The organism is Deinococcus sp. AB2017081, assembly GCF_034440735.1.
Taxonomy (GTDB): domain Bacteria; phylum Deinococcota; class Deinococci; order Deinococcales; family Deinococcaceae; genus Deinococcus; species Deinococcus rufus.
The window spans coordinates 1,212,969-1,325,826 of the sequence record NZ_CP140098.1 but is presented as its reverse complement, the minus strand read 5'-3'; the positions used below and the strand labels follow the sequence as shown (position 1 = coordinate 1,325,826).

At 69.8% G+C, this 112,858-nt stretch carries 108 protein-coding genes (2 of these 108 only partly in view); 53 read left to right on the top strand and 55 right to left on the bottom strand.

Going from position 1 to position 112,858, the window contains the following annotated elements; translation table 11 throughout:
- The 7 genes from U2P90_RS06465 to U2P90_RS06440 all read left to right on the top strand — a co-directional run.
- Positions 1 to 462 carry the 3' end of a hypothetical protein gene (locus U2P90_RS06465; protein ID WP_322474271.1) on the top strand. It extends 2,553 nt beyond the left edge of the window, so only the last 462 of its 3,015 coding nucleotides appear in the window; its start codon lies beyond the left edge, outside the window; it ends in the stop codon at positions 460 to 462.
- A gap of 377 nt (positions 463 to 839) precedes the next feature.
- On the top strand, positions 840 to 1,052 hold the full coding sequence (locus U2P90_RS20170) for a double zinc ribbon domain-containing protein (protein ID WP_367174107.1): 213 nt from the start codon (positions 840 to 842) through the stop codon (positions 1,050 to 1,052).
- On the top strand, positions 1,049 to 1,783 hold the full coding sequence (locus tag U2P90_RS06460) for a hypothetical protein (protein WP_322474270.1): 735 nt from the start codon (positions 1,049 to 1,051) through the stop codon (positions 1,781 to 1,783). The genes U2P90_RS20170 and U2P90_RS06460 overlap by 4 nt, the downstream gene beginning before the upstream one ends.
- Positions 1,784 to 1,842: 59 nt before the next feature.
- Entirely contained in the window at positions 1,843 to 3,501 is a 1,659-nt protein-coding gene (locus tag U2P90_RS06455) for a C1 family peptidase (RefSeq protein ID WP_322474269.1), read from the top strand.
- Positions 3,502 to 3,590: 89 nt separating this feature from the next.
- Entirely contained in the window at positions 3,591 to 5,315 is a 1,725-nt protein-coding gene (locus U2P90_RS06450) for a M57 family metalloprotease (protein ID WP_322474268.1), read from the top strand.
- Between the two features lie 97 nt (positions 5,316 to 5,412).
- Positions 5,413 to 5,856: a universal stress protein gene (locus U2P90_RS06445; protein WP_322474267.1), complete on the top strand. Its 444-nt coding sequence runs from the start codon at positions 5,413 to 5,415 to the stop codon at positions 5,854 to 5,856.
- Between the two features lie 8 nt (positions 5,857 to 5,864).
- Complete coding sequence (locus tag U2P90_RS06440) at positions 5,865 to 6,794, top strand: lactate/malate family dehydrogenase (protein WP_322474266.1); 930 nt, start codon at positions 5,865 to 5,867, stop codon at positions 6,792 to 6,794.
- Here the strand turns inward: U2P90_RS06440 and U2P90_RS06435 are convergent.
- From U2P90_RS06435 to U2P90_RS06425, 3 genes are read right to left on the bottom strand one after another with little or no spacing between them, the layout of a single operon-like run.
- Entirely contained in the window at positions 6,748 to 7,842 is a 1,095-nt protein-coding gene (locus U2P90_RS06435; RefSeq protein WP_322474265.1) for an LptA/OstA family protein, read from the bottom strand. The genes U2P90_RS06440 and U2P90_RS06435 overlap by 47 nt on opposite strands.
- A 54-nt stretch (positions 7,843 to 7,896) precedes the next feature.
- Positions 7,897 to 8,787: an LptA/OstA family protein gene (locus U2P90_RS06430; RefSeq protein ID WP_322474264.1), complete on the bottom strand. Its 891-nt coding sequence runs from the start codon at positions 8,785 to 8,787 to the stop codon at positions 7,897 to 7,899.
- A gap of 1 nt (position 8,788) precedes the next feature.
- A complete protein-coding gene (locus tag U2P90_RS06425; protein WP_322474263.1) occupies positions 8,789 to 9,430 on the bottom strand; it encodes a hypothetical protein in 642 nt (213 codons plus the stop codon).
- A gap of 107 nt (positions 9,431 to 9,537) precedes the next feature.
- Between U2P90_RS06425 and U2P90_RS06420 the strand changes: the two genes are divergently transcribed.
- Entirely contained in the window at positions 9,538 to 10,329 is a 792-nt protein-coding gene (locus tag U2P90_RS06420) for a TatD family hydrolase (protein WP_322474262.1), read from the top strand.
- Positions 10,330 to 10,336: 7 nt separating this feature from the next.
- Positions 10,337 to 10,930 carry a nitroreductase gene (locus U2P90_RS06415; RefSeq protein WP_322474261.1) on the top strand — a complete coding sequence of 198 codons (594 nt, stop codon included), beginning with the start codon at positions 10,337 to 10,339 and terminating at the stop codon, positions 10,928 to 10,930.
- A 3-nt stretch (positions 10,931 to 10,933) separates the two neighbouring features.
- Here the strand turns inward: U2P90_RS06415 and U2P90_RS06410 are convergent, their stop codons facing one another.
- The 3 genes from U2P90_RS06410 to U2P90_RS06400 form a co-directional block, all read right to left on the bottom strand.
- Complete coding sequence (locus U2P90_RS06410; protein ID WP_380101572.1) at positions 10,934 to 11,812, bottom strand: alpha/beta hydrolase family protein; 879 nt, start codon at positions 11,810 to 11,812, stop codon at positions 10,934 to 10,936.
- A gap of 235 nt (positions 11,813 to 12,047) precedes the next feature.
- Entirely contained in the window at positions 12,048 to 13,031 is a 984-nt protein-coding gene (locus U2P90_RS06405) for an alpha/beta hydrolase family protein (RefSeq protein ID WP_322474259.1), read from the bottom strand.
- A gap of 98 nt (positions 13,032 to 13,129) precedes the next feature.
- Positions 13,130 to 13,675, bottom strand: a complete 546-nt coding sequence (locus U2P90_RS06400) for a hypothetical protein (protein WP_322474258.1) — start codon at positions 13,673 to 13,675, stop codon at positions 13,130 to 13,132.
- Positions 13,676 to 13,977: 302 nt separating this feature from the next.
- Here U2P90_RS06400 and U2P90_RS06395 point away from each other — a divergent pair, with 302 nt between their 5' ends.
- The 3 genes from U2P90_RS06395 to U2P90_RS06385 all read left to right on the top strand — a co-directional run bounded on the left by U2P90_RS06395 (position 13,978) and on the right by U2P90_RS06385 (position 18,392).
- Positions 13,978 to 15,576, top strand: a complete 1,599-nt coding sequence (locus tag U2P90_RS06395) for a carboxypeptidase-like regulatory domain-containing protein (protein WP_322474257.1) — start codon at positions 13,978 to 13,980, stop codon at positions 15,574 to 15,576.
- Complete coding sequence (locus U2P90_RS06390) at positions 15,573 to 17,717, top strand: S8 family peptidase (protein WP_322474256.1); 2,145 nt, start codon at positions 15,573 to 15,575, stop codon at positions 17,715 to 17,717. Before U2P90_RS06395 ends, U2P90_RS06390 begins: the two co-directional genes overlap by 4 nt.
- 198 nt (positions 17,718 to 17,915) lie before the next feature.
- Positions 17,916 to 18,392 carry a hypothetical protein gene (locus U2P90_RS06385; protein ID WP_322474255.1) on the top strand — a complete coding sequence of 159 codons (477 nt, stop codon included), beginning with the start codon at positions 17,916 to 17,918 and terminating at the stop codon, positions 18,390 to 18,392.
- 61 nt (positions 18,393 to 18,453) lie between these two features.
- Here U2P90_RS06385 and cmk read toward each other — a convergent pair whose 3' ends face one another.
- Positions 18,454 to 19,080: a (d)CMP kinase gene (gene cmk, locus U2P90_RS06380; protein WP_322474669.1), complete on the bottom strand. Its 627-nt coding sequence runs from the start codon at positions 19,078 to 19,080 to the stop codon at positions 18,454 to 18,456.
- 113 nt (positions 19,081 to 19,193) lie between these two features.
- Between cmk and U2P90_RS06375 the strand changes: the two genes are divergently transcribed.
- From U2P90_RS06375 to U2P90_RS06365, 3 genes are all read left to right on the top strand, one after another.
- Positions 19,194 to 20,000 (top strand): peptidylprolyl isomerase, encoded by an 807-nt coding sequence (locus U2P90_RS06375; protein ID WP_322474254.1) that lies wholly within the window; start codon positions 19,194 to 19,196, stop codon positions 19,998 to 20,000.
- 126 nt (positions 20,001 to 20,126) lie between these two features.
- Positions 20,127 to 21,911, top strand: coding sequence for an ABC transporter ATP-binding protein (locus tag U2P90_RS06370; protein WP_380101574.1), 1,785 nt, complete (start codon positions 20,127 to 20,129; stop codon positions 21,909 to 21,911).
- Between the two features lie 88 nt (positions 21,912 to 21,999).
- Positions 22,000 to 23,808, top strand: coding sequence for an ABC transporter ATP-binding protein (locus tag U2P90_RS06365; RefSeq protein WP_322474252.1), 1,809 nt, complete (start codon positions 22,000 to 22,002; stop codon positions 23,806 to 23,808).
- A 390-nt stretch (positions 23,809 to 24,198) separates the two neighbouring features.
- Here the strand turns inward: U2P90_RS06365 and pyrE are convergent, their stop codons facing one another.
- A complete protein-coding gene (gene pyrE, locus U2P90_RS06360; RefSeq protein WP_322474251.1) occupies positions 24,199 to 24,759 on the bottom strand; it encodes an orotate phosphoribosyltransferase in 561 nt (186 codons plus the stop codon).
- Positions 24,760 to 24,806: 47 nt separating this feature from the next.
- Between pyrE and U2P90_RS06355 the strand changes: the two genes are divergently transcribed.
- Entirely contained in the window at positions 24,807 to 25,007 is a 201-nt protein-coding gene (locus U2P90_RS06355) for a helix-turn-helix domain-containing protein (protein ID WP_295814977.1), read from the top strand.
- A gap of 21 nt (positions 25,008 to 25,028) precedes the next feature.
- Positions 25,029 to 25,763: a ribonuclease H gene (locus tag U2P90_RS06350; RefSeq protein ID WP_295814978.1), complete on the top strand. Its 735-nt coding sequence runs from the start codon at positions 25,029 to 25,031 to the stop codon at positions 25,761 to 25,763.
- A gap of 3 nt (positions 25,764 to 25,766) precedes the next feature.
- On the opposite strand, the gene U2P90_RS06345 is transcribed toward U2P90_RS06350, so the two are convergent.
- The 6 genes from U2P90_RS06345 to U2P90_RS06320 all read right to left on the bottom strand — a co-directional run bounded on the left by U2P90_RS06345 (position 25,767) and on the right by U2P90_RS06320 (position 30,761).
- Complete coding sequence (locus U2P90_RS06345) at positions 25,767 to 26,312, bottom strand: VUT family protein (RefSeq protein ID WP_322474250.1); 546 nt, start codon at positions 26,310 to 26,312, stop codon at positions 25,767 to 25,769.
- 98 nt (positions 26,313 to 26,410) lie between these two features.
- Positions 26,411 to 26,926, bottom strand: a complete 516-nt coding sequence (locus tag U2P90_RS06340; RefSeq protein WP_295814984.1) for a hypothetical protein — start codon at positions 26,924 to 26,926, stop codon at positions 26,411 to 26,413.
- Positions 26,927 to 26,959: 33 nt separating this feature from the next.
- Entirely contained in the window at positions 26,960 to 27,679 is a 720-nt protein-coding gene (locus U2P90_RS06335) for an arginase (protein WP_322474249.1), read from the bottom strand.
- Position 27,680: 1 nt separating this feature from the next.
- Positions 27,681 to 28,679: a GNAT family N-acetyltransferase gene (locus U2P90_RS06330; RefSeq protein WP_322474248.1), complete on the bottom strand. Its 999-nt coding sequence runs from the start codon at positions 28,677 to 28,679 to the stop codon at positions 27,681 to 27,683.
- A gap of 100 nt (positions 28,680 to 28,779) precedes the next feature.
- Complete coding sequence (locus tag U2P90_RS06325) at positions 28,780 to 29,757, bottom strand: GNAT family N-acetyltransferase (protein WP_322474247.1); 978 nt, start codon at positions 29,755 to 29,757, stop codon at positions 28,780 to 28,782.
- A complete protein-coding gene (locus U2P90_RS06320) occupies positions 29,754 to 30,761 on the bottom strand; it encodes a GNAT family N-acetyltransferase (protein WP_322474246.1) in 1,008 nt (335 codons plus the stop codon). Before U2P90_RS06320 ends, U2P90_RS06325 begins: the two co-directional genes overlap by 4 nt.
- 79 nt (positions 30,762 to 30,840) lie before the next feature.
- Between U2P90_RS06320 and U2P90_RS06315 the strand changes: the two genes are divergently transcribed.
- Positions 30,841 to 31,515, top strand: coding sequence for a PIG-L deacetylase family protein (locus tag U2P90_RS06315; protein WP_322474245.1), 675 nt, complete (start codon positions 30,841 to 30,843; stop codon positions 31,513 to 31,515).
- Between the two features lie 179 nt (positions 31,516 to 31,694).
- Here U2P90_RS06315 and U2P90_RS06310 read toward each other — a convergent pair whose 3' ends face one another.
- The 4 genes from U2P90_RS06310 to U2P90_RS06295 all read right to left on the bottom strand — a co-directional run bounded on the left by U2P90_RS06310 (position 31,695) and on the right by U2P90_RS06295 (position 36,003).
- Positions 31,695 to 31,994 (bottom strand): hypothetical protein, encoded by a 300-nt coding sequence (locus U2P90_RS06310; protein WP_295815000.1) that lies wholly within the window; start codon positions 31,992 to 31,994, stop codon positions 31,695 to 31,697.
- Between the two features lie 89 nt (positions 31,995 to 32,083).
- A complete protein-coding gene (locus U2P90_RS06305; protein WP_322474244.1) occupies positions 32,084 to 33,100 on the bottom strand; it encodes an aldo/keto reductase in 1,017 nt (338 codons plus the stop codon).
- Positions 33,101 to 33,190: 90 nt separating this feature from the next.
- On the bottom strand, positions 33,191 to 35,329 hold the full coding sequence (locus U2P90_RS06300) for a GMC family oxidoreductase (RefSeq protein WP_322474243.1): 2,139 nt from the start codon (positions 35,327 to 35,329) through the stop codon (positions 33,191 to 33,193).
- Positions 35,330 to 35,340: 11 nt separating this feature from the next.
- Positions 35,341 to 36,003, bottom strand: coding sequence for an HAD family hydrolase (locus U2P90_RS06295; protein ID WP_322474242.1), 663 nt, complete (start codon positions 36,001 to 36,003; stop codon positions 35,341 to 35,343).
- Positions 36,004 to 36,094: 91 nt separating this feature from the next.
- Here U2P90_RS06295 and U2P90_RS06290 point away from each other — a divergent pair, with 91 nt between their 5' ends.
- Complete coding sequence (locus U2P90_RS06290; protein ID WP_322474241.1) at positions 36,095 to 36,706, top strand: DedA family protein; 612 nt, start codon at positions 36,095 to 36,097, stop codon at positions 36,704 to 36,706.
- Here U2P90_RS06290 and U2P90_RS06285 read toward each other — a convergent pair.
- Positions 36,660 to 37,370: a hypothetical protein gene (locus tag U2P90_RS06285; RefSeq protein WP_322474240.1), complete on the bottom strand. Its 711-nt coding sequence runs from the start codon at positions 37,368 to 37,370 to the stop codon at positions 36,660 to 36,662. The genes U2P90_RS06290 and U2P90_RS06285 overlap by 47 nt on opposite strands.
- Before the next feature lie 30 nt (positions 37,371 to 37,400).
- Here U2P90_RS06285 and U2P90_RS06280 point away from each other — a divergent pair, with 30 nt between their 5' ends.
- Positions 37,401 to 38,513 (top strand): alpha/beta hydrolase family protein, encoded by a 1,113-nt coding sequence (locus tag U2P90_RS06280; RefSeq protein WP_322474239.1) that lies wholly within the window; start codon positions 37,401 to 37,403, stop codon positions 38,511 to 38,513.
- Positions 38,514 to 38,524: 11 nt separating this feature from the next.
- Here the strand turns inward: U2P90_RS06280 and U2P90_RS06275 are convergent, their stop codons facing one another.
- Positions 38,525 to 40,780, bottom strand: coding sequence for an MMPL family transporter (locus U2P90_RS06275; RefSeq protein ID WP_322474238.1), 2,256 nt, complete (start codon positions 40,778 to 40,780; stop codon positions 38,525 to 38,527).
- A gap of 64 nt (positions 40,781 to 40,844) precedes the next feature.
- Positions 40,845 to 41,624, bottom strand: a complete 780-nt coding sequence (locus tag U2P90_RS06270) for an APH(3') family aminoglycoside O-phosphotransferase (protein ID WP_322474237.1) — start codon at positions 41,622 to 41,624, stop codon at positions 40,845 to 40,847.
- A gap of 62 nt (positions 41,625 to 41,686) precedes the next feature.
- Here U2P90_RS06270 and U2P90_RS06265 point away from each other — a divergent pair, with 62 nt between their 5' ends.
- The 3 genes from U2P90_RS06265 to U2P90_RS06255 are packed head-to-tail and all read left to right on the top strand — an operon-like array spanning position 41,687 to position 43,649.
- Positions 41,687 to 42,370, top strand: coding sequence for a YqhA family protein (locus U2P90_RS06265; RefSeq protein ID WP_380101494.1), 684 nt, complete (start codon positions 41,687 to 41,689; stop codon positions 42,368 to 42,370).
- 35 nt (positions 42,371 to 42,405) lie between these two features.
- Positions 42,406 to 43,287 carry an acyl-CoA dehydratase activase-related protein gene (locus U2P90_RS06260; protein WP_295815051.1) on the top strand — a complete coding sequence of 294 codons (882 nt, stop codon included), beginning with the start codon at positions 42,406 to 42,408 and terminating at the stop codon, positions 43,285 to 43,287.
- Positions 43,284 to 43,649: a hypothetical protein gene (locus U2P90_RS06255; RefSeq protein ID WP_295815054.1), complete on the top strand. Its 366-nt coding sequence runs from the start codon at positions 43,284 to 43,286 to the stop codon at positions 43,647 to 43,649. Before U2P90_RS06260 ends, U2P90_RS06255 begins: the two co-directional genes overlap by 4 nt.
- Before the next feature lie 45 nt (positions 43,650 to 43,694).
- On the opposite strand, the gene U2P90_RS06250 is transcribed toward U2P90_RS06255, so the two are convergent.
- The 9 genes from U2P90_RS06250 to U2P90_RS06215 form a co-directional block, all read right to left on the bottom strand.
- Positions 43,695 to 44,372 carry a DUF2270 domain-containing protein gene (locus tag U2P90_RS06250; protein ID WP_295815057.1) on the bottom strand — a complete coding sequence of 226 codons (678 nt, stop codon included), beginning with the start codon at positions 44,370 to 44,372 and terminating at the stop codon, positions 43,695 to 43,697.
- 279 nt (positions 44,373 to 44,651) lie between these two features.
- Entirely contained in the window at positions 44,652 to 45,296 is a 645-nt protein-coding gene (locus U2P90_RS06245; protein ID WP_322474236.1) for an MBL fold metallo-hydrolase, read from the bottom strand.
- Between the two features lie 9 nt (positions 45,297 to 45,305).
- On the bottom strand, positions 45,306 to 45,920 hold the full coding sequence (locus U2P90_RS06240; RefSeq protein ID WP_322474235.1) for a hypothetical protein: 615 nt from the start codon (positions 45,918 to 45,920) through the stop codon (positions 45,306 to 45,308).
- 255 nt (positions 45,921 to 46,175) lie between these two features.
- Complete coding sequence (locus U2P90_RS06235; protein WP_322474234.1) at positions 46,176 to 47,006, bottom strand: shikimate 5-dehydrogenase; 831 nt, start codon at positions 47,004 to 47,006, stop codon at positions 46,176 to 46,178.
- Positions 47,007 to 47,010: 4 nt separating this feature from the next.
- Complete coding sequence (argC, locus tag U2P90_RS06230) at positions 47,011 to 47,931, bottom strand: N-acetyl-gamma-glutamyl-phosphate reductase (protein ID WP_322474233.1); 921 nt, start codon at positions 47,929 to 47,931, stop codon at positions 47,011 to 47,013.
- Positions 47,928 to 48,263 carry an HNH endonuclease signature motif containing protein gene (locus U2P90_RS20165; protein ID WP_380101498.1) on the bottom strand — a complete coding sequence of 112 codons (336 nt, stop codon included), beginning with the start codon at positions 48,261 to 48,263 and terminating at the stop codon, positions 47,928 to 47,930. The genes argC and U2P90_RS20165 overlap by 4 nt, the downstream gene beginning before the upstream one ends.
- Before the next feature lie 58 nt (positions 48,264 to 48,321).
- Positions 48,322 to 48,855: a GNAT family N-acetyltransferase gene (locus U2P90_RS06225; protein WP_322474232.1), complete on the bottom strand. Its 534-nt coding sequence runs from the start codon at positions 48,853 to 48,855 to the stop codon at positions 48,322 to 48,324.
- The gene (gene argF / locus U2P90_RS06220; RefSeq protein ID WP_322474668.1) at positions 48,855 to 49,778 is read right to left on the bottom strand and encodes an ornithine carbamoyltransferase; all 924 of its coding nucleotides are present in this window, start codon (positions 49,776 to 49,778) and stop codon (positions 48,855 to 48,857) included. Before argF ends, U2P90_RS06225 begins: the two co-directional genes overlap by 1 nt.
- Before the next feature lie 248 nt (positions 49,779 to 50,026).
- Positions 50,027 to 52,258 (bottom strand): M14 family zinc carboxypeptidase, encoded by a 2,232-nt coding sequence (locus U2P90_RS06215; RefSeq protein WP_322474231.1) that lies wholly within the window; start codon positions 52,256 to 52,258, stop codon positions 50,027 to 50,029.
- 757 nt (positions 52,259 to 53,015) lie between these two features.
- On the opposite strand from U2P90_RS06215, the gene U2P90_RS06210 reads away from it, so the two are divergent.
- The 11 genes from U2P90_RS06210 (at position 53,016) to U2P90_RS06160 (ending at position 66,492) form a co-directional block, all read left to right on the top strand.
- On the top strand, positions 53,016 to 54,224 hold the full coding sequence (locus U2P90_RS06210) for an exopolysaccharide biosynthesis polyprenyl glycosylphosphotransferase (RefSeq protein WP_295815074.1): 1,209 nt from the start codon (positions 53,016 to 53,018) through the stop codon (positions 54,222 to 54,224).
- 135 nt (positions 54,225 to 54,359) lie between these two features.
- On the top strand, positions 54,360 to 55,331 hold the full coding sequence (locus U2P90_RS06205) for an NAD-dependent epimerase/dehydratase family protein (protein WP_322474230.1): 972 nt from the start codon (positions 54,360 to 54,362) through the stop codon (positions 55,329 to 55,331).
- Entirely contained in the window at positions 55,328 to 56,089 is a 762-nt protein-coding gene (locus U2P90_RS06200) for a hypothetical protein (RefSeq protein ID WP_322474229.1), read from the top strand. Before U2P90_RS06205 ends, U2P90_RS06200 begins: the two co-directional genes overlap by 4 nt.
- Complete coding sequence (locus U2P90_RS06195) at positions 56,086 to 57,075, top strand: hypothetical protein (protein ID WP_295815087.1); 990 nt, start codon at positions 56,086 to 56,088, stop codon at positions 57,073 to 57,075. The genes U2P90_RS06200 and U2P90_RS06195 overlap by 4 nt, the downstream gene beginning before the upstream one ends.
- Positions 57,072 to 58,517, top strand: coding sequence for a lipopolysaccharide biosynthesis protein (locus U2P90_RS06190; protein WP_322474228.1), 1,446 nt, complete (start codon positions 57,072 to 57,074; stop codon positions 58,515 to 58,517). Before U2P90_RS06195 ends, U2P90_RS06190 begins: the two co-directional genes overlap by 4 nt.
- Positions 58,514 to 59,626, top strand: coding sequence for a glycosyltransferase (locus U2P90_RS06185; protein ID WP_295815093.1), 1,113 nt, complete (start codon positions 58,514 to 58,516; stop codon positions 59,624 to 59,626). Before U2P90_RS06190 ends, U2P90_RS06185 begins: the two co-directional genes overlap by 4 nt.
- Positions 59,623 to 60,870, top strand: a complete 1,248-nt coding sequence (locus tag U2P90_RS06180; RefSeq protein WP_322474227.1) for an O-antigen ligase family protein — start codon at positions 59,623 to 59,625, stop codon at positions 60,868 to 60,870. The genes U2P90_RS06185 and U2P90_RS06180 overlap by 4 nt, the downstream gene beginning before the upstream one ends.
- On the top strand, positions 60,867 to 61,994 hold the full coding sequence (locus U2P90_RS06175) for a glycosyltransferase (protein ID WP_322474226.1): 1,128 nt from the start codon (positions 60,867 to 60,869) through the stop codon (positions 61,992 to 61,994). The genes U2P90_RS06180 and U2P90_RS06175 overlap by 4 nt, the downstream gene beginning before the upstream one ends.
- A complete protein-coding gene (locus U2P90_RS06170) occupies positions 61,991 to 63,136 on the top strand; it encodes a glycosyltransferase family 4 protein (RefSeq protein ID WP_322474225.1) in 1,146 nt (381 codons plus the stop codon). The genes U2P90_RS06175 and U2P90_RS06170 overlap by 4 nt, the downstream gene beginning before the upstream one ends.
- A gap of 126 nt (positions 63,137 to 63,262) precedes the next feature.
- Positions 63,263 to 64,870, top strand: a complete 1,608-nt coding sequence (locus U2P90_RS06165) for a hypothetical protein (protein ID WP_322474224.1) — start codon at positions 63,263 to 63,265, stop codon at positions 64,868 to 64,870.
- Positions 64,870 to 66,492, top strand: coding sequence for a chromosome partitioning protein (locus tag U2P90_RS06160; RefSeq protein WP_322474223.1), 1,623 nt, complete (start codon positions 64,870 to 64,872; stop codon positions 66,490 to 66,492). Before U2P90_RS06165 ends, U2P90_RS06160 begins: the two co-directional genes overlap by 1 nt.
- 64 nt (positions 66,493 to 66,556) lie before the next feature.
- Here U2P90_RS06160 and U2P90_RS06155 read toward each other — a convergent pair whose 3' ends face one another.
- The 17 genes from U2P90_RS06155 to U2P90_RS06075 form a co-directional block, all read right to left on the bottom strand.
- Entirely contained in the window at positions 66,557 to 68,065 is a 1,509-nt protein-coding gene (locus U2P90_RS06155; RefSeq protein WP_322474222.1) for an NADH-quinone oxidoreductase subunit N, read from the bottom strand.
- A 1-nt stretch (position 68,066) separates the two neighbouring features.
- Positions 68,067 to 69,518 (bottom strand): NADH-quinone oxidoreductase subunit M, encoded by a 1,452-nt coding sequence (locus tag U2P90_RS06150; RefSeq protein ID WP_380101504.1) that lies wholly within the window; start codon positions 69,516 to 69,518, stop codon positions 68,067 to 68,069.
- A gap of 124 nt (positions 69,519 to 69,642) precedes the next feature.
- Entirely contained in the window at positions 69,643 to 71,583 is a 1,941-nt protein-coding gene (gene nuoL, locus U2P90_RS06145; protein WP_322474221.1) for an NADH-quinone oxidoreductase subunit L, read from the bottom strand.
- Positions 71,584 to 71,592: 9 nt separating this feature from the next.
- Positions 71,593 to 71,895, bottom strand: coding sequence for an NADH-quinone oxidoreductase subunit NuoK (gene nuoK / locus U2P90_RS06140; protein WP_295821546.1), 303 nt, complete (start codon positions 71,893 to 71,895; stop codon positions 71,593 to 71,595).
- Positions 71,895 to 72,515: an NADH-quinone oxidoreductase subunit J gene (locus U2P90_RS06135; protein ID WP_322474220.1), complete on the bottom strand. Its 621-nt coding sequence runs from the start codon at positions 72,513 to 72,515 to the stop codon at positions 71,895 to 71,897. Before U2P90_RS06135 ends, nuoK begins: the two co-directional genes overlap by 1 nt.
- Positions 72,516 to 72,618: 103 nt before the next feature.
- Positions 72,619 to 73,155 (bottom strand): NADH-quinone oxidoreductase subunit NuoI, encoded by a 537-nt coding sequence (gene nuoI / locus U2P90_RS06130; protein ID WP_322474219.1) that lies wholly within the window; start codon positions 73,153 to 73,155, stop codon positions 72,619 to 72,621.
- 65 nt (positions 73,156 to 73,220) lie between these two features.
- Entirely contained in the window at positions 73,221 to 74,396 is a 1,176-nt protein-coding gene (nuoH, locus tag U2P90_RS06125) for an NADH-quinone oxidoreductase subunit NuoH (protein ID WP_322474218.1), read from the bottom strand.
- Positions 74,397 to 74,531: 135 nt separating this feature from the next.
- Positions 74,532 to 76,709, bottom strand: a complete 2,178-nt coding sequence (gene nuoG / locus U2P90_RS06120; protein ID WP_322474217.1) for an NADH-quinone oxidoreductase subunit NuoG — start codon at positions 76,707 to 76,709, stop codon at positions 74,532 to 74,534.
- Positions 76,706 to 78,046 carry an NADH-quinone oxidoreductase subunit NuoF gene (gene nuoF, locus U2P90_RS06115; protein ID WP_322474216.1) on the bottom strand — a complete coding sequence of 447 codons (1,341 nt, stop codon included), beginning with the start codon at positions 78,044 to 78,046 and terminating at the stop codon, positions 76,706 to 76,708. Before nuoF ends, nuoG begins: the two co-directional genes overlap by 4 nt.
- On the bottom strand, positions 78,043 to 78,660 hold the full coding sequence (gene nuoE, locus U2P90_RS06110; protein ID WP_295816773.1) for an NADH-quinone oxidoreductase subunit NuoE: 618 nt from the start codon (positions 78,658 to 78,660) through the stop codon (positions 78,043 to 78,045). The genes nuoF and nuoE overlap by 4 nt, the downstream gene beginning before the upstream one ends.
- Positions 78,661 to 78,674: 14 nt before the next feature.
- A complete protein-coding gene (locus U2P90_RS06105; RefSeq protein WP_322474215.1) occupies positions 78,675 to 79,109 on the bottom strand; it encodes a hypothetical protein in 435 nt (144 codons plus the stop codon).
- 8 nt (positions 79,110 to 79,117) lie between these two features.
- The gene (nuoD, locus tag U2P90_RS06100; protein ID WP_322474667.1) at positions 79,118 to 80,350 is read right to left on the bottom strand and encodes an NADH dehydrogenase (quinone) subunit D; all 1,233 of its coding nucleotides are present in this window, start codon (positions 80,348 to 80,350) and stop codon (positions 79,118 to 79,120) included.
- A 181-nt stretch (positions 80,351 to 80,531) separates the two neighbouring features.
- Positions 80,532 to 81,245 carry an NADH-quinone oxidoreductase subunit C gene (locus tag U2P90_RS06095; protein ID WP_295816772.1) on the bottom strand — a complete coding sequence of 238 codons (714 nt, stop codon included), beginning with the start codon at positions 81,243 to 81,245 and terminating at the stop codon, positions 80,532 to 80,534.
- Between the two features lie 10 nt (positions 81,246 to 81,255).
- Complete coding sequence (locus U2P90_RS06090) at positions 81,256 to 81,792, bottom strand: NuoB/complex I 20 kDa subunit family protein (RefSeq protein ID WP_295816771.1); 537 nt, start codon at positions 81,790 to 81,792, stop codon at positions 81,256 to 81,258.
- Between the two features lie 163 nt (positions 81,793 to 81,955).
- The gene (locus tag U2P90_RS06085; RefSeq protein WP_295816779.1) at positions 81,956 to 82,294 is read right to left on the bottom strand and encodes an NADH-quinone oxidoreductase subunit A; all 339 of its coding nucleotides are present in this window, start codon (positions 82,292 to 82,294) and stop codon (positions 81,956 to 81,958) included.
- A gap of 443 nt (positions 82,295 to 82,737) precedes the next feature.
- A complete protein-coding gene (locus U2P90_RS06080; protein ID WP_322474214.1) occupies positions 82,738 to 83,727 on the bottom strand; it encodes a hypothetical protein in 990 nt (329 codons plus the stop codon).
- A gap of 70 nt (positions 83,728 to 83,797) precedes the next feature.
- Positions 83,798 to 86,083: an endonuclease MutS2 gene (locus tag U2P90_RS06075; RefSeq protein WP_295816769.1), complete on the bottom strand. Its 2,286-nt coding sequence runs from the start codon at positions 86,081 to 86,083 to the stop codon at positions 83,798 to 83,800.
- Between the two features lie 84 nt (positions 86,084 to 86,167).
- On the opposite strand from U2P90_RS06075, the gene U2P90_RS06070 reads away from it, so the two are divergent.
- Positions 86,168 to 86,626 carry a DIP1984 family protein gene (locus U2P90_RS06070; protein WP_322474213.1) on the top strand — a complete coding sequence of 153 codons (459 nt, stop codon included), beginning with the start codon at positions 86,168 to 86,170 and terminating at the stop codon, positions 86,624 to 86,626.
- Between the two features lie 247 nt (positions 86,627 to 86,873).
- On the opposite strand, the gene U2P90_RS06065 is transcribed toward U2P90_RS06070, so the two are convergent.
- Genes U2P90_RS06065 through U2P90_RS06050 form a run of 4 tightly spaced genes read right to left on the bottom strand, consistent with a single transcriptional unit; the run spans position 86,874 to position 89,844 of the window.
- Positions 86,874 to 87,344, bottom strand: coding sequence for an EVE domain-containing protein (locus tag U2P90_RS06065; protein ID WP_322474212.1), 471 nt, complete (start codon positions 87,342 to 87,344; stop codon positions 86,874 to 86,876).
- Positions 87,345 to 87,359: 15 nt separating this feature from the next.
- Positions 87,360 to 88,397 (bottom strand): permease prefix domain 1-containing protein, encoded by a 1,038-nt coding sequence (locus tag U2P90_RS06060; protein ID WP_322474211.1) that lies wholly within the window; start codon positions 88,395 to 88,397, stop codon positions 87,360 to 87,362.
- Positions 88,394 to 89,518 carry a permease prefix domain 1-containing protein gene (locus U2P90_RS06055; RefSeq protein ID WP_322474210.1) on the bottom strand — a complete coding sequence of 375 codons (1,125 nt, stop codon included), beginning with the start codon at positions 89,516 to 89,518 and terminating at the stop codon, positions 88,394 to 88,396. The genes U2P90_RS06060 and U2P90_RS06055 overlap by 4 nt, the downstream gene beginning before the upstream one ends.
- Complete coding sequence (locus U2P90_RS06050) at positions 89,515 to 89,844, bottom strand: PadR family transcriptional regulator (RefSeq protein WP_322474209.1); 330 nt, start codon at positions 89,842 to 89,844, stop codon at positions 89,515 to 89,517. Before U2P90_RS06050 ends, U2P90_RS06055 begins: the two co-directional genes overlap by 4 nt.
- A 122-nt stretch (positions 89,845 to 89,966) precedes the next feature.
- On the opposite strand from U2P90_RS06050, the gene U2P90_RS06045 reads away from it, so the two are divergent.
- A complete protein-coding gene (locus U2P90_RS06045; protein WP_322474208.1) occupies positions 89,967 to 91,028 on the top strand; it encodes a S1C family serine protease in 1,062 nt (353 codons plus the stop codon).
- 81 nt (positions 91,029 to 91,109) lie between these two features.
- Entirely contained in the window at positions 91,110 to 91,346 is a 237-nt protein-coding gene (locus U2P90_RS06040; RefSeq protein ID WP_295816757.1) for a hypothetical protein, read from the top strand.
- On the opposite strand, the gene U2P90_RS06035 is transcribed toward U2P90_RS06040, so the two are convergent.
- Positions 91,324 to 92,220: an aldose 1-epimerase gene (locus tag U2P90_RS06035; RefSeq protein ID WP_322474207.1), complete on the bottom strand. Its 897-nt coding sequence runs from the start codon at positions 92,218 to 92,220 to the stop codon at positions 91,324 to 91,326. The two genes, U2P90_RS06040 and U2P90_RS06035, sit on opposite strands and share 23 nt — an antisense overlap.
- A 124-nt stretch (positions 92,221 to 92,344) precedes the next feature.
- Positions 92,345 to 93,055: a 23S rRNA (guanosine(2251)-2'-O)-methyltransferase RlmB gene (gene rlmB, locus U2P90_RS06030; RefSeq protein WP_322474206.1), complete on the bottom strand. Its 711-nt coding sequence runs from the start codon at positions 93,053 to 93,055 to the stop codon at positions 92,345 to 92,347.
- A gap of 126 nt (positions 93,056 to 93,181) precedes the next feature.
- On the opposite strand from rlmB, the gene U2P90_RS06025 reads away from it, so the two are divergent.
- The 7 genes from U2P90_RS06025 (at position 93,182) to U2P90_RS05995 (ending at position 99,827) form a co-directional block, all read left to right on the top strand.
- Complete coding sequence (locus U2P90_RS06025) at positions 93,182 to 94,084, top strand: ABC transporter ATP-binding protein (RefSeq protein ID WP_322474205.1); 903 nt, start codon at positions 93,182 to 93,184, stop codon at positions 94,082 to 94,084.
- Positions 94,081 to 94,899 carry an ABC transporter permease gene (locus U2P90_RS06020; protein ID WP_322474204.1) on the top strand — a complete coding sequence of 273 codons (819 nt, stop codon included), beginning with the start codon at positions 94,081 to 94,083 and terminating at the stop codon, positions 94,897 to 94,899. Before U2P90_RS06025 ends, U2P90_RS06020 begins: the two co-directional genes overlap by 4 nt.
- Positions 94,900 to 94,934: 35 nt before the next feature.
- A complete protein-coding gene (locus tag U2P90_RS06015) occupies positions 94,935 to 95,525 on the top strand; it encodes a DUF1349 domain-containing protein (RefSeq protein ID WP_322474203.1) in 591 nt (196 codons plus the stop codon).
- A 13-nt stretch (positions 95,526 to 95,538) separates the two neighbouring features.
- Positions 95,539 to 96,732, top strand: coding sequence for a sensor histidine kinase (locus tag U2P90_RS06010; protein ID WP_322474202.1), 1,194 nt, complete (start codon positions 95,539 to 95,541; stop codon positions 96,730 to 96,732).
- 94 nt (positions 96,733 to 96,826) lie between these two features.
- Positions 96,827 to 97,429 (top strand): response regulator transcription factor, encoded by a 603-nt coding sequence (locus U2P90_RS06005; RefSeq protein WP_322474201.1) that lies wholly within the window; start codon positions 96,827 to 96,829, stop codon positions 97,427 to 97,429.
- A gap of 49 nt (positions 97,430 to 97,478) precedes the next feature.
- Positions 97,479 to 98,528 carry a tetratricopeptide repeat protein gene (locus tag U2P90_RS06000; RefSeq protein WP_322474200.1) on the top strand — a complete coding sequence of 350 codons (1,050 nt, stop codon included), beginning with the start codon at positions 97,479 to 97,481 and terminating at the stop codon, positions 98,526 to 98,528.
- A 45-nt stretch (positions 98,529 to 98,573) separates the two neighbouring features.
- Positions 98,574 to 99,827 carry an ATP-binding protein gene (locus U2P90_RS05995; RefSeq protein ID WP_322474199.1) on the top strand — a complete coding sequence of 418 codons (1,254 nt, stop codon included), beginning with the start codon at positions 98,574 to 98,576 and terminating at the stop codon, positions 99,825 to 99,827.
- 24 nt (positions 99,828 to 99,851) lie between these two features.
- On the opposite strand, the gene U2P90_RS05990 is transcribed toward U2P90_RS05995, so the two are convergent.
- Positions 99,852 to 100,100, bottom strand: a complete 249-nt coding sequence (locus U2P90_RS05990) for a hypothetical protein (protein WP_295816739.1) — start codon at positions 100,098 to 100,100, stop codon at positions 99,852 to 99,854.
- Positions 100,101 to 100,158: 58 nt separating this feature from the next.
- Here U2P90_RS05990 and aguB point away from each other — a divergent pair, with 58 nt between their 5' ends.
- Positions 100,159 to 101,052, top strand: a complete 894-nt coding sequence (gene aguB, locus U2P90_RS05985; RefSeq protein WP_322474198.1) for an N-carbamoylputrescine amidase — start codon at positions 100,159 to 100,161, stop codon at positions 101,050 to 101,052.
- Between the two features lie 57 nt (positions 101,053 to 101,109).
- Here the strand turns inward: aguB and U2P90_RS05980 are convergent, their stop codons facing one another.
- Complete coding sequence (locus U2P90_RS05980) at positions 101,110 to 103,221, bottom strand: glycosyl hydrolase family 18 protein (RefSeq protein WP_322474197.1); 2,112 nt, start codon at positions 103,219 to 103,221, stop codon at positions 101,110 to 101,112.
- A gap of 454 nt (positions 103,222 to 103,675) precedes the next feature.
- Here U2P90_RS05980 and U2P90_RS05975 point away from each other — a divergent pair, with 454 nt between their 5' ends.
- The 8 genes from U2P90_RS05975 to U2P90_RS05940 form a co-directional block, all read left to right on the top strand.
- On the top strand, positions 103,676 to 104,536 hold the full coding sequence (locus U2P90_RS05975) for a MurR/RpiR family transcriptional regulator (protein WP_295816735.1): 861 nt from the start codon (positions 103,676 to 103,678) through the stop codon (positions 104,534 to 104,536).
- A 95-nt stretch (positions 104,537 to 104,631) separates the two neighbouring features.
- Positions 104,632 to 105,885 carry an extracellular solute-binding protein gene (locus U2P90_RS05970; protein WP_295816733.1) on the top strand — a complete coding sequence of 418 codons (1,254 nt, stop codon included), beginning with the start codon at positions 104,632 to 104,634 and terminating at the stop codon, positions 105,883 to 105,885.
- 308 nt (positions 105,886 to 106,193) lie between these two features.
- The gene (locus tag U2P90_RS05965) at positions 106,194 to 107,102 is read left to right on the top strand and encodes a carbohydrate ABC transporter permease (protein WP_295816731.1); all 909 of its coding nucleotides are present in this window, start codon (positions 106,194 to 106,196) and stop codon (positions 107,100 to 107,102) included.
- On the top strand, positions 107,099 to 107,980 hold the full coding sequence (locus tag U2P90_RS05960; RefSeq protein WP_322474196.1) for a carbohydrate ABC transporter permease: 882 nt from the start codon (positions 107,099 to 107,101) through the stop codon (positions 107,978 to 107,980). Before U2P90_RS05965 ends, U2P90_RS05960 begins: the two co-directional genes overlap by 4 nt.
- Positions 107,981 to 108,104: 124 nt before the next feature.
- Entirely contained in the window at positions 108,105 to 109,151 is a 1,047-nt protein-coding gene (locus U2P90_RS05955) for an SIS domain-containing protein (RefSeq protein ID WP_322474195.1), read from the top strand.
- Positions 109,148 to 110,623, top strand: coding sequence for a beta-N-acetylhexosaminidase (nagZ, locus tag U2P90_RS05950; protein WP_322474194.1), 1,476 nt, complete (start codon positions 109,148 to 109,150; stop codon positions 110,621 to 110,623). Before U2P90_RS05955 ends, nagZ begins: the two co-directional genes overlap by 4 nt.
- 187 nt (positions 110,624 to 110,810) lie before the next feature.
- Positions 110,811 to 112,700, top strand: coding sequence for a molecular chaperone DnaK (gene dnaK / locus U2P90_RS05945; RefSeq protein WP_322474193.1), 1,890 nt, complete (start codon positions 110,811 to 110,813; stop codon positions 112,698 to 112,700).
- Positions 112,701 to 112,809: 109 nt separating this feature from the next.
- A protein-coding gene (locus tag U2P90_RS05940; protein ID WP_322474192.1) for a nucleotide exchange factor GrpE crosses the window boundary here: on the top strand, positions 112,810 to 112,858 show its beginning. Its footprint extends 614 nt past the window's final position; 49 of the gene's 663 nt are visible here — the first part of the coding sequence; it begins with the start codon at positions 112,810 to 112,812; its stop codon lies beyond the right edge, outside the window.

The following is a 112,858-nucleotide window of genomic DNA, read 5'->3' as shown; positions in this document are numbered from 1 at the left end:
CGCCCGGAGGCGCAGGCCCTGGGAGCACTCAAGCAGGCGGTGGCGGCGCTGCGGGCGGCGTCGGGCCACGAGGTGATCATGACCACCGCCGGCGGCTACGCCCTGGGCGACGTGCCCAGCGACGCCGAGGCCTTCCTGAGCACCCCGGATCTGGCCCACTGGCGCGGTGCCCTGCCGCCCGAGACCGGCGAGGCCCTGCGGGGGGCGCTGCACGCCGCGCTGCTGCGGGCGGCCCGCGCCGCCCTGCCGGAGGATCCGGCCGCCGCCGCCCGCGCCGGACGCCTGCTGTGGGACGACGACGTGCTGGACGAGGACGCGCTGGCCCTGACGGTGGACGCCCTGCGACAGAGCGGCAACCACCGCAGCCTGACCCGCGTGTACCGGGCGGCACGGGAGCACCTGGCCGGCGTGGGCGTGATCCTGCCGGAACGCTGGCAGGACTATCTGGATCATCGGTCATGATCGGAGACACCAGATCTACCTGTCCAGCGGGTCGAGCCAAAACGTCGTGTTCATCGCGTTTTTGAGGATGCCTCGTCAGAAGTGTCCGACCTGTTGATCAGACACTGTCGTGTCTGACAGCGGTGTTCAGTTCCGCCCAGGGGCGGAACAGACGCCCGAGGGCTCCACGTCCAACCGCTGTCTTCTCCGGGTGCTCGCTCCGCTCGATTCAGAGGCACTGAGGGAACCCCGGGGGGCCTCTGAAATCTGCTGTGAGGCTGGAATTCGGACGGCTGCTCGGGACACCTGATCCGCCTGACCGTGTCCGGCACAACAGCCCCCTCACCTGACCGCCGCCTCACCCGGCCGCCCGCACCCTGGGGGCGGAGGTGGAGGGAATGGCTGGAGTGAACCGGGGGGTCACCTACCTGCTGTGTCCGAGATGCGGGCGCGCCCTGCCCAGCCACGCCGGGGAACGCTACTGCCCACACGACGGGGCGCGGCTGCTGGAGCACTGCCCGGCATGCCGCGCCGACATCACCAGTCCGTACGCTCGCTACTGCACGCGCTGCGGCCGGACGCTGCTCAGGACGGAGGGAACAGGGACATGAGAAGCACAGAGAAGCAGCACGGGTGGCGGGGGGGCCGCACCGTGGCATTGGGGCTGCTGCTGGGGGTCACGGCGCTCGCGGCGACCGTCACGCGCATCAGCGTGAACGGGCGGGTGGTGCCGGGCACCGTGGTGGACATCGGCGGGCAGACGTACGTGCCGGTCAGTGCCCTGAAGGCGGCGGGCTTCACGGTCGGCACGTCCGGCACCACCCTGACGATCAGCACGGCCGCGAAGGCACCCGCAGCCGGTACCGTGCCCGGCGGCTCGCAGCCGCTGACGGCACTGTCGGGCTGCCTGAACCAGACGCTGTTCAACGGCGTATGGCGCGTCAAATTCAGCAACCTGCGCCTGGTGCCCGAGGGCAGCGGAGCCCGCTGGCACCTGGATCTGGAGGTCCGCAACGGCACCGCGAAGATGATGACCGGCGCGGACGGCCTGCTGATGGCCGACAGCCTGCACCTGGCGTTCCTGGCCCCGGACGGCACCCCCATGAACTGGGGCACCACCGACGAGCTGAACGGCCAGAAGTTCACCTTCAGCCAGCTGCCGCCCTCCGGCGTGTGGCGCGGCGTGGTCACGACCATCGACGGCAACGACGCCCGCACGGGCCGCCCGCCGACCAAGCTGCTGTGGCGCGTCGACCTGTCCGAGGGGGGGGACTTCGCCAGGGCGCTGCCATGGGGCGTGAAGGATCCCAGTTTCCGCGTCGACCTGACCTGCACGAAGTAACGCAAGGCGACCTCGCCGGCACCCGACACCACCATTTCCGATGACCCTGGGGGGAACTCATGCACCACCGTCACGCTGCACTGCTCAGCCTGTCCGCCCTGCTGATGGCCTGCGGGCCTGGACCCAGCACGCCCGATCCTGTCGAGAGCTTCTTCAAGACCCAGCCGGCCTTCGGGGGCACCGTTCCGGCCGGGGCCGACACGGTCACGCCCGCCGAATTCAAGGCGCTGGTCGAGGACGGGGCCACCGTCGTCACCGCCGCCGACCTGGCCCGCGAGGCCGAGACCCAGCGTACCCAGGACGCCCAGGACGAGGCGGCGGCCCGCGACTACGTGGCGCAGTTCCCAGAATTCGCCGGGGTGCTGGCCGCGAACGCGCCAGACGCGATCAACGCCGACGGCGACCGGCTGGCGCAGGTGCAGGCGGGCACGGGCACCCAGCCGGTCACGCTGCTGGGGCCGGCGTTCGGCCGATCCACGCTGGCGTCCCATGCCCGCACCTTCGCCACGCGCGACAACCAGCTCGGGCTGTACCGCGAGCTGTACCCGGATCTGGAGGCGGCCCTGGCCCGCCTGGGCACGTCGCCCGGCCGGTTCCATCTGCCCCCGCCCGACACCATCACGACCCTCACCACCGCCGAGGTGATCAAGCTCAACCAGCAGCTGGGCGACGTGAGCCGCGAGTACCGCGTTCAGATCGCCGCCCTGCGCTTCCTGCTCGATCCCATCGGGGCCGAGACGGGCACCGGAGATCAGCTCGACCGCTCGCAGACCGGCTCCTGCGAGGGAGCGGCGGCCGGCGGCCTGCTCCAGAATTTCGAGTGGCCACTCAAGAACCTCACGACGTCGGTCAAGAGCCAGGGGCAGCGCGGCACGTGCTGGGCCTTTGCCACCCTGGCGGCGGCCGAGGCCGAGATCGCCCGCCGCAACGGCCGCCGGGTGAACCTCTCGGAGCAGGACTACGCGGCGCGGCGCTTCGTGTTCTGGCAGCCGCGCACCTTCGGCGACGGCGGCGACCCGGTGAGCATCGCGCAGGCGGCCAGCGCCGACGGCTACGACCTCCGTCTGGAACGCGGGTGGCAGTACAACAAGAGCAACAGCCGCGTCGTGAACACGGCGGCGCAGACCTACAGCAACTCCTGCACCGGCTATCAGGATGCCAGCGCGAATTTCGGGGTGTGCTCAGACACGAATTTCCAGGGCCGACTGGTGACGGTGACCGTCCTGGGTCTGCCTTTCGTGATCCGCGCCGTGCCGAATACGCCCAGCCCCAGCGGCTACCGCCTGCAGTCGCCCCGCGACTTCTGGGAGCAGGACAACAAGACCCGCTCCATGGCGATCCTGGCGCTGCGCACCATCCTGGGCCACCCCACGATGGTCACGCTGGATGCCCGCTACATCAAACCCACGGGCAACGCCATGCCGTCACTGAACAACATGAATCCCGACGCCAACGGCTTCGTGCCCGGCCAGACCATGCGCCGCCGGCCCGACGGCAGCTGGGACTTCGACCTCAACCACGTCGTGACCGTCACCGGCTATGTCACGGCCGATCAGGTGCGCCAGGTGCTGCCCAACCAGCCCGTGGCCGACGACTACGGCTACTTCATCGTCAAGAACTCGTGGGGCGACTGCTGGGGCGATCAGGGCTACGTGTACCTGCCGTACACCTGGATCGAGACCTTCGTGGGGCAGGCCAGCACCGGCGTTCTGCAGTAAGGCACACGGCCCGGATCAGCGCGACCGCGACCGTCACCGACCCTTCACAGCACGGACGTCCGGCCTCCGGCGTCCGGGAGGACACCTTCATGGCAGACGGCTTCATCCTGACCATCGCCCGCTGCGTGCCGCTCCTGGCCGCGCTCGTGGGCAGCAGCACCCTCGCCCAGGAACGCATCGGCACGACCAGCCAGCCGCTGAGCGTGCAGCGCGCCAGCGTGTGGCCATCGGCACAGATCGGCGTGTGCTGGGAGAATCCCGGCAACAACGCCACCGAGCGCGGCTGGGTGCGCGCGGCCGTGCAGCGCACCTGGGAAGCCGCGTCCGCCGTGCGCTTTACCGGCTGGGGCACATGCGCCAGCGGCACGCGCGGCATCCGCATCCAGATCATCGACAACCACTCGCACACCGAGGGCCTGGGCAGCCGGCTCGACGGCAAGGCGAACGGCATGCAGCTGAACTTCACCTTCAAGAACTTCAGCAAGAGCTGCCAGAGCACCCGCCAGTACTGCATCGAGGCCATCGCCACGCACGAGTTCGGACACGCCCTGGGGCTGGCCCACGAACACAACCGCTCTGACCGCTTCGACTGCGCCGAGGCGCACCAGGGCACCGAACCCGACTACTTCGTCACGCCCTACGACACCACGTCGATCATGAACTACTGCAATCCCACTTGGAACGGCGGCGGGAACCTCAGCGATCTCGACCGGCTGGGCGTGAATGTGCTCTACGGCAAGGGCACGGCCCCGGTGCCGGGCAGCAGCCCCGAGACCGTCTCCTACAAGACCTTCAATCTGGAACAGTTCGAGACGATGTTCGTCGCGCCGAACGGCTCGCTGGGCCTGGTCTGGAAGGTGAACAACTCGTGGTGGAAGGGGCCGGTCTCGCTGTCGGGGCCAGGACTGCTGCCGCAGGGCGCACATATCTCGATGGTCAGCTACCCGCCCAACAACCAGCTGGAGGCCTTCTACGCCGCCAGTGACGGCGCGGTTCACGTGACCTACAAGGCGAAGAACGGCGCGTGGTCGAACCCTATCCGCCTGACCCCGCCGAACACCGTCCGCCCCGGCGGCGACCTGAGCGCCGTGTTCTACCCGCTGAACAACCAGCTGGAGGTGCTGTTCATCGGCAGTAACGGCGCGCTGAACGTGCTGTGGAAGGCGCAGAACGGCAGCTGGAACGGCCCCGCCGCCCTGAGCGGGCCGGGGCAGGCTCCCTCGGGGGCAGGGATCACCGCCACCTACTATCCGCTGAACAACCAGCTCGAGGTGATGTTCGCCGGGAACGACGGCGGGATCGGGCTGGCCTGGAAAGCGCAGAACGGCAGGTGGAACGGCCCCTTCGGCATCGCGCCCCCCCGCCAGATGCCCGCCGGAGGACGCATCACCCTGCAGTACTACCCGCTGAACAACCAGTTCGAGGCCTTCTTCGTGGACAACAGCGGGCGGGTCAACGTGCTGTGGAAGGCGCAGAACGGCAGGTGGAACGGGCCGGCGGCCATTACCGGGCCGGGAACCGGGGTGCCGGGCGGCTCGATCGTGGCCTCCTTCTACCCGCTGAACAACCAGCTGGAGGTCGCCACCGTCGGCCCGAACGGAGCCGTGAACCTGACGTGGAAGGCCCAGAATGGCCGGTGGAATGGCCCCGTCGCGCTCTCGAACGCCGGCGCGGCCACGCCCGGCAGCCCGCTGGCGATGCGCTACCAGACGATGTCCAACCAGCTGGAGATCTTCTACACCGATCCCGGCGGCCTGCTGAACCTGATCTTCAAGGCACAGAACGGCGCGTGGAACCGGCCCTTCCGGCTGTAGCCACACCGCACCCATGGCGCCCCGGCCGACCACGCCGGGGCTTCATCAGCCCTTGATTTTCCACGCCGACCTGACAGGCGGGGTGTACGGTCAGGCCATGACGCAGCCCTCCCCGACCTTCCAGAAGATTCTCGTGGGCGTGGATTTCTCGGACGCCTCGCGGCACGCGCTGGACGTGGCCCGCACGCGCTTTCCCGGTGCCCAGCTCAAGCTCGCGCACGTCACGGATGCCCGCGCCGGCACCACGCCGGATCTGATGGGCGGCGTGACCCCGACCCTGCCCGATCCGGCCGTGCTGAACGCGCTGGAGGACGCCGACGCGAGCGTGATGTCGCGCGTGGTGAAGCCCGGCGAGGAGACCGTGCAGCTGGTGGGCGATCCCCTGACTGGCCTGCTGGACGCCGCCCAGGAGTGGGGGGCCGACCTGATCGTGGTGGGCACACACCCACAGGGCATGCTGGAGCACTTCCTGCTGGGCAGCACCGCCGAGAAGCTGGTGGCCCGCAGCCGGATTCCGGTGCTGTCCGTCCGGCACGGCTGAGTGCGCCCGTGAAGGTCGGCGTGGTCGGGGCGGGACTGGTCGGCGCGACCGCCGCCTACGCGATGGTGCTGCGCGGCTCGTGCAGCGAACTGGTGCTCACCGACGTGGACACGGCGCGGGCCACGGCTGAGGCCCAGGACATCGCGCACGCGAGTCCGGTCACCCACGGCACGCGCGTGAGCAGCGGCCCGCTGGAGGATCTGGCCGGCAGCCGCGTGGTGGTGGTCGCCGCTGGCGCGAACCAGCAGCCCGGCGAGTCGCGCCTGGAACTGCTGGGCCGCAACGCGGAGATCTTCCGCGACCTGCTGCCCCGCGTGGCCGCCGCCGCTCCGGACGCCGTCCTGCTCATCGCCACCAATCCGGTCGACCTCCTTACCGACCTGACGGCGCGGCTGTTGCCAGGCCGGGCGGTACTGGGCTCGGGCACGGTGCTCGACAGCGCCCGCCTGCGCTGGCTGACGGCGCAGCACGCGGGCGTGGACGCCACCCACGTCCACGCCTCGGTGCTGGGCGAGCACGGCGACTCGGAGGTGATCCCCTGGAGTGCCGTGACGGTGGGGGGCGTGCCGGTCGCCGCCTTCATGTCGGCGCGGGCCCGTCCCTGGACGCCGGAGATCCGCGCCCAGATCGAGGCCGATACACGCGGCGCGGCCGCCGCGATCATCGGGGGCAAGCGGGCCACCTACTACGGCATCGGCGCGGCGCTGGCCCGCATCACCGAGCGCGTCCTGGGCGACCGCCGGGCCGTGCTGACCGTCAGCGTGCCCACGCCCGAGTACGGTGTGAGCCTGAGCCTGCCCCGCGTGGTAGGCGCGGCTGGCGTGCTGGACACCATCGTGCCGGCCCTGGACGACGCCGAGGCGCGGGCGCTGACGGCCAGCGCCGACGTGCTCAGGGCGGCGAGGTCGAGCCTGGCGGAGTGGTCGGAGCCGGCGTAGACGTGGCCGGTGCGGGCGCGGCGGATTCGCCGTCCTGGAACTCGCCCGTGATCGTGCCGCCCTCGGGCTTGACCGCGTAGACCTCGTTGCGGTCGAGGTCGTACAGGATCATGCCGGCGCTCAGGGTGTCGCCGCCCTTGACGCTCTGCGCTGGCTGCCCCGGCGTGCCGATCAGCCGCGCGACGTTACGGGTGTCGTCGTACTCGACACGGGCGGCCTTGCTGACCCGCCCGCCGCCAGAGTTCAGGACGACGTTCCCGACCAGCGTGGTCTTCTCCTGATCGACGTCCACCTCAATCTTCTCGCTGGTACCGCTCAGCGGATCGCTCTGGTTGGGCCGGTTGAAGGTGATCGGCCCGTCGATCCGGGCGATGCCGTCGGTCTCGTCGTACAGCAGCTTCTGACCCTTCAGCTGTGTCTTGCCCTGCGTGACGAACACCGTGTCGGGCGCGGGTTTCGCGGTCGCCTCGATCCCGCACTTCGACAGCCGGTCGGTCGCCCCCTCGGGCGCGGCGTCAAGGAACTTCGCCGTGCCGGCACTGGCCTCCACCCGGCCGTCGCTGCCGTCCTGGCCCTCTCTGGGCTGCTGCTGCGTGACCACTGCCAGCGGCACCCGGATCACATTCTTGTCGATGGTGATCTGGATGCCGCTCTGGGTCGTCTCGCTGAACACGGCGAGGTTCGGGGCATTTTCCGGGTCACCGTCCTGCGGGCCGCACGTGGCGAAGATGCCCGTGTCGTCGCTGGTGCCGGTGCGCACGATCTTGATACGGCGCTCCTTGCCGTCCTTCTCGCCCCGGCGCACCAGTTCCAGACTGGCGTTCTCAGAACCGGCGGTGTCGGCAGGTGCAGCCTCCGGGGTGTTGGCTGGGGCCGCGTCAGGGGCCGGGGTCGTCTGTGCTGGCGTGGTCTGGGCCGGCGTGGATGGGGCCAGAGCCGGCGCTGGCGTCGTCTCCTGAGCCAGCGCCAGCGGCGACACCCCACCGGGCGGCCCGCCGAGCAGCGTCAGCGTCAGCAGGGCCGCCATGGGTCGCCGGAGAAGCACCATGCGTGAGTCTAACGCCGTGGCGACCACCTCCCCTGTCCGGTCTGACCCACCGTCTTATTGCTCGCTGCGCAGCTTGAACTGATCCGTGGGGATCTTGTACGCCGAGTTCAGCACCCGCACGCGGGCCAGATCCGTGCGCTGCTCCAGATAGCCGCTGGCCGGTGCCCGCAGCGTCACGCGGGTCTTGCTGTCGATGCTGACCGCGTTGCCCACCACGTAGGCCACGTTCTTGCGGTCGTCGTAGTACACGGAGTCGCCCGTGGTCGTCGTCGTACCCTGCACCAGCTTCACGCCGCCGCGCACGTACAGCGTCTTCTCCTTGGTGCGGGCACGAACCTCGGTGCCGCTGATCACCAGTTCCTTCTGGGTGCCCTTCGCGGCCCGCGTCAGGCTGGGCGTGCCGGTCAGCTGCGCGAGTTCCTTGTCCTCGTCGAACACCAGTTTCTCGGCCTTGCCGGTCTGCGTGCCGTTGGTCAGGCTGACGCTGCCGGTGCTGGTCGACACGTTGTTGTCCACGTCCAGGCTCATCTGCGTGGCCTGGATGGCGACGTTGTCGCCGTCTTCCTTGTTGGCGGGCACGAAGGTCGCGCTGGGCGTGCCGGTCATGATGCCCTGCCCGGTGGCCTCCGAGTACGCGAGCTTGCCGCCCTTCGCGGTCAGGCGGCCACGGGTGACGAGCACGTTGCCGGTGAAGTCTGCCGTGCGCTTGCCCTCGGCCTCCAGCAGACCCGCTCCGGTGGGATCAGCCAGCACTGCCTGCGCGGACTGTAGTTGCAGGGTGCTGATGGTCGCCTTCACCGGATTTCCTGTGTAGGTCAGCGGGCCGGTACGGACATTGCCACGGGCACCACCCTGAATCTTGACGATCCGGTTGGTCGGTGCAGCGGTCTGGGCCAGTGCGGTCGAGACGAGCAGGGCCGTGAGGATCAGGGGTCGGTAGGTCATGTCAGTTCTCCTTGGAACGCGCGGCGGCCCTGGGATTAGGCACGAGCTGGCCGTCGCGGCAGATTTTGGCGGGTTTAGTATCGATTCGGGTACTCGAGCGGTCGTTATCCATGTCGTTCAGATCGAAGTTGAAGCTCATCTGCAACTTCTCGGCGTGGCCGGACAGGAATGGAGAGCGGATCTCCGCAACCGGTGCACTGAAGCCCCGGCCCTGCTCGATCGTCACGGGCTGTGCGTCCGTGCCCTTCAGATCGATGCCCGCACACTCCTTGACCAGCGTGATCCGGGCCTGACGGGTGGTCATGGTGTCCTGATCGTCGATACTCAGCTCCGGCGTGTCCAGGCGGGCGTCGAGCGTCTCCCGGCCGGTCAGGGCCTTCGTCTTCGGATCTCGCTCTCGCAGCAGGCGCTGGCCGCCGGACAGGCCACTGAGCTGCGTCTGTCCGGCGACCGGATCGCTGGTCACACGCTGCGCCGCGAACGACCACACGGCGTCCTCGTCGCGGCTGGGGTACATGCGGAACTTCACCCCACTCAGCTCGGCCCCGGTACGGGCATCCGCCCGCCCGCCAGACGGCAGGAACGCGAACAGCAGGGCAAAACCCAGGATGGCAAGAAGGGCGTAGAGACCGGCTTTCGGCACGCGGGCACTCTACCGCGCCCCCTTCATGAGAGTGGTGGGCCAGGGGTGGGTTGAGCCCTGCCCCTGCCGGGGGAGGACAGGTCGGCACCGGCATTACCCTGACGGGCATGATCGACACGCACACCCACCTCGACTACCTGGACGATCCGGCCAGCGCCCGCGGCGAACTGGGCCTGACCGCCCTGGTGTGTATCGGCGCAAGTCCCGAGCACGCCCGCAACGCCGTGGCCCTGGCCGAACAGTTCCCCGACGTGTACGCGACCGTGGGCCTGCACCCGACCGATACGGACGAGGACAGCCCGGAGACCAGGGCCGCCATCGAGGCGCTCGCCACCCACCCCCGCGTGGTCGGCATCGGCGAGAGCGGTCTGGACGACTACTGGGACGACACGAAACGCCCGGCACAGGTCAGCGCCTTCGAGTGGCAGCTGGAGCTGGCGCAGCGCACGGGCCGGCCACTGGTGATCCACACCCGCGACAAACAGAACCGCCAGAGTGCCCACCACGGCGTCATGGACGTGTTGCGGGCGTGGCCGGACGTGCCGGTGATCCTGCACTGCTTCTCCGGTCATGCGGGCCTGCTGCGGTTCGGCCTGGAACGCGGCGAGCACACGTACTTCGGCTTCGCCGGCAACACGACCTATAAGAACGCGCGCGAGATCCACGAGGCGGCCCAGATGCTCCCGCTGCCTCGGATGCTGCTCGAAACGGACGCGCCCTTCCTGGCCCCCGTGCCGCACCGGGGCAGACCCAACCGGCCCGGCTACGTGCGGCACACCCTGGAGTTCATCGCCACGCTGCGGCACATGGACGCCGCTGAACTGGAACGGGTGACCGACAACAACGCGCGGCGGGTGTATGGGCTGCCGGACATGCCCCCGGCGCCGACCGGGGCATGATGGCCCCATGACCGACCCGACCACCCTGACCACCGAGGCCCGCACCGTGCTGGACGTGATCCGCCGACGGCGCACGGTGGACATCACCCTCCTGAAACCCGATCCGGTGCCGCGCGACGTGCTGGAACACGTCCTGACGGCGGGCACCTGGGCCCCCACCCACGGCCTGACCCAGCCGTGGCGCTTCACGGTCTTCACGGGCGAGGCCCGCACGCGGCTGGGCGAGATCTTCGCCCAGGCCTATGCTGCCGGCACTGCCGCCGACCGGGGCAGCGAATCGGCCCTGGCCGCCCAGCGGGCCCGCGCCCTGAAGGCTCCGGCGTGGATCAGCCTGGAACTGCACGTGCCGTCCACGTCGAGGTTCCCGCTGTGGGAGGAGCAGGCCGCCCTGAGCAGTGCGGCGCAGACCATGCTGCTGGCCGCGACCGCCTTCGGGCTGGCGGGCAAGTGGGCCAGCGGCGCGGTCATGATCAGCCCGGTGACCGCTGCCGCCCTGGGGGCACCGTCGCTCATGGGCTTCCTGTACCTGGGATACCCGAACGCCGGGGTACCGGACAGCACCCGCGCGCCACTTGCCGATAAGGTCACCTGGGCCGAGTAGAGGTCACAGGTTGGCTCTGAAGAACGCCACCGAGCGGCTGAGCGCGGTGCGCAGATTCCCGCTGAGATTGTGGTTGTCGCCCACGTACCGGTACGCCTCGACCGGCTGCCCGGCAGCGCGCAGGTCGTCCGCGAGATTCTTCTGGAAGCTGTAGGGAACGTCCTTGTCCGCCGTGCCGTGGTGGAGCTGGATGGGGCGGCCCCGCAGCTCCTTCAGGGCGGCGTTGGGGCTCAGGGCACGCAGGTAGCGGCGGTTCAGGGAGTCGAGCGCAGGTCGCGCCTCGGTACCCTGGGCACGCCAGTCGGTGGCTAGAACGTCGTAGCTGGCGACCACCCCTGCCCACAGCGACGCGGCGCGGATGTCCGGATCGACCAGCATGGCCCGCAGCGTGAGCTGCCCGCCCATGGAGTGCCCCCACATGCCCAGCCGCCGGGCGTTCACCCGCGAATCCTTCTTCACGCTGGCGGCGGCGTTCAGCACGTCAATCGTGTAGCCGGGATCGTCGTAACCGCCCCGCGCCGTGCCCTGGGAGCTGCCGTGCCCCCGGTAGTCGCTCTTCAGGGTCACGTAGCCGGCGCGGGCGAAGGCGTCCTGGTAGGCCACATAGCGCTCGGTGGTGCGGTACTCGGCGGGCGGGATATAGCCGTGGTTGAACACGATGGCCGGCCAGCCCCCCGCTGGCGGCGTGCCGCGCGGCACGGTCAACAGCGCGTAGATGGTCAGGCCGTCGGACTGGTAGCTCACGACCTGCCGGGTGTAGTTCGACCCGGCGGCGAGCGTCCGCACCACCGTCAGGGCGCTGCCCGGATATGTCCGCGCCCGCAGCGCCGCGAGGCTGATCGGCTGCCGCGCCACCGCGGCCTGGAGGGCGGCGTCGGTCACCCGCCCAAAGGGATCGCTCTGGATGGTCGTGGAGCCGGACTCCCCGGTGGGCGGCGTGGTCTCCCCTGCTCCGGGGTTGCCCAGCCCGACCACACGGTCGCGCAACTCCTCCACCGATACCGCTTCCCACGGCACGGCGAAGGGCAGCCGCTGCGGCTGGAACAGCGCCACATACCCGGCCCCCAGGACGGCCAGCAGCACCACGAGACGCAGCGATTCCCTCACCGCGCCGTCCTCACAGATTGGCCTTGAAGAACGCCACCGAGCGGTTCAGAGCCGTGCGCAGATTGCCGCTGAGATTGTGGTTGTCGCCCGGATAGACGTAGCTCTGCACCGACTTCCCGGCCGCCCGCAGCTGCCCTGCCAGCGCCGTGTGGAAGGCCACCGGCACCTCCTCGTCGGCACTGCCGATATGCAGCTGGATGGGGCCGCCCAGGTCACGCAGGTAGCTGTTGGCGCTCAGGGCATTCCAGAACTTCGGGTTGGCGTCCGGGGTACCGTATTTCGCCACAGCCGTCTTCCGCAGATTCAGGACGCGCTGGGGAATGCTGGCCGGCGTGCGGTTGTTCCAGCCGGTCATCATCTGGTCGTAGTTGCCGACCACGCCGCCCCAGATCACGCCGGCCTTCACGCTCCTGTCGATCACCATGGCCCGCAGGCTCAGGAAGCCGCCCATGGAGTGCCCCCACATCCCGATCCGGGCCGCGTTGACCCGCCCGTCGCGCTTGAGGCTGCCCAGCGCGTTCATGACGTCGTTGGTGTAGCCCGGCGCGTAGTACCCGCCCAGCGCCTCACCCTGCGAGCTGCCGTGCCCCCGGTAGTCGCTTTTCAGCGTGACGAAGCCCGCCCGCGCGAAGGCGTCCTGGTAGGCCACGTAGCGCTCGGTGGTGCGGTAGACGTTGGGCGGCACATACCCGTGGTTGAACACGATGGCGGGCCAGCCGCCCTTCGGCGGCGTACCGGTCGGGACGGTCAGCAGGGCATTGATCCGCAGGCCATCGGACTGGTAGCTCACGACCTGCCGCGTGTAGTTGCTGCCGGAGCGCAGGGTCTGCCGCACGGTCAGGGCGCTGCCGGGATAGGACTTCTGCCGGGCCGCCGGAATGTTCATCTGTGCGGCGTCGACCTTCGCCAGCGCCGCAGCGGACTGGGCACCGGCCGACGGCCCACCGACCGACAGCAGCAGGAGGGGAAGGGTCAGCAGGGCGGCAGGCTTCATGGGTTCAGCGTATGCGGCCAGTACGGTTCAAACCGCGTCTGCCGCACCGTTCTCGCCGTCAGCCGTCTTGAGCGTCGTCCCAGCCAGCGCTCATGCGCTCAGCGGCTGATGTCGTATCCGGTGATCTTCTGCACCGCGCGCGGATTGGTGGCGCTCAATCCCTGTGCCCGGTCGTAGAGGTTCCACCCGGCCGAGACCGTCAGGGCGGGCAGCCCCTCGTTCTCTCCGGGCAGGAAGTCCGGGATGGTGATCGGCTGGGTGGTCGTGCTGACCGGGCTGTAGATGAGCCACTGCCGGTTGCGGGCGACGGTCTCGCCGATATTCGGGCGCGCGTCGTTGTTGGCATCGTTGAACGCCACCACCTGATACACACCGGCCACGTTGGGCAGCGGCGTATTGGGCAGCTCGAAGCCGTATGACCACGTGCCGGCGCCGCTCTCGACGACATTCTGCGCAATCGAGCTGTTGGTGCTGACCGCCACCGGGAAGCCCGTGCCCACCAGCGCCAGCCGCAGCCGGGGCGAGCTGCCCCAGTCGCCGCCCAGCGTGCCGCTCAGCCGGTACTCGGCTGGTGCCTTCACAGACGTCTGACCACAGGCGGCGAGGAGCAGGGCAGGAAGCAGCAGGGCGGGGAACAGGCGCATAGGGGTCAGGGTACGCCACATTGGATGGGCTCCATGAAGCCGTGGTCAGACGGGTCGGGTGGTGGCCGGGAATCCAGTGCTGGCCGGAGGCACCGAAGGTCTGGAATCCATGAAGAGGACTTCATGAGGCCGTGTCTTTTCACGCTGAGTGAAGCTTGCGCAGGAGATAAACGGGCGATAAGCTTTCCGCCATCACGACCGCCGCCCGGCCACCGGCCAGGGCAACCACGCTGCCATGCCCTGCGACCGCAAGATGTTTCGTGCGGCCCGTGCACGTCGTCCGTTCATTTCAAGGAGTCGCCATGAACAGAGTTCACGCCACCGCACTCGTCTCGTTGACCGCAGCGCTGCTCAGTGCGTGCAATATGGGCGGTTCCCCGGCCCCTTCCAGTACCGTCGGAACCGGCAGCCAGACCGTCGCGGGCGCCCTGTCGAATTCCGTGGGCGGCAAGCTGGTCGCAGCGAGCAGCTTCACCGTACAGACCGCGACCGGGAAATCCCTGAGCGGCGTGACCGATGCCAGTGGGAAGTTCACGCTGAAACTCGATCCTGGCGTGTACAGCATTGAATTCAAGAAGGCGGGGTATGCCGCGTCGCGTATCGAGGGCATCCGGGTCGTTGCGGGTACGAACGATCCGCTGAACGCCATCCAGCAGAACGCCTTCGCCACGACCCTGCCAGTCGGGGTGCCGACTGTGAAGGCGCAGTACCTGACTGGCGAGACGCTCAACGACTTCAGCACCGATGCCGCGAACGCCACCTCATTCAACGCGAGTGCCGGGGTGCCGACCGAGATCACTGTCACGTCCAGTTCCCCTCAGAACAGCCCCGGCAACATTTATGTGGGGGTGGGCGGCGTGCCCGGCTCGGGCTACTTCGGCACCCGCGTCATCAACACGCCCGATCCCAAATTCACCACGGCGACGGTCAAGGCGCTGCTGGTCAACGATCCCAAGGGCAGCGACTCGCTGCGTGGCGTGCGTGGGCCGACCACGCTGTACGTCGTGGCCTACGATACGAATTTCAACCGACTGGAACGCCGCATTCCCATCGTGATCACGGACGACCAGCCGAACACGAACGCCCTGACAGCCTTCGCGACAACCAAGGTGCTGGCCGTGACGCTGGCCCAGAAGGTTGGATTCTTCTCGCCTGTGCGGCCGACCGGAGCGCCGACTGAACTGAGCACGCTGTGGGTCGATGTCAACTGGACGTACCCCAAGGGCACGACCGCCCTGCCCCTCGGTCACCGGCTGTGGACGAGCGACGACGGCATCACCTTCCGGGTGCTCAAGACCGTGGAGGGCAAGGCCACGGTGGCCCGCGACGGCAGCGGAAGCCTGGAGGCCGGGAAGACGGTGTACTACAAACTCGAAGCCTTCAACAGCACGCAGAGCACGTTCAGCGCTGTCATGAGCACCACGCCCCTGAACAGCTTCACGCTGTCGGACTTCACTCCGGCCGAGGCCAGCACCGGCGTGGCCCGCAAGCCGACGCTCGGCTGGAAGGTCTCCAGCACGGTCGGGCACCACCGCAAGTTCTACGTGATGGTCAACGATTACCCGCAGCAGAATGCCGCGTGCTTCTGGGGTCAGGGTCTGTGTGGGGGCGGCTTCCAGGACAACATGTTCATCGACGACGGCAGCATGCCCGCCCTGAAGCAGACGGGTACCGCGTACTCGGTCGCGTTCAACGCGAACGGCACGGCGCTGCTGCCCGCGCTGGAAAGCCGACACGCCTACACCTTCGACGTCTCGGCCGCCGCCTTCAGCGAGACCGAGGACGCGGTCAGCATCGCGCACGACTACTACGACATCTTCTACACCTTCGACACCTGCAACTTCGGCGGCCCGGTGTGCGAGGGACAGGTCGTCAACTTCTCGACGGGAGACCAGGAATGAACAAGCTCGCCCTCCTCAGTCTGACATCGGCGGTCCTCCTCGCCGCCTGCGGTACCACCCAGCCCACCGCCGCCACGCCGTCCGGCTCCTTTTCCGGATTCACAGGCCGGCATACCACGCTCAGCCGCGTCGCCTCGACGAACCTGCCCGATCCGGCGCAGCTCGTGAAGACCGGCCGCGAGGCTGACCGCACCCAGGAACTCGTGGTGGGCTACGCCGACCGCGCGAGTCTGGATCGGCTGGCGACGCACCTGGGCGCCACGGTTCGCAGCACGATCCCGCCCCTGCGGCTGGCCCTGCTGGTGCTGCCGGAGCAGCTCAGTGTGTCCAGAACGGCCACAGCCCTGAGCCTGCGGCCCGTTGCCGGCCTGCGCTACGCCCAGGCCAACACCTACGACGGCCAGCGGCTGCCCGTGCCGGCGGCCACCCCCCTGGGCACCCAGAACCTGACCGCCCAGGCCGACGGTGACCCGCTGAGCGTCAAGCAGTGGTGGATCACGCAGATCGGCGCGGATCAGGTGCGGTCGGTCGCGACCGGCAAGGGCATCGTCGTGGGCGTGGTCGACGACGACCTGAACCGGCAGCACGAGGATCTGAAGGCCGACGGGAAGATCGTGACCGGCATCGACACGAGCACCCTGGAGGAGCTGACGCCGGATCTGCCCCTGACCACGGGCGATCACGGAAGCGGATCCGCCGGCACCATCGCCGAGCGTCTGGGCAACGGCGTGGGCGGGGCAGGCGTCGCGCCGGACGCGATCCTGATGCCAGTCCGGATCTTCACCGACAAGGGCTTCACCGGTTCATACAACGTCGCCCTGGGCATCGTGTATGCCGTGGATCACGGAGCCCGCGTGCTGAACAACTCGTGGGGCGGCGGCGGCTACAGCCAGGTTCTCAAGGACGCCGTCGACTACGCCCTGTCGAAGAACGTCGTGGTGGTGGGTTCTGCCGGCAACGACCATGCCAACCAGATGACCGGTCTGGGGGCCTTCACCGGCGTGATCAATGTGGGTGCCAGCGCAGGCGACGACATGAAGGCCGATTTCAGCAACCTGGGTCTGCGGGTGGACGTGTACGCGCCGGGCGACAACGGCCTGACGACCTACAGCGAAGCGAACGACGGCTACGGTTCCTTCGGGGGCACGAGCATGGCTGCGCCGGTCATCTCCGGTGCGGCAGCCCTGCTGCTTGAAGCCAATCCCGCCCTGACCCCGTACCAGATCAAGAACCTGCTGATCAGCACCGGCGACGCCATGAAAGATCCGCGCACACAGGGCTTCAAGCGCGTGAACGTGAAAGCCGCCCTGGCCGCTGTAAAGGCCGGCACAGTGCCTGCCGACGGCGGCAGTGTGGAAGTTGCGGTCTCCGATCTGGTTGAGCGCGCGCCGGTCGACGGTTCGGACGTGATCCTCACGCCACTCGACGGGCAGAACAAGGGCATGGACTACATCGGCGCGACTGGTGGCTACCGGCTGGAGGGCCAGACGGCGGCCGACACGGGCTTTGCCGGGTACGCGCGCTTCTACGGCGTCGAACCGGGCCGCTACTCGATCAGCGTGAGTGGACCGGGCGTCAATTCATACGGCGGGGTGCGCGTGACCGCAGCCAAGCCCATCACCGTGGAAAGCGGGAAGACAGTGAGGGTTGCGGCCGAACAGCAGGTGGATTTCTACGAGTATTCCGATTTCGATGCCGACACCGGTACGCTGATCCGCAACAACCTGCCGGCCACGGCGACCAATTTCACGGCGTTGCCCGCGGTGGTCACGGAGGACGGTCTGCTTCTCGGCGGCGCGTTCGACAACTCAAATCATGCCTATTCGCCCGCCCCCACTGGCGCGGACGTCGATTTCCTGGCGTTCAAGGTTCCGGCCGGCAAGACCATCACGGTGCAGGGCCTCAGTTCAGCCCTCGCCTCGACGGCCGGCGTCAAGGTCGACCTGCTGAACGCGGCCGGAACCGTCGTGGCCGGCGGTACGGCCGGCGTGGCCGTACCCGAACTGGGCCCCAGCGTGACCTCCGACAGCAAGGCCACGTACACGTCGGCCGCAGGTGGGACGTTCATCGTGCGCTTCAGCAACACCACTGCGAAAGAGGGCCTCGGGGCCGTCTACGCCGGGTTCATCAGCATCAAGTAGACCCACCGTCACCTTCTGCGGCGGCTGCCCCATGCGGGGGCAGCCGCCTGCCTGTCTCGCCATCAGCGATCCGTCACGCGCTGACCGCACACTGGAGATATGACTGGCCGCCGACTCCGCTCCGCCGCGCTCCTGGGCGCACTCCTCTGCAGCGGCATGTCCACGCCGTCACTGGCTGTTCAGGGCACGGGACGGCTGATGACGGTTCCCCGCGTGCCGCCCGTATCCCGCATCGTGCCGCCCAGCCCGGTCGTGCCGCCACCCACCCTGAGCGCCCAGGGAATCGACCCGCTGGCCCTGCCCACCCGCGTGTTCGCCCCCGGCCCCGACGGCAGCGCGACCGTGAACGGCCTGCAGATCAGCGTGGTGAGCACAGTCCTGGCCCGCGATCGCCGCAGCGCGACCGTCCGTCTGCTCGTGCGGGGAATCGTGCCCCGCCTGCGCGACCCGGCCACGCTGCACGTGAGCGTCACCGGCGAATCCGGCAGTACCCTGCCCGCCACCGTGGTCATCCCTGCGGTCTCTGGCCAGGAACTGACCCTGGACGTGAGGATCACGCTGCCGCAGGAAGGGCGCGGCGACACGGCGTTGCGAACCGTCGACCTGCCCGTCCGGATGGTCGTGTACACGGCCCGCAGCGGCGTGGCCTTCCCACTGAACCTGCGGCGTCCCTGAAGAGAACCAGCAGCCTCCGCACGAGGCGGGCCATGACGGCCCGCCTTCCTCATTGCCACCGCTATCGATCCGCCGCCACTCCAGTCAGGATCGCTCCGATCACTCCCTCCAGATCCAGCGGCCCGGTGTCGATGACGTGGGCATCCACGGCGGGGGCACTCTGGACGTGATCCAGCTCGTCGCGGCGGATCAGGGCGGCCTCGATGGCGTCCACGTCCTCTGGGCGCTCTTTCGCGCGGCGCTGGGCGCGGACACGGGGGCTGGCGGTCAGGTAGAACTTGGCGGGCGCGTGTGGAAAGACGTTCGTGCCCATGTCGCGCCCCTCGGCGACGAAAGGCGGGGGCACCTGCCGCAGCTGGTCGTTCACCCACGCCCGCACGCCGGGCAGCACGGCCACGACGCTGACGCCGTGATCGACGGTGCTGGAATGCAGGTCATCGGTCAGGTCGCGTGTGCCCTGCCACACGCGGTTGCCCTCGGCCAGCGGCTCCAGGCGCACCGGATGGGCGTGCAGCGCGGCCAGGACGGCGGCCTCGTCGTTGAGGTCGGCCCCGCTGTCCAGCCCCAGCAGGGTGGCGGCGCGGTAGAGCAGACCGCTGCTCAGGTACGGAATGCCCAGCGCGCGGGCGACACCGCTGGACACGCTGGACTTGCCGCTGGCAGCAATCCCGTCGATGGTGACGATCAGGGAGGGGTCGGGGGTGGGGAGCGGACGGCCTGGCATCACGGGCAGTGTAGCCGGGCCATGCCACCTTTGGGCGGTCGCGGGGCCTCATCCGGGGCCGCTAGACTTGAGCGGTCATGAAACACGCTGCCCTGATCCTCACTGCGCTGCTCGCGCTGACCGCCTGCCAGAAGAAGGCGGCCGACACCGCCGCGACGGACACCACCACCGAGACGGCCGCCACCGACACCACGACGCCGGCCACCGAGACGCCCGCCACAGAAACACCGGCCACCGAGACGCCGGCCACGGACACGCCCGCCGCCACGCCTGCCGTTACCACGGCCGGGCCCATCCCTGCCGGATACACGCTGGTCGCCCCCCTGACGGACAAGCCGGTGCGCACGTTCAAGGCCGAGCCGGACTACGCCCTGGCCGACGGCAAGGACTACTACGCGCTGATCGACACCAGCAAGGGGCAGCTGCTGGCCGACCTGTACGAGCAGGAGACGCCGGTCACGGTGAACAACTTCGTGTTCCTGGCCCGCAACCACTTCTTCGACGGCATCCGGTTCCACCGCGTGATCGACGGCTTCATGGCGCAGACGGGCGATCCCAAGAGCGTGGACACCGCCACCAAGGCCGAGTGGGGCACGGGCGATCCCGGCTACAAGTTCGCCGACGAGTTCCGCACCAAACTGACCTTCAACTCGCCCGGCATCCTGGCCATGGCGAACAGCGGCCCGGCCACGAACGGCTCGCAGTTCTTCATCACCTTCGTGCCGACCGACTTCCTGAACGGCAAGCACACGATCTTCGGCAAGGTCGTGACGGGCGACGATCTGCTGCCCAAGCTGACGCGCACCATGGATCAGAACAACACGGACATCGCGGACGCCGTGGCCGACCAGATCATCAGCGTGCGGATCGTCACGAAGAACTGATCCGCTGACCCTGGGGCCGGGCCGGTATGCCACCGGATCCGGCCCCGTTCTCATGAGGATTTTCCCGTGCCCATGCGCCACTATGCGGATGCGCCGGGCGTGGAGCCGCTCTAGCCTGAAGGGATGATGGCCGACGTCTCCCCTTCACCGTCCACGCGAAGTTCCACGCTGGGCGTCCTGCGCACCTACCTGGGGCCGCTGAAATGGCAGGTAATGGGGCTGGCCGCGCTGCTGCTGTCGGCCGTGGGCCTGAACCTGCTGCTGCCGCAGCTGCTGGCCCGCTTCGTGGACAACGCCAAGCTGGGCGGCGCGGCTGACCCTGGCCTGCTGGTGCGGCTCGCCGGCATCTATATCGGGCTGGCCGTGGGCGTGCAGCTCCTGAACGCCAGCGCGACCTTCGTGGGGGCGCGGGTCGGATGGACAGCCACCAACCGCCTGCGGGCCGACCTGATGGCGCACCTGCTGTCGCTGGACATGCGCGAGCACAAGGAGCGCACCCCCGGCGAGATGATCGAACGCATCGACGGCGACGTGACCGCCCTGAGCAATTTCTTCTCGCAGTTCGCGGTGCGGGTGTTTGGCGCGGCGCTACTCCTGACCGGTGCGCTGTTCATGTTCTACCGGGTCGACTGGCGCGTGGGCCTGGGGGTCACGGCCTTCACACTGATCACGCTGGTCGCCATGAACGCCGTGCGCAAACTGGGCGTGGAACCCACCCGCCAGGAGCGGGAGGCCAGCGCGAAGCTGTTCGGCTTCGTCGAGGAGCGTCTGTCGGGTCTGGACGACATCCGGGCCCTGGGCACCGGCGGACACCACCTGAACGCCTTCCTGCGCACGCAGCGCGAGTTCTTCACGCGCAGCATCCGTTCGTGGCGGCGGCGCAGCGTGGTCTGGCAGCTGAGCATGATGCTGTTCGCTGCCGGCTACGTGGGCGTGCTGGTGGCCGCCGTGGGCCTGTACGCCGCCGGGCAGATCACGCTGGGCACTGCCTTCCTGATGTACCAGTACATGAGCATGGTCGAGGAACCCATCGACCAGCTGACGCAGCAGCTTCAGGAACTGCAGAAGGCCGGCGCGAGCCTGGGCCGCGTGGGCGAGATCCTGGCCCTCAGGAGCGGCATCGTGGACGGCACGCAGACGCTGCCCGCCGGGCCGCTGGGCATCGACTTCGAGGACGTGAGCTTCACCTACACCCCGGACGACCCGGAGGCGCGCGGCGTGCTGCACGGCGTGTCCTTCCACCTGCCCGCCGGGCAGACGGTCGGCCTGCTGGGCCGCACCGGCAGCGGCAAGACCACCCTGACCCGCCTCGTGTCGCGCCTGTACGACGCGACCGGCGGGCACGTCACGCTGGGTGGCGTGGACGTGCGGGACGTGCCCCTGAAGACGCTGCGGCGGCGCGTGGCGGTCGTCACGCAGGACGTGCAGCTGTTCCAGGCCAGCGTGCGCGACAACCTGAGCTTCTTCGACCCCACCATCCCCGATGACCGGGTCGAGGCCGCCCTGCGCGAGGTCGGGCTGGACACGTGGCTGGCGCGGCTGGAACAGGGCGTCCACACGCCCCTGCCCACCGGCAGCCTGTCGGCCGGCGAGGCGCAGCTGCTGGCCTTCGCCCGCGTCATGCTGCTCGACCCGGCCGTGATCATCCTCGACGAGCCGAGCAGCCGCCTCGATCCTGCCACGGAAGGGCTGCTGACCGCCGCCATGACCCGCCTGCTGGCCGGGCGCACCGCGATCATCATCGCGCACCGGCTGGACACCGTGGCCCGCGCCGACCGGATTCTGGTGCTGGGGGGCGGACTGGTGCTGGAGGACGGCGAGCGCGCGCAGCTGGCCCGCGATCCGCGCAGCCACTACGCCGAACTCCTGCGGGCCGGCGTGCTGGACGACGCCGAGGGGGTGCTGGCGTGACGCCTGAGGACGTGAGAGAGGCCGAGCAAGTCACACGCCCCCCCATCCTGGCCATCCCCCACGAGCACCGCACAGATCGGAGCCCCGCATGACGACCACCTCACCCGCCCCCCACGCGACCCGCGAGCGCACCTTCGCGCTGTCGAAACGTCTGTTCGTCTATAAACCGGGCCTGTTCGCCTTCAACCTGCTGATGTGGAGCATGATCCACGCCTCGCCCGCGCTGCTGACACTGGCGGTGAGCCGGCTGTTTCAGGGGCTGGAGAACGCCGAGGCGCTGAAGGTCGCCGGGCAGCCGCTCGACCCGGCCATCGCCGCCGCGTGGGTCGCGGTCGGGTGGTTCGCGCTGGTGCGGACGAGCCGCATCGGCATCTTCTACGGCGGCTTCCGGGCGTGGATCGAGCTGTGGTACACGCTGGACGCCCTGGTGCGCCGCAACCTGATGGGCTACCTGCTGACCGCGCCAAAATCCCGCCGCCTGCCCGACACCCCCGCCGAGGCGGTCAGCCGCTTCCGCGACGACGTGGACGACGTGGCGGGGTACACCGAGGTGTGGGTGGACGGCGCGGGCTTCGTGCTGTACTCGGCCGTGGCGATCACGCTGATGGCGCAGGTCGATCCGCTGATCACGCTGCTGGTATGCGCCCCGCTGCTGCTGATGGTCGCCTTCGTGCAGCGCCTCTCGCCCACCATCCGCACGTACCGCCGCCGCATGCGCGAGGCGACCGCCCGCGTGACCGACTTCATCGGTGAGACCTTCAACGCCGTGAGCGCCGTGAAACTCGCCGCCCGCGAGGACGGCATGGTCGCGCATCTGAAGACCCTCGGTGAAACCCGCCGCCACGCCGCCCTGCGCGACGTCCTGCTGACCGAACTGATCCGGGGCGTGAACACCAACATGGTGAATCTCGCCGTGGGGCTGGTGCTGCTGCTGGGCGCGAACAAGGTGCGCGGCGGGGCGCTGGACGTCGCCGACTTCGTGCTCTTCATCGGCCTGCTGCCGCGCCTGACCGGGAGCATGGGCTTCTTCGGCGACGCGATCGCCCGCCACCGCCGCACCGGCGTGAGCTACGAGCGTATGACCCGCCTGCTTCAGGACGCGCCGGACACGACGATCGTCGAGCACCACGACGCCTTCCTGACCCGCGAGCCCACCGCGCCCCCCGCCGCCCCGCCCGCTCTGCCGCTGGAGCAACTGCGCGTGCAGGGCCTGACCGCCACGCATCCCAGCGGCCTGGGGGTCACGGACGCCACCTTTACCGTCCGGCGTGGCGAGTTCGTGGTCGTCACCGGGCGCATCGGCAGCGGCAAGAGCACCCTGCTGCGGGCGCTGCTGGGCCTGATCCCGAGCCAGGGCGGCAGCGTGCAGTGGAACGGCCAGCGCGTGGACGATCCGGCGACCTTCCTCGTGCCGCCGCGCAGCGCCTACACCGCTCAGCTGCCGGGCCTGTTCAGCGACACCCTGCGCGAGAACGTCCTGAGCGGCAGCGATGAACATCGCCTGGGCCGCGCCGTCCGGCTGGCCGTGCTGGAACCCGACCTGAACCAGCTCCCGCAGGGCCTGGACACGCCCGTGGGGGCACGCGGCGTCAAGCTGTCCGGCGGGCAGGTGCAGCGCACGGCGGTCGCCCGCATGTTGGCGCGGGACGCCGACCTGCTGGTCTTCGACGACGTGTCGAGCGCCCTGGACGCCCGCACCGAGGCCCAGCTGTGGGACGGCCTGTTCACCGAGACCGACGCCACGTGCCTGGTCGTGTCACACCGCCGCGCCGCCCTGACCCGCGCCGACCGCATCCTGCTCATGCAGCACGGCCGGATCGTGGACGAGGGCACGCTGGAGGAACTGCTGGAACGCAGCGCCGAGATGCGGGCGCTGTGGGCGGAGGAGGTGGTGTGAGGCTGGCGGTTCCACCAGCAGAGATGTAAGGACTGGGCAAGGCGGATTGATCCGACTGTTACCTCAGACACGCAGCGGGCGGGCTCCATCCGCCACCCCCTCCCCAACCCTCTCCCACGAGGAGGGAGGGAGCTGAAGGCACCGATGGCACGGCGGACTTTCTATTTCACATCAAGCGTCGCAAGGGGGAAGGGCATGAAACGCCGAAGCGCCCTCCCCTGCCCCTGACCGAATGCCATCGGGAGCGCAGCTCACGGTTGCGGACGGCATGAACCAGGGAGCAGATCCATCGCCCCACGCCAACGAAACCGCCGCACAGGCCAGCCAGTCAACCTGGCGACCACGTGCCCAGCCCCCCTGCCGGCGGGCAGAGGGGGTAGGGCCATCAGGTCAGATTTCCTGCAACGGAATCTCCGCCAGCCACGCCGGCACGGCATCGGGAGGATACGTATCGAACACCAGCCGCGTCAGCGACACCAGCGGATACCCCCCCAGCGGCCCGTCCTGTGCCCGCCGGTCGACGATGCACGCGATGGCGGCGCACTGCCCGCCGGCCTTCTCGGCGGCCAGGACGGCTTTCAGGACGCTGCCCCCGGTGGTCAGCACGTCCTCGACGGCGATGAAGGTCTCCCCTTCCCCGATGCTGAAGGCCTCGCGGATCTTCATGCCGCCCTGGCCGTCCTTCTCGGCAAAGATGGCGCGGGTGTTCAGGTGGCGGCCGACCTCGTAGGCCAGGACGACGCCGCCCATGGCCGGGCCGATGACGAAATCGGCGCTCAGGCCGGCATCCGTGATCGTTTGCGCCAGGGCCTCCCCGACCTGACCGGTCAGGTGTGGGTACTGGAGCAGGGTGGTGGACTGCAGGAACTTGGGGCTGTGCCGCCCGCTGGCGAGCAGGAAGTGCCCCTCGTGATACGCGCCGGCTTCCTGGTAGAGCTTGAGGACGTCCATGAGGGGAGTATCTCATTCTGCAGCGGCGGGCCGTGGCATGGTGGGGTATGGAGTCGGTGCCGTTTCCGGGGGCAGTGGTGGTGCGGGTGCGTCGGCAGCTGCTGGGCATCGGGGTGGAGGAACTGGCGGCCGAGGCGGGGCTGGACGCGGCGCTCCTCCAGATGCTCGAACGCGGGGAGTACGATCCGCGCAGCCTGCACCCGAAGGCGCGGGCCGTGCTGGAACGTCGGCTGGACATCACGCTGTAGGAAGCGCTGGGAGGTGATGTCGTGAACCACGCGTTCGTGGATGCGAGCTGGCACGAACTGCCCGACGGCAGCGGCGTGGGCGGCTGGGGGCTGGTACTGATCACGCCGGGCGCGCTGCCGGCCCGCTTTCAGGGCCAGCTCGACTCGCCGGACAACAACCTGGCCGAGGTGCGGGCAGTGCTGGAGGCGGTGCGGCTGGCGCCGCCGGGCGAGGCGCTGACGGTTCACACCGACAACGAGGCCGTGATCGCGTCGGTGGGACGAGGACGGGGGCCGGAGCTGCTGCACGAGGCCGCGCGGGAGGTCATGGACGACGCGCAGGAGCGGGCGGTGACCCTGCGGGTGGTGTACGCGCCGCGAACCCGCCGCCACATGCTCTCGGCGCACGAGCTGGCGAACGGAGCGCGGCGGGGCGTGGGCGGCGGGCCGCCCGGGGTGCAGGCAGACGTGCTGATCGAGCACCGCCCCGGCTGGCCCGAGGCGCGGGTGAGCCTGCGCCGCGCCGGGGAACGGGTCACGGCGCTGGTACCGCTCGATCCCACCTCGGAGGTGCCGCCGAGCGCGCAGGCGCTGCTGGCGGCGGTGGGGCTGGCGCAACCCGGCGAGGCGCTGGTGGTGCGTCGCGCCAGCCGCGTGGCCCAGGCGCTGTGGCGGCGGCCGGAGCGGGCGCTACGGGTGGAGGCCCAGTCCCAGCTGCGCGAGGCGCGGCAGGTGGCCGACCAGAGCGGCGTGCAGGTGGAGTTCCTGGCGTCGTGACCGCTACGGCTGGGCGGCGCGCAGGGTGTGCCGCACGCGCAGGGCGAACAGCGCGGCGATCACGAACTTGGCGACGATGTCTGCATAGATGATCTGCGCGATCTGGCCACCGGGCATGTCGCCGGCAAAGGCCAGCAGATTAAAGAGCACGCTGTCCAGCGGCACGCTCACGGCGTTGCTGGCGAGCACCCGGGTCCACCACGAGCGCTGGATCAGGCGCTGGTACACGGCGGTGTCGGCGAGCTCGCCGACCAGAATCGCCAGGAAGCTCGCGCCGATGAAGCGCCACGGGGTGCCGGTCAGCAGGGCCGCCACCGTATTCACGGCCAGCGCCACAGCAATGGCGATATACACGGCGTTCAGGCCACCCGCGCGGTGGATGCGGTCGCGCAGCGTGAACACGGCCGCGAAGAAGATCGTGCCCACGCTCAGCAGACCGTACACCGGCAGTGGGATGAAGCGGTTCAGGGTCAGGTTCGCGAGCAGGATGCTCAGCGCGTACAGCGCGATCAGCAGGGCAGGATGGCCCCGGGCGGGCGAGGTGGTCATGGCACGTCCTCCGGGCCGACGTGACAGCACAGGTCACGGGCCACCCCAGAGGGTAGCAGAGCGCCCCCACCGCGCGGTGGGGGCGGGGCACGCCCGGTTCAGCCCTGGCGTCGGCGGAAGAATGACGTCCTGGCCGTACCAGCCGGGCGTGTGGCCGGCGGCAGGATGACGGTCTCGAACTCGCGCACGGCCGACTGCAGCCACTCGGGCGCGCCGCTGTACTCGCCGAATTCGTGGCTGGGGAGCCACTCGGCGTTCATGATCGTGTCGGGCTGGGGATTCAGGATGCCCGAGCAGTACTGTGTACCGAAGATCAGGTTCAGGCGGGCCTCCCCGTTGCCGCTCTGCACACCCCGCCCGGCATGCGATCCCACCAGCCGGAGGTCACTGACCGCGATCCCCACCTGCGACAGCAGCGCCCGGCGCAGATGCATCTCGATGATGTTGCTGCCTGCCGGCACCTCCAGCATCAGGCCGGGCAGGCTCTGGCCGCCGCCCGGCAGCAGGGGCCGGTGGTGCCGGACGATCAGGTAGGTGTTCTGGTGCTGAACAAGCGCGAACACGCCCACCTGAAAGGCGACGGGAAGGGCGTGGGCTGCGCTGGGCGTGGTCACGTCGGGGCCTCCTGGCGGGGGTAACGAAAGGGGTTACGTCTGAGTGTAAACCTCACCATGACCCACGGTACAGGGACGGGGCCGGCCCAGGGGCTCAGACAGTGGGGTGGCCTCCACCCCCCTCACCACCTGCATGAAGGTGTCGTCATGCGCGGGGCTCGTCCACGCGGGGGACTGCACGAGCAGCAGGGATGTGACCTGGGCCGCGTCCGGCCACACGCCCTGCGCCTCCGGCTGGCGACGCAGGGTGGTGCGGGCCTGCACGTCGGCCGGCAGCAGCGCTCCGAGTTCCGTGCGGGTTCGTGGCAGGTCGAAGCCCTCCGCGACGGGCAGATGCGCGTGCCACGCGGGATACGCGCAGGTATAGGTGCGGATCAGCCCGGCCGACAGGCCCAGCCCCGCCCAGTTGCCGGGCCGCACGCGGCGCGGATCGCCACTCAGGCTGGCGAGGTCGTGGTGCGAATCGACGTTCAGGACGTCGTGGCCGGGATACTGCTCCAGCCACGCCCAGGCGTCGGCATGGCTCAGGGCGACATACGCTGGGACGCCCGCGTACTGCGCGATGGTCTCCCAGCCCGGATACAGCGGGTAGTCGGCGTCCAGCGCGTCCCACGCCGTCCCGCCGCGCCGCAGGGTGCGTGTCCACCACGCCGCATCCCGGTCGTGCGGACGGTCACGCGTGCCCCAGATGGGCGCGTCGAACACCAGTTCCCGCGTGCCGGAAAACGCGTCCCAGTCGACGCTGAGCAGCATGTCAGAAGGCCCTCAGGTAGCTGACGCTGGCGGGGTCGCGCACGAAGCCCAGGCGGTCGTTGATGGCGAGCATGGGGGCATTGTCGCTGGCATTGTCGGTGCGGATGGTGGGGGCGCCGTGCGCCCGGGCCACGTCGATGGCCGCGAGCTTGAGCACGGTCGCCACACCCTGACCGCGCCACGCGCGGGTCACACCGGTGAGGCCGGTGTACAGCGCGTCGCTGACCTCCGACGCGAACAGCACGGTCTGCCCGATGAAGTCGTCGCCGTGTGCAGCGACCACATAGGCGTCCGGCAGCAGCCCCGGATCACCCAGCACGGCCTCGTCGAACACCTGGAAGGACAGCGGGGTGGCGGGCTCGCTGCGCGGCACGTCCGTGCGCACGTCGCTCATCAGGGCGTGCAGGCGGGCAGGCAGATCCGGTGTGCGGGCGGCGCGGAGGTCGGTCAGGCTGACGATCCGGACGCCCCTGGCCTCCAGCCGGGGCCGCAGCGTGGCGAAGGGCCCCGGGTCGAAGGCCCCCACGTCCAGCGCGCTGGTGAAGTAGCGCTTGCCCCCCGTGAAGCCGCGCCGGGTCAGAAAGCCCGGCGCGGTGCGGTGATCCTCGCGGGCCAGCACACGGATGGACTCCGCGCCGCGCCCCCGCAGATCGGCCTCGATGGCGGCCCACAGCGCCCCCCCCGCCCCCTGATGCTGCCGCTCCGGAACCACGCCCAGATCGAGCACGAAGCGGCGCGGATGGTACGCACCGGGATTCTGGAAGTACGCACCCATACCGACGACCTCCGGGCCGTCGAGCGCGACCAGGGTGGCGGCCGTATACCCCCAGCCGCGCTGCTCGTCCTGGCGTCGGCGCAGGTCGGTGCCGCTGACGGGCTCGTGCGGGTGCGCGGCCGAGTACGCGCGGGCCGCCGCCTCCCACTCGTGCTCCTGCACCGGCCGCACCGTGATCATACGGAACTTACGCGATTCCAGGACATGCCGTGAGAAGATCGGCACGTCCTTCCATCGCTCCAGTTCCGTATTGTGTCCGCGCTCGCTCTGCTTCGCAGCTGTGCACGTCCGCTCGGGTTCGCCTCCGGCTCACCTGAATTCCGTATCACACGCCGCCCCACTTCATCTCGACGAACGCGGGGCGCGGGCGGAAGCCCAGGCGGTCGTTGATCGCCAGCATGGGCGCGTTCGTGGTGGCGTTCCCCGTCCAGATCTCGGTCACGCCGGCGGCCAGGGCCACGCGGATCGCGGCGAGCTTCAGCGCCAGTGCCAGCCCCCGGCGCCGCCACGCCCGGCGGGTGCCGGTCAGCCCGGTGTTGAGCCGCGTGGCGTTGCCGTCGGCCCGCCACAGTTCCGAGACGGCCACGACCTCACCCATGTCGGTGACGGCCAGCAGCAGACCTTCAGGAAACAGGGCCGGGTTCTCGAAGCGTTTGCGGAAGTCGTCCAGGGTCAGTTCTGTCGCGTCACCAGTGCGGGGCACATCCTCGCGGGCCTCGGCAAAACCGGCATGGAAGGCGTGCAGAGCGGCGTCCGGGCCGAGTTCCGCCTCCAGCTGCGGATACGACAGCACGCGCACACCGTCCGGCACGCGCTCGTGCCCGGCCCACTGGCCCAGGTCGAAGTCCGTCAGCTCCAGCACGTTGTCGTAGAAGCGCATGGCCTCGGTGAAGCCGCGCCGGGCCAGAAAGGCCAGTGCGTGCGGCTGGTGCTCATAGGCCCCGGCCAGCACCTCACGGGCCCCGCGTCCGCGCAGGTGGGCCGCCACCGTGTCCGCCAGCCGGGTGCCGATGCCGTGACGTTCGGCGGCCGGCAGCACCATGATCTCGGCGTGGTAGCGATCCTGGTGGTACATGCCGGCAAATTGCAGGACAGCCGCCGTGGCGACCGGCTCGCCGGCCTCCTCGACGATCCACTGCGCCAGATGCAGGCCCAGCGGATGCGCCTGGAGAAACGAGATCTCGTGCGCCAGGGACTCCGGCGTCCACTGGTGGGCGGGGTTGACCTCGCTCATGATCCGGGCCATGGCAGGAATGTCGGCATCCGTCGTCTCGCGGATGACCAGACCGGACGCGGTCGTCATGTGGGATCACCGTCCAGGGTCAGCTCGTAGCGGTAGCGGGTCGCGGTGCGCTCGAAGCCCAGCGCCGCGTTCATGGCGAGCATGGCCACGTTCGGCGGATCGTTGAAGGTCTTGATGACCCCGCCGCCCGCACCCTGCAGGGCCCGCATGGCGGCGGCCTTCAGCGCCCGGGCGATGCCCCGGCCCCGTTCCTGGCGCAGCACGCCGGTCATCCCGATGAAGTACACCCCGGGCTCGCTGCGGCCCAGCGTCGAGTAGCCCACGTAGTCGCCAGTCATGGGATCGTCCGCGCCGGGGCGCACCGCCACGAAGGACAGTTCCGGCGCCAGGCGCGGATCGTCCAGTTCCTCCTTCACCCACTGCTCCTGGGTCTTCTTCGTGAATGCCGTGCCCATCGGCACGTCCTGGAACAGCAGCCAGTCCAGTTCCCACAGCTTGCGGTCACGATCGGGATCGGCGGCCAGTTCGGTCAGGGATTTCAGCTGCACGCCGCTGTCCTGCACGCCCGCCAGTAAGGCGTCCAGGCGGGCAGGTTCCAGGGTGCGGGTATCGAGCCGGGACTCGTAGCGCTCCCAGGCCTGCACAAAGCCGCGGTTCTCCAGAAAGGCGCGGCCCGCCGCGTCGTTCGGCTGGTCGCTGCTGCCGGCGCGCAGCTCGCGGGCGCCGCGTGCCGTGGCCCGTCGCATCAGCTCGTCGTACAGCGCCGCGCCGATGCCCTGCCGGCGGGCATCCGGGTGGACATTCACGCCGCCCCAGTAGCGCCACTCCTCGAAGGAGCGGTCATCGTGACTGAAGCCGGCAACGCCCACGACCTTGCCCCCCTGCTCGGCCAGCACGCGGGTGTGGAACATGGACGGGTCGCGCGACATGTCCTCGCGCTCCAGATCCGCCGCGCTGACCGGCCAGTCGGGATGGCACACCGTCAGCACCTCGGCCATCTGCGCGTAGTCGTCCGGCACGCGGGGCTCGCGCAGCTCGAACGCCTGGTTCGTGGTGGTCGTCATGCGGACATGGTGACAAGCCGGTGTCAGGTCACGCATCGGCCAGTGGGCTTAGGCGGCCGGCGGGTCTATCCTCCGGGACATGAGCACTCCCCGCCTGACACTGCTCCTGATCGTGCCCCACCCCGACGACGAGGTCTACGGCGCGTCCGGCACGTTGATGCGCCATCTGGAGGCCGGTCAGCCCTGCGGCCTGGTGACCCTGACACGCGGAGAGGCCGGGCGCACCCTGGGCCTGGCCGAGTCTCCGGAAGAACTCGCCCGAATGCGTGAGGTGGAACTTGCGGCCGCGCTGGACGTCATCGGCCTGACGCGTCACGAGGGGAGCGTGTTCGAGCACCACCACTTCCCCGACAAGTACCTGAAAGATCAGCCCTTCGAGGAACTGGTCGAGGTCGCGCACCGGGCCCTGACCACCTACCGCCCGGAGATCCTGCTGACCTTCCCACCCAACGGCAGCAACGGCCACCCGGATCACGTCACCACCCACCGGCTGGCAAAGGCCGCGTGGGATCGTCTGCCACAGGGCGAGCGTCCCCGTCTGTGGTACTACGCCAGCGACATCCCGCCCGAGAACGAGGAACTGCTCTCGCTGTGGCTGCAGCCCAACACCCGCCACGACGTGACGCCGTACCTGACCCGTAAACTCCAGGCCATCGCGTGCCACCGCACCCAGGCGCTGAGCACCGTGGACTTCATCCGCAAGTTCCCACAGCGGATCATGACCGAGACCTTCCACGAGGTCGGGCTGGGGTGAGAAGAGTGCGGCAGGACGGCGTGGGACGCGCTGCGCCTCGCAGGGGTGCCAGCCCGTCGGCTTCCCTCAGGGGGAGCCGACCGTCAGGGCTCGCCTCCCACCGAGGGGAGGGAACCGCAGGGCGGACGCACGGAGCGCGCGGCGCGGGTGTCGCCCGCCGCGGCACTCACACGCCGTTCCTAGTCCTCCCACTCGCTGACCGGGATGAAGTCCACGTTCTCGCCCTGGGTGCCGGTCACGCGGTAATTGCGGTCGAACTGGACGATCAGTTCGCCCTTGTCGAAGTGCGTAGGCGACACCACGGGCTTGCGGAAGATATGGTTGCCGCTGTCGTCAATGCCGATGTGGGCACTTTTCGTGAAGCGGAACTCGACCACGTCGCCGTGCGGGCGGGTGCGAACGCGCACGCGGAAGGTCTGCTGGTCGTCCTGCTTCACGTTCGCGTTGGCAGGGGATGGTTTGCGGAACAGGTTGAACATGAATAACCTCGCGAGGTCGCCGGCCGGACGGGACGGGGGGAATGGTCGCCCATTCTACCGGCCCCCGTCCCAAAGTCAGGCCGCGTGCCTCAGCGCTCCTGTTCGGTGCGGGCCCGCTCCCAGTCGCTGGCCGTGTCGATCTCCTTCACGTCATCCGGCGTGAGGTTCAGCGTCAGGGTACCCAGCAGGTCGTCGAGCTGCGCCACGCTGTTCGCGCCGACGATGGGCGCGGTCATGGCCGGGGTCTGGAGCAGCCATGCCAGCGCGACCTGCGCGGGTTTCGCCCCGTGCCGCTGCGCGACGGTGTCCAGCGTGCCGATGATGGCGTCGTTGTGCTCGGTCAGGCGCTTGCCGGCCTCGCCCGCCCGCACCGAGTCGGGCATGGGCTGGCCCCGGCGGTACTTGCCGGTCAGCAGGCCGCCGCCCAGCGGGCTCCACGGCACCACGCCCAGGCCGTACTCGACGCACACGCGCTGGAGTTCCCGCTCGAAGTTCGCGCGGGTGGGTGACAGCAGCGAGTACTCGGGCTGGATGCTCACGAAGCTCTCCAGGTTGCGGCGGTCACTTGTCCACAGGGCCTGCATCAGCCGCCACGCGCTGTAGTTGGAACAGCCGATGTAGCGCACGTAGCCCCGGCGCACCAGATCGGTCAGCGCCGACAGGGTCTCCTCGATGGGCGTCTGGTTGTCGACCCAGTGCACCTGATACAGGTCGATGTGGTCGGTCTGGAGCCGGCGCAGGCTGTCCTCGCAGGCCTTCATGATCCAGCGGCGCGACAGCCCCTCGCGCTGTTTGATGCTGCCGCGCCCCTCGACGCCAAACTCGCCCATCGCGCCGCGCACCTTGGTCGCCACCACGAGATCGTCCCGGTTGCCCCGGTCTTTCATCCAGCGCCCAATGATCTCCTCGGAGATGCCACCGGGGTTGCCCTTCGTCCACATGGTGTAGATGTCGGCCGTGTCGATGAAGTTGCCACCGACCTCGTGATAGCGGTCAAGGATGGTCTGGGACGCGGCCTCGTCGGCGGACCAGCCGAACTGCATGGTGCCCAGGCCCAGGGGAAACAGGTGCAGGCCGCTGCGGCCCAGTCGACGGTATGTGGTCATGAAATCCTCCGGAGACAGATGATGTGAACGTTTCGCATGATGCCACGTGCCGGGCCCGGTGGCTGTTGCCTTAAGGATTCCGGTGGAACGTCAACCCGTCGCCGTTGTCATCCGCGCCGCAACATGCCGGCTGACGCGGTACGCCAGCGCCAGGATCGTCAGCACCGGGTTCACGCCGCCGTTGGTGACGTGCAGCGACCCGTCCACGAGGTGCAGGTTGTCGTGTCCCCACACCTGTCCCCAGGCGTCCGTGACCGACGTGCGCGGGTCGTCGCCCATGCGGCACGTGCCGGCCTGGTGCTGCCCGCCGCTGGGGCCATCCGTGGGCGCAAAGACCAGCGGGATCACCTCCCGCGCTCCGCTGGCCCGCAGCCACTCCACCGCCCGGTCGGAGATGAACTGCGCCGTCACGCGGTCTGCGGGATGGATGGTGCCGCTCAGCCGGGCGACCGGCACGCTCAGGGCATCCAGCACCTCAGGATCGACGGTCACGCGGGCCTCGGGGTTGGGGAGTTCCTGCACCGGGCCGAACACCAGCGCCAGATGCGGGTACAGGTCACGCATGGCCCGCCGGCTCGCCGCGCCCCACGTGGGCAGGTCGGGGTTCAGCGCGGTGAGCATGGTGTACACGTACAGCGGCATGGGCACGAAGTCGTTGGCGAGCATGGCTCCGCCGACAAGGCCGGGGTTGCCGTGCCGGTAGTCGTTGGTGGCGAGGCTCGGCCCCGGCCCCCGGCTGTCCTGCACGGGCTCGTCGAAGACCGCGAAGGCCCCGGCATACACGTGCCCCTGGAGGTTCCGGCCCACCTGATCGTGCGCGTTGCCCAGGCCGGCGGGTTCCTGCGGCGTGGCACTGTTCAGCAGCAGCCGCGCCGTCTCGATGGCCCCCGCCCCCAGCAGGACGTGGTCGGCCGTGACCTCCCGCCGCACGGTTCCACCACCTCCCGAGGTCACCAGCGACACGCCCGTGACCCGGCCGTCGCTGTCCGTGGTCATCCTCCCCACCTGCACGCCAGTCACGAGGTCGCAGCGTCCGGTGGCGAGTGCCCGTGGAATCACGGTGTTGCGGGTGTCGGTCTTGAACTCGCCGGGGCACCCGAAGCCCACGCAGGACCCGCAGCCCACGCACGCCCCGCGCCCGCCGTACGGCACCGAGTTGATCAGCAGCGGTACCGGCGACGTGTTCAGGCTCAGCGCCCGTGCACCCTTCTGGAGCACGCTTACGGTGCCGTTCGGGCCCACCGGTGGCATGGGGTACCCGCGCCGGCGCGGCCCCGCGCAGACGTTCCCGGTAGGATCGCCAGACACGCCCAGCTCCCACTCGGCGCGGTCGTAGTCGGGTTCCAGATCCTCGTAGGTGATCGGCCAGTCGGCCAGGGCGCTGCCCTGCGGCACGCCGTAGGTGCTGGCCATGCAGAAGTCCTCGGGCGAGAAGCGCCACGCCTGCGCCCCGTACACGCGGGTGCCGCCGCCCACGGTCATGGCGTTGTTCAGCCAGCGCGGATCGCTGGGCGGCACGACGGTGCCTGTACCGTCCACTCCGGCTGCCACGCGCGGATTGCCGTGCAGGGGCGGCCCGGTCGCGGGCTCGTAGCCCAGGCCCAGGCGGGCGCTGCGCAGGTGGTCGCCGCGCAGGTCGTGGGTGCCCAGCCACGCGCCACGCTCGACCAGCAAGACGCGGTGCCCGGCCTCGGCCAGGACGCACGCGGCCACGCCGCCGCCCGCCCCCGCACCGACCACGACCGCGTCGTAATGCGCCTGAAGGTCGTCCCAGGCAGTCAGCGCTGGGGCTGCGTGCTCGACCTCCGGCCAGGACACCCCATCCGGCAGCGGGCGGTAGCCGATCATCCGCCACGCCGCGCCATCCCGGTTGCCGCCGTTGCCGGGGTCGCCGTAAAACCCCTGCATGCACAGCCCGATGAGCCAGCGCAGGAACGGGGCCGCGTTCCCGTCGCCCGAGAGCAGGGCTGCGACCAGCGTGTGCTGCGCGTCCACATCCAGGGCCGCAAAGTCCTGCCCATGCCGCGCCCTCGCCTCGGCGTCCAGGGCGGCCACGCCGCGCTCCAGCTCGGGGCGGCGTTCCCACAGCTCCCGCCCGAATACGCCGCGCAGGAAGTCACCCACGCCCGCCTGCGTGCCCGACGGGAACTCATCGGCGGGCAGGATCGTGTCGATCAGGGCCAGCAGAGAGGGAGCCTCGAAGACGTTGCCCATGTCAGGTGCCTCCATGTGCCCGCGTCTCAGCGCCCCTGGGCTGCCGCGAGCAGACCGTCCAGGCCGCCCGCGTAGCCGTCGTCCAGGCGGGCCCACGCGGTCGGGAAGGGCTGCGTGCGGGTCACGTCGTTCGGCACGACGACCACGCGCATCCCGGCGGCCACGGCAGCCGTCGCGCCGTTGAAGGAGTCCTCGACCGCAATACAGTCCTCGGCCCGGACACCCAGGCGCTGGGCAGCCAGCACGTACAGCTCGGGATCGGGCTTCACGCGGGTCACGTCATCGCGGGTGGCGAGCGCCTCGAACAGGGGCAGCAGGGCGTGCTGCTCCAGCCAGCGCGTGACCCACGCCCGGTCGGAACTGGTCGCCAGGGCCAGGCGCAGGCCGCGTGCCCGGACACCCTCCAGCACGGCCCGCACGCCGGGGCGCACGTCCTGCGCGGCGATATCCGCGTGCAGTGTGTCGCGCAGGCGGGCGTGCACGTTCTCGCGGTCCGCCTGTACGGCGTCCGGTAGGCCCGCCCACGGATCGAAGGCCCCCCACGTGCCGATCCCACGCTGCCAGTCCGAGAGGGCCAGCTCGCGGCCGTGGGTGCGGTACAGCTCTTGCCAGTGCAGGAATTCCCGACTCTCGGTGTCCAGGATGGTGCCGTCGAAGTCGAAGATCACAGCGCGCGGAGTGAACGTCATGCCGGCAGTCTAGAGCCGCCCCTCCTCACCGGAAGGACGCGTGAACGCCCCCGCATCCAGCTCCTCATGCCTGGCCCGTACCCTGTCAGGCATGGTCGAGTGGGTACAGGGATTGATGGACAGTCTGGGCTACGTGGGCATTCTGCTGCTGATGGTGCTGGAGAACCTGTTTCCGCCCATTCCGAGCGAGCTGATCATGCCCTCGGCAGGCTTCGCTGCCGCCCGTGGCGACCTGAACCTGATCGTGGTCATCCTGATGGGCACGCTGGGCAGCGTGGTCGGCACCCTGCCGCTGTACTACATCGGCCGGGCCTTCGGGGAAGACCGGCTGGTCGAGTGGGCCGACAAGCACGGCAAGTGGCTCACCCTGAGCGGCAAGGACATCAAGAAGGCCGACGACTGGTTCGACCGCCACGGCACCAAGGCCGTGCTGTTCGGTCGGATGGTGCCCGGCATCCGCAGCCTGCTGAGCCTGCCGGCCGGCATGAGCGAGATGCCGCTGCCCAAGTTCCTGCTGTACTCCGCCATCGGCTCGGGCCTGTGGGCCAGCGCGCTGGCCGGGGCCGGCTACCTGCTGGGCGACAACTACGAGCAGGTCGAGCAGTACGTGGGGCCGGCGTCGAAGGTCATCCTGGCGGTGCTCGCCGTGGCGGCGGTCATGTGGTTCGTGCGCCGGCGGCGCGAGCAGGCGCAGCCGGGCTGAGGGCACTGTCGCCCTCGTCGGGGGTCAGGAAGACGCCCAGCAGGTAGGTGCGCCCCTCACCGCGACGGCCGAGATACGGCCGGATTACCGCCATGATCTCACGCTGGAGCGCACGCGCCTCGGCCGATGGCAACGTCACGAGGTTCCAGCCGGACAGCACCACGGGCGAGTCGTCATCCAGCGGATTCCAGCTGCGTCCGTCCACGGTGGCCACGTCGTAGAAGGGCTCGCCGGACGGCAGCACACGGGTCAGGGCGCCCCACGGGCCGTGCAGGCCGTGGCGCATGGTGCGGGCCAGCTGGCCCTCGAAGCGTTCCAGGTGCACCGCGCGGTTGAGCTGTCCGATCTGCTCCAGGGGCATCACGGAGAACGGTGTGAAATACGCCTGGGGAGCCCGGTAATAGCGGATCGCCCGGCCGGAACGGGCCTCGCGGCGCGTCTCACGGAGCAGGCCCAGCGTCAGGAAGCGCTGGGTGGCCTTGTACGTGGCCGTCACGTCCAGACCCAGCTGGGCGGCCACCTGGGACACGGTGCGCTCCTGCCCCATGAACGGCGCGAGCCGCCGCAGCTGCACCCGATCCGTGACCACGCGGGCGCGGCGCTCGTCGGTCAGCACCTCGATCTGCATGACGTCTGGATCGCTGCTTCCCTGATGGCCTGTCATGGGAAGCAGGGTAGCCCCTACGGTGGAGGCATGAAGCCCAGCATCCGAATCCTGACCCTCGTATCCGTGTTCATGACGGCCACAGCGCAGGCAGTGACCGCCCGGCCCCTGACGCTGGATCTCGCCGGAACGCCCAGCCGCGCCGAACTGCTGCTGCCGGACAGCCCCACGAAGGCCCCGCTGGTGCTGCTGATCCAGGGCACCGGCCCCGAGGACATGGACGGCAGCTTCGCCAGCTACGACGGCAACGTCGTGAAGGGCTCGCTGGGCACCCTGGCCCGGACGCTGGCCGCGCAGGGCCTGGCCGTCATGCGCTTCGACAAGCGCGGCGCCGCCGGAACCTTCGACCCGAAGACCGCACCGGCCGCCCAGGCCGCCTACGGCAGGCTGACCCTGCGTGACCTGCTGAAGGATGCCCGCACGGCCCTGGACACCGCGAAGGCGCAGCCGGGGGTCGATGCCAGCCGGGTCTTCGTGTACGGCTGGAGCGAGGGCAGCGTGATCGCCGCGTCGCTGGCGCTGGAGGTCGGGGCACGCGGTCTGGTCGTGCAGGGGCCGGTCGTGAACAGCTTCGCAGACACCTTCGCCCGCCAGTTCGAGCGGGTCGGCATCCCGTACCTGACGCCCTACGCGCAGGCGGGCAGGCTGGGGTTACCCGGCCTGATGGCGTCCTTCCAGGGGCCAGGCAGCCCGCTGGCACAGTCGCAGGGACAGCTGCTGTTCGACCGGACGAGTACGCTGGAAAAACCCGTGCTGAGCACCTTTCTTGACACGAACCACGACGGGCTGATCGACCTGAAGGCCGAGGCGTTGCCCGCCATCACGGCCTACTACCGCGCCTCGGTGGGCCAGAGCCCCATGTACGCGCCGGCCACCACCCTGCCCGTGCTGGGCGAGCTGGCACCGGGGCTGACCCTGCCGGTGCTGATCCTTCAGGGCGACACCGACGCGAACATCGACCCAGCCGATGCACAGGCATTCGATACGGCACTGGCGAAAGCGGGCAACACCGACCACACCCTGAAGCTCTATGTGGGCCTGGGCCACAGCCTGGGCCGGGCGGCCAGCGTCACGCAGGACAACTTCGCGCCCATGGAAGCGCAGCCGATGAACGACATGGCGGCGTGGCTCCGGGCACACTGAGCACCCGCCGCTCAGTGCTCCAGCACCACGTGTGGCAACCGGCGATCCATCCATTTCGGCAGCCACCAGTTCCACTTCCCGGCCAGTTTCAGGAAGCTGGGCACCAGGATCAGGCGCACCAGCGTGGCATCCAGCACCACCGCCACCGCGAGACCCAGGCCGATGCTCATGCTGGCGACGACCCGGCCGAAGATGAAGGCCACGAACACGATCAGCATGATGATCGCCGCCGAGGTGATGATCCGCGCCGTGTGGCCGACCGCCTGCACGATGGCCTCGTCGTTGTCGCCGGTGCGCAGGTACTCCTCCTGCACGCGCGACAGCAGGAAGATCTCGTAGTCCATGCTCAGGCCGAACATGACCGCGAACAGCAGGACGGGCAGCGTGGCATCCAGCACCCCCACATCCTGCGGAAAGCCCAGGAACGAGGCCAGGAAGCCGTCCTGCACGACCAGCGTGACCACGCCCACCGCCGCGCCGACAGTCAGGGCGTTCATCACGATGCTCTTGAGGGGGATCAGGATGGAGCGGAACGCGACCATCAGCAGCAGGAAGGTACCCATGAAGACGGCGACGATCGCGGTGGGCAGCGTGCCGGTGATCGCCCGGCTCCACTCCTGCCCGCCGATAGGGGCGCCGCCCAGCGCATACGCATAGCCGCTGGCGTCCAGCGCCGCCCGCAGCCGCGCCTCGAAGGCCGGGATCTGTTCGGCCTTCAGGGTATCGTCGGGAATCACGGTGACGCGCAGGTAGGTGCGGCCCTGGCTAAACGAGCGCCGGGTCAGGGTGCTCAGGGCCGCGATCCCCTCGGTGTTGCCCCCGGCGCTGGCGAGGTCGGCGGACGTGACGAAGGGACTGAGCACACCCTTCACGCCGGGCAATCCCCGCAGGGAATCCACGGTGCTCTGGAACTGTGCCCGCTGATCCGGGGTGTACCGCTGGCCCTTCAGATCCAGGATCACCTCGAACTGGCTCAGCAGGCCGCCCGCGCCCAGGGTGCGGACATCGGCCAGGGCGTCGCGGCTCTCCAGGCCGGGGGTCAGGCCCCACGCGCCCGCGTAGCCGGTGCGCATCCCGAAGGCGGGCAGCGAGAGCAGCAGCAACACGCCCGCGCCCCCCAGCAGGCCGATCCACGGCCGGGCCGTGACGCGACGCGCGAAGGCCGTCCAGCCCGCACTTGCCCCGCCACGCTGGGCCCAGCCGATCTTCACGACACGCGGGGAGTTGATCCGCTCGCCCAGGATTGTGAACAGGGCCGGAAGCGCCGTGACGCTCGCCAGCACGGTCAGCAGCACCGCCAGCACGCCGCCGATTCCCAGCGAGCGGATCACCTCGACCGGCGGTACGATCAGCCCGGCCATGGCGATGGCGACCGTGGAGCCGCTGAAGATCACGCTGCGCCCGGCGGACAGGACAGTGCGGGCGGCAGCGGCGGCGCTGTGCTCCTGGCTCCTGGGCGCAGCGCTCCGTTCCGTCGTCGCCGGAACTGCTTTCAACTCCTCCCGGAACCGATTCACCATCAGCAGCGCGTAGTCGATCCCGGCCCCCAGCCCCAGCATGGTAATCACGCTCTGCGCGAAGGTGCTGACCTCGGTCACGCGGGTCAGGCCGTACAGGCCCGCCATGGCGACCGTGATGCTCAGCACGCCCACGACCAGCGGCAGGCCGGTGGCGACCAGGGCACCGAACACCACGACCAGCAGCAGCGCGATCAGCGGCAGGGCCGTCAGCTCGCTGCGCTTGGTGTCGGCCTCGGCGTAGTGCGTGAAGTCGTCGGCAATGGCCTGCCCGCCGGTCACACGGATGTCCAGCGCGGGACGATCCACGGTCTTCACGTAGGCCCGGACGCGATCCAGGGTCTCGGTCGCGCCGTCCAGCAGCGGGATCTGCGCCAGGGTCAGGGCCTGCACACCGTCGGCGGTGCGGGTCGAGAGCGTGCTGCCGGCCTGTGCCCGCACCACGCGGGTCACGCCGGGCACGGCCTCCAGGCCGGTCACGAAGGCGTCGTAGGCCGCCTGCCCCTGCGGGGTGGTCAGGGGCGGCTCGCTGCGCGTCAGGAGCAGCACGGTGTTGGTGTCCTGCTCGCCGAATTCCTCGCGCAGCAGGGTGGTCACGCGGGCACTCTCGGTGTCGGTCAGGGTGCTGGGGCCGGCGCTCAGGGCACCGGGGGCCCGCGCGGCGAAGGGGATGCTCAGCAGGGCGGCCAGCGCCCACACCAGCAGCACCGCCCACGGATGACGGGTCACGACTCGGGCCAGGGCTTGCACGACTGCGACTGTAGAGCACAGGGGCAGGAAGACCGTAAGCGTCACCCAGGAGGGCGGATCGGTCTCAGAACAGTTCGTCCAGCAGGCAGTAGTACCTGATCTTCTCCGGGTCGATCAGGTCGCGGCCGTACCCGTCCAGCAGCAGCTCGCCCCACTCCGCGCCCAGGTTGCTCCGCGTACTGCGCCACGCCAGGGCCACGTCCGCGTGCCGGTCGGCGATCCCGGCGCGTCCCACGTCGATCAGCCCCTCGATCAGGCCGCCGTTCAGGATCACGTTCGGCAGGCACGGATCGCCGTGGGTGACGACTAAATCCTCGGCGACGGGGCGGGTGCGGACAAGCTCGTTGAAGATGCTCGTGGCCGTGCGGCCCACGCACTCCTCGTCGAAGTCCGATTCGTCCACGTTCCCGGCCTGCACCTGCTCGCGGGCGAGGCGCAGGGTCACGTCCAGCGTCATGCGGAAGGGGCACTCCCGGATGGGCAGGGCGTGCAGTTCCCGCAGGGCACGGGCCAGCAGGGTCACGACGCGCTCCGGGTGCAGGGTCGCGTCCGGGTCGCTCAGGGGAATGCCGGGCAGCCGGGTCATGGCGAGGTACTCGTGCTCCGGCGTGACCTCGTAGCCCACGACCTGCGGCACCGGCACGCGGCCCTGGAACCAGCGCAGGCGCTCGCGTTCCTGTTGCAGGGTCGTGACCGGACTGCCGCCGCGCTCCTGCACCTTGACCACGTATTTCGTGCTGCGCCACACGCCCGCGCCGCTCTGGCCCAGGGTCACGCGCTCCCAGCGGGCGGCGGGCAGCACGCGGCGCAGGGGCCCAGGCAGGATCAGGGACTCGGTCGGCACGGGCCGAGAATACGGCGACGATAACTTCTCGTGAAGACGCCGGCCGCCGCGTGGTCGGCATGATGGACGACATGTCCTCTCCCCCATCCGGTGAACCGTCCAAGCGCGAGTGGTTCAGCGAGGTGATCGGCCGCACGCGCTTCGTCGTGCTGATCGCGGTGGTCGCCGTGCTGCTGGTGTCGTTCAGCCTGTTCCTCCAGGGCACGCTGCTGGCCCTCGACGCAATCTGGAACTCGTGGCGCGACATCTGGCGCGAGGGGCTGGCCGCGCAGCAGGGCGACCTGGCGGTGGAATTCCTGGAGGTCGTGAGCACCATGCTCAAGGCCGTCGTGTTCTACCTGATCGGCGTGGGGCTGTACTCGCTGTTCATCACGCCGCTGAACCTGACCTCGGCGCTGGGGGTGGAGAGCCTGGCGGATCTGGAGCAGAAGGTCGTGTCGGTGATCATCGTGATCCTGGGTGTGACCTTTCTGGAACATTTCGTGCGCTGGGAGAAGCCGCTGGACACCCTGTACTTCGCCGGGGCGCTGGCGCTGGCCGGCGGGGCACTGGTGTTCTTCCAGCGGGTGCACCGGGGCACGGGCGGCGACCTGCAACAGCCCGAGGCCAAACTGCGTGCCCGTCAGGACCTCTTCGAGAACGAGCACGAACAGCGGCACATCGAGGAGCGGGATGTGGAGCAGGCCAAGCAGGTCACGCAGGCCAAGGCGGCCGGCACCGTGGACGCCGACGAGGGCAGCGGGTAACGGGGGGCGCGGCCGGGGCGGGCTACACTGCGGGGATGAAGGTCGGACTGCTCGAATCACCCGCCGCACGCTCCAGGGCGTACTGGGCGGCGCTCCTCAAGGAACTGGGGGTGGAGGTCGCCGCGTCCGGCGTCTCCGAGGCCGAGGCCCTGCAACTCGGCCGCGACACCCTGCCGGACGAGGCCCTGGGCGTGCAGCTCGCGCTGGGCCGGATTCTGGCGCTGGGCCGCGTGGACACGGTGCTGGTGCCGCACCTGCCGGAAGTCACGAACGACGCGTGGGGCGAGGCCTTCACGGAGCTGCTGCCGCGCCGGATCAGCGGGTTGCCCACCCTGATCGACGTGCCCGACGGCGGCCCACACCTGGAAAACGCCGCCGCCGAGATCGGGCTGCGGCTGTCGCAGAGTGGCGGGGGCGTGCGGCGGGCCCTGGAACGCACGCGCATCCTGGCGGGCGGCCCCCGCGAGGAGATGCCGGCCCTGGCCCGCGCGTCCCGCGCGACGGTGGCCGTGATCGGCCCACGGGCCCTGCTGGCCGAGCCGATCCTTGCGGGTGGCGTGCGCCCCGCGCTGGAGATCCTGGGCCTGCATCCGGTCTTCAGCAGTGAGCTGCCGCTGAATGACGTCATGAAGCGCGCCGAGCGCATGGAGAATGCCGGGAAGGTCGCGGACGGCGAGCGCGAACTCTTCGGCGCGGCCTCCCTGCTGGCGGGCAAGAGCGCCGTGCGTGGCCTGATCCTGGCCGTGCCCGCCCGTGACGGCGCGGCGAGGGCGGCCCTGACCCGCATCGGCCAGCGCATGCACAAGCCCACGCTGACGCTCAGTGTGGACGCCGGTCAGACGGACTTCCCGGAGCTGGAGGCCTTCCGCGACCGCATCACCCTGGGCACGGCCCAGGCCACCGGAGACGACGCATGAACATCTGGCGCTGGCTGACCACTCCCGATCCCGCTCCGGGCCTGACCCGCACCAAGCTCCTGAAACTGACCGCCCGCGTGATCCTGTTCGCCACCGTGGCGACGCTGCTCAGCTCCCTGCTGAGCCTGACCCCGCTGCGGCCGTACCTGAACACGTGGTGGGGCAGCCTGATCTTCATCCTGATCCTGTACGTGCCGCTGGCGCGGTACATGACCCTGGACACCCTGCCACGCCGGGGCCTGCGCGGCGCGGTGCCCGACGGCAAGACCGCGACCACGAGTTCCAGCGCCCAGCGCCGCAAGGAACGCAACCGCTACGCTGGCGTGAAGAAGGGCCCGCCCAAATACGGGGGGCGCCGGTAGGGTGGGCACCGGGGGCAGGACGCGGCGCGTGACAGCTCCAGCCCGTCAGCCCTCTTCCAGCGGATAGGTGCGGGCTGCGCGGTACGCGAGGGCGATCAGGTAGGTGTAGAACACGCCCACGCCCAGAAAGACCAGCCAGCCGGGAAAGCTGCCGATATCGGCCAGGGACAGGGCGTCCGGAAATTCGAGCACCCAGCCCTTGGGCTGCGCCAGATCCAGCTTCGCCAGCCACGCCAGCAGCACGGCCGCATAGATCCACAGGTAGTTGCGGCTCAGGCGCCAGCCCAGGGCGTCGCTGCGGCTCATGGGGCTGCGGGGCCGGGCCAGTTCGGCCAGCAGCAGCTGGTGCCAGCCGGGATCGACGTTGTCGCCCAGCATGGCCGGATAGAAGAAGCGCTCCATGATCCGCACGCGGTGGTGCGCGATCTCGAACGACCGGAAGCGCCGGGCCTCCAGGCGCAGGAAGAAGTAGTTCATGAACATGGCGAACAGGAAGGTCGCGTGGCTGTTGTTCACGTCGCCCAGGGCAAAACTCGCCAGACCCGCCGTGGTCACGACGGACCAGTTGGTGGTCATGTCCAGCCGTTGCCGGTACGCGGTCATCTTGCCGACCTCGGCCCGGTACAGGTGAATCAGGGCGTTGGCGGCGTTCGTGCTGTAGCTGACCTCCGACAGCCCGCCGCCGGGCAGGACGGCTCCCACGCCTCCACCCCGGCCGGGCATCAGCGGAGCGTCCGCCAGTCGTGCAACGCGGTCATGCTGTCAGCGTAGCGCGTGGAGGCGCGGCACACGGGAAGTGCCTGCACCCTCCGGCCAGGCACCGGTGCACCGCCGCATCAGCGTCGGGGCAGAGCCCGCGTGCCGCGAGGCGGGGAGCCCGCTCCTGCACGGGCGACCTGTGGAACCCGCCCGGCGTCCAGCCCATACAGACGCCCTCCGTGGCCACGGAGCGGATACAGGCGTGCGGAGCCGGACAGGCCCTCCCGCCACCGGGAGGACGGTTCAGCGCAGGAACGGATTCGTGCGGCGTTCCGCGCCGACGGTCGTGTGTCCGCCGTGGCCGGGATAGACCACGGTGCTGTCCGGCAGACTCAGCAGTTCCCGCGCGATCCCGGCGATCAGCTGCGGGTGGTTCCCGCCGGGCAGATCCGTGCGCCCGATGCTGCCCTGGAACAGCGTGTCGCCCGCGACCACGAAGCCCTCCCCGACGAGCACCACGTGGCCGGGCGCGTGGCCCGGCAGTTCGCGGGCACGCAGGGTCACGTCGCCCGCGGTGAACACCTGATCCTGCGTGATGTCGTGCTCGGGATCGGCCGGCTGCACGAAGGGCAGGTTCCAGCGGGCGGCCGAGGTGCCCCCGTTCCGGTACAGCGCCAGATCCGCCGGGTGCAGGAACACGGGCACCTCCAGCGCCCCGCGCACAGCCTCTACCGCACCGATGTGGTCGAAGTGCGCGTGCGTGAGGAGGATGGCCCGCACCGTCACGCCCGCCCCCTGCACCAGCGCGAGAATCCGGTCGGCATCGTCGCCGGGATCGATCAGGACGCCCTGGCCGTCGGCTCCGGCAACGAGCACGGCATTCTCCTGAAGTGGGCCGGTCGGCAGCGACCACACACGCACAGCACCGTGGACATGGGGGGCGATCATACCCGGAGTCTACCGGCCGATGGTGGCCTGGATGGTGCCCGACAGCGGATCGATGGTCACGCTCGGCCACGGGTTGGGCGTGCCCCGCGTGCGCGTGTCGACGCGGTAGATCGTGCCCGGCTCCAGCGTGACCGGCGTGACCCTGCCGCCCGACAGCAGCGTGCGGGCGGGCCCACCCAGCGGCGTGACGGTCACGACGATCGGCGTCACCAGATCGCGCAGCGATTCCGGCACGGTCATGGGATCATCCGCGTCCACCCGGCCGTCCGCGACGCGCACGCGCAGATCGGCGTAGTAGTGCAGGAAGAAGGCCGAGCCGTTGAACACTGCCAGGGCGGCGTCCAGCGAGGCGGCCGTCACCGTCAGGGCCTGTCCGTCCACGCGGAGGCCCAGCTCCGGGCATTCCAGGCGGTAGTCCGGCGAGACGCTGCCCTCCCCGGTGCCCTCGGTGCTGCCGGCCCCGTAGTCCAGTCGTCCGGCCTCTCCCACATGGGGGGTCGCAGCGCAGATGCGGCGCTGTTCCGCCGCGTCCAGCTCGGTGAAGGTGTTCGGCACCATGGCCGGCGCACACGCCGTCAGGGCCAGCAACAGGGCGGTCGTCACGCCGGGGGTCGTTCGTCGCATCATCATCTCCCTCGTGGGCCAGCAGCGGCCCAGAGTTCAGTCCAGCCCCCCACGCGCCGCAGGTCAAGCGCCCGGCGTGACCTCCTGTGAACATCCGGCCCCCGTCCGGTCTGATCCTCCACCAGATCCCTGGCTGCAGCGCGCCGGCAGTCAGGCATGCCATCTCGACGTCTGGAGGATCTGCCCATCTCCAGCGCCCTGACGCGGGGAGCCGTGCCCTGTACCCGGCCGATCCGGCCACGCGGCCCCTCCACTTCAGGTTCGCGCGAACCCGACTGCCGCCGCCACCTGCTCATCCGTGGGGCGCACGCCGGTGTACAGCACGAACTGCTCCAGCGCCTGCAACGCCACGACCTCCAGCCCCGTCACGACGGGCTTCCCCTGCCGCCGCGCCTCCACGATCAGCGGCGTCTCGCTGGGCAGGGCCACCACGTCGAACACCGTGCCCGCCCGCGCGATCTGCTCCGGCGTGAACGCGAGGTCGTGCTCCTCCGCGCCGCCCGCCATGCCGATCGGCGTGACGTTCACGAGCAGGTCACCGCCGTGCACGTCGGGCGTGCCCGGCTGCCAGTCCCAGCCGCAGCGTTCCGCCAGGTCACGCCCGGCCCCCTCGTTGCGGGCGACGATCACGCCGCGCGTGAAGCCCGCGTCGCGCAGGGCGCTCGCCACCGCCCTGCCCATGCCGCCGCTGCCGCACAGCACCACGCGCGCCGCCGGGTTCAGCGCGTGCCGCCCGATCAGGAGCTGGATGGCCGTGTAGTCCGTGTTGTACGCCCGCAGGTGCCCGCCCGTGTTCACGATGGTGTTCACCGACCCAATGGCAGCCGCCGACGGATCGAGCTCGTCCAGCAGCGGAATCACGGCCTCCTTGAACGGCATGCTGACCGCGCAGCCGCGGATGCCCAGCGCCCGGATGCCGGCCACCACGCCCGCGATGTCCTGCACGCCGAAGGCCTTGTACACGTAGTCCAGGCCCAGCGCCGCGTACAGGTGGTTGTGGAAGCGGGTGCCGAAGTTGCTGGGGCGGGCCGACACGCTCATGCACAGCGTCGTCTCGCGGCCGATGTCCAGCTTGCTCGCCGTCATCCCCTCAGCCCTCCAGACCCAGCATGAGGTTCAGGTTCTGCACCGCCGCCCCGCCCGCGCCCTTCCCGAGGTTGTCGAGCCGCGCGGCCAGCAGCGCCCGCTCGCCGTCCGCCGAGGGGTACACGAACAGTTCCAGGTCGTTCGTGCCGTTCAGCGTCTGGGGGTCGAGCACCTCCGGGTTGTCGGCCATGTCGGAGACCCGCACGTACTCCTGCCCGGCGTAGTGGGCCGCCAGCACCGCGTGCAGCGCGTCCGGTGTGGTGCCCAGCTCGCGCAGGTGCAGCGGGATGGTCACGGTCATGCCCTGCGCCCACGCGCCGACGTTCGGCGTGAAGACCGGCGTGCGGCTCAGGCCGCCGTAACGCATCGTCTCGGGGATGTGCTTGTGGCCCAGCCCCAGCGCGTAACTCAGGAACGCGCCCTTCATCGGGTGCGGTTCATTCTTCTCGTGCGCGTCCACCAGCGCCCGGCCCCCGCCGGTATAGCCGCTGTACCCCTGGATGCTCACCGGGAAGTCCGCCGGGATCACGCCCGCCGCCGTCAGCGGGGCCAGCAGCGAGATCGCCCCCGTGCTGTAACACCCGGGATTCGCCACGTAGCGCGCGTCCCGGATGCGCCCCGGCTGCTCCGCGTTCAACTCCGGAAAGCCGAACACCCACGCGGGGTTCACGCGGTGCGCCGTGCTCGCATCCAGCAGGCGCGCGGCCGGGTTCGTGGTCAGCGTGACCGCCTCGCGCGCCGCGTCGTCGTGCAGGCACAGGATCGACACGTCCGCCGCGTTCAGCAGTTCCGCCCGCGCCGCGCTGTCCTTGCGCCGCGCCGGGTCGATGCTCAGCAGCTCGATATCCGCGCGGCCCTGGAGCCGCTGCCGGATCTGAAGACCGGTCGTGCCGGCCTCACCGTCGATGAATACCTTGGGGGTCATGGAGTCACCTCGTGACGTGGGCCTTTCGAGAACTGGCACCGGTAACACAGGGGCTGGAGGTTGCCGATGTCATCGCTGCCGCCAGCGGAAATGGGAATGATGTGATCCTTCGTCCACACGTGATGGAAGCGGCGATCCGGCCGAGGAGGAATCTCCGACCATGCGCGGCCACAGTTGGGGCAGGCGTCGAACGTTCGGAGCAGCGCGAGCCACTGCCCCCGCGTATGGTGCCCGCCGTTGCGCCGACGCCGCTGCTGATAGGTGGTGGCCCGGAGTCGGCGGCACGGTCGGCAATAGAAGCCGATTCTCCCCGTGCTGGACGAGGTATACATCCCAAAGTCGCGCGCTCCGCATTTTCGGCATACGCGCTCTTTGGTGACCGTACCCCCTTCATTCCTCTGCGGCTCCACCACGCCATTCTGACGCCAGCAGGCCGTAGCGGGCGTCGTCCGTCCACTCGCCGCGGTGGAGGTAGCTCTGGATGCTGGTGCCCTCGTGCCGGAAGCCTAGGCGGGTCAGCAGCGCCGCGACGGGGGTGTTGCGGGGGTCGATGCCGGCGTGGACGCGGTGCAGGCCCAGGTCGGTGAAGGCGTGCGTGATCAGGGCGTGGAGGGCCTCGTGGGCGTACCCGTGCCCCTGCGCGGGCCGGGCGAGGGTCACGCCGAGTTCCGCCTGTGGCCCGTGGGTGTTCAGGCCCACGTCGCCCAGCAGTGCGCCGCCGTGGAGCGTGACGGCGCGCTGCACCCAGCCCGGCGAGCCCAGCGGCGCGTCCGACACGAGGGTTGCCACGGCGTCCGGCGTGGCGGGCAGCGGCCAGCCCTGGTACCGGGCGACGTCCGGGTCGTTGCGGTACGCCAGCACGTGGGGCAGGTCGTCCGGCGTGAGGGGCCGGAGGGTCACGCGGGGGGTGGTCAGGGTCGTCACTACCAGCGGGGCTTCAGGTCGCCCATCACGTGGTACAGCAGGGCTTTCTGGGCGTGCAGGCGGTTCTCGGCCTGGTCGAACACGCGGCTCTTGGGGTGCTCGGTGGCCTCGGGCACGGTCTCCTCGCCGTAGTGGGCGGGCAGGCAGTGCAGGAAGATGCCGCGCGGGGCGAGGCGATCGAGCATCTCGGGCGTCACTTGGTACCCGCGGAACGCGCGGCGGCGGATGTCGGCCTCGGCCTCCTGGCCCATGCTGATCCACACGTCGGTGTACAGGACGTCCGCGCCGTCAATCGCCGCGAGATCGTGCGTGAGGGTGATGTCGGTGCCGCTCTTCACGGCGTCCATCAGGACGCCCGCGTTGGGTTCGTAGCCGACGGGCGTGACGATGGTGAGCTGCGCGCCGGTCAGGATCGCCATGTGGATGTGGCTGTTGGCGAGGTTGTTGCCGTCGCCGATGTACACCACGCGCCGCTTCCGCAGGTCGGTGCCGAACTCCTGCTCGATGGTCTGGTAGTCGGCGAGGAGCTGCGCGGGGTGCAGCATGTCGCTCAGGCCGTTGATGACGGGAACGGAGGCGTGCTGCGCGAGTTCCTGCAGGGTCTGCTGGAGGTACACGCGGCCCATGACGGCGTCCACCCAGCGTTCGAGGTTGCGGGCGACGTCACTGACGCGCTCGCGGGTGCCGAGGCCGATCTCGGTGTTCGAGAGCGTGATGGCGTGCCCGCCGAGCTGGTACATGCCGACGTCGAAGGTGGTGCGGGTGCGCAGACTGGCCTTCTCGAACACCAGGGCGATGGACAGGCCCGCGAGCGGCTTCACGGCCCGCCACTCGCCGCGGCGCATGCTGTGCGCGGTGTCGAGTACGGCGCGCAGTTCCGCGGCGGTCATGTCGAGGTTGCTCAGGAAGTCGCGCCCGGCCATGACGGGTGCGGGCAGCGTCTCGGGGGTCAGCAGGGTCGCACCCCGTGGCGCTGATTTATTCACGCGACCCTGACCGCCCGTCCTGGCAGATGGTGTGGACTTCTTTGCTCTGGCAGCAGCCTTCGTCATAAGTGGTCAGTATACCGGGCGAAGGGAACGGGGATATCAGGTGCAAGCTTATTCAGGTCTCTGAGTAAACATGCACGCGCCCAGCCCGCGGACGTGGGGCCGGGCGCGGGTGCAGACGGCTAGCGCGTCTGGGTCAGGGTGTAGCTGCCGGTGCCGCTGTAGGCGTACACGCGCCAGCGGTATGTGCCGCTCGTGGCCGCATGGTTGACGTTCTCGGCGCTGGTGCTGCCCGTGCTCTGCGCGACAGTACTCCACGTACTGCCCGACAGTTTCTGCAGGTACAGGTCGAAATCCGTTCCCGCCGGGCCAGTCAGCTGACCGGTGATCGTGCCGCCCGCATGGGTGAACCCGGCTGTCCCGGGCTGGTAGGAGTTGTTGCCGCGCCGGGCCAGCGTGCCGGTGTAGGTCGTGGTGGTGGCGCTGCTGACCGTGACCGTCCGGGTGGTGGTGCTGCTCAGGCCGCCGCCGTCGGTGACGGTCAGCGTGACCGTATAGGTGCCGGCCGCCGCGTAGGTCTTCGTGGGATTTGCAGCCGTGCTGGTCGTGCCGTCCCCGAAGTTCCAGCTGCGGCTGGCGATCGTGCCGTCGGTATCGGTGCTGGTATCGGTGAAGGTGGCGCTCAGGCCGCTGACGGTGCTGGTAAAGCTGGCGCTGGGCGCGGCGTTGGTGCCAGGGGGCGTGACCGTCACGAACACGGCCGACACCGGCCCGTAGCCCCCGGCGCTGTTGCGGGCCCGGACATAGATGGTGTGGCGGCCCTCGCTGAGCCCGGCGGTGGGAATGCTGGCCCGCACGCCCTCGGAGGCGGCGTTGAAGGTGCCGTCGGCGGCCCCGAGTGGCTGGGCCGTGCCGCCCGCCCACGGCGGCGTATCGACGGTGTACTCGGCACTGGCGACGGTGCGGGTGGCCTCGGCACCGTTCGACGTGTTGAAGCGGGTGTTGTCGGCAGTGGCGCTCAGCGTGAAGGTCGTCCCGGACGCCACGGTGGCCGGCGCAGACACGTTCAGGATGTCGGCCCCACTGCCGAGCTGGTACGGCGCGCGGGCCACCCGCAGGGCGTACAGCAGCGCCGCCTGGTTCTGCGGCAGGATGGTGCCGGTAAAGGTCGAGCAGGGCTCGAAGAACGCGCTCCCGAGCTCGAAGGTGTACGCGGCGACGCCCAGGTTCCCGTAGGCGTAGTCGATGGTGGTGCCGCTGGTGGGGTACAGGCCGATGGACTGCTCGGGCGTGTAGCCGTTGAAGTACGCGAGCTTGCGGCCCAGGCTCTGGAGTCCCGCCGCATTCGGCGCCGGCGTGCTGGTGTCACCCCACGGCCACAGCACCAGATTGGAATAACTGTGGACATCGATGTACACGCCCATGGCGTCGGCCGGGGCGGGGTCAGTCATGTTCGGGCCGCGCTGATCCGGGAACACGCGGTTCATCAGCGCCTGGATGTTCTGGGTCTCGGGCTCGCTGGCCGCCGACGGCCCCATGTAGGTCTCGTTGCACGGCGCGGTACTGCTGCCGCCGCTGTTCCAGTGGAAGCTGAAGTTGCGGTTCAGATCCACGCCGTAGGTGGTCGTGCAGCCGTTCAGGGTATTCACGTTCTTGCGCCACGACGCGCCGGCCTCGGCCTTCTTGCGGCCGTCGGGGTTGGTCTGCAGCACGAGGTGCACCTCCTGCGTGTCGAGCATCCACGTGATGTCGGCGTCGGTGCCGTAGTTGCTCAGGAGGTACTCCGCGAACCGGGTGGTCAGTTCGGCCGGCGTGTATTCCCGGGCGTGGATGGAGGCTGTGACCATCAGTTTCGGCTTCACGCCGCCGGTGCTGCGGTTCGTGAGCACCAGTTCGTACATGTCGTAGCCGCCCTGGCCCCTGGTCTTGAGCCACGTCGGCCCGATCGCCGTCCACGTGGCGAGGTTCGGATACTGCGCGGCGAGCGCCTGGGCACTGGCGTAGGTCTCCTCGACGGTGCGGTAACACGCGTAGTTGGGAATGCTCAGGGGCCGCACCGTGCTGGCCGCATTGGCACGGTCCGTGGCCGCCTGATCGATACTGACCGTCCAGCCCCGCACGGCCGCCGTGACCCGCAGACGCTCGAAATCGGCCTGACCGACGTCCAGCAGCACAACGCGCTGGGCCCGGGTGCCGCCGACCGGCTCGAAGGTCTTGACAATGTCTGTCCAGTCGCGGTCGGTGCGGAACACCACCCGCGTGATGACCGTGGGCGTGCTCTGGAAGGTCGCGCACTCGGCGGCCGTCGCCAGGGGTGTGGCGCGGCCGGGCGTCCCCGTGGTGGGGGGCGGGGTCTGGGTACACGCGCTGAGGAGCAGGGCAGCGGTCACCAGCACGGACGGAAATCTGGGCATGTGTCCTCCGGAGGGGATACCAGGCAGAGCAGGACTGGCGTGACAGGACGGCCGTCATCGGGCTGTAGGTCGGGTTCACCTGACCTTAACACACCCACCGGCAGATGGTTCGGGGCACAGCCGCTCTGTGTGGCGTCGTCATCCACTGCCCCTGCGACCCCCGGCTCTGTATGCAGGAGCGCTCTCGCCCCCACCAGCCCACCCCTATATCATGAAATACTCACGGGATTGTCATGTCGGGAGAATTCTGTATTCTCTGTCCCACGCGGCAGATACAGAATCCTGTTCACGATCCCGGATCACAGATTCTCACTTTAAACTCATTGGATCTGGTTAGATTGTGGGGGGAAGGCTGTCTATGAAATTCTTAACATGTGTGGCGGAGGTTCGGAGTCCATGAATCGACCGGAGCAGGTTGAGAACAGGTGTGGGTCACACCGTGGCATCCGTGACACGGCTCCACGCCGCTGACCCGACCACAGACCGGGCCGAGGCTCCCCGTCAGGCTTCATGCTCGCCCCTGCTGTTCCCCGGACTCGTGTGGCCTGCCGTGTCTCCCGAGTTCTTCAGACCACGTCCTGCACACACTGTTGTCTCGCCCCCATCCTCCACCGCGTCACCGTACTGGGCCAGGCCACGACATCGACGGTACTGACCGGTGCGCTGTCATGCACCGGAACAGTGACCAAAGGATCCCCCCAGCATGGTCAGTCAACGACTTCAACCCACCCGACAGGCATTTTTCCGCTCCCACCTGATGGCGCTGCTCAGCGTGGTCGATGTCAGCGCTCCGGTCGTCCTGGGGCTGGTCGCTGCTCAGCTGCTGCTGCCGCGAACCGGGATCATGCTGGCGTACAGCAACTGGCTGCTGGCCGCATGGGTGGCCTGGGGTGCCATCCGTGGCCGCCACGCGGGCCTGCGGTCGTACCGCTACTACGAATCCATCGTGATTCCCCTGTGCGCCCTGGGCATCAGCCTGATCGTGCTGGCCCTGGTGAATGCCCCCAGCGCGCTGCCCTTCCTGCTGGCGGTGAGCGGCGGCTGGGGCGCCGTCATGCTCGTCACCCGCTACCTGATGCGCCGGCTGGCCCCGGCGATGGTCGTGGGGGTGCTGCCCGGCCAGCCGGGTGAGCTGCCCACCGGCCGCGACGTGCGGTATGTCCTGCTCCAGTCCCCGCAGCAGGTGGCCCTGCAGGAACTCGATGAACTGTTGATCGACCCCACCCAGGCGCTGTCGCCCGAGTGGGCCCAGCTGCTCATGCACGCCTATGCGGCCGGCGTGCCCACATGCACGCTCGCCAGCCTGCAGGAGGAGTTGAGCGGCCGGGTGTCGGTCGAGTATCTGCACGGTGCGCGGCTGGGCGAGGTGCCCTTCCTGTCGTCGTACGTGCAGCTCAAGCTGGTGATCGACCGCGTGGTGACGGTGCTGGCGCTGCCCGCGCTGCTGCCCCTGGCCGGCATGGTCGCGCTGGTGATCCTGCTCGATTCGGGCGGGCCGGTGCTGTTCTATCAGGAGCGCGTGGGCCGCAACGGCCAGCTGTTCCGGATGGTCAAGTTCCGCACCATGCGCACCGATTCCGAGCGGAGCGGCGCAGCCTTCGCCACGGCCGGCGACGCCCGCGTGACCCGCGTGGGCCGCTTCCTGCGCAAGTTCCGGCTGGACGAACTGCCGCAGTTCTGGAACGTGCTGCGCGGCGACATGAGCATCATCGGGCCGAGGCCCGAACAGCGTGCCTTCGTCGAGCGCTTCAACCAGGACATCCGCCTGTACCCCGTGCGCCACTGGGTGCGCCCAGGCATCACCGGCTGGGCCCAGGTCGTCCACGGCTACGCGGCCGACACCAGCACCACCATTGAGAAACTGCGCTACGACGTGTTCTATATCAAGTACCTGTCGTTCTGGCTGGACGTGCGGATCGTGTTCAAGACCCTGCAGACCATCCTGACCGGCTTCGGCGCCCGCTGATCGCCTTCCCCCGCCGTTCAGGGCCTGCCCGAGTGCGCCCGGACAGCGTCCCCCTGCTCCTGAGGACATTGCCATGACCCCCCCACCTGCCCGGCCCACTCCCGTTCCGCCGTCCTGCCGTCCCGGTGCCCTGCCGTGAAGCGGGCCCTGGTCACCGGCGGGGCCGGCTTCATCGGCAGCCATGTCGTCGACGCCCTGCTGGGCAGCGGGTGGCATGTCGAGGCCATCGACAGCTTCGATCCGTTCTACGACCCGGCGATCAAACACCGCAACATCGCCGCGCACCGGGAGCATCCCCACTACACGCTGCACACCGTGGACATCCGTGACCATCACGCCCTCCGGGCGCTGCCCGGCGACTTCAGCGCGATCGTCCATCTCGCGGCCAGGGCCGGGGTGCGGCCCAGCATCGCCGATCCGACCACGTATCAGGACGTGAACGTGGGCGGCACGCAGCACCTGCTGGAATTCGCGCGGGAGCGGCACGTGCCGCAGTTCGTGTTCGCGTCGAGTTCCTCGGTCTATGGCGTGAATCCGCGCGTGCCGTGGAGCGAGGAGGATCATGTCCTGGCCCCGATCAGTCCGTATGCCAGCACCAAGGTGAGCGGTGAGCTGCTGGGCCACGTCTACAGCCATCTGTATGGCCTGCGCTTCGTGGCCCTGCGGTTCTTCACGGTCTACGGCGAGCGGCAGCGGCCGGATCTGGCCGTGCACACCTTCGCCCGGCGGATGCTGGCCGGACAGTCCATTCCGTTCTACGGCGACGGTTCCACCCGGCGGGACTACACACACGTCAGCGACATCGTCCAGGGCATCCTGGCCGCGCTGCACTACGCCGGCAGCCCCTACGAGGTGATCAACCTGGGGAACAACCGGACCATCAGCCTGGCCGAGATGGTCGGCACGCTGGAGGACGTGCTGGGCCTGCCGGCCCGGCGGGAGGTGCTGCCGGCCCAGCCCGGCGACGTGCCGCAGACCTGGGCACACCTGGGCAAGGCCGAGCGGCTGCTGGACTTCCGGCCACACGTCGAATTCCATGACGGCTGCGCCACCTTTGTCGACTGGCTGCGGCGCCAGCCCCAGCCGGTCACGCAGGCGAAACGGTGATCCACGCCATCAAGTGGGCCGGACCGGTGCCCTACCACGTCGTGTGGTTCCCGGAGACCCGCGACCTGGACACGGTCGCCCGGCTGCGCGCGCCGGTCACCGTGATCCGGCAGGCCAGCGCGGCGTTCATGCAGCACCTGCCGCTGCCGGTGATCCGTCGCGCACGGTTCTGTACGGCCGTCACGGACCTGACCCGCTCGGAGGATCAGTTGCTGGCGGACATGCACAAGACCTGCCGGGCGTCGGTGCGGCGGGCCATGAAGGTTCCGCACACCTTCGAGGTGCTGCCGCCGGGCCAGGCCCCCGAGGCCCGCCGCCTGATCAACGACTTCAACCGCCAGCTGTACGGGCGGCCGGTCAGCGCTGCCAACTGGCAGCTGACGGATCGCCACGGCTTCGTCACGCAGCTCCGGGTGGACGGCCACGTCATCGCCGTGAACACCTACCTGCTCGACGGCCTGTCGCGGGCACGGGGGCTGTACGCCGCGACGATCCCGCGCGAGGGCGGCGCCATGCCGGCCCGCACCATCGCGGAACTCAACCGGCTGCTCACGTGGTACGACATGCAGTATGTCCGCGACCTGGGCGTGCGCATCTACGACGCCGGGGGTCTGTTCGACGATCCCGCCCATCCCTCGGCCGGCGTGGATCAGTTCAAGCTGTCGTTCGGGTTCACACGGCAGTACGAGTACCACGCCCTGACCAGTCCGTATCTGCTGGCCCGACGGGGCCTGAACCGCGTGGAGCAGCGCCCGTGACGCTGCCCACGTCGCGCCGGCGCGTGGCCCGCCAGCTCTTGCCCCACCTGCGCCGGATCCCGCTGTCGAACCTGCTGCTGCGCCAGGAATACGTGATCGCGGTGGGCCCCGCGCCCGACCTGACCGGTCTGCCCGGCCGGACGTGGCCATCGCTGGTCACCCGCGAGCTGGTCACGGACGCCGTGGCCGAGTACGTCGCCGATCCCTTCGTGCTGCGGCGTGGCGACCGCTACCACCTGTTCTTCGAGGTGCTGAACCTGGAGACCGGCCGGGGCGAACTGTCGACCGCCCACTCGGACGACCTGACCCACTGGACCTACGGCGGCATGATCCTGCGCGAGAACGTACACCTGTCGTACCCCTACGTGTTCGAGCACGGCCGCGAGGTCTACATGGTGCCCGAGACCGGTGAGCGGGGCACCGTGACCCTGTACCACGCCGCCGACTTCCCGCACCGCTGGACTCGGGTCGTGGACCTGCTGCGCGGCGCACCCTATGTGGACTCCTCGGTCTTCCACGACGCGGCGGGCACCGGCGACTGGTGGCTGGTGACCTCGATCGCCGGCGGCGTGGCCCCGCTGGTGTACCGCGCCGCGCAGCTCACAGGGCCGTGGGATCCGGTCGACGTGCACGCCAGCGCCGGCCCACAGCTGCTGCGATCCGCCGGACGGATCTTCAGCCACGGCGGCCGGTGGTACCGGCCCGTACAGCGCCCCGGTCTGGTCTACGGCGAGGACGTGAGTCTCATGTGCATCGACGTCCGGGACGGCACGTACCGCGAGACCCCGGCCACCGGCTGGCCGCAGCCGGTGCTGTACCCCTCCGGCACGGGCTGGACGTCCCTGGGCATGCACCATCTGGATGTCCAGTCCAGCGGCGGGGAACTGCTGCTGGCCGTGGACGGCAAGGCCCTGATCGTCGACCTGAATCGCCGGCGGATGTGGCTGCGGGTGCGCAACAAACTGCTGGGGGTGGGCCGCGCATGACCCTGGTGAGACACAGCCTGATCTACGTCGTGGCGCGCGGTGTACCGGGTCTCCTGAATTTCGCGGCGCTGTCGGTCTTCAGTCATCTGCTCGACCCCGCCGGCTACGGCCAGTACGCGCTGGTGATCGCCATCTCCAGCCTGCTGAACTCGGTGCTGTTCGAGTGGCTCCATCTGGGCCTGCTGCGCTACCTGCCGACCGGCGAGGAGCGCGTGCCGTTCCTGCGCACCATCATCGGCGGCTACGCGCTGGTCGTCGCGGCCACCGCTGTGCTGGGCGGCGTCAGTCTGCTGGTCGTGGACGACGCGACGCGCCCGCTGGTGGTGCTGGCGCTGGTGCTCACGTGGGGGCAGGTGTGGTTCGAACTGACCCTGGAGCTGCTGCGTGCCCAGTTGAAACCCCTGCACTACGGCCTGCTGGCCCTGACCCGCGCCGTGCTGTCCCTGGGTCTGGGTGTGCTGCTGGTGCGCGCCGGCCTGGGCAGCACGGGGCGGCTGCTGGGGCTGCTGCTGGGCGCCGCGCTGCCGGGCGTGCTGTGGAGCGTGTGGTGCTGGCGCGGCGCGGCCCGCTGGGACGTGAACCGCGAGACCATGCGCACCCTGCTGAGCTACGGCCTGCCCCTCACCGTGACCTTCGCGTTCGGCTTCATCCTGAGCACCTCCGACCGCCTGCTGCTGGGGGCCCTCCAGGGAGCGGCGGCTGCCGGAATCTTCTCGGTCGGCATGGACCTCGCGCAGCAGTCGCTGGGACTGCTGATGGCCATCGTGAACCTCGCGGCGTACCCGCTGGCCGTGCGGGCCCTGAACGAACGCGGCGAACATGCGGCGCGGGAACAGCTGATCCACAACGGCTCGCTGCTGCTGGCCGTGGCCGTACCCGCCACCGTGGGGCTGGCCGCACTGGCCCCACAGATCGCGCGGGTGGCCCTGGGAGCGGACTTCCAGGCGGCGGCGGCGCAACTCATCCCGTGGGTGGCGCTCAGTGCGCTGCTCATGGGCCTCAAGGCCTACCACCTGGATCTGAGTTTCCAGCTGGGCCAGAACACCCGCCAGCAGATCTGGATCGTGCTGATCGCGGCCGCCGTGAACGTCGGCCTGAACATGCTGTGGATCCCGCGCCTGGGCTACATGGGCTGCGCGTATGCGTCTGCCGTGGCGGCCCTCGTGGCCCTGCTGCTCAGCTGGTTCTGGGGCCGGCAGTCGTTCCCGGTGCCGGTGTGGTTTCCGAACGTGCCGGCCGTGCTGCTGGGCAGCGCCGCGCTGTACGGCACCGAACTGCTGCTCGCCACCGGACGTGGGCCGCTGGCCCTGCTGGGTCAGATCGTGGCCGGCGGCGCCGCCTACGGCGCGGTCTATCTCGCCGCGAGCAGCGAGGACCGGGTTCGCGTGCAGACGTGGTGGGCCGGGCGCAGCCGGGCCGTGCGGGTCCGGGGGACGCCGTGACAGCGCAGGTGGCAGCGGGCCGCCGCCTGGCACTGTTCATGCCGACCCTCACCCCGGGCGGGGCCGAGCGCGTGATGATCAACCTTGCCCGCGGCTTTGCCGAGCGCGGCCACACCGTCGATTTCGTCCTGGCCAAGGCCGAGGGGGTGTACCTGGACGATGTGCCGCCCGGCGTGCGGCTGATCGACCTGGACAGTCCCCACCGGCTGCAGACCATGCGCAGCCTGCCGCGCCTGACCGCGTACCTGCGCCGTGAGCGGCCAGACGCCCTGCTGGCCGCGCTGAACCACGCGAACATCGTGGCGCTGGCGGCCCGGCGGCTGGCCGGCGTGGACACGCGGGTGGTCGTGTCGATCCACAACACCATCTCCAGCGAGAAGGCGCGCGGGGCGAACAGCCGCGACCGGATCCTGCCGCAGCTGTGTGCGCTGACCTACCCGGCTGCGCAGGGCATCGTGGCCGTGTCGGGCGGCGTGGCCGACGACTTCAGCGAGGCGACCGGCCTGGACAGAGGGCAGCTCGAGGTGATCTACAACCCGGTGATCACGCCGGAACTCGCCACGCAGGCCGCGCAGCCGGTCGAGCATCCGTGGTTCGCGCCGGGGCAGCCGCCGGTCATCCTGGGGGCGGGCCGCCTGGAATACCAGAAGAACTTTCCGTCCCTGATCCGGGCCTTCGCCCAGCTGCGCCGCGAGCGCCCCGCCCGCCTGGTCATCCTGGGCGAGGGCTCCGAGGCCGACGCCCTGGCCGCGCTGACCCGCGAGCTGGGCGTGGACGGCGACGTGTGGATGCCGGGACACGTGAAGAACCCCTTCGCGTACATGGCGCGCTCAGCGGTGTTCGCGCTGTCCTCTCGCTACGAGGGCCTGCCAACCGTGCTGATCGAGGCGCTGGCCGTGGGCGCCGCAGTGGTCTCGACCGACTGCCCGCACGGCCCGGCCGAGATCGTGGCCCGCACCGGCAGCGGCATTCTGGTGCCGGTCGATGACGACGACGCCCTCGAGCGCGGCCTCCGGACGGCGCTGCAGCACCCGGTGCGGCCCGCCGCGAACCTGCACGAGTACGGCATGGACTACCCGCCGGAGCGCTACCTGGAGCTGATGCTGTGAGCAGCCGGGCCCGGCAGTGGCCGGGTTCCACGTCGTCGGCGGCTGGACACCCGTCGGCGGCACTGGTGCTGGCGTGTGTGTTCCTGTTCTGCATCTCGTGGGAAAACGCGGTGGTTCTGCCGGGACTGGGAACGGTGGGCCGCCTGGGCGGCGTGCTGGCCGTCGCGGCGTGGGGGCTGCACGTCCTGCGCCGGGGCCGGATCTCGCGGCTGTCGGCGGGGATCACCGCGCTGGCCGTGTACCTGCTGTATGCCACCGCCACGTATTTCGTGCGCATCGACGAGCGCTCGGCCTTCGACACGGCCATCACGACGCTGCAGCTGGGCGTGGTGTCTCTACTGCTGTGGGACGTGATCCACACCCGTGAGCAGCTGCGGCTGGCGCTGGGGTCGCTGGTCGCGGGCGCCACCGTGAGCATCGTGCTGACCCTGGCCGCGTTCTTCGGTCAGTACCCCACCAAGTTCTATGACCGCTACGCCGGGGGCAACTTCGACCCGAACGAGCTGGGCCTCATCCTGTCGCTGTCGGTGCCGCTGGCATGGTGGGTCGCGCGGGAGGAACGCCGCTGGCCGCTGCGCACTGCCCTAATGCTGTACCCCCCTGCCGCGTTCTTCGCCCTGGTGCTGACCGGTTCGCGGGCCGCGCTGATCGCCTACGCCTTCGCGCTGCTGTACGTGCTGTACGACATCTTCGCGGGCCGGCACTTCGGGCGGCGGGCGAGGGCAGCGCTGCTGACTGGCCTGGCCGCGTGCGCGTGGGGGGTGTCGATCCTGGCCCCCGCCGCCATCGCGCGGCTGAGTACCATCGGCAGCGAACTGACCAGCGGCACCCTGAACGACCGGAGGGACATCTGGGCAGCGGCGTGGACCGTGGCCGGCACCGCGCCGCTGCTGGGCGTGGGGGTGGGCCGCCTGGAGGAAGATCTGAAACCATATTTCGGAGAGGCCATCGTGGCCCACAACACGCTGATCACCGTGGCCGTCGAGGGCGGCGTGGTCGGGGCGCTGCTGTTCAGCGCCTTCGTGGCCCTGCTGCTGCTGAACCTGCGCGCGGTACGCGGCAGTCTGCGGCTGATGTGGGTGGCATGCCTCACCTGCCTGCTGGTGGGCACCTTCACGCTGACGTGGAACTACCGCAAGCTCACGTGGGTGCTCCCTGCCCTGATGCTGTGCTCGGCCCGGCTGCACCGCCGGGAGTCGCCGGTCACCGGCCGGCCACCGCCGGACACCCGGGGAGCGCCATGAAGCTCCTGTACGTGGTGACTGGCACGAACCTCGCCGGGGCCGAGATGCAGGTGCTCCAGCTGGCACGCGGCATGCGCGGCCGGGGGCACGACGTGCAGATCCTGTCGCTGGCCCCGGAAGGCCCGGTCGCCGCCCTGGCGCGGGACGCGGGCGTGCCGGTGCACGCGCTCGGGGTGCGCGGCCCGGCGGGGCTGCTGCGGGCCGTGTCCGGCGTGGCCCGGCACAGCGCCGACGTTCGCCCGGACGTGCTGCACAGCCACTTGATCCATGCCAATCTGGTCGCCCGCGTGGGCCGGGCGCTGCGCCCGGTGCCCGTCCTGATCAGCACCGGCCACAGCGTCCGCGAGGGTGGGCGCTGGTCGCTGCCCGCCTACCGGGTGACCGACCGCCTGAGCGACCTGACGACCAACGTGAGCGCCCGCGCCGTCGAGCAGTACCGGGCCCGGAAGGCCGTCCCGCCGGACAAGCTGCGCTGCGTGCCGAACGGCCTGGATCTCGCGGCCTTCGACATGGCCGCCGGCGACCGCCCCGCCGACCGCATGGACGGCACCTTCCGCTTCATCGCGGTGGGCCGCTTCGAGGAGGCCAAGGACTACCCGACCATGCTGGACGCCTTCGCGCAGGTCGTGGCGGCAGCCCCGCACGCCCGGCTGGACATCGTCGGCGAGGGGCGCGGGCTGGAGGCGGCGCGGGCCAGGGTCGCCGCGCTGACCCTGGGCAACGCTGTCACCTTCCTGGGAGCCCGGCACGACGTGCCCGCCCTGCTGCGCGGCGCGGACGCCTATCTGATGTCCTCGGCGTGGGAGGGCCTGCCGATGGTGCTGCTGGAGGCCGGGGCCGCCCGGCTGCCGGTCGTGGCGACCGATGTCGGCTCGGTCGCGGACGCCGTGCAGGACGGCCGCAGCGGCGTGCTGGTGCCGCCCGGCGATCCGGCGGCGCTGGCCCGCGCCGCCCTGCACGTCCTGCATCTGGACGCCGCGCCGCGCCGGCACATGGGCGACCTGGGCCGGGCCCACGTGGAACGGCACTACGGTCTGGAGAGCGTGCTGAACGAGTGGGAGGGCATCTACCGTGGTCTGCTCGCCCGCCGGGCCATCCGGACGCGCCGCTGGAGGAAGACATGAACATCGCCTTCGTCATCACGCGGGGGGACTCGATCGGGGGAGCGCATATCCACGTGCGCGACCTGGCCCTGCACCTGATCCGTCTGGGCCACCGCGCCACGGTCATCGTCGGCGGACACGGCGAGTACACCCGCGAACTGGAGCGGGCCGGGGTGCCGTACCGCAGCCTGGAACTGCTGACCCGCGAGATCCGGCCGCGCCAGGAACTGCGGGCGCTGCTGGAACTGCGCGGCGTGCTGCGGGACCTGCGGCCGGATCTGGTGTCCACGCATTCCTCGAAGGCGGGGCTGCTGGGCCGTGTCGCGGCGCGGTCGCTGGGCCTGCCGGTGCTCTTCACCGCCCACGGCTGGGCCTTCACGGACGGCGTGCCCGAGCGCGAGCGGCGGCTGTACCTGCACGCCGAACGCGCGACCGCGCCGCTGGCCGCGCGGATCATCACGGTCTCGGGCTACGACCGGCAGCTCGCCCTGCGCCTGCGCGTGGCGTCGGCGCGGCGCATGGTCGCCATCCACAACGGCATGCCGCTGCGACCGGATCTGGCTCCCGCGCAGCCCGAGGCCGGGCCGCCCACGCTGGTCATGGTCGCCCGCTTCCAGGAGCAGAAAGATCACACCACGCTGCTGCGGGCGCTCTCTGGCCTGACAGACCTGCCGTGGACCCTCGACCTGATCGGAGACGGCCCGCTGCTGGAGTCCACCCGGGCCCTGGCGACCTCGCTGGGCCTGGCGGGGCGGGTCCGCTTCCTGGGATCGCGCCGCGACGTGGCCGAGCAGCTCCAGCGTGCCCAGGTGTTCGTGCTCGCCACCCACTGGGAGGGCTTTCCGCGCTCGATCCTGGAAGCGATGCGGGCGGGGCTGCCGGTCGTGGCGTCGGACGTGGGCGGCGTGAGGGAGTCCGTGCAGGACGGCGTGACCGGCCGGGTGGTGCCGCCTGCCGACGTGGACGCCCTGCGCGGGGCACTGTCTGACGTGATCCGCTCGCCCGACCTGCGCCGCTCCATGGGCGAGCACGGCCGCGCCCGCTTCCTGGCTGCTTTCACCTTCGAGCACATGGTCACGCGCACGCTGGACATCTACCGCGAGGTGCTGGGCACCCGCGCCCCCGCCGCCGTGGCCGACCCAGGGGAGGCCGCACCCGGCTGACCGGCCGCCCCGGAACCCCTCCCCACCCTTCCCCCGGATGTTGATGTTCCGGAAACGCCAGACCTGCTACACCGTGATCAGCCGACCGCTGCCACCGTCCAGCAGGCGCTCTGCCCGAGGTATGACTTGCATTCCCCCCGCCCACCCCACCCCACCGACTGGAGCGCCGCGAGCCTGTGGCACGCCCTGCGCACCGACGCGCCGCTGATCCTGGGTACAGCCACCGTGGCAGCCCTGCTGACATGGGGCACCCTGGCCCTGCGTGCGCCGGAGTACACGGCGACGAGCAGCCTGATGTCTGCCCCGTCCGGCAGCAGTGACCCGGTCTTCACCACCGCCCCGCCCCTGCCGCCGGGCGCGGTCGAGCGGGCACTCCACAGCGAGGCGCTGGTGCAGGATCTGGTCACGCGCATGCAGGGCAGCGGCCTGGACACCGACACGGTGACCCGGCTGGCCACGACCCTGCGCTCGGAGCTGGGCACCCAGGACTTCGAGGTGCTCACCGTGACCTCGCAGATCAACGACCAGCAGGGCGGCACCTACGTGGTCGCCGCGCGTGCCGCCGCGCCGCGAGAGGCGAAGGTGCTGGCCGACGCGGCAGCCGACGCCCTGCTCGCGTGGGACCGGCAGCGGGCCGTCGAGGGCGTCACACGGCTGCAACGCAGCCTGCGCTCGTATCTGGCGACCCTGGACAGCCGCATCGCCGCCACCACCGATGCCGGCCGCCGCACGGCGCTGCTCCAGGCGCAGCAGATCGCCGCCGACCGGCTCGCACAGCTCGAGCAGGTTCAGGACGCCGCCACCGGCACGCTGTACCCGCTGGCTGCCGCCGTCGAACCGACCCGGTCTGGAACCGGATCACCGCTGGGGCCAGCGCTGGCGGTTCTGGTGGCCCTGACCGCGCTGGGCACTGCCGTGGTGGCGCGGCTGGGATCGCCGCGCCGCCCCAGGCCCCAGCGGGCCACCCAGGTTCCCGGGGTGCAGGAACTGGGGTGGCTGCCCACGCTGCGCAGCACCGCCCTGGACGACCCCGACACGCGGCGGCGAAACGCGGTGGCCCTGCTGCGCGGCAATGTTCTGGCCCAGCTGGAGCCCGGCGTGAAGCGAGTGGTGGTGAGTGGTGCCCAGGACAGCACCGACGCGAGCCTGGTGGCCGCTCAGCTGGCGCGCAGCGTGGCCGCCGCCGGACAGCGCGTCCTGCTCGTCGATGCCCACGCCGGTGCTCCCCAGCAGCGGCTGTGGGTGGCCCCCACGGCGCACTGGCAGCTGCTGCCCGGCGCGGCCCCGCAGGCCCGCGCCGCCACGACCCTGGCGTCGGCCCTGACGTTCCCGGAGGGTGCCCAGGCGCAGACCGTGGCCCCCGGGGTCGACGTACTGGGCGGCCCCGATCCGCAGGTGCTCGACCTCAACCGCGTGGAGGGCCTGGACACCCTGCTGTCCCGCTGGAGCGAGGAGTATGACCTGATGATCGTGGATGCCCCGACGCTGGACACGCCGGATGCCGCCCTGGCCCTGTGCGCCGGACGCCGCAGTCTGCTGGTCGTCCGCGAGGACACGGCCGACCGGGCCGGCCAGCTGGGCGCACTGCGCGCGACCCTGCCCACGGCCCACCGCATCCTGCTGGGTGTCGTGTGGAGCGGCGTCGCCCAGGGCTGGGGAGCGATGTCCAGACGGGAGCGGCGCTCCACTGGCCGCGGGCCCACCTCCCACACCCAGGACTCCGGGGCGCTGTAATGCGCTCCGGCCCGGTGCACGACGACATCGAACTGCGGCAGGTGTTGCGGCACCTGCGACCGGCGGCCGTGGGCATCGCGCTGGCGACCATCCTGACCACGGCCGGCACGTATGCCGCCCAGCGCGGGCAGCCCCGCGTGTACGAGTCCGTGGCGAGCGTGATGTCCGTGACCGGGGCGCGGGACGCGGCGGATCTGGACATCACGGCCAGTGCGCCGCCCGTCACACCGACCGCCGTCGACGAGGTGCTGCACAGCGCCGCCCTGGTCAGCGACATCATCGGCCGGCTGCCGGCATCGGGTCTGCCGGCGGAGCAGGCAGACGCGCTGGCGGGCACCCTGCGGGCCGAACTGCGCACCCGCGAGTTCCGGCACCTGCTGGTCAGGGCGCGCGTGGATCAGCAGCAGCGCGGCGTGTACGGCATCGTGGCGCGGGCCGACCGTGCGGAGACCGCGCAGGCCCTGGCCGGGGCCGCCGCCCGCTCGCTGCTCGCGTGGGATGCCCAGCGCGCCCGGTACCGTTACGTGGTCGCCCGCCAGGCGCTGGAGAACCAGATCGCCCGGACCAGCACGCTGCTGCCCGACTCGGAACCCGGCGGTGCCCGCGAACAGCTGATCCGCACCGTGTGGCAGCTGAAGCTGCTGGAGGTCACGGCCACCGGCACCCTAACCCTGGTGGCGCGGCCGGTCACGCCGGATGGCCCCATCGCGCCGCGCCCCACCCGGGACGCCGCGCTGGCCGGGCTGCTGACCCTGCTGGGTACGTCGGCCGCCGCGCTGCTGGTGCAGGCCGTGCGCCGCCGCGTGCGCAGTGCGGCGGATCTGGATCGCCTGGGGCTGCCGGTGCTGGGCGACCTGCCCCTGACCGGCCCACTGCCGGATCTGGTGCTCCGCAGCCACCGTGGCCCCCTGCACGACGCTGTGGGCTTCCTGCGCGTACAGCTCCTGCCGCTGCTGGCACGGGCGCCGCTGCCGGTGCTGGTCATCTGCGGTACCCGCGCCGGCCAGGGCACCAGCGCCGTGGTCGCCACGCTGGCCGCGAACCTGGGCGACAGCGGCCTGCGCATCCTGATCGTCGACGCGCGGGGCTCCGCGAGTCGACAGCGGCACCTGTGGCCGCTGCACGTGGCGCCGTGGGTACCGCTGCCCGGTGCCGCGGTCAACCCGGCGTACGGCGTCGCCACCACGCTCAGCGGCGCGTGTCATGACCCGCAGGTCGCGCAGGTGGCCCGCGTGGGTGGACGGATCGATCTGCTGCCCGCCGACACCGACGACTCGCCCACTGGCCCGCCGCCCGGCGTCCACCACCCGGCCTTCGCAGACCTGCTGCGCCAGTGGAGCGCCGCCTACGACGCCGTCCTCATCGATGCTCCCCCACTGCTGGACTGCCCGGACGCCCTGGCGGCCGCTCCGGGCACGGCAGGCGTGCTGCTGGTCGCGGATCTGGGCGTCGCCCGCAGTCCGGATCTTGAATGGGCGCTCACTGTGGCCGATGCGGCGGGCGTGCCGGTGCTGGGCGGCGTCCTGACCCGTCAGCGCGGCGGGCGGGTCACGGCCACAGCGCACCGTCTCGACTCCGGCGCAGACCGACCACAGCCCGCCCTGCACCCCGAACGGCGCTGAGCCGGCGCCAGCAGTGCAGGCCGCGTCCGAGATGACGCGGCCTGCTGCGTGTGCTCCGCCCGGCTCAGCGCCCGGCCAGGAGCCGCCAGATGTCCGGATTGCCCAGCCAGCCGTACCACAGGTTGGGCAGCAGGCCCAGGATGGTCACGCCGGCCACGCCCAGCGCCACGGCCAGGGTGGTGGGCGGCCGCTGGCCGTGCGCGTACTCGCGCGCCGGCGTGCGGTCCGGCATGAACATCAGCATGCCGGGGCGCAGGTAGTAGACCAGCGCCGCCACGCTGGTGATCGCTGCCAGCACGCTGAGCCACACGTACCCGTTTTGGAAGGCCGCCTGGAACGCGAGGTACTTGCCGAAGAAGCCCGCGAAGGGCGGCAGGCCCGCCAGCGACGCCAGGCAGATCGCCAGGGCGACCGCGTAGCCCGGATGGCGGTAGTACAGGCCGCGCAGGTCGCTGATGGACATCCCTTCCTCGCTGCGTTGCAGGGCGGCCACGATCGCCAGGGCCGCGGCGGTCATCAGGGTGTAGATCAGCAGGTAGTACGTCAGGGCCGCGCCGCCGGTGGCCGGGGTGCCCAGCAGGGCCATCGCCAGGAAACCGGTGTGCGCCACGGCCGAGTACGCGAGCATGCGCTTGAAGTTGGCCTGGAGGAGCGCGGCGGTATTCCCGATGATCAGCGTGGCGGCCGTCAGCACCTGCAGCACGCTCGCCCAGCCCGGCGCGTCGGCCAGGGCCCCCGAGAACACGCGCAGCATCCCGGCGAACACCGCGACCTTCACGACCGTGCTCAGGAACAGGCTGATGCTGGTGGGTGCCCCCGAGTACACGTCCGGCGTCCACTGGTGGAAGGGCACCAGCGCGATCTTGAACGCGAAGCCGGCCAGCACCAGCAGCGCCCCGCCGACCAGGATGCCGGTGTTCTGCGGCAGCAGCCCCGACACCGAGCCGACCCGCAGCGAGATCTCGGCGTAGTTCAGGCTGCCGGTCGCGCCGTACACGAAGGCGATCCCGTAGATCAGGATGGCGCTGCCCACCGCGCCCAGCAGGAAGTACTTCAGGCCGGATTCCTCGGCGCGGCGCGAGTCCTGCAGGGTGGCGAGCACGTAGCCCGACAGGCTCATGATCTCCAGCCCGATCAGCATGACGATCAGGTCGCCGGAGAAGGCCATCAGCAGCCCCCCCGTGATCGCGTACATCAGCATGGCGTCGAATTCCGGGAAGGAGATCCGGGCCCGCCACGCGGTGTCCAGCGACACCAGCATGGTCATGACGCTGCCCACGACGATGACCAGTCCCAGAAGCAGCGCCGGGTTATCGGCCTGGAGCGACGCCGTGAGCAGCGGCTGGCCGTCCGGAAGCGTGACGATCCGCGTGAAGGCCTGACGGCCCTGGTTCCACAGCGTCATCATCCACACGGCGCTGATCAGCAGCCAGCCGATGTTCAGGTAGGTCAGGACGCGGCGGCTGACCCAGAAGCCCAGCAGGGTGCTGGTCAGGGCCCCCAGCAGCACCGCCAGGATGGGAAACAGCGCACCCAGCGAGTAGAGGTCGGTTCCGGTGGGGGTTTGCAGCATGTCAGTTTCCCCCAAGTGCGGCGAGCACGGCCTTCACGGCGGGTTGCATGAGGTTCAGGGCCGGGGCGGAGTACACCCCGAAGAAGATCGCCACGGCGAGCGGCAGGATCAGGATCAGCCACTCGGTATGCACGAGGTCACCCACGGGAATCCCCCCGGTGGGCCGCGCCTGCCAGAAGGTGTGCTGGAAGGCGGTCAGGGCGTACGCGGCGGCCGCGATGGTCGTGATCCCGGCCACGAAGGCCAGCCACGGGAACACCTGGTAGGCGCCCAGCAGGATCGAGAATTCCCCGATGAAACCGGCCATGCCCGGCACGGCGATGCTGGCGAGCCACAGGGCCAGCGTCAGGCCACCCAGGGCACCCGCCTGGGTCATGACGCCGCCCACACGCACCTCGATGCTGCCGGTGCGCTCCTGGAGCATCCCGACCGCCAGGAACAGCGCCCCGGTGTACAGGTTCTGGAAGGCCAGGAGGTACATCGCGCCGATCACGGCCGTCTCGTTCAGCGAGAACACGCCGAGCGCGACAAAGCCCATGTGGCTCAGGCCCGCGTAGGCCAGCAGGCGCTTCCAGTCGGTCTGGTGGAAGGCGATCCACGCCGCGTACAGCGCGGTGAAGGCCGCGAGACCCATCAGCACCGGCCGCAGTTCCAGCGAGGCGTCGGGGAACAGCGTGATGCCGAAGATGAACACCCCGTAGCCCCCGACCTTGTACAGCGTGCCCATGACATCCGGGATGCCGCTGTCGTGGTTCTGCTCGTGGAAGTCCGGCAGCCACGCGTGCAGCGGCCACAGCGGCAGCTTGACGGCCATGGCGGTCAGGAAGGCCACGTACAGCCACGTCTGCGCGGAGCCCGCAGGCACGACGTTGGCCCTCAGATCGGCCAGCGCGAAGGTCGGGCTGCCCCCCAGGTACTTGATCCCGATGATCGAGACCAGCATGAGCAGCGAGCCGAACAGCGTGTACGCGGCGAATTTGACCAGCGCCCGCATGCGCCCCGCCTTGCCGTAGATGGCGAGCATGAGCAGCGAGGGCAGCAGCGCATCCTCGAAGAACACGTAGAACAGCACCAGATCCCGCGCCGCGAAGATGCCCAGCAGTCCGGTCTCCATGGCGAGGATCAGTGCCAGCATGGTGCCGGGGTTGGGAATGCGCCGCGCCGCGTACAGCACCGCGATGAACGACATGAACGCCGTGACCATCGCCAGTGCCAGACTCACGCCTGACAGTTCGGTGGAATATGTGATCCCCAGCGCCGGCACCCACGGCACGCTCAGCAGGTCACTACCGCCTGCCCGCCAGATCATGAAGCCGATCCCCAGCGTCAGGGCACACAGCAGGCCCGCCACCTCGTCGCGCCAGCGCTTGGGCGTGACCAGCAGCAGCAGGCTGCCGAGCATGGGCAGGAACACCATGAAGGTGGGCAGCAGCCGGATGAAGTCGCGGCTCATGCCACACTCCTCTGATTCCAACGCTGATCGAACACTTCGCCGACCAGCGTTTCCATCGCCGGAGTCTGGCCGCCGTTGCTACTCCCTCCGGTCGGGTTCGTCTCCGACTCACCGCAACGTCTTCTCACAGGCCACCTCCAATCGTTTTGAGGGCCCAGTAGCCGATGATCCCGGCCGTGCCGAGCAGCATGCTGACCGCGTAGGCGCGCACGAAGCCGCTCTGCCACAGCGTGAACAGGCCTCCCGGCGCAGCGGCGTTGCGGCTGACACTGCCGATCAGGCCGTCCGTGCTGCGGTCGGCGATGTCCAGTGCCCCGGCGATGGTGCGGCTGGGCGCACTGACGAGGTTGTCGTACACGGTGTCGAGGTACAGGGCATTGGTGCTGGTACGGCCCAGCGGGCCGTCCGTCAGCGTGCCGCGCCGGTGCTCGGCGGCGGCCCACAGCAGACCGATCACGCCGGCCGCGACCGCCAGCGCCGTGAGCAGCCACTCGGTCGAGGCCGCGATCTCATGGGCCTCCAGAGGCACCGCGCGGCTCAGGTAGGTGTCGAAGGCGTGTCCGCCGCCCAGGAAGGTCGGCACGTTCAGGAAGCCGCCCAGCGTGGCCAGCGCGGCCAGCACGCCCAGCGGCGCGGTCATCAGCGGATCGGCCTCGTGCGGGTGGGCGTGCCCACGGCCAGTGTCTCCACGGTAGGTGCCGCGCCACACCAGGAAGTACCAGCGGCCCATGTAGAACGCGGTCAGCAGGGCTACGCCCAGGCCGATCACGTACAGCCACGGGTTGGATTCATACGCGGCGGCCAGGATCGCGTCCTTGGAGAAGAACCCGCTCCAGATGGGAATGCCGCTGATCGCCAGCACGCCCATCAGCGAGACGATATGCGTGAACGGCATGAACCTGCGCAGCCCGCCCATCTGCCGCACGTCCTGCTCCTCGTGGACGGCGTGGATGACGGCCCCGGCGGCCAGGAACAGCAGCGCCTTGAAGAAGGCGTGCGTGAGCAGGTGGAACACCCCGGCCGTGTAGGCGTGCAGCCCCACCGCCATGAACATGTAGCCCAGCTGCGACACGGTCGAGTACGCGAGGATCTTCTTGATGTCGTACTGGTTCAGCGCCGAGAGTGCGCCGTACAGCGCGGTGAGGCCCCCGACCCACGCGACCCACAGTGACGCCGTCGGCGCGAGGTCGAACAGGAAGTTGCTGCGCGTCACGAGGTACACGCCCGCCGTCACCATGGTCGCCGCGTGGATCAGCGCCGAGACCGGCGTGGGGCCGGCCATGGCGTCCGGGAGCCACGTGGTCAGCGGCAGCTGGCCGGACTTGCCGACCGCGCCCACCAGCAGGAACAGACATGCCAGTTCCAGCGCGGCCCGGTCGAACTGCACGGTCTCGACCCGCTCGGCCAGCTGGGCAATGTTCAGGGTGCCGAAGGCCTTGAACAGCAGGAACATCCCGAGCATGAAGCCCAGATCCCCGATGCGGTTCATGATGAAGGCCTTGCGGGCGGCGTTGCTGTTGCTGCGGCCCTCGGCGTCGCGGGCGGCGAAGGTGGTGGCGTCGGCGGGGTTGCCGCGGCCCGAGAACCAGAAGCCGATCAGCAGGAACGACGCGGTACCCACCCCCTCCCACCCGACGAACATCAGCGGGTACGAGTCGGCCAGCACCAGGATCAGCATCATGGACACGAAGAAGTTCAGGAAGGCAAAAAAGCGCGTGAACTTCGCGTCGTGGCTCATGTACGAGATCGAGTAGACGTGGATCAGGAAGCCCACGCCCGTGATGATCAGGGTCATCAGGGCCGACAGCTGATCCCACGTGAAGCCCACGGACAGGTTGGCGGTGACGCCTCCCTCGCCCAGGGCCATGTTGGGCAGCCACGTCCACAGCGTTTCACTCTGGGGCGTGTCGGTCAGGCCGAAATAGCGTGACACGGCGAGCAGGAAGCTGAGCAGCACCAGCCCGGACGCCAGCCAGCCGCCGGACTTGCCGGGAAAGAGGCGGGGAAGGCACATCAGCAGGGCAAAGCCCAGCAGCGGCAGCAGGGGAAGAAGGAACAGGGGCACCCGGAGCACTCAGCCTTTCATGCCCGCGAGATCGTCCACGTTGGTCGTCTCGCGCTTGCGGAAGATGGCGACGATGATCGCCAGGCCGATCGCCACCTCGGCGGCGGCCAGGGTCATCACGATGAAGACGGCGGTCTGGCCGGTCGGGTCGTTCCACGCCCGCGCGAAGGCCACCAGGGCCAGGTTCGCGGCATTGAGCATGAGTTCCACCGACAGGAAGACCATGATCGCCGTGCGCCGGGTCAGGACACCGATCATGCCCAGCGCGAACAGCACGCCCGACAGGGCCACGTAACTCGTCGTCGGCACCATCACGCACGCACCTCCCGCTCGGGCAGCCGTTCCGGCGCCGAGGGCAGCAGCACCTCATCTGTGTCCGAAACGCCGTCCGGCTCGGCGGCCGGGCGCTGCACCAGCGCGACCGCGCCGACGATGGCGACCAGCAGCAGGATGCTGACCGCCTCGAAGGGCAGCAGGAAGCGGGTCAGGAGCGTCTCACCCATGACCTGCGCCGTGCCGCCGCGCAGCCCGGTCGTCGCCGTGTCCAGCGCGCCCGCCGCCGGCCCCTGGGACGCCGCCGCCAGCGGGCCTGGGTTCTTGAAGGTGTACGCCAGCACCACGAAGGCGCCCGCCAGCACGGTGCCGCCGATCCCGGCCAGTTCACGCACGTAGGGAATCGGGTCGCGCCCCGTGATGGGCGAGTTGGCGTTCAGCAGCATGATCACGAACAGGAACAGCACCATGATCGCCCCGGCGTACACGATCACCTGCACGGCGGCCAGGAACGACGCACTCATGGTGGCGAACAGTCCCGCCACGCACAGCAGCGTGCCCACCAGCCCCAGCGACGCGTGCACCGCGTTCCGCGCCGCGATGGTGACCACCCCGCCGCAGATGGCCAGCGCGCCCAGGAGGGTAAACGCGAGCATCATCCGCGGCCTCCGGCGGGGGCGCTGAGCTGTGGGCTCCGGGCGCTGCGGAAGTACGTCCGGACGCCCCTGTCTGCTCTCTGCGCTCTGCCCTCTCCCCTCTGCATCACTTGTACTTCACCCCCTCCAGTTCGGCGCGGACGCCGCCCTCCACCTGGAACCCCAGGCGGACGGGTTTGCCCTTCCTCGCGGCCTCGCGGCGCTGGGGCAGGCTGCCCTCGGTGCCGACCAGCATGTCCTCCTTGGCGTACACGAAATCGCCGTAGCGGTAATCGGCCATCTCGAACTCATTGCCCATCACGACCGCGCCCGTGGGGCACGCTTCCTCGCACATGCCGCAGAAGATGCAGCGCAGCATGTTGATCTCGTAGACCTTGGCGTAGCGCTCGCCGGGCGACACAGGGTTGGCCGGATCGTTCTCGGCGGCCTCGACGTAGATCGCGTAGGCGGGGCACGCCGCCGCACACAGCGAGCACCCGATGCACTTCTCCAGATTGGTGCCGGGGTGCCGCGTGAGCACGTGCCGCCCACGGAAGCGGGGCTGCAAGGTGGCCCGCTGCTCGGGATAACTGACGGTCAGGGGCTTCTGGAACATCTTGCCCAGGGTCAGGCCCATGCCCTTGGCGATTTCAAGCACGCCCATGTAAAACTCCTTTTTCGGGGGCAGTCCGTGCCCTCTGCCCTCTGCGGTCTGCTCTCTGCTCCATCTCAGTCCCCCCCCGCCGGGCGGCGAACCAGCGCCGTCGCCGTGTCGTCCTCGCGGCGGATGGTGGGGGTGTTCCACAGCGGGCGCACGCGGTCGCTCATGATCAGCAGGGCCACCAGACCGGCGAGGCTGAGCACCGCCAAGAACCACAGGCCGCCCTGGCCCCGGAACGCCAGGAACGCCGCGGTGACCATGGTGTTCGCCAGCGCCAGTGGCAGCAACAGCTTCCAGCCAAAACGCATGAGCTGGTCGTAGCGCAGGCGGGGCAGCGTGGCCCGCACCCAGATGAACACGAACAGGAAGAACGCGATCTTGGCGACCAGCCAGATGATCGGCCAGTCGGAGATGCCGGGGATCAGTCCGTTCAGGAACTGCGGCCCCTTCCACCCACCGAAGAACAGCGTGGCCATGACCGCCGACGCGGTGATCATGTTCACGTACTCGGCCATCTGGAACAGCGCCCACTTGATCGCGCTGTACTCGGTCAGGTAGCCGGCGACGATCTCCTGCTCGGCTTCCGGCAGGTCGAAGGGCGTGCGGTTGGTCTCGGCGAAGGACGAGATCAGGAACAGCGCGAAGCCCAGCGACTGGAACACGATCAGCCAGCCGTTCTGCGCCTGCCAGCCGACGATGCCCTGGAACGACGTGGTGCCGACCAGCATCAGCAGACCCAGGATGCTCAGGCCCATGCCGAGTTCGTAGCTGATCATCTGGGCGCTTGACCGCAGACCACCCAGGATCGGGTACTTGCTGCCCGACGCCCAGCCGCCCAGGAAGATGCCGTACACGCCCATGCTGGTCAGGGCGAGCAGCGCCAGCACACCCGTATTCAGGTTGTAGACCCACGGGTCTTCCCCGAACAGGCTGTCCGCCGGGCCGCCCGGCAGCCCCCCGAAGGCGCTGAGCGCCATGCCGATGGCGATGATCGGCGCGAGCGTGTACACCAGCTTGTCGGCCAGCGTGACGTTGAGATCCTCCTTGAAGATGCTCTTGATCGCGTCGGCGGCGGGCTGCAGCAGGCCCATGGGCCCCACGCGGTTCGGGCCGGGGCGCAGCTGCATGCGGGCCAGCAACCGGCGCTCGACCAGGGTCATGTACGCGAAGGTGGTCAGCAGCGCGAGCGTGAGCAGCACGGCCTTGAGCAGGGTGATGAGCAGGGCGGCGAGCCAGTCGGGCATGTTAGGTGTCCTCCGGTGCAGGGGGCGGGAACCGCCCCTGGAACCCGAGCGAAGCGAGCAGGAGCCGAGATGGCGTCTGCGGAGCGGAGGAGGTTCCGGCGCTGTCCCGGAACATCTGGAGCGCAGCGGACGCCATCAGTCGTCACCTCCGGGCTGGACAGAGTTCATGGGGAGTTCCATGCCAGAGGTCACGAGGGCTCCGATGTGCTCGATCCGTTCCACATCACCCCGGGGCACCTGCATCCGCTCCGTCCAGAGCTTCGGCGTGTGCGGTCGGGCGTTCGGGGCGGCGTAGGTCTGCGTGAAGGTGTGGATCACGCCGCGCTCGGGCAGGCTGTCGAGCCTGATGCCCAGCGTGGTGGCGGCGAGAGTCTGTGCACCCTTCAGACCGCGCACCTTCGCCCTGACGCCCAGCGCCTCGGCCACCGCGCTCAACGTGCGGATCAGGTCGGCGGCCTCGCCGCTGCTCAGAGCGGCCTGGTGCAGGCCCAGCAGGCGGCCTTCGAGGTTCACGGTCGTGCCGCGCTTCTCGTAGTTGGTGACGGCGGGCAGCACCACGTCCGCGAGCTGCGCCGTGGCGGTCAGGTGCGTGTCGTGGACGATGGTGAAGCCGCGCGCCTTCACGCCCGGATCGAGCCGGCTGATGAACGCGGCCGGGGCCTGGGAAAGCTGCGCGTACCCCAGGCCACCGCTGCGCGGCACGAGATTCAGTGCCGCGAGGCCCCGGCTGTTCGGCCCGGCGGGAATCGCCATGACCTTCGCGCCCGTGCGGGTGGCGAGGCTGGCGACGGCTGACGCGAACGACCCCGACGCGCCGGTCAGGGCGTCCGCGCCGAGGATGATGACCGGCGATTTTGCGTCTTCCAGAGCCTTCAGCGCGCCGCGCAGCTCATCCGTATCCGGCGTGGCCAGGCGGGTCAGCCCGCTCATGCCGTTCGCCGCGATACGCGTGCCCGCGTGCTTCCACAGGCCCGACTCCTGGCCGATCACGACCAGCTTCTCGGGCCTGCGCACCGGGCGCTCGATCAGGCGCAGGTCGGCAATCGCGGTGCCGTGATCGAACTCGGCCGGCAACAGGCCACCGCGCAGCATCTCCAGGATCCGGAGTTCCAGCACCGGCGCTTCCTCGCCCAGGTCGGCCCCGATCACGACGACCAGATCGGCAGTCGCCACGTCCGTCAGGGTCGCGGCGGGGGCGGTGATGGTCACCTCGTGGCGGGGCCAGTGGTCGACGTGTTTCGTGCCCGTCAGCTCGGCCAGGGACGCCAGCGCGACCCCTTCCTCCAGCGTGCTGTCGGCAGAGGTGAACAGGGCGAGATCGTCCATGTTCTGCCCGACCAGGCCCCGGTTGATGGCATTGATGGCGTCGTCCCACGTCGCGGCGTGCAGCTGTCCGTCCTCGCCCCGGATCATGGGCACCGTCAGGCGGTCATGGCTGGCAAAGCTGTGCCCGAAGCGGCCCGCGTCGCAGATCCACGCCTCGTTCACCTCGCGGTTCTCGCCGGCCACGATGCGTTCCAGGCGGCCATTGCGGGCGTCCACGGTGATCGAGCACCCGACCGGGCACAGCGTGCAGGTCGTGGGCGTGTGGTCGTACTCCCAGTTGCGCCCCCGGAACCGCGCCACGTTGTCCAGCAGTGCCCCCACCGGGCAGATGTCGGTGATGTTGCCCTGGAAGCCCGTGGGCAGCCCGCCTTCCTCCGTGTCGATGAAGGTGTGGCCGCCGCGCTCGATGAAGTCCAGCACCTCCTGACCCGGCACCTCCTCGAAGTAGCGCACGCAGCGCTTGCAGTGGATGCAGCGCTCCTGATCGAGGATCACGTATTCCGAGAGCGGGTAGTGCTTGTCCGCGTGCCGGCGGTCGAAGCCGAAGCGGCTCGCGCCGTAGCCGTACTCGAAGGCCCGATCCTGCAGCTCGCACGCGCCGCCCTTGTCGCAGGTGGGGCAGTCGAGCGGGTGGTTCAGGAGGGTGAACTCCATCATGCCCGCCTGCGCCTTGGCCACCACTTCACTGGTCTTGGCGCTGCGGATGTGCATGCCGTCGGTCGCCTGCATGGTGCACGACGCCATGGGCTTCGGGAACCAGAAAATCTTCGGCGTGGCCGCGTCTCCCTCCCCCTCCATCACGAACGTCCCGTCCGGGTTCTTGCGTGGACTGCCGGATTCGATCAGGCACATCCGGCACGCGCCCACCGGTGACAGGTACTTGTGCGCGCAGAAATACGGCACGTCCCCACCCGACTGGAACACCGCGTCGATGGCGGACGTTCCGGCGGGCAGGTCGATCTCTACGCCGTCGACAGTGACTTTCATTCATCCCTCCAGCGCTTCCTGGCCGGATACAGCGCCGTCTGCGTGGTCGCCAGGGCGTCATATTCCTCGCGGAACAGGGCGATGCTGCTCAGCACCGGGCCCAGGCACGCATCGGCCAGGGCACAGAAGCTGCGGCCGCCGATGTTCTCGGACATGTCCAGGATCAGCTGTACGTCGCCGGGCTGGCCGTAGCCGCGCACGAGCTTCTCGTACATGCGGGTCATCCAGCTGGAGATCCCCTCGCGGCAGGGGGTGCACTTGCCGCACGACTCGTGCCCGTAGAAGCGCACGAGGTTCCACGTGGCGTTCACGATGCAGTCGGCCTTCGGGATCAGCGTGACGCCGCCCGTGCCGAGCATGCTTCCAGCCGCCGCCACGGACTCGTAGTCCATCGGCGTGTCGAGGATCTTGTCGTTCCAGGGGAGCATGGGGCAGCTGGAACCGCCGGGGATGATGGCCTTCATCTCCTCCAGCGGGCCGCCCGCCCAGTCGTAGATCAGCTCGCGGAAGGTGGTGCCCAGCGGCAGCTCGTACACGCCGGGCCGCGCCACGCCCCCCGAGATCTGGAACAGCTTCATGCCCTTGGATTTCTCGGTGCCCATGCCCGCGTGCCACTCCGCGCCGTAGCGCAAGATCTGTGTGGCCGCGCAGAAGGTCTCGACGTTGTTGATGGTCGTGGGCAGCCCGTACAGGCCCGCCGCCGCCGGGAAGGGCGGCTTGAGGCGCGGGTTGGCGCGCAGGCCCTCCAGCGAGTTCATCAGCGCGGTTTCCTCGCCACAGATGTACGCCCCGGCCCCCCGGTGCACCTGCACCTCGAAGTCGAAGCCGCTGCCCAGGATGTTCTTGCCGAGCAGCCCGGCCGCCCGCGCCTCATGGATGGCGGCCCACACGCGCTCGGCGGCGTGCACGTACTCGCCGCGGATGTAGATGTAGCCCACGCTGGCCCGCATGGCGTACCCGGCGATGATCATGCCCTCGATCAGCTGGTGCGGGTCTTCGGACATCAGGTAGCGGTCCTTGAAGCTGCCCGGCTCGGACTCGTCGGCGTTGCAGATGATGTAGTGCGGCTTGCCGTCCTTCAGGGGCATGAACGACCACTTCAGGCCGGTGGCGAAGCCCGCGCCGCCGCGCCCACGCAGGCCGGACTTCTTGACCTCGTCGATCACGGCGTCCGCGCCCAGCCCGAAGGCCCGCTGCACGGCCTCGTAGCCGCCGTTCTGACGGTAGAAGTCGAGCGTCCAGCTGCGATCCTGGCCCACGTAGGCGTAGAGCGTCGGTGCAAACCGTGGATCTTTCGCGCTGGTGATCGGTTTTGGAGCCGGTTCCGCGACCGTCATATGGACTCCCCTCCGGGCATCCGGTTCAGGCCCGTGATACTGGTGCCCACGATCTCGCCGCTGGCGAGCCTCTGCCGCCCGTCCGGCGTGACCGTCACCGGCACGGGATTGTCCGGCAGGGGCTGCAGATCCTGCCGCAGCGCCGCCAGAATCCGGGCACACTTGCCGGGGCCGACATTCTCGTAGTAGCCGTCGTCGTTGATCTGCATCATGGGCGCGGTGCCGCACGAGCCCAGGCACTCGACCTTCTGCACGCTGAAGCGGCCGTCCGCGCTGACCTCGCCCGGCTGCACGTCCAGCTGCGACACCAGTTCGTCCCACAGCTCGTCCGAGCCCTTCAGGGCACACATCAGCGTGGAGCAGACCTGAAGGTGGTATTTCCCGGTCGGCACCGTGTGGTACGTGGAATAAAAGCTCATGACCGACCGGACTTCCGTGGCCGTCGTGCCGCACAGCGCCGCGATTTCCGCCATGCGGGCCTCGGAGATGAAGCCCTCGGCGTCCTGCACTTCCCGCAGCAGCGGCATCAGCGCCGAACGGCGGCCCTGCGGCGAATCCGGGTAGCGGCTGAAGATATCCGCCACGAGGGGTGATTTGTCTGCAAAGTACGTCAACTCGGAAACTCCTTTCATCCCGGGCACCAGACATCTGATATCCGGCGCTGATCATCCAGATCAGCAAACATGACGTGCTCGCCAAACATCTGCGGCTCAATGTAAACAAGCTGGAAATAATCTCTACTTACCGCAAAGTTCACGGCATCCACCTTCAATCTATCTTGGAAATCAGCGTCTGCATCTATTCTAGCCGCGCTAATTTCTATGCCGCTGGGCAACCACAGGCTTTCAAAGCACTCGGCTCTCAGCAATTTAACGAACCGCTCTCTGAGCGTCCGCTCGTTTTCAATGACATGAACGAGTGTTGCCAAGTAGGCATCTGGCCACACAACTTCCAGAATTTCGTTCACATTGTCCAGAAAACCATCCGTGAAGTGATCAGTATCCGTACCTTCTGGAAATACGAATGCCTGCACGGGCAAGTTCTTCGAAGCGGGATCATCCATAACAGTTTTCACCGATCCACATCCCCGAGCACCGGATCAATGGTCGCCAGGATGGTAATGAGGTCAGCAAACTGCGCTCCCACACACGCATACTCCAGCGCCTGCAAGTTCACGAAGCTGGGCGCACGGATCTTCACGCGGTAGGGCATGGAACCGCCATCGGACACGACGTAGTAGCCGACCTCGCCGCGTGCGCTCTCGATGGGCACGTAGACCTCGCCCTGCGGCGGGTGGAAGCCCTCGGTGACCAGCTTGAAGTGGTGGATGACCGCTTCCATGCTGGTTTCCAGCTCCTGCCGGGGCGGAAGGCTGATCTTGCGGTTGGGGTCTTTGACGGGGCCGGGCTTCAGTTTCTTCAGGCCCTGGCGGACGATCTTGATGCTCTCGCCGAATTCCAGCAGGCGCATGTTGAAGCGGTCAAGGCTGTCGCCGTTGCTGCCGGTGACGACGTTGAAGTCGTACTCCTCGAAGCCGCAGTACGGGTTGTCCTTGCGGTTGTCCATGGGAATGCCGCTGGCCCGCAGGTTCGGCCCGGTCAGGCCCAGGTCGAGGGCGACCTCCGGCGGGATGACGCCCACACCCTTGGCCCGATCGAGGAAGATGGGATTCTGAGCGAACAGCGTGGCGTACTCGGCCACGCCCTTCTCCATCTGATCGAGGAACTTCGCGACCATCTGGGGCCAGCCGTCGGGGATGTCGCGGCTCAGGCCGCCCACGCGGAAGTAGCCCTGGTTCATGCGGTACCCGCACACGGCCTCGAACACGTCGACCAGCGCCTCCTTCTCGCGGAAGGCGTAGAAGAACGGGGTGAGTGCCCCCAGGTCGAGCAGACCCGTACCCACGAACACCAGATGGCTGTGCATCCGCCCCAGCTCGTGCAGGATGACGCGCACGACGTTCGCCCGCTCGGGAACCTGCGCCTGGAGCAGTTTCTCGACGCTCAGGACGTATGCCAGTTCGTGGCTGAACGAGTGCAGGTAATCGGTGCGCGGCGCGTAGGTCACGCCCTGCTGATACGTGCGGTTCTCGAAGGTCTTCTCGAAGCCGCTGTGCAGGTAGCCCATGTGCGGCGTGACCTTGACCACGTACTCGCCGTCCATGTCCACGACCAGCCGCAGGACGCCGTGCGTGCTCGGGTGCTGCGGCCCGACGTTCAGCGACATGATCTCGGTGTGCATCATCGCGCCCGTCTGGCCGTCCAGCCGCTCCGCGCTGCTGCTCTCCTGATGATCCGGCGTCATCTGCGCGGGCGGCAGCGTGCCCGTCTGCGTGCCCTCGCCGTGGGTGGGCTTGTCGGTGATGGTCATGAGGCACCTCCGGTGCCGCAGAGGGCTGAGGGCAGATGGCAGATGGCTGAAACCTCAACCGCCTGCTGCTCTCCGCTTCTGGCCCTCTGCCCTCTGCTGTCTGCCCTCCGCATCCTCACTTCGGCCCCCCTTCCGGCATCACCGGCGGCAGGCGATCCGTGCCCTGGCCGCGCCGCAGTTCGCCCCGGTAGCCGGTCAGGCCGCCGCTCTGGCCGGTCAGGCCCGCACGGAAGGCGGCGGGATCGAGGAACCGGCCGTCGCGGAACAGGGTGGGAGACTCGCCCAGCGGGAAATCCTTGCGCAGCGGGTGGCCTTCCAGATCATCCGGCGTGAGCACCTTGCGCAGATCGGGGTGGCCGGTGAACGTCACGCCGATCAGGTCGTAGACCTCGCGCTCCAGATAGTTCGCGGCCCGCCACACGGGGTACACGCTGGGCAGCGTCTCGCCGTCGTCGAGCCACACGCGCAGGAACAGGCGGCGGTGGTCGTGCGGGTGGTAGATGTTGTGCAGCACCGCGAAGCGTTTGGGTCGGGCCTCGGGATACGCCAGGTAGTCGATGCCCACCGAGTCCATCAGCATGAATCCGTGAGCTTTCAGGGCCTGGGCCACCTGCAGCAGTTCATCCGGACTGACGATCACGGTCGGTTCGGCGGCGTGATCCTCGGTGAGCTTCAGGGTGCGGATCAGCGGGGTCAGGTCGCGCGGCTCGGGGGCTGGCGTGGTGGGGGCCACTGGCACCGGCACGGGTTTCGGGGTACCCGACTGTGAGGACTGCGCGAAGCCCTCGCGGCCGCTGAGCTTGCCGCCTCCCCTGTCGTCGCCGGTCATGGTGCCCCCCTCATCGTGTCCACGCATCCACCATGGGCAGCTGGTGGCCGAGTTCGTCGAAGGCCTCGCCACGCACCTTTTTCTGGAGCTGCATGACGGCGTAGATCAGCGCCTCGGGGCGCGGCGGGCAGCCGGGCACGAAGATATCGACCGGCACCACGCTGTCCACGTTCTGCACGATGGCGTAGTTGTTGAACATGCCGCCACTGCTGGCACACGCGCCCATGCTGATCACCCATTTGGGATCGGGCATCTGGTCGTACACGCGGCGCATGACCGGGGCCATCTTCTTGCTCAGGCGACCGGCGACGATCATCACGTCGGCCTGCCGGGGAGACGCGCGGAAGACCTCGCTGCCGAAGCGGCTCATGTCGTTGCGGGCATTCGTGCTGCTCATCATCTCGATCGCGCAGCACGCCAGCCCGAACGTCGCCGGCCACAGCGAGTTGCTGCGTCCCCACGCGACCAGTTTCTCCAGGCTGGAGAACAGCACGCCCTCGGACTCCAGTTCCTGCCAGTCCTTCTCGAAGAGTTCTTTCAGGGGCATGGGGGCACCTCCGGCGGTTGCAGAGAGCTGAGGGCCGAGAGCAGACCGCAACAGTGCAGTTGGCCCTCAGCCCTCTGCCCTCTGCCCGCTACGTTTTCGCTGGCCCCAGGCTCAGGGGCGGCCCTTCGCCTCTCGTGCGCCATCAGCGTAGGAGTGCCCGCTCTTAAGCCCATTCCAGCACCTTCTTCTTCAGCACGTACACGTAGCCGACCAGCAGCAGCAGCACGAAGGTCAGCGCCTCGAAGAACGCGAAGGGCACGAGCTTCTGGTAGGCCACGGCCAGCGGGTAGAAGAAGGCGGTTTCGATGTCGAACACGATGAAGAGCATCGCGACGAGATAGAAGTGCACCGGGAAGCGCTGGCCGGTGCCGACGCCGCCGTGCTCGGGGTCGTTGCCGCTCTCGTAGGCCATGAGTTTGGTACGGCTGCCGCGTTTCTTCGGCCCCAGAATGGCGCTGACGATCACGGCCAGGACGGCGATCCCCAGGGCGACGAGCAGCATGATCACAAAATTGGCGTACTGTTCGATGTTCTCTCCCCTTTTGCCCCTGTGTCTCCTGATCCCGGACAACTCGTGAAAAAGGGCACGAGACTCCCGAAAAAAAGAGAGGGACACTCACGGACACGGACGGACGGACAGACTGCGGTACTCCCCAGTTTTATCACGATTGCGGCCTGCAGCCGGTGAACCGCACGGTCTTCGGACAGGTGCTGACCACGCCGCCACGGTGGCGCGAAGCGGTCTGCTCCACGTCACACGTGGACAGGACGACACGGTAGGTCTCAGGCTGCGCCTGCGTGTGCTGAACAGAGACGACGATATTCCACCCACCGCCCGGAGTGAACTCCATGGTGCTGGCTGCTCAGCTTTGCCCCTGCCCGAGGCCGGACGGCGTGCCCACGGAACGCAGGCGGCGCCTTGCGGTCAGAGTCCGTCCCCGCCGGTCAGCGGCCCAGGGTCACGAGGGTGACCAGCCAGCGGCTGTCCTTGCCATCCGGCCCGAACTGGTAGCCCACGCCCGGCCCCATCAGGTTCGGCAGGCCCCGCACATCCAGCAGCACGTCGGCCCACACGGTCGTGTACCCGGAGATCCAGTTGCGTCCAGCGCGGCCCCGCACTCCACCCAGCGATATCAGGTGGCCGGTCGCCGGCCAGCGGTACAGCGCCCACGCACTGCTCTCCTCGTACCGCCCCATGCCGAAGTCGGGGAGCGGCACCGAGCCGACCACGAAGCGCTCGAAATGCGACGCGGCCAGCGACAGACCGGGCAACGGACTGGACGACGCCGCCACGTAGAGATCCACGTTCCCCAGCGCCTGCCCCTGTGCCGGGAACAGCGATGTCCTGAGCGTCGTTACGGCTACCGTGTTCACCTTCCCGAACGTCCGGTCGACGCTGCCCGCCACCTCGGCCTGGGTATAGGGGGCCACGACGTCTGCCTGGGTGGCGATGCCGGCGGTGCCCAGCACGCGCACGCGGTTCCCGAGCACTCTGACAGCGTAGCCGCCGGACAGGTGCGAGTGCAGACCGCTCCCCTGCACCAGGGCGCTGTACTGCACCCCCAGATCAGGGTTGTGGGTGTATTCCATACGCGGAATGCCGGCCGCCGCCCCGTAGCCGTTGAAGTACACCCCGCCCGCCAGGGTCGTGTCGTTGACGCGGCTGCCGGCGTTGATCTCCCAGTAGTTCGCCTGTTTCACCACCGAGAGCCGGATGTCCGGATCGGTGGGCAGCGGGATGTACCGCACGCCGTAGCCCGTGGCGGTCGTGTAGGCGACCTCTGAACTTCCGAAGCGGCTCATGTAGTTGTTCGGCAACCGCAGCAGCGGAGCCTGGGCATGGGCCACGGGCAGGATCAGGGCCGCCAGCCCCAGGCCCGCACGGACGGTCTTCAGGACTCGGGAACGGTGACGGGATCGGCGGATCGGCGGCATGACCGCCCCACCCTACCCGCCGGACATGCACATCGTCATCACAGGTGGTGAGAACCGCTGGGGCAGCAGATCACGCCCGCAGATTCACGATGGTCACGCCGTGGCCGCCCTGGTTGGGTTCCGCGTCGTGGAAGGACTCGACCTTGCGGTCGGTCTTCAGGTAGTCGCGCAGCAGCCGTCTCAGGACACCCTGACCCTTGCCGTGCACGACCCGCAGCTGCTTTTCCTTGAGGGCCGACGCCTCCAGGATGGCGGTGCGGAGTTCTTCCACGGCCTCCTCGACGCCCAGGCCGCGCAGCTGGAGTTCCGCCTGGAAGGTGGTGGGGGCACGGCCCACGAAACTGCCACGCGCCACGGGCACCTTCACCTCGGGCTGCATGCGGACATCGCGGCGCTTCACGCCGACCTTCATCACGCCGAGCTGCACGACCAGATCGTCACCGCGCAGTTCCAGCACCTGCCCGGACGCGTTGTACGCCGGCACATCCACACGGCTGCCCACCCGGATCGGGTCGCCGCGCTCCTCACGCACGGGAGGAGCCGGGCGGGCCTTCTGTGCGGCTGTCCGCAGGTCACGCAGCTCCTGCATGACCCGGGGGCGGGCCCCATCCTCCTGTGCCCGGGCCCGCAGGGTACGCACGCGCTCGATGGCGTCGGCGTACAGGGACTCGGCCTTCTGCGCGGCCTCGGCCAGCATCTCGTTGCGGCGGGTCTCCAGCGTCTCGCGTTCCTGACGCACGCGGCCCAGCTCGCCCTCGGCCTCGCGGCGGGCGGCGGTGGCGGTGTCCAGCTGCGCGGCGAGATCGGCCCGCTCGCGCTCCAGGCCTTCGAGCATGCGTTCCATGATCCCGGCATCCTCGCCCAGCAGCGCGGTGGCCCGGTCGAGCACGTCGTCGGGCAGGCCCATGCGCTGCGCGATCGCCAGGGCGTAGCTGCGGCCCGGCTGCCCGACCAGCAGCGCGTACGTGGGCGACAGGGTGTCCACGTCGAAGCCCATGCTGGCGTTCTTCAGGCCCGGCGTCTCCAGCGCGAACAGTTTCAGGGGCGACAGGTGCGAGGTCACGATGCCGCGCGCGTCCTGAGAGAGCAGCGTCTCGATGATCGCCTGCGACAGCGCGGCCCCCTCGTTGGGGTCGGTGCCGCTGCCCAGCTCGTCGACCAGCACCAGCGTGTCCGGCGAGGCGTGGCGCAGCACGTAGCGCAGATGCTTGAGGTGGCTGGCGAAGGTACTCAGGGACGCCTCGATGCTCTGCTCGTCCCCGATGTCGACCAGCACGTCACGTACCACCGGCAGCTTCGCGCTCGCGGCGGGCACGTACACGCCGCACTGGTGCATCAGCACGCTCAGGCCCAGCGTCTTGAGGGTCGCGGTCTTGCCGCCCATGTTCGGCCCGGTGATCAGGAGCAGCTTGGTGGCGCCCAGGGAGATGTCATTCGCCACCGGGTTCTCGATCAGCGGGTGCCGGGCCTCGCGCAGGTCATACAGGCCGGCGGGCGAGGGCTCGGGGCGGTTGAGCCGCCAGTCCCGCGCCAGCCGCGCCTTGGCCGCGATCAGGTCGAGTTCCCCGATGGTCGCCAGGGTCATCGGCACGTCCTCGTCCTGCGCCAGCAGGCCCGACAGCTCGGTCAGGATGCGGCGCACCTCGGCCTCCTCGTCGAGGATCAGGCGGGCGAGTTCGTTGTTCAGCTGCGTGACCGCTGCCGGCTCCACGAAATAGGTCTGGCCGGTCGCCGAGGCGTCGACGATGATGCCCTGCACCTGCCCCACGCGGCTGGCCTGCACCGGCAGGACGTAGCGGTCGCGGCGGATCGTGACGATGTGCTCCTGCAGGACGTCGGCCCACTTCTCCAGCGACGCCGCCAGCCGCTCGCGGATGCGCCCCCGCAGCGGCTCGATGCGCTTTCTCAGATCGCGCAGGTGGTGCGAGGCGTCGTCCCGGACGCCTCCCTCGCGGTCGAGCGCGCCCAGCACGCGGCGCACCAGTTCCGAGTGCTCGCCCAGACCCAGGGCGACCTCGCGCAGCGGCCCACGCGAATTCGCGTTGATCGCCCGCCGGACGGTCATTGCGCCGTCCAGCGAGTACACCGCGTTCAGCAGTTCCTGCCCCGACAGCACCCGGCCCTCGCGCGCGCGGCCGTATAGTTCCCGGATGTCCTGAATCCCGCCCAGACTCAGGCTCACCCCGAAGAGCGCGTCCTCGACCTCGTCCAGCTCCCGCGCGATCCGGCCCCCATCGTCCGACGGGCCGAGTGCCCGCGCCCGCTCGGTACCCAGCGTCGTCGCGCACCGCTGCGCGAGGGCGTCGCAGACACGGGGGAAATCCAGGGCAGACAGGGCGCGTGAATCGAAAGCCATCGTGAGGGCAGCATAACAACGCGCCGAACCCCACACCGTGCGCCGAGTGGCTTAGAAACCGACCTCACAAGGTAGCGTGAATGGATGAAACTCGCCGAGGCCCTGATCGAACGCGCCGACCTGCAGAAACGCGCCGCGCAGCTCGAGGAACGCATCGTGAAGAATCTGCTCGTGCAGGAGGGCGAAGCGCCGCCGGAAGACCCCCGGCAGCTCCTGGCCGAGTTCGCGGAGGTCGCCGAGCGGCTGGAGGCGCTGCTACCGCGCATCCACCGCGCGAACCTGGGGGCGACCCTGCCCGGTGGACAGACGCTCACGGACGCCCTGACCCGCCGCGACCTGCTCGACCTGCGCCTCAAGGTGCTGCGCCGCGCGGCGGCCACGGCCTCGGAGCGGCAGACGCGCTACAGCAACAGCGAGGTGCGCATCCTGTCGGCCGTGCCCGCCCGCGACCTCCAGACCCAGGTCGACGCCCTGGCCAAGCAGCGCCGCGAGCTGGAGACCGAGATCCAGCAGACGAACTGGCTGACGGAACTGGGCGTGTAGGGCGCTACAGTACGGATGGAGGGGCCACGTGCGGGCGGAGGCCTACCTCGCAGCGGGGAAAAGGCTGCACTCCTTGACGGCGTCGGGGCGACGTCCCGGAACCATCCCGGTTTCACACGGCAGGCCCAGCACGGCTCACCCCTGACATACACCGTTCACCACTCACGACCATGGCCTCGACGCATGCCCGGCCCCTCCGACCCCACCTCTGCGGAGGTGGGGTTTTCTTCAGGTACCCTCTGTTCCCTCAGAGCGTATCCGCATCCAGCCCCACCGCCGCCAGCGCGGCGCGGAATTCGGTGTCCGTGACGGGCAGGACGCTCAGGCGGGTGCCCTTGCGAATCAGGGGCGACTCCGCCCATTCAGGCAGCCCGCGCAGGGCGTCCAGGGTCAGGACACGCGGGAAGGCCCGCACCGGCACCACCTCGACCATGCTCCAGCGCGGAGTGTCCAGCGGAGATTTCGGGTCGTGGTACGGGCTCGCCGGATCGAACTGCAGGTTGTCCGGGTGGGCCTCCACACTCACGCGGGCGATCCCGGCGATCCCGGTGGGTTTCGCGTTCGAGTGGTAGAAGAGGCACAGGTCGCCCACGCGCATGGCCCGCAGGTGGTTCCGCGCCTGATAGTTCCGTACGCCGTTCCAGGGCTCGCGGCCCACGCGCTGCAGATCGGGGTAGCCGAAGACGTCGGGTTCGGATTTCAGGAGCCAGTGGGGCACCGGTAGAGCGTACCGTCACTCCGAGACCTCCCACACCTCCCAGTGATCCTGTTCCGCGTCATACGTGAACTTCGGCAGGGGCACGGCGGCGTCTGTGGCACTGGGCCGGACGACCAGAATCGCCTGCCCCGCCACGGACTGAGCGGCCCCGGACTTGTACGTCAGGTCGAGGCGACTCGCGGTCAGGCGAACCAGTGTCCAGTGGTTCAGGCGCAGGCGGCCGTCGTCGTCTCTGCCATCCAGCTGCCGCAGCGCAACCAGGCCGCCGTCGGTGGACGCGAGGTGGCTGCTGCCACTGCCACCGCTGCTGGAAGCCAGCCCCCGGTGGCCGGGAGGGGCCGGGATGCCGCTGCACCACAGCAGGCCGCGCAGGCTGGAGTCGCGGAAGTGAAGCTCGGACAGGCTCCGCCGCCAGTCGCCCAGGCGCAGGTGGATGTGGACAGGCTCCTGATCCCGGCACGTGCCCGCCCAGGGCTGATCGGCGTACGGCAGGGGCGTGCGGGTCGTCCACCACTCGCGCCATGTGGGCAGACCGATGACGAGCGTGCCGTCCGTGCGGGGCATGGTCGACAGCATCTGCCGCTGGGGAGTCCGGTCGCTGATCCACGCGACCTCCATGAACTTCGTTCCCGGCGGGGTCTTGAAGCGGTACTGGACATACGTGGTCGGCAACGTACCGCCATTGTTGAAGGCGTTGACATCCACCAGCCCACCCCCGACCACCCTGGGGTCATCGCGCCGGCTCCACGAAGACCAGCCTGCCCAGGCCGCGACCAGCAGCGCGAGTACCGCCCACCCGGCCCGATGCGTGAAGGCGTGGCCCAGGAGTGCCCGGTTGGTGCCGTCCGGCTCGCCCATGCTCCGTACGGCCAGATACTCGGCCTCTTCCGGCGAGAAGCCCTGGGCCTGATGCTCGGCCATCCGTTCCAGCAGGTGCGTACGGAGTTCAGCAGCCGCGTCCAGACGGTCGGCCCTGGGCAAACCCAGCGTGGCGCGGCGGACGTACTCGCTGATGGTCTGCGGATGCCGTCGCCGGAACAGTTCCCGGATCATGGGGCACCGGCCGGCGAGTCAGACCGGGGCACCACGTCGGGCAGCCTGGGCAGATCCTGGGTATCGCCGGTGACCCGGATCACGCCCCTGCCGTAGCGGTAACCGTCTCCACCCGTCACAGCCCGGTCAAGTGGGAGCACGGCCATATAGACGCCCCGAGTCTCGGCGCTGAATCCGCCTGCCGGTTGTACCTCGAACGCACTGGCACCGGCGGCCGGATCGACGTTCAGCCGCATCAGTACCGTCCACTGGCCCAGCGCCAGGGGTTCAGGGCCTTCCAGGGAACTCCTGACCGAGTTCGCGCCGAAGGGGAGCACGCTGCGGCTGACCTTCTGCGGAGGCACGCTGTTCAGCGTCTCGCGCACCACATTGAGCTTCACGCTGGGATTGTTGCAGGCCCCGACGGTGCGCCCAATACCGCTGGTCGTGCTGCTCCCTGCGTTCCAGAAACGCGACGGGATGGTCTGACCCGTGACGAAGATGCCCGACCTGTCCTGACCGGTGCAGGTCATGGGCCACGTGGTCAGCAGCAGGCGTTCCTGAGAGCGGTAACTGCCAGGAACGCGGCCGACGATGTTCTGCGCCTCCTGGCTGGCAAGGTCTTTCGCGTAGACCGCAACATCCTCGTTCCCCGTCCTGACCTCAGCACTGGCGACGGTGGCGTAGACCACACTGCGGGTTCCTCTCGGAAAGGTCAGGATCACCGCCTGATAGGTGCCGCGTGGCGCATCACCATCCGCGAACAGTCTGGAGATGTCCTCGGGCGTGGCCTTCTCGTACCACACCCCCACCCGTGGCGGCATCCATTCCCGCTGCGCGTACCAGCCCACACCACCGACCACCAGCAGCGCCAGTACGGCCCAGCCTGCCCGGTGCGTGAAGGCATGACCCAGCAGACTCCGGTTCACCCGCTGCGGCTCGCCCATGCCCCTGACCGCCAGATACTCCGCCTCCTCCAGCGAGAAGCCCTGGGCATGATGCTCGGCCACACGCTCCATAAGATGTGTCCGCAACTCGGCGGCGGCGTCCAGGCGCTGCGCCCTTGGCAAGCCCACGGTGGCGCGGTGGACGTAGCCGTCGATGCTCAGGGTGCGCATCGTGCGGGGCACGCGGCGGGTCACGCCGGCCTCCGCAGCAGCAGGGCGTCCAGGGCACCGCGCAGGGTCTGCCATTCCTGGCGTTTGGCGTGCAGGGCGGTGCGGCCATCGTCGGTCAGGCGGTAGACCTTGCGGGGAGCGCCGCCCCGGTCGCTGGCCTGCCACTCGCTCTCGATCCAGCCGGCCCTGACCAGCCGGTGCAGGGCCGGGTACAGGCTGCCCTCGCGCAGGTCGAAGGCCCCGCCGCTGCGCCCGTTGACGTGTTTCAGGATGTCCAGACCGTAACGCGGGTGCTCCTGCAACGCAGCCAGCAGGGCCAGATCCAGGGTGCCGGATTTGAGCGGATTCATGAAGAACCTCCCGTAAGTGCCTTGTTCTGCAAGGTAATCTCGGCCCGCTATCTTGTCAAGCAAGATTCTCGCTGGTGCCCTGCCCCACCGTGCGGAATGCGGCGGAGTTCTAGACTGGCAGGATGCGTGCCTCGCCGTGGCTTCCCGCCTTGCTCCTGCTGGCGCTCGGTGCGTACCTGTTGCCGCCGCGCGAGCCGGGCGCGTCGGCGGCCACCACAGTTCCGCGTACCCTGCCCGATCCGCTGCCCGCCGAGACCCGAACCCTGTTCGAGCAGTCCCGCCCGGCGACCGTGCAGGTCGAGAGCGTCGATCCGTCGCGGAACTCGGCCGGAATCGGGGCGGGCTTCTTCATCAGCGCCCAGGGGCAGGTGCTCACCGCGTACCACGTGGTCAGCGGGGGCACCCTCTTTCAGGTGAGCACCGTGTCCGGGCGCAGCTACCGCGCCCGCGTGACCGCCTTCAACGCGGCGGCGGACGTGGCCCTGCTGACCATCGAGGGGCGGGGGCCATTTCCCTTCCTGAAGCTCACGACCCGTGCCCCCCGCGTGGGCGAGACGGTGCTGGCGATCGGCAACAGCGGCGGCGAGTACCTGCAGCCCCGGCGTGGTCAGCTGCTGGGGCTGGACGCGGCGGCGGGCCGCGCCGACTTCCCGCAGGGCACCCTGGAGATGTCTGCCCCGCTGGCCCCCGGCGACAGCGGCGGGCCGATCATCGACGGCAACGGGCAGGCGATCGGCGTGGTCAGCTACATCCGCATCGACGAGAGCGGGCGCACGCGGCGCAGCTACGCGGTTCCGGTCGTGGCGGGCAATGACCTGGTCGAGGGCCTGCTGGCCGGGCGCAAACAGGACGTGGCGGTGGTGGGACTGGTGCTGGACGACATCCACAGTGGCCTGACCGATCCGCCCGGTGCCATCGTGTCGCGGGTCGCGCGGAACAGCCCGGCGGCCCGGGCCGGACTGCGTGGTTCCAGGGTCGACCGGGACGGAAACCTCGTGGAACTGGGCGACATCATCACCAGCGTGAACGGGCGACCGGTGCGCAACGCCGACGAGTTCATCACCGCCGTGCGCGGGGTGGGCGTCGGCGTGGCGGTACGGCTGGGCTATGTCCGCGACGGCAAGACCCGCGAGGCCTCGGTGGTGCTGGTGGCCCGTGCCAGCGTGCCGGATCTGAGAAACTGACGTCCGCCTGCCGGCACGGGCATGAAGCACAGGCCACCGTTCTCCAATACGCGTGGCATGAGCAGGCCACATACTCCAGGGATGTCGAGAGCGTTCGTGAAGGAGGATGCGGGCAGCCGCTGGGAAGCGCCCGCCACGCCCAGGGCGTACCGCGTCCTGTGGACGGGCGACGACCGGCCCGAGGTGCTGCACGAGACCGACGACGTGCTCGACGCCCTGAGGTGGCTTGCCCAGCGCGACCGGCCGGGTTTCGAACTGCGCGACCGGGCCGGAACGCTGCTGGCGAGGTCGAGCGTTACCAGCGACCTTCGAGCGTGAGCCGCACGGCTCCCGCCAGGCTCTGACCCGGCGCGAGAACGCGCATGTCGGTGCCGCCCACGCCCTGGGCAGCCAGGTTGAAGGCGTCTGTGGCGTGCGTAGTCGGTTCCAGCGCCAGCGAGCCGTCCGGCGCGGTGTACACGACGAGGTGTGAGAACACGCCATCGGCCGTGAGGGTCAGGCCCCGTGTGCCCCAGTCGAGGTGCGCCACCCCGTCCCACGCGGTGTACGTCCGGTCGATGGTGCGGGATCCGACAGCCGCGGGCGTGCGGTAGTCCTCGTCCGGCAGGACGGGGCGGGCGGGCCCGGTGGGCAGCGACCGGTCGTCCGTGTCGTAGGCCAGGGCGGCGTCGAAGGACACGAGCGGATCGGCGCCCTCGGCGTGACGGACGAAATACGGGTGCAGGCCCATCCCGGCCGGCATGGCCGCCGTGTCGACGTTGGTCAGCGTGACCGAGGTGTCGAGGTGCGGGCCGTGCAGTGCATACTCCACGCGGGCGGTAAAGGCCCACGGCCAGTTCACGTCCCCGACATCGCGCGAGTCGAAGTCGCAGCGCAGCCGGGTATCCGCGATCCGCGTGACCGACCACGGACGGTTGCGGACGTCACCATGCTGGGTCAGGCCGTCCTTCGTCGTGACCTTCAGCTGGTGCTCCGCGCCGCCGAAGGTGAACCGGGCGTCCCGGATGCGGTTCGAGAAGGGCAGCAGCGTGAAGCTCGCGCACTGGGAACTGGTCTGCACGTCCGCCACATCCACCGGCCGCATGACCGGCTGCCCCGAGGCCGCCCGCAGGTTCAGCACGCTCGCGCCCACGCCGGGCAGGATGTCCAGCGTCAGGGCCTCACTGGAGATCGTCTGGATCTCCAGGGTCATACCGAACCTCCGCGGTTCCAGGACAGGCCGTGGACAGATCGGCCTGGTCTTCCCTCGCTCCAGTTCGGTCTGTCTCTCATCCTCCTTGCATTCGGGTTCGCCTCCGGCTCACCTGAGGTGCGGCTCATGCGCGGCCCCGCGTCACTTCGTACAGCAGGATGCCGGCGGCCACCGAGGCATTCAGGCTCTGCACCTGCCCACGGGTGGGGATGCTGACCAGCACATCGCATTTCTCGCGCACGAGACGGCGCATGCCCTCGCCCTCGGCCCCGATGACCACGGCGACCTTTCCGGAGAAATCGACCCTGCCGATGGGCTGGGCGGCCTCGCCGGCGGCGCCGTAGACCCACACGCCGTCGGCCTTGAGCTGATCGATCAGCCGGGGCAGGTTCTTCGTCTGCGCCACCGGCAGGAACGACGTGGCTCCGGCGGCGGTCTTGGCGACCACCGGCGACAGCGGGGCGCTGCGGCGCTCCTCGACGACCACGCCGTGGGCCCCCAGCACCTCGGCGCTGCGGATGATCGCGCCGAAGTTGCGCGGATCGGTGATGCCGTCGAGCAGCACGATGACCAGCGGCTCGCCCTTCTGTTCGGCCCGGTCGAGGATGTCGTCCACGCTGGCCCACGCCAGGTCTTCCACCTCGGCCATGACGCCCTGGTGGGCGGTGGTGCCCGCGAGCTGGTCGAGTTCGATCCGTGCGCCCCAGCGGATATGAACCCCGGTCGCCTTGAGTTCGCGGATGAAGGCGTCCTCGACGCCACGGGCGACCAGCACCTCGGTCACGCGACCGTCTTTCAGTGCTTCCAGCACCGGATTTCGCCCATACAACAACATGAGGAGAAGTGTACTCCGGGGCGGGGAGTGGTTTTCCGCGCTGCCCTGCACCACATGACACCTGTCACCCCGCACACCTGACACGCGGCACTGGGCCGCCGCCGCCAGAACCGCGACCATACCCCCATGAACGCGATCGAGCTGACGGACGTGGACAAGACCTTCGGGAAGGTGGCGGCGCTGCGCGGCCTGTCCCTGGACATCCGCGCCGGGGAACTGACCGCCCTGCTGGGGCCGAACGGGGCCGGCAAGACGACCGCCATCTCGCTGATGCTGGGGCTGGGGGCCCCCACGGCGGGGCAGGTGCGCGTGCTGGGCGGCAACCCCCGCCAGGACGACGTGCGCCGCCGCGTAGGCTCGATGCCGCAGGAGAGTGCCCTGCCCCCCGCGCTGACGGTGCAGGAGGCCGTGACCCTGTTCGCCCGCTTCTATCCAGCCCCGCTGGCCGTGGAGCAGGCGCTGGCCCTGGCCGACCTGGGCAGCGTAGCGACCCGCCGGGCGGGCACGCTGTCCGGCGGGCAGAAGCGGCGGCTGGCGTTCGCGCTGGCGGTGGTGGGCAACCCCGAGGTGCTGCTGATCGACGAGCCGACGACCGGCATGGACGCGCAGAGCAGAGCGGCGTTCTGGGCCGCGATGGACGATCTGAAGGCGGCGGGCCGCACCATCCTGCTCACCACACACTATCTGGAGGAGGCCGAGCGAGCCGCGGATCGCGTGGTCGTGATGAACGCGGGCGCGGTGCTGGCCGACGGTACGCCCGAGCAGCTGCGCTCGCAGGCGGGCGGGGCACGGGTGCGCTTCACCTCCGACCTCGTGCTGGCGGAACTCCAGCGGCTGCCGGGCGTGGACAGCGCGGCCGTGGACGCCCGTGGGCACGCCGACCTGCGCACCCGCACACCTGAAGTGCTGCTGACCACCCTGATCCGGCAGGACACCCCCTTCACCGAGCTGGAGGTCAGCCGCGCCAGCCTGGAGGACGCCTTCCTGAGCCTCACCGCCCCCACCGCCCACCAGGACGTGACCGCATGACTGTACCCACCCTCCGCCCGGCCGACCTGCCCGCTCCCGCTTCCGCCGCCCACGGGGCCCCCCGCCTGCCCGCGCTGGGAGCCCTGGCCCTGGCCGAACTGCGCCGCATGCTCAGGAACCCGATGTTCGCGGTGGGCACCATCGGCTTTCCGGTGATGTTCTTCGCGCTGTTCGGGCTGGGCGTCGTGAACGAGACGACGGATCAGGGCCTGAAGCTCGGGGCGCTGATCCTGGTGAACTTCGGGGCGTACTCGCTGCTTTCGCTGGCGATGTTCTCGTTCGGGTCGGCAGTCGCACTGGAACGCACGGGTGGGTGGCTGCGGCTGCTGCGGGCGTCGCCCATGCCGACCGCGCTGTACTTCGGCGGCAAGCTGCTGGCCGCGCTGGGCTTCAGCGCCCTGAGCCTGGGCGTCCTGTACACCTTCGCGCACGTCGCGGGCGGCGTGACCATTCCCGTGGGCACCGCGCTGCTGCTGCTGGTCAAGCTGCTGCTGGGCCTGATCCCGCTGACCCTGCTGGGCCTGTGCATCGGCTTCCTGGTCAGCCCCACCGCCGCGCAGATCACCGCGAACATCGTGAGCGTGCTGATGTCCTTCGCATCCGGTCTGTTCACGCCGCTGGATCAGATGCCGCCCTTCGTCCAGACCCTCGCGCCGTACCTGCCCGCGTACCACCTGGGGGCCATCGCCCGTGGCACGGTCGCCGGGCAGACGGGCGGCGAGGTAGGGCACTGGCTGGCCCTGGCTGCCTTCGCGGTGGTGTTCGGCGCCCTGGCCGCGTGGGGTCTGCGCCGCGACGAGGCCCGCGAACAGTGACGCTCCCTGAACCCGGCACGCGCCATACTGGAGCCATGACCGCCCAGTGGCACGGGATGACGTGGCTCAACCCGCCCCCCCACGCGGAGGGCCATCCCGAGACCGGGCTGGTGGTGCAGACCGCCCCCGGCTCGGATTTCTGGTGCCACACGCAGTACGGCTTCGTGCGCGACTCCGGCCACGCGCTGCTGCGCCCCGCCCCACGGGAGTGGACGGCCACGGTGACGGTGGCCGGCGAGTACCGCCACCTCTACGACCAGGCGGGCCTGATGCTGCGCACAGATGGCGAGCGCTGGATGAAGCTGGGCGTGGAATTCGTGGGCCGCCAGCAGTGGAGCGCGGTGGTCACCCACGGCGTCTCGGACTGGAGCGTGCAGCCGGCCAGCGACCACGCGGCTGTCACCTGCCGCTGCGTCCGTCGGGACGACGCGCTGATCCTGCACGCGCGGCCCGGCCCCGGCGAGCCCTGGACGCTGCTGCGCGTGGCCCCGTTCCCGCCCGCGCTGGACGCCCGAGTGGGCGTGATGGCGTGCAGCCCCGGCGACGCCGGCTTCCGCGTGACCTTCTCGGACTTCGTGCTGGAGGACGTCGATCGGCGTCCCCTGCACGACCTGGCCCGGCCATGAGGAGGGCCCTGCGGTGGCCCCGCAACTCCCGGAAACAGTGTCCGCTGCGGTGGCGGGCGGGGGGACGCTGATGCAGGTGAGCGTGGCGGCGCGGCAGCGGGGCGTGTGGGCGTGGTTCCCGCTGCTGTGGCTGGCGTTCCTGGCGTACCCGCTGATCGGCTTCTTCGACCATCCGCGCCCGGCCGGCGAGTGGCTGCGGTTCTGGGCCGTGCTGGCGGGCTTTGTCGCGGTGTACGCGCGGGTGTTCTTCGTGCGGCCGCCGGAGCACGCGGCCCGGTGGGCGGTGGCCGGGTGGGCGTACGCGCTCGCGGCGTATTTCGTGCTGCTCCCCGTGATCGGCGGCACGGCCACGGCCTTCCTCATCTACGGGGGCAGCATCATCGGCTTTCAGGCGCGGGTCGCGGTGGCGCTGTGGCTGGCCTTCCTGAACGTGGCGATCATGGTGGTGCCGTTCTGGGACGGGCGCTACGCGCTGGAGGATCTGGCGTGGCTCGCGCCGAACATGGTCTTCACCCTGGTCGCCGCGTATGCCAACCACGCCTCGTACCGCCGCAACGTCGCCGACGCGCGGCTCGTGCAGGTGCAGGCCGAGAAGGAGAAGCTCGCCGCCGACGCCGAGCGCGAACGCATTGCCCGCGATCTGCACGACCTGCTGGGCCACACCCTGAGTGTGATCGTGCTGAAGAGCGAACTGGCGGGCAAGCTGGCCGAGCGCGATCCGGCCCGCGCCGCCGCCGAGATCCGCGAGGTCGAGCGCATTTCACGGGACGCGCTGTCGGAAGTCCGGTCGGCGGTCAGCGGCTACCGGGGCAGCGGCCTGGGGGCCGAACTGGCCCGCGCCAAGGTCGCCCTGGACACGGCGGGCGTGAAGCTGAGCGTCACGGAGGCCCTGCCGACCCTGCCGCCCCGCGCGGAGCAGGCGGCCGCCATGCTGCTGCGCGAGGCGATCACGAACGTCGTCCGGCACGCCCACGCCCGCGCGGTCGACGTCACCCTCACCCCGCACGGGCGCGGGTGGCGGCTCGTCGTGCACGACGACGGCATCGGCGGCGCGGGCCCCGAGGGCAGCGGCCTGACCGGCATGCGCGAGCGCCTGCGCGCCATCGGCGGCACCCTGGAACGGAGCGGCGCGGGCGGCACCACCCTGACCGCCACGCTCCCCGGCGAGGATCGCAGCACGCCGGAGACAGGACTGGTGACAGCGTGAAGGGGTGTCGAGAGCAGACAGCAGAGGACAGAGGGCCAGCAGCGGTCTGCTGTCAGCCCTCTGCCCTCTGCCATCAGCGCGCCCGGAGGGCGCTGTGATCCGCGTGCTCCTCGCCGAGGATCAGGCGCTCGTGCTGGGGGCCCTGAGTGCGCTGCTGTCACTGGAGGACGATCTGGAGGTCGTGGGCGGGGCACCGGACGGCGAGGCGGCGTGGGAGACGGTGCAGGCGCTGAAGCCCGATGTGCTGGTCACGGACATCGAGATGCCGCGCCTGAGCGGGCTTGATCTCGCGGCGCGGGTGGCGCGGGAGCTGCCGGGCACGAAAGTCGTGATCGTCACGACCTTCGGGCGCAGCGGCTACCTGCGCCGGGCGCTGGATGTCGGCGCACGCGGCTACCTGCTCAAGGACGCACCCGCCAGCGAACTCGCGGACGCGATCCGGCGCGTGCACGCTGGGGGCCGCGCCATCGACCCGAAGCTCGCCGCCGAAGCCTGGGGCGACAGCGATCCTCTGACCGACCGCGAGCGGCAGGTGCTGCGCGAGGCCGAGGGCGGAGCGAGCACGGCCGCCATTGCCGCCGCCCTGAAGCTCTCGGAGGGCACCGTGCGCAACTACCTGTCGGAAGCCATCGGGAAGCTGGGGGCAGAGAACCGGGTGGAGGCGGCGAGAACGGCGCGGGAGAAGGGCTGGCTGTAGAGTCGCGCCCTGCAAACCTGCTCACCCCGATCCCGTACAGTGAATCCCCATGACGGCCACCGGGGTCGAGACGACACGGGTGCGGGCCGCCCTGGAGCTGGGGCGGCCCGCCGAGGCGCTGCGGCTGCTCTCGCCCCTGCTGGCCTCCGATCCTGACAACGCCGCGCTGTGGACGCTGCTCAGCGAGGCGCACCACGACGCGGAGGCGTACCCGCAGGCCCTCGAGGCGGCCGTGCGGGCCGTGAGAGCCGATCCGCACAGCGGTCAGGCGCAGTTCTTCCTGGCGCTGGGCGTGTGGAATACCCACGTGCTGGGACGCAATCCGCGCTGGGGGGCGGCCCGCCGGCACGCCCGGCAGGCGCAGGACGCGCTGCGGTCGGCCATCGCGCTCACGCCGTTCCACCCCGGCTATAGGGTCACCCTGGCCCAGCTCGTGCTGCAGACCGGGGGCACGGCCGAGGCCCGGACGCTGCTCACGCGGGCGCTGGAACTGCACCCGCACTCCACCCCCGCCCTGGTCACGCTGGCGGAACTGGCCCTGAAGCGCCGGGACGCGCCGGAGGCCGAGCGGCTGGCCCGGCAGGTGCTGGCGCTGGAACCGCAGTCCGTGCCGGGCCTGGGCACGCTGGCGTGGGCGCAGCTGCGGCAGAATGATCCCCACACGGCGCTGCGCACCGCCCTGGACGCCGTGCGGCTGGCCCCGGGCGACCCGGCGGCCCGCGCATACTTCTCGGCGCTGAGCCACGCCTACCTGCCCCGCCCGCTGGCGCGCGGCAGCTGGACGTGGCGGCTGGCGATGATCCCGCAGGCCGGCATCGCGCTCATTCCCGTGATGGCCGTGGGCCTGACCACCCGGAACGTGTGGCGGTACCGCCGCCTGCCGCCGGAGCTGCGGGCGGCGGTGGCCCTCGTGCGCCCCATGCGCCGCGAGGTCGGCGTGACCGTGTGCGTCCTGGGCATCGTCGTGCTGGGGGTCGTGGGGCTGCTGGACACGCGGCTGGCCGGGCCCGCCGGTCTCCTCATCAGCGTCCTGATGCTGGGGCTGGTCGCCTTCCTGATCGTCGGCGCGGTGCGGGGCATCCGGCTGCGCCGCCGGTAATCCGGAACCCGGAACGCTACAGTGGCCGGACATGAGGACGCGCCCATGACCGACGACGCCGTGATCAGCGGGCTGGAGGCGGCCGTGCAGGCCAGTCCGGAGAACCACGCCCTGCGCCTGCACCTGACGTCGCTGCTGCTCCAGGCGCACCGCGCTGCCGACGCCCTGGCGCACGCCACGGCCGTGCTCGCGGCCCAGCCGGCCCACCTGGAGGCCCTGCGGCTGGCCGCGTGGTCGGCCGAGGAGGCCGGCGACACGGCGCGGGCGACCGGCTACCAGCAGCTGCACAACGCCCTGACCGGCGTGCAGGTGCCCCCCGTTCCCCCACCGGAGCATCCCACCAGTCCGTACGCCGTGGTCGGCACCCCACGCACTGAGCCCCTCCGGGCCCATGCGCAACCGGCCCCGCCGGAACCGTCGGAGCTGCTGGAGACGGGCCTGCCCCGCGTGACCTTCGCGGACGTGGCGGGCATGGCGGAGGTCAAGCAGCGGCTGGAACGCGCCCTGCTGGCCCCCATGCGCAATCCCGAACTGACGCGCCTGTACGGCAAGTCCCTGCGCGGCGGCCTGCTGATGTACGGCCCGCCCGGGTGCGGCAAGACGTACATCGCGCGGGCCGTGGCGGGCGAGCTGGACGCGCGGTTCCTGTCGGTGGGGCTGTCGGAGATCCTCGACATGTACATCGGGCAGAGCGAGCGCAACCTGCACGCGGTCTTCGAGGAGGCCCGCCGCCGCGCGCCGTGCGTGCTGTTCCTCGACGAGATCGACGCCCTGGGCCGCCGCCGCAGCCAGATGCGCCACAGCGGCGCGAACGTGGTGAACCAGCTGCTGGCCGAGCTGGACGGGGCCACGACCTCCAACGACGGCGTGTTCGTGCTGGCCGCCACCAACAGCCCGTGGGACGTCGATCCGGCCCTGCGCCGCCCCGGCCGGTTCGACCGTACCGTGCTGGTCGTGCCGCCCGACACCGAGGCCCGCCGCGCCCTGCTCGACCTGCACCTGCGCGGCCGCCTGCACGAGGGCCTGGACACGGCCGACGTGGCCGCCCGCACCGACGGCTACTCGGGGGCCGACCTCGCCCACGTGGTCGACTCGGCGGCGGAACTGGCGCTGGAGGACTCGATCCGCAGCGGCACCGCCCGCCCGATCGGCCCGAAGGACGTCGCGCGGGTGCTCCGCGACGTGAAGCCCAGCACCGGCCCGTGGTTCGAGACCGCCCGCAACGTCGCGCAGTTCGCGAACGAGGGCGGGGCCTACGACGATCTGGTGGCGTACATGCGGAGCCGCCGGTTGTTGTGAGCGCGGCGGCCCGGTCGGCAGGCCCTATTCGTCCCGGCGCGTGAAGACCATCAGCGTCGCTCCGGCGAGCGCGCCCACCGCGCCGAGGATCAGCGGCAGGTCGTGGCCGGCCAGGAACGCGCGGGCGGCGAGGGTCAGGCCCACGGCGCTCAGGGCGACAGTGAGCACGAGCATGCGGCCGGTCACGCCATGGCCGGCCACCTGAGCGCCCCAGCCCACGCCACCTGCGATCAGGCAGACCGCGCCGACGTAGCCCAGCAGGTGCGTGTCCATGCGGGCAGGATACCGGCCGGCACCATCGGCCTGACGTGCATCCGGTACCCTGGCACGCATGACGCGCACCCCCGACACCGTGAAGCTCGCCGTCGTGCAGATGCACGTCACGGATCAACTGGACGACAACGTGGCCCGCGCCGAGGCCCACGTGCACGACGCCGCCCGGCAGGGCGCGAACGTCATCCTGCTGCCGGAGCTGTTCGAGAACCTGTACTTCTGTCAGGTGGAGCGCGAAGACTACTTCGTGCTCGCGCACCCGCAGGAGAACCATCCGTTCATCGGGCGCTTCCAGAATCTCGCGCGGGAGCTGGGCGTGGTGCTGCCGCTGAGCTACTTCGAGGCGGCGGGGCAGGCGCACTACAACTCGCTGGTGTGCATCGACGCCGACGGAAGCGTGCTCGGCAACTACCGCAAGACCCACATCCCCGACGGCCCTGGCTACGAGGAGAAGTACTACTTCAACCCCGGCGACACCGGCTTCAAGGTCTGGCCGACCCGCTTCGGGCGCGTGGGCGTGGGCATCTGCTGGGATCAGTGGTACCCGGAGACGGCCCGCGTGATGATGCTCCAGGGCGCGGATTTCCTGCTGTACCCCACCGCCATCGGCTCGGAACCGGCCGAGGTCGAGTCGCCGAACAGCCACCACATGTGGCAGCGCGCAATGGTCGGGCACGCCGTGAGCAACAGCACCTACGTGGGCGCAGCGAACCGCATCGGGACGGAGGTCGTGGGCGGCCTGTCGCAGACGTACTACGGGCACAGCTTTATCAGCGACTACACCGGGGAACTGGTGGCCGAATTCGGCGACACCGAGGAAGGCCCCCTGCTGCACGACCTGAACCTGACCGAGGCCCGGAAGTTCCGCGCCGGCATGGGCTTCTTCCGCGACCGCCGGCCGGAACTGTACGGCCCCCTGCTGACGACGGACGGGGTCACGCGGCGGGGCTGAACACAGATAAGAACGCCCGCCCCGGTCAAGCCGGTGGCGGGCGTTCTCCTGGACGGCTTACCTCAGCCCGTTGGCCACCGCTTTCGCAAGTGTGCCCACGCTGTCGTCGCCGTCCAGCGACCACGCCATCGCGCCGCCCAGGCCCTTCGATTTGATGTACGCCATCTTCGCGGCGATGACGGCCTCGTCGTCGTAGCTCCAGAAGTTCGTGCCGTCGTACTTCCACATCTGCCCGGTGGTGGCGTTGCGGAAGACGGTGCCGGGGGCGTTCTTCAGCACCTTGAAGTCCTCGATACCGGCCTCGTAGGTGCCCCGGGCGGGGCCGCTGGCGCTCTGGTACAGGCCGTTGTTGGCGCTGGGCACACCCGTCCAGCCGCGCCCGTAGAACGGTACACCGATCACGATCTTGTTCGCAGGCATGCCGGCGGCCAGGAAGGCGTTCACGGCGGTATCGACCGAGTAGGTCTTGGCAGGTGCCGTGCCGGGGCCGTTCGGATCGGTATACAGGTTGCTGTGGAAGTTGGTGGGGCCGGTCGCGTCCCACGCGCCCCGGAAGTCGTAGGTCATGATGTTCACCCAGTCCACGGCGCTCCGGTAGCCGGCCGGATCCTGATTGGAGATCTTGTCCGGGCCGCCGGGCGCGGCGATGGTCAGCAGCAGACCGGGGCGCACCGCGTCGAGCTGGCGGCGGAATTCCTGCAGCAGCAGCGTGAAGTTCTGCCTGTCCGCGGCGCTGACGGTGTTGTACGCCAGGCCGCCGCCACCGGGGTATTCCCAGTCGATGTCGATGCCATCGAACACACCTGCCCCCGCGCCCACGCCGCCTGCACCGTCGGACGACACGGGCAGGTTGCCCCTGATGTACAGGTCGATGCAGGAGCTGACCAGCGCCTGGCGCGACGCCGCAGTGCTGGCCGCCGCACTGAAGTACCGGCTCCACGTCCACCCACCCAGCGAGATGAGCGTCTTCAGGTTCGGGTACTTGGCCTTGAGCTTCTTGAGCTGGTTGAAGTTGCCCTTCAGCGGCTGGCTCCACACGTCGGCCACGCCGTCCACGCTGGTCGCGGCGTCAAAGGACTTGCCGTAGTCGGCAAAGCCGTCGCCACCGTCGCCGTTGCCGCTCTCGGCGCGGGTCACGATGTCGCACTTGTAGGTGCCGCCCGCGTTGTACACGTTACCGAAGGCGTAGTTGATGTGGGTCAGGGTGGCGGCGGTGCCGCTGGTGTCGATGTTCTTGACCTGGTAATTGCGGCCGTAGATGCCCCACTGCGCGAAGTACGCGATGCGCTTGTACCCGCTGGTGGGCGGCGGCGTGGTGGTGATGTTGACGGTGACCGACGCGGCGGCGCTGACCCTGCTGTTGCCAGCGGCGTCAAAAGCCTTGGCGGTGTAGCTGCGCGTGCCATTGTTCGCGCTGGTCACAGCCTCGGTGGCGCTGTAGGGCGCGGTGGTGTCGGTGCCCAGCAGGGTGGCGCCCTGGTAGAACTCGACCTTCGTGACGCCCACATTGTCGCTGGCCGTCGCACTCAGCGTGACGTTCCCGGCCGCCGTGACGCTGCTGGGGCTGGCCGTGACGCTGACCGAGGGCGCGGTGGTGTCGCCGCTGCCGGCGATGTTGACCGTCACGCTGGCTGCCGCGCTGGCCTTGGTATTGCCGGCAGCGTCGAAGGCTTTCGCGGTGTAGCTGCGGGTGCCATTGTTGGCCGCAGTCAGCGAGACCGCCTGGGTATACGGAGCGCTGGTGTCGGTGCCCAGCAGCGTGGTGCCGTCGTAGAACTCCACCTTCGTCACGCCCACGTTGTCGCTGGCGGTGGCCGTCAGGGTGATGGTCGAGGCGGTCGTGACGTTGCTGGCGCTGCTGCTCACGCTGACCGTGGGCGCAGTCGTGTCGCCGCCGCCGCTGTCGCAGGTGCCGCCGGCCTTCCACAGGCTGGGCGTGTCCCTGGGGTTCCAGCCGGTGCCCGCATACGCCGTGTGGGTCTGAATGGCGGTGTAGGTGATGCCCAGGTATGTGACCACCTGGCCCACCGTGTAGGTCGGGCCTTCCGTCCACGCGCTACACACGGCCTGGGCCTGAAGCGTCGCGCCGACCTGCGGCGATTCCCCGCAGGCTCCCAGGGCCAGCGACAGGGCAAGCAGGGCGGTCAGTCGGACGGCGGTCTTCTCCATACCTCACCTCGGGGGTCGAGTGGAAACGTCGTGACGTGGCGTGGGCGATGCACTCAGATGTGAACTGGAAGGACTGCCGCATCATGCGGAATAATTTTCAGATTGTCAACATTCGATGGTGATTTTTTTCATAGGGTGTGATGGATGCCGTCCGGAGCGGAGGTCGGGCCCGTCCGTCGCACTGAAGGCGCAGGGGCCATCTCCCTCTGTCAGGTCGGGTGCTGCCGGATTTCAGGCCCTGTCGCTCGTTCCGCTGCCCCCCCGCGCCCGTCCGCGCCACCCGGCACTGCCGTCAGGGCAGCCCCGGAGCCTCCCCGGGCCCGCCCGTTCCACCCCTGTTGAAAATTAATCCCCGATTCCGCCCGCTGTTGACAAAAATAATTTTCAGGGTTTAAGATACCTCCACAGCGTTCACATCGACCCCCGTTTTCCGCTCCCCTGCCCTGGAGGGCCCATGAGTCAGACGGTTCCCAGGCCTGCGCCCACGCAGGGCGTCATCAGCCGCATCCGCCTTCACTCGCACGGCCTGTCGCCGTCGCTGCAACGGGTGGCCGAGCACGTCGTCACGCACGCCGAGACGGTCGTGCACCAGACCATCACCGAACTCGCCACGTCCGTCGGTGTGGGCGAGGCGACCATCACGCGGCTGTGCCACAAGCTGGACTTCGCAGGCTTCCACGCCTTCAAGATCGCCCTGGCCTCCGACGTCGCGGGCCGCGAATCCAGCGCCCCCGCGCATCCCGGCGACCTCGCCGGGCAGGCCGCGCAGGTGGTCAAGCAGACCTGCCGCACGCTGGAGGACACCGGCCGCCTGCTCGACCCCCTGGTCATGGAGGACGTGGCCGCCGCGCTGGCCCGCGCCCCCCGCGTGGATCTCACGGGGCAGGGCAACTCGGGCCTCGTCGCGCAGCTGTTCGCGCACCGGCTGCTGCGGATCGGGATCTCGGCCACCGCGTACACCGATCCGCACCAGTCGGCGGTCAGCATCTCGACCCTGCCGCGTGGCGGCGTGGTCATCGCCCTGTCCAGCTCCGGCAGCACCATCGACACCGTGCAGCACCTGCGCCTGGCGCAGAGCCACGGCCACTACACCGTTGCCATCACGCACCGCGCCAGCTCGCCCATCACCCGCTACGCGAAGGCAGTGCTGTTCACGTCCACACAGGAGGAACCCCTGACGGATTCCGTGCTGGACACGCTCGCCTCGCAGACGCTGGTGCTGGAGGTGCTGTACGCCGCCCTGCTCGCCCGCCGCCCGGAGGCCGCTGCCATGCTGCGCGTGACCGCCGAGAGCGTCGTCGAGAAGAAGTACTGAGGCCACGCTCCATGCCCCCACCCCGCGCCGCACCCCGGCCTGAAAACGTTTTCGATTCCGCCGGCCCTCCGCCCCTTTCCCGCAAGGAGACCACCATGAAGCGCACCCTGACTGTCCTGACCCTCGCCCTCGGCCTCTCCGCCGCCGCCTCTGCCCAGGCCCAGACCACCGTGACCTTCTGGACGTGGTACCTGAGCCCCAAGTTCGACGGCTACATCAAGGACACCATCGCCGCGTTCGAGAAGGCCAACCCCGGCATCAAGGTCAACTGGGCCGACAAGCAGGACTCGATGGTGCAGGACTTCATCAGCAGCGTGAACCTCGGCAACGCGCCGGACGTCGTGAACCTGAACATCGACGAGACGCAGAAGGCCGCCCAGAACGGCTTCCTGCGCGCCGCCAGCGACCTGACCAGCCCCGCCACCCTGAAGGCCACCTTCTACCCGCAGAGCCTCGCCAACTTCACGTCCGGCGGCAAGGTCTACGCGTACCCGTGGTACGGCTGGCTGAACGAGGGCGTGCTGCTGTACAACCCGGATCTGTTCAAGAAGGCCGGCCTGACCCGCGCCCCGCGCACCACCAGCGAACTCATCGCCAACGCGAAGACCATCAAGGACAAGACCGGCGCGTACGCGTGGGTGCCCGCCCTGAAAGACCCCAACACCGCGTCGTTCCTGGGCTACTTCTACGCCGAGGGCCTGCCCATCTACGCCGCCGACGGCAAGGCCGCCTTCAACACGGCTGCCCACGCCGCGCTGCTCCAGCAGTTCGTCGACCTGTACAAGGGTGGCTACGTCCCCGAGGACGCCGTGCGCCGTGAGGCCTTCCAGCTCGCCACCGAGCTGTACGCCCAGAACCGCGTGGCCATGATCGTCGGCGGCCCCCAGGCGCTGACGCGCATCAAGGACACCAACCCGAACCTGTACGCCAGCACGGTCGTCACCGGCGCTCCCCTGGGCAAGGCGAACGTCCAGACCGGCGGCAGCATGGCCCTGGTCGTCCCCACCGCCAGCAAGAACCCCGCCGCCGCCGCGAAGCTCGCCGCGTTCTTCACCAACAACGCCAACCAGCTCGCCTTCGCCAAGGTGGTTCCGGTCGTGCCCACCACCGCCGGTGCCCAGAGCAGCACGCAGTTCAAGACCACCAGCACCGACCCCGTCGCCAAGGCCACGGCCCTGGTCGGCGCGTCGGGCCGGTACATCAACCCCGGGTACAAGGCGCCGGGCAACAGCGACGACCTGTACAAGAACTTCAACGACAACATCGAGGCCGCGCTGCTCGGCAAGAAGACCGCCCAGCAGGCGCTGACGGACTCGGTGACGTACTGGAACGCGAACATGAAGAAGTGACGGCAAGGCGTGGGGCGCGCCGCGCGAGTGTCCGCCACCCCGCCTGACGTGAACTGGAGGCCCGCCTGACGACTGGGCGGGCCTCTAAGCTAAACAGAGACGCTATTTGAGTTGCTTTGTCATGGATGCACTGGCCCGGTTAACCCCTCAGTCCGCTACGCGGCCAGCTCCCCTTGAGGGGAGCCAATGATGTGCTCGTTGCCTCCCCTTGAGGGGAGGTGCCCCGCAGGGGCGGGCTCGTAGAGCTGCGCAGCAGAGGGGTTCGCCCGCCGCACCACCGCCCAATCCCCCCAAAGGAGTTTCCATCCATGCGAGTCCACTGGCGGCAGACGCTGATGTCGTATACCTTCCTGGCCCCGGCGCTGGTGCTGCTGGCGGTGTTCACGTTCTACCCGCTGGTGTACGGCGCGTACCTGGGCTTCACGGAGTACACGGGGGCGCGCTTCGCGCAGGGGCTGGGGCCGAAGTTCACGGGCCTGGACAACTTCCGCACGCTGGCCGGCGATCCGCTGTTCCACACGGCGATCTGGAATTCGGTGCGGTACCTGCTGGTGGTGCCGATCCTGCAGCTGGCGTCGCTGGCGGTGGCCGTACTCGTGAACAGGGAGCTGCCGGGCATGACGTGGTTCCGCGCGGCGTACTACGTGCCGGTGGTGACGTCCGTGTCGCTGGCGGCGGTGATGTTCGAGTGGATCTTCAACCGCGAGGGCGTCCTGAACTGGGTGCTGACGTCCCTGCACCTCACGACCTCGCAGCAGGCGGTGGGGTGGCTGAACTCCGAGACGTGGGCGTTCTTCGCGGTCATGCTGGTGACGTTCTGGCGCGGCTTCGGGTACTACATGGTGCTGTACCTGGCGGGCCTCCAGACGATCCCGCAGGAGCTGGAGGAGGCCGCGGTGCTGGACGGCGCGAACGCGTGGCAGCGCTTCTGGCGGGTGACGGTGCCGCTGATGCGCCCGACCATCCTGCTGTGCACGCTGCTGTCGACGATCGCCGCGCTGCGGGTGCTGGAGGAGGTGCTGGTGCTGACGAACGGCGGGCCGCTGAACTCCACGTACACGGCGCTGATGTACGTGTACGCCAAGGCCTTCCAGGGCTTCGACTTCAACTACGGGCTGGCGAGCGCGGCGGGACTGGTCGTGGCGGTGGTGGCGCTGGTCATCTCGGCCGTGAACTTCCGGCTGTTCCGCACGGATGACGTCGCGGAGGGCGCGTGAGCGCCGTGAGCCGCCCGCGCCCGGCCGTGCAGGCCCGCCCGCGCGTGAGCTGGCGGCGGCCCGCGCGACTGGCCGTGCGCTACGTGCTGCTGGTCGCCATCCTGATCTTCGCGATCTTCCCGTTCGTGTGGACGCTGGCGATCGCCCTGACGGACAAGCGGGCGGGCGTGTCCATCTACGCGTTCCCGGCGAGCCTGTGGCCGCGGCAGGTCACGCTGCACAACTTCGTGGACGTGTTCAACACCTTCCACCTGGGCGCGTACCTGTGGAACTCGGTGTCCATCACGCTCATGACCGTGGTGGGCACGCTGGTCGTGTCGTCGCTGGCCGCGTACCCGCTGGCGCGCTTCCGCTTTCCCGGGCGGAACGTGATCTTCACGGCGATCGTGGCGACGCTGGTGCTGCCCAGCGAGACGAACTTCATCGTGAACACGCTGACCCTCAAGGGGATGCACCTGCTCGGCACGCACCTGGGCGTGGTCGTGCCGACCATCGCGGGGGCCTTCGGGATCTTCCTGATGCGGCAGGCATTCCTGGCGATCCCCACCGCCCTGATGGAGGCCGCGCGGCTCGACGGGGCGTCGGAGCTGACCATCCTGACGCGGATCATGCTGCCGCTCACGCGCCCGAGCCTCGCGGCGCTGGGGATCTTCACGCTGGTCACCACGTGGAACGCGTACTTCTGGCCGATGGTCGTGCTGTCCGGCGCGCCGGAGAAGGTGCCGCTGAGCGTGGCGGTGCTGAAGCTCAAGGGGCAGTTCAACTACGATCCCTTCAACATCGCCGCCGGGTCGCTGTTCATGATGCTGCCGGTGCTGGTCGTGTTCCTGCTCGCGCAGCGGCTGTTCCTGCGCGGCATGGAAGGAGCGGTCAAGTGAGCGGGCCTTCCGGTGAGCCGCAGGGGAACCCGAGCGGAGCGGGTGTGAACACACTGCAGAACTGGAGTGGTGGAAGGGCTGGCCGATCTGTCCACAGTCTGTCCTGGAACCGCGGAGGTTCCGGATGAGCCTGGACAGGAGCGCCGAACCACTGATGCTCCGCGAGGCGCGCGAGGCCCCGGAGGTCGTCGAGCGGCAGGCCGCCTACCGGGCGCAGGTCGAGGAGGTCGCCCGCGCCATCGACGCCTTCGCGCCGGCCTTCGTGGTCACGCTGGCGCGCGGCTCGTCGGATCACGCGGCGACCACGCTTCGGTACGGCCTGGAGACGCACCTGCGCCTGCCCGTCGTGAGCGCCGCGCCCAGCGTGGCGGGCGTGTACGGCGCGGACGTCGAGTACCGGGGCGCGCTGGTGCTCGCGGTCAGCCAGTCCGGCGGCAGCCCGGACATCGTGGAGACGCTGCTGCGTGCCCGCAAGGGCGGGGCGCTGACGGTCGCGCTGGTGAACGTGGAGGGCAGCCCCCTGGCGAACGTGGCCGACCTGGTGCTGCCGCTGCATGCCGGCGAGGAGCGCGCCGTGGCGGCCACGAAGTCGTATCTGGCGGCCCTGACGCTGGGCGCGCGGCTGCTGCACGCCCTGCGCCCCGATGCCGCGCTGGCGGGGGCGCTCGCCCGCCTGCCCGACGCGCTGCGCGAGGTCATCCACGGCGAGGCGCTGGCGCGGCAGGCGGCGGCGCTGCTCGCCGGGAACGACCGCCCGCTGGTGCTGGGGCGCGGCCTGCACGGGGGCGTGGCGGCCGAGACCGCGCTGAAGTTGCAGGAGACGGCGGGCGTGGGCGCGCTGGCGTTCTCCACCGCCGAGTTCGCGCACGGCCCCGCGCGGCTGGCCGAGCCGGGCACGCTGGCCGTGTGCTTCCAGGCGCGCGACGCGACCGCGCCCCTGACCGCCGCGACGTACGAGGGCCTGCACGGCTACGGCGCAACCGTGCTGTCCATCGGGGCCCCGCTGCACGACACGGACGCCACCGTGCCCACCCCGCCGACCGGCCACGCCCTGACGGATCCGGCCGCGTCCGCGCTGGCCGCGCAGCTCGTGATCGCGCACGCGGCGCTGCTCCGCGGCCAGAACCCGGACGCCCCGCCCCGCCTGTCGAAGGTCACGAGGACACGATGACGGCTGACCTGAATCCCGAACGCGCCCTGATCGTCGATCTCGCCGGCCCCGACCTCAGCCCCGCCGAGGGCCGCTGGCTGCGCGATCACCCGGTGGGCGGCGTGTGCCTGTTCTCTCGCAACCTCACCACGCCGGAGCGCACCGCGCGGCTCGTGGCGGACATCCGGGGCGCACTGGGCCGCGACGTGCTGGTCGCCCTGGATCAGGAGGGCGGGGCGGTGCTGCGCCGGCTGGACGTGCCGCAGCCCCCCACCCCGCAGGGCCTGGGGGTGCTGGACGACGAGGCCGCCGCGTACGAGGCCGGGCAGGTCGCCGCGCGCGGGCTGCTGGAACTCGGCATCAACTGGAACTACGCGCCCAGCGTGGACGTGAACGTCGATCCGCTGAATCCCGTGATCGGCGAGCGCTCCTTCGGGGCCGACCCGGCGCGGGTGGCCGCCCTGGGCGTGGCGTGGGCGCGCGGCAGCGAGGACGCCGGCGTGCTGAGCGCCGTCAAACACTTCCCCGGGCACGGCGACACGCGGGTGGACAGCCACCTAGCGCTGCCGGTCGTGGCCAAGTCGCGGGCGGCGCTGGAGGCCACCGAGTGGGTGCCGTTCCACGCGGCGGTGCGGGCGGGCCTGGGCAGCGTGATGACCGCGCACATCCTGTACCCCGCGCTGGACGCCGACCGGCCCGCGACCCTGTCCCCCGCGCTGCTGACCGGCGTGCTGCGCCAGGAGTGGGGCTACGACGGCGTGGTCGTGACCGACGCGATGGACATGAAGGCCGTCGCCGATCGTTACCCGGACGGGCGGGGCGCGGGCCTCGCGCTCGCGGCCGGGGCGGACGCCGTGCTCGTGTGCGGGCACGGGGACGCCGGCCTGCACGACGTGCACGCGCGGGCGCTGCACGCGGCGGTGCGGGACGGCACCGTGTCAGGGGCGCGCGTGGCGGAGGCGGTGGCCCGGCTGGAGCGCGCCATGGCCCGCTTTCCCGGCACGCCCCGGCCGTATCCGGCGGATCGGCAGGCGGCCGACGAGGCGCTCGTCGACGGCTGGGCGGCGCGGATGCTCACGTGGCACGGCGGGCCGGTGCGCCTCGACCCGGCGGGGCCGGTGCTGCTGCTCGCCCCCGCCCGCCCGGACGTGGGCGGCCCCTACGGCGACTCCCTGACCGGCGAGGCGCTGGCGGGGGCGCTGCGCGAGAGTTTCCCGCGACTCGTGTATGTGGCGTCGGACGATGTGGGGGCTGCGCGGCGGGCGCTGGAGGCCCACCCGGACGCGCCCGTGCTACTCGCCACGACGGAGCGCTGGGGCGTGCCGGACGGCGTGCGGACGCTGGCCGAGGCCCTCGCGTTCCGGCCCACGCCTGCCCTGCACGTGGCGCTGTGGTCGCCGGACGCGGTGGAGCACGTGCCGCTGCCCGCTGTGGTCACGCACGGCTTCCGCGAGGCGAACCTGCGGGCGCTGGCGGCGGCGCTGCGGGGCTGACCCGCGCGCCGTGCCCTGACGCCCCGGTGACATACCGGGGCGTTCACCGTCCATTGACCCTCGCCCTAAACTTGAGCGTACTCCACTCAAGTCTATTGACTCTTGCCAAGTGTGGCCCTATGATAACTTGTGTTCAGAACTGCTGTCCCACGGGGCGGCAGAATCTTACCCTGCAAGGAGTCAACCCATGGCCAAAGCTGTCGGAATCGATCTTGGTACCACCAACTCCGTGATCTCCGTGATGGAGGGGGGTCGCCCCGAAGTCATCGTCAACGCCGAGGGCGCGCGCACCACGCCGTCCGTCGTCGCGTACAAGGGCGACGAGCGCCTCGTCGGGCAGATCGCCCGCCGTCAGGCCGCCCTGAACCCCGCCGCCACCCTCTTCGAGGTCAAGCGCTTCATCGGCCGCCGCTGGGATGAAGTCAAGGAAGAGGCCTCCCGCAGCCCCTTCGCCGTCAAGGAAGGCCCCGGCGGCAGCGTGCGCATCACCGTGGACGGCAAGGATCTCGCGCCCGAGCAGGTCAGCGCGGAAGTCCTGCGCAAGCTCGTCACGGACGCCAGCAACAAGCTCGGCCAGAAGATCACGGACGCCGTCATCACCGTGCCCGCGTACTTCGACAACAGCCAGCGCGAGGCGACCAAGCAGGCGGGCGAGATCGCAGGCCTGAACGTCCTGCGCGTCATCAACGAGCCCACCGCCGCCGCGCTCGCGTACGGCCTGGAGCGCAAGGGCAACGAGACCGTCCTCGTCTTCGACCTGGGGGGCGGCACCTTCGACGTCACCATCCTGGAACTCGGCGACGGCGTGTTCGAGGTGAAATCCACCGCCGGTGACACGCACCTGGGCGGCGCGGACTTCGACCACCGCATCGTGGACTGGCTCGCGGGCGAGTTCGAGAAGGAGCACAAGTTCGACCTGCGCAAGGACAAGCAGGCCCTGCAGCGCCTCATCGAGGCCGCCGAGAAGGCCAAGATCGAGCTGTCCAACGCCAGCGATACCAGCATCTCCCTGCCGTTCATCACCTTCGACCCGGAGACGCGCACGCCCATGCACCTCGAGCGCACGCTGACCCGCGCGAAGTTCGAGGAACTGACCGGCGACCTGCTGCGCCGCGTGCGCAAGCCCGTCGAACAGGCCCTCAGTGATGCCAAGCTGGACGCCGGCAAGATCGACGAGGTCATCCTGGTCGGCGGCAGCACGCGCATCCCGGCGGTCAAGCGCATCGTGCAGGAGATCGTCGGCAAGACGCCGAACGAGTCCGTGAACCCCGACGAGGCCGTGGCGCTCGGCGCGGCCGTGCAGGCCGGCATCATCCAGGGCGACTCCAGCCTGGGCGACATCGTGCTCGTGGACGTCACCCCGCTGACCCTCGGCGTGGAGGTCAAGGGCGGCATGATCGCCCCGATGATCACCCGCAACACCACGGTGCCCGCCAAGAAGACCGAGATCTACACCACCGCCGAGAACAACCAGCCGGGCGTGGAGATCGTGGTGCTGCAGGGCGAGCGTCCCATGGCCGCCGACAACAAGAGCCTGGGCCGCTTCAAGCTGGAAGGGATTCCCCCCATGCGCGCCGGTCAGGCCCAGATCGAGGTCACCTTCGACATCGATGCCAACGGCATCCTGCACGTGACCGCGAAGGAGAAGACCTCCGGCAAGGAGAGCTCCATCCGCATCGAGAACACGACCACCCTGGACAAGACCGACGTCGAGCGCATGGTGAAGGAAGCCGAGCAGAACGCCGACGCCGACAAGAAGCGCCGCGAACGCGTCGAGAAGCGCAACACCCTCGACTCGCTGCGTGTCCAGGCCCTCGGGCAGATCGAGGAGAACGGCTCGGCCCCGCAGGACGCCAAGGACAAGCTCAAGGCCGCGGCCGACGAGGCCGAGGAAGCCGTGCGCGTGGACGACGACGCGAAGATCGAGTCGGCCCAGAAGAAGCTGGAGGAGGAACTCCGCTCCTTCATGACCGCCGCGCAGCAGGCCGGGCAGGGCCAGGGCGACGCCCAGGGCCAGCCGACCGCGAACAGGGCCGACGACGACGTGATCGACGCGGACTTCAAGCCCGCCGAGTAACGTCCTCCGCACGGCACCGCACCTTCAGGGGAGAGGACGGCCACGCGCCCCCTCTCCCCTCTTCTCTGAAAGCCGCGCCGCGCGCCCGCCCGCGCCTATGCTGAGCGCAATGTTCCGACGCCGAGGTAAACCCATGACCGACGACCACACCAAGAACG

Excerpts from the sequence above, each read along its gene's own strand:
- U2P90_RS06355 (WP_295814977.1), top strand. The coding sequence starts at position 24,807 with ATGGAGTCGGTGCCGTTTCCGGGGGCAGTGGTGGTGCGGGTGCGTCGG.
- U2P90_RS06385 (WP_322474255.1), top strand. The coding sequence starts at position 17,916 with ATGACGGTTCCCCGCGTGCCGCCCGTATCCCGCATCGTGCCGCCCAGC.
- U2P90_RS06020 (WP_322474204.1), top strand. The coding sequence starts at position 94,081 with ATGACTGTACCCACCCTCCGCCCGGCCGACCTGCCCGCTCCCGCTTCC.
- U2P90_RS06420 (WP_322474262.1), top strand. The coding sequence starts at position 9,538 with ATGATCGACACGCACACCCACCTCGACTACCTGGACGATCCGGCCAGC.
- U2P90_RS06060 (WP_322474211.1), bottom strand. The coding sequence starts at position 88,397 with ATGATCCGGGAACTGTTCCGGCGACGGCATCCGCAGACCATCAGCGAG.
- U2P90_RS06045 (WP_322474208.1), top strand. The coding sequence starts at position 89,967 with ATGCGTGCCTCGCCGTGGCTTCCCGCCTTGCTCCTGCTGGCGCTCGGT.
- U2P90_RS05965 (WP_295816731.1), top strand. The coding sequence starts at position 106,194 with ATGCGAGTCCACTGGCGGCAGACGCTGATGTCGTATACCTTCCTGGCC.
- U2P90_RS06150 (WP_380101504.1), bottom strand. The coding sequence starts at position 69,518 with ATGAGCCGCGACTTCATCCGGCTGCTGCCCACCTTCATGGTGTTCCTG.
- U2P90_RS06445 (WP_322474267.1), top strand. The coding sequence starts at position 5,413 with ATGACGCAGCCCTCCCCGACCTTCCAGAAGATTCTCGTGGGCGTGGAT.
- U2P90_RS06235 (WP_322474234.1), bottom strand. The coding sequence starts at position 47,006 with ATGACGGCGAGCAAGCTGGACATCGGCCGCGAGACGACGCTGTGCATG.
- U2P90_RS06255 (WP_295815054.1), top strand. The coding sequence starts at position 43,284 with ATGAACATCTGGCGCTGGCTGACCACTCCCGATCCCGCTCCGGGCCTG.
- U2P90_RS06015 (WP_322474203.1), top strand. The coding sequence starts at position 94,935 with ATGACCGCCCAGTGGCACGGGATGACGTGGCTCAACCCGCCCCCCCAC.
- U2P90_RS06290 (WP_322474241.1), top strand. The coding sequence starts at position 36,095 with ATGGTCGAGTGGGTACAGGGATTGATGGACAGTCTGGGCTACGTGGGC.
- U2P90_RS06430 (WP_322474264.1), bottom strand. The coding sequence starts at position 8,787 with ATGACCTACCGACCCCTGATCCTCACGGCCCTGCTCGTCTCGACCGCA.
- U2P90_RS05970 (WP_295816733.1), top strand. The coding sequence starts at position 104,632 with ATGAAGCGCACCCTGACTGTCCTGACCCTCGCCCTCGGCCTCTCCGCC.
- nuoG (WP_322474217.1), bottom strand. The coding sequence starts at position 76,709 with ATGAAAGTCACTGTCGACGGCGTAGAGATCGACCTGCCCGCCGGAACG.
- U2P90_RS06190 (WP_322474228.1), top strand. The coding sequence starts at position 57,072 with ATGACCCTGGTGAGACACAGCCTGATCTACGTCGTGGCGCGCGGTGTA.
- U2P90_RS06155 (WP_322474222.1), bottom strand. The coding sequence starts at position 68,065 with ATGCTGCAAACCCCCACCGGAACCGACCTCTACTCGCTGGGTGCGCTG.
- U2P90_RS06435 (WP_322474265.1), bottom strand. The coding sequence starts at position 7,842 with ATGGTGCTTCTCCGGCGACCCATGGCGGCCCTGCTGACGCTGACGCTG.
- U2P90_RS06095 (WP_295816772.1), bottom strand. The coding sequence starts at position 81,245 with ATGACCGGCGACGACAGGGGAGGCGGCAAGCTCAGCGGCCGCGAGGGC.
- argC (WP_322474233.1), bottom strand. The coding sequence starts at position 47,931 with ATGACCCCCAAGGTATTCATCGACGGTGAGGCCGGCACGACCGGTCTT.
- U2P90_RS06175 (WP_322474226.1), top strand. The coding sequence starts at position 60,867 with ATGAAGCTCCTGTACGTGGTGACTGGCACGAACCTCGCCGGGGCCGAG.
- U2P90_RS06395 (WP_322474257.1), top strand. The coding sequence starts at position 13,978 with ATGAACAGAGTTCACGCCACCGCACTCGTCTCGTTGACCGCAGCGCTG.
- U2P90_RS06170 (WP_322474225.1), top strand. The coding sequence starts at position 61,991 with ATGAACATCGCCTTCGTCATCACGCGGGGGGACTCGATCGGGGGAGCG.
- U2P90_RS06040 (WP_295816757.1), top strand. The coding sequence starts at position 91,110 with ATGTCGAGAGCGTTCGTGAAGGAGGATGCGGGCAGCCGCTGGGAAGCG.
- U2P90_RS06090 (WP_295816771.1), bottom strand. The coding sequence starts at position 81,792 with ATGCCCCTGAAAGAACTCTTCGAGAAGGACTGGCAGGAACTGGAGTCC.
- U2P90_RS06075 (WP_295816769.1), bottom strand. The coding sequence starts at position 86,083 with ATGGCTTTCGATTCACGCGCCCTGTCTGCCCTGGATTTCCCCCGTGTC.
- U2P90_RS06320 (WP_322474246.1), bottom strand. The coding sequence starts at position 30,761 with ATGACGACCACCACGAACCAGGCGTTCGAGCTGCGCGAGCCCCGCGTG.
- U2P90_RS05975 (WP_295816735.1), top strand. The coding sequence starts at position 103,676 with ATGAGTCAGACGGTTCCCAGGCCTGCGCCCACGCAGGGCGTCATCAGC.
- U2P90_RS06375 (WP_322474254.1), top strand. The coding sequence starts at position 19,194 with ATGAAACACGCTGCCCTGATCCTCACTGCGCTGCTCGCGCTGACCGCC.
- U2P90_RS06210 (WP_295815074.1), top strand. The coding sequence starts at position 53,016 with ATGGCGCTGCTCAGCGTGGTCGATGTCAGCGCTCCGGTCGTCCTGGGG.
- U2P90_RS06370 (WP_380101574.1), top strand. The coding sequence starts at position 20,127 with ATGGCCGACGTCTCCCCTTCACCGTCCACGCGAAGTTCCACGCTGGGC.
- U2P90_RS20170 (WP_367174107.1), top strand. The coding sequence starts at position 840 with ATGGCTGGAGTGAACCGGGGGGTCACCTACCTGCTGTGTCCGAGATGC.
- U2P90_RS06415 (WP_322474261.1), top strand. The coding sequence starts at position 10,337 with ATGACCGACCCGACCACCCTGACCACCGAGGCCCGCACCGTGCTGGAC.
- U2P90_RS06085 (WP_295816779.1), bottom strand. The coding sequence starts at position 82,294 with ATGCTGCTCGTCGCCCTGGGGATCGCCGTCCTGGCCGTGATCGTCAGC.
- U2P90_RS06390 (WP_322474256.1), top strand. The coding sequence starts at position 15,573 with ATGAACAAGCTCGCCCTCCTCAGTCTGACATCGGCGGTCCTCCTCGCC.
- U2P90_RS06405 (WP_322474259.1), bottom strand. The coding sequence starts at position 13,031 with ATGAAGCCTGCCGCCCTGCTGACCCTTCCCCTCCTGCTGCTGTCGGTC.
- argF (WP_322474668.1), bottom strand. The coding sequence starts at position 49,778 with ATGGCCGGGCGCGACTTCCTGAGCAACCTCGACATGACCGCCGCGGAA.
- U2P90_RS06260 (WP_295815051.1), top strand. The coding sequence starts at position 42,406 with ATGAAGGTCGGACTGCTCGAATCACCCGCCGCACGCTCCAGGGCGTAC.
- nuoF (WP_322474216.1), bottom strand. The coding sequence starts at position 78,046 with ATGACGGTCGCGGAACCGGCTCCAAAACCGATCACCAGCGCGAAAGAT.
- rlmB (WP_322474206.1), bottom strand. The coding sequence starts at position 93,055 with ATGTTGTTGTATGGGCGAAATCCGGTGCTGGAAGCACTGAAAGACGGT.
- U2P90_RS06310 (WP_295815000.1), bottom strand. The coding sequence starts at position 31,994 with ATGTTCAACCTGTTCCGCAAACCATCCCCTGCCAACGCGAACGTGAAG.
- U2P90_RS06000 (WP_322474200.1), top strand. The coding sequence starts at position 97,479 with ATGACGGCCACCGGGGTCGAGACGACACGGGTGCGGGCCGCCCTGGAG.
- aguB (WP_322474198.1), top strand. The coding sequence starts at position 100,159 with ATGACGCGCACCCCCGACACCGTGAAGCTCGCCGTCGTGCAGATGCAC.
- U2P90_RS05955 (WP_322474195.1), top strand. The coding sequence starts at position 108,105 with ATGAGCCTGGACAGGAGCGCCGAACCACTGATGCTCCGCGAGGCGCGC.
- U2P90_RS06305 (WP_322474244.1), bottom strand. The coding sequence starts at position 33,100 with ATGACCACATACCGTCGACTGGGCCGCAGCGGCCTGCACCTGTTTCCC.
- U2P90_RS20165 (WP_380101498.1), bottom strand. The coding sequence starts at position 48,263 with ATGTATACCTCGTCCAGCACGGGGAGAATCGGCTTCTATTGCCGACCG.
- U2P90_RS06400 (WP_322474258.1), bottom strand. The coding sequence starts at position 13,675 with ATGCGCCTGTTCCCCGCCCTGCTGCTTCCTGCCCTGCTCCTCGCCGCC.
- U2P90_RS06285 (WP_322474240.1), bottom strand. The coding sequence starts at position 37,370 with ATGACAGGCCATCAGGGAAGCAGCGATCCAGACGTCATGCAGATCGAG.
- U2P90_RS06240 (WP_322474235.1), bottom strand. The coding sequence starts at position 45,920 with ATGCGACGAACGACCCCCGGCGTGACGACCGCCCTGTTGCTGGCCCTG.
- U2P90_RS05980 (WP_322474197.1), bottom strand. The coding sequence starts at position 103,221 with ATGGAGAAGACCGCCGTCCGACTGACCGCCCTGCTTGCCCTGTCGCTG.
- U2P90_RS06295 (WP_322474242.1), bottom strand. The coding sequence starts at position 36,003 with ATGACGTTCACTCCGCGCGCTGTGATCTTCGACTTCGACGGCACCATC.
- U2P90_RS06160 (WP_322474223.1), top strand. The coding sequence starts at position 64,870 with ATGCGCTCCGGCCCGGTGCACGACGACATCGAACTGCGGCAGGTGTTG.
- U2P90_RS06245 (WP_322474236.1), bottom strand. The coding sequence starts at position 45,296 with ATGATCGCCCCCCATGTCCACGGTGCTGTGCGTGTGTGGTCGCTGCCG.
- nuoK (WP_295821546.1), bottom strand. The coding sequence starts at position 71,895 with ATGGTGCCGACGACGAGTTACGTGGCCCTGTCGGGCGTGCTGTTCGCG.
- nuoI (WP_322474219.1), bottom strand. The coding sequence starts at position 73,155 with ATGGGCGTGCTTGAAATCGCCAAGGGCATGGGCCTGACCCTGGGCAAG.
- U2P90_RS06460 (WP_322474270.1), top strand. The coding sequence starts at position 1,049 with ATGAGAAGCACAGAGAAGCAGCACGGGTGGCGGGGGGGCCGCACCGTG.
- U2P90_RS06455 (WP_322474269.1), top strand. The coding sequence starts at position 1,843 with ATGCACCACCGTCACGCTGCACTGCTCAGCCTGTCCGCCCTGCTGATG.
- U2P90_RS06035 (WP_322474207.1), bottom strand. The coding sequence starts at position 92,220 with ATGACCCTGGAGATCCAGACGATCTCCAGTGAGGCCCTGACGCTGGAC.
- nuoD (WP_322474667.1), bottom strand. The coding sequence starts at position 80,350 with ATGACGCCGGATCATCAGGAGAGCAGCAGCGCGGAGCGGCTGGACGGC.
- nagZ (WP_322474194.1), top strand. The coding sequence starts at position 109,148 with ATGACGGCTGACCTGAATCCCGAACGCGCCCTGATCGTCGATCTCGCC.
- U2P90_RS06335 (WP_322474249.1), bottom strand. The coding sequence starts at position 27,679 with ATGCTGCTCAGCGTCGACTGGGACGCGTTTTCCGGCACGCGGGAACTG.
- U2P90_RS06215 (WP_322474231.1), bottom strand. The coding sequence starts at position 52,258 with ATGCCCAGATTTCCGTCCGTGCTGGTGACCGCTGCCCTGCTCCTCAGC.
- nuoH (WP_322474218.1), bottom strand. The coding sequence starts at position 74,396 with ATGCCCGACTGGCTCGCCGCCCTGCTCATCACCCTGCTCAAGGCCGTG.
- U2P90_RS06300 (WP_322474243.1), bottom strand. The coding sequence starts at position 35,329 with ATGGAGGCACCTGACATGGGCAACGTCTTCGAGGCTCCCTCTCTGCTG.
- U2P90_RS06070 (WP_322474213.1), top strand. The coding sequence starts at position 86,168 with ATGAAACTCGCCGAGGCCCTGATCGAACGCGCCGACCTGCAGAAACGC.
- U2P90_RS06325 (WP_322474247.1), bottom strand. The coding sequence starts at position 29,757 with ATGACGACCGCGTCCGGTCTGGTCATCCGCGAGACGACGGATGCCGAC.
- pyrE (WP_322474251.1), bottom strand. The coding sequence starts at position 24,759 with ATGGACGTCCTCAAGCTCTACCAGGAAGCCGGCGCGTATCACGAGGGG.
- U2P90_RS06315 (WP_322474245.1), top strand. The coding sequence starts at position 30,841 with ATGAGCACTCCCCGCCTGACACTGCTCCTGATCGTGCCCCACCCCGAC.
- dnaK (WP_322474193.1), top strand. The coding sequence starts at position 110,811 with ATGGCCAAAGCTGTCGGAATCGATCTTGGTACCACCAACTCCGTGATC.
- U2P90_RS06050 (WP_322474209.1), bottom strand. The coding sequence starts at position 89,844 with ATGAATCCGCTCAAATCCGGCACCCTGGATCTGGCCCTGCTGGCTGCG.
- U2P90_RS06280 (WP_322474239.1), top strand. The coding sequence starts at position 37,401 with ATGAAGCCCAGCATCCGAATCCTGACCCTCGTATCCGTGTTCATGACG.
- U2P90_RS05995 (WP_322474199.1), top strand. The coding sequence starts at position 98,574 with ATGACCGACGACGCCGTGATCAGCGGGCTGGAGGCGGCCGTGCAGGCC.
- U2P90_RS06025 (WP_322474205.1), top strand. The coding sequence starts at position 93,182 with ATGAACGCGATCGAGCTGACGGACGTGGACAAGACCTTCGGGAAGGTG.
- U2P90_RS06345 (WP_322474250.1), bottom strand. The coding sequence starts at position 26,312 with ATGACCACCTCGCCCGCCCGGGGCCATCCTGCCCTGCTGATCGCGCTG.
- U2P90_RS06450 (WP_322474268.1), top strand. The coding sequence starts at position 3,591 with ATGGCAGACGGCTTCATCCTGACCATCGCCCGCTGCGTGCCGCTCCTG.
- U2P90_RS06135 (WP_322474220.1), bottom strand. The coding sequence starts at position 72,515 with ATGATGCTCGCGTTTACCCTCCTGGGCGCGCTGGCCATCTGCGGCGGG.
- U2P90_RS06265 (WP_380101494.1), top strand. The coding sequence starts at position 41,687 with ATGGACGACATGTCCTCTCCCCCATCCGGTGAACCGTCCAAGCGCGAG.
- U2P90_RS05990 (WP_295816739.1), bottom strand. The coding sequence starts at position 100,100 with ATGGACACGCACCTGCTGGGCTACGTCGGCGCGGTCTGCCTGATCGCA.
- U2P90_RS06250 (WP_295815057.1), bottom strand. The coding sequence starts at position 44,372 with ATGCCCGGCCGGGGTGGAGGCGTGGGAGCCGTCCTGCCCGGCGGCGGG.
- U2P90_RS06080 (WP_322474214.1), bottom strand. The coding sequence starts at position 83,727 with ATGCCGCCGATCCGCCGATCCCGTCACCGTTCCCGAGTCCTGAAGACC.
- U2P90_RS06365 (WP_322474252.1), top strand. The coding sequence starts at position 22,000 with ATGACGACCACCTCACCCGCCCCCCACGCGACCCGCGAGCGCACCTTC.
- U2P90_RS06105 (WP_322474215.1), bottom strand. The coding sequence starts at position 79,109 with ATGGATGATCCCGCTTCGAAGAACTTGCCCGTGCAGGCATTCGTATTT.